General features: G+C 58.0%; 104 protein-coding genes and 9 pseudogenes (1 of these 113 cut by a window edge). 34 read left to right on the top strand and 79 right to left on the bottom strand.

The window, feature by feature from the left end; translation table 11 throughout:
* Window positions 1-177, bottom strand: a pseudogene (locus AACY36_RS23245) (ribonucleotide-diphosphate reductase subunit beta); the annotation flags it as partial.
* 783 nt (window positions 178-960) lie between these two features.
* Between AACY36_RS23245 and AACY36_RS23250 the strand changes: the two are divergent.
* Window positions 961-2,370 (top strand): M10 family metallopeptidase C-terminal domain-containing protein, encoded by a 1,410-nt coding sequence (locus AACY36_RS23250; protein ID WP_339437094.1) that lies wholly within the window; start codon window positions 961-963, stop codon window positions 2,368-2,370.
* Window position 2,371: 1 nt separating this feature from the next.
* Here the strand turns inward: AACY36_RS23250 and AACY36_RS23255 are convergent.
* The 5 genes and pseudogenes from AACY36_RS23255 to AACY36_RS23275 form a co-directional block, all read right to left on the bottom strand.
* A pseudogene (locus AACY36_RS23255) lies at window positions 2,372-2,815 on the bottom strand (PLP-dependent aminotransferase family protein); the annotation flags it as partial.
* 142 nt (window positions 2,816-2,957) lie between these two features.
* Window positions 2,958-3,377, bottom strand: coding sequence for a hypothetical protein (locus AACY36_RS23260; RefSeq protein WP_339418900.1), 420 nt, complete (start codon window positions 3,375-3,377; stop codon window positions 2,958-2,960).
* Between the two features lie 2 nt (window positions 3,378-3,379).
* Window positions 3,380-3,988, bottom strand: coding sequence for a hypothetical protein (locus AACY36_RS23265; protein WP_339497616.1), 609 nt, complete (start codon window positions 3,986-3,988; stop codon window positions 3,380-3,382).
* Between the two features lie 3 nt (window positions 3,989-3,991).
* Window positions 3,992-6,583, bottom strand: a pseudogene (locus AACY36_RS23270) (RHS repeat domain-containing protein); the annotation flags it as partial.
* A gap of 134 nt (window positions 6,584-6,717) precedes the next feature.
* Window positions 6,718-7,041, bottom strand: a complete 324-nt coding sequence (locus tag AACY36_RS23275; RefSeq protein WP_339419127.1) for a hypothetical protein — start codon at window positions 7,039-7,041, stop codon at window positions 6,718-6,720.
* On the opposite strand from AACY36_RS23275, the pseudogene AACY36_RS23280 reads away from it, so the two are divergent.
* Window positions 7,016-7,311 (top strand): annotated as a pseudogene (locus AACY36_RS23280) (MFS transporter); the annotation flags it as partial. The gene AACY36_RS23275 and the pseudogene AACY36_RS23280 sit on opposite strands and share 26 nt — an antisense overlap.
* 76 nt (window positions 7,312-7,387) lie before the next feature.
* Window positions 7,388-8,254 carry a pirin family protein gene (locus tag AACY36_RS23285; protein ID WP_339418901.1) on the top strand — a complete coding sequence of 289 codons (867 nt, stop codon included), beginning with the start codon at window positions 7,388-7,390 and terminating at the stop codon, window positions 8,252-8,254.
* Window positions 8,255-8,387: 133 nt separating this feature from the next.
* Here the strand turns inward: AACY36_RS23285 and AACY36_RS23290 are convergent, their stop codons facing one another.
* From AACY36_RS23290 to AACY36_RS23325, 8 genes are all read right to left on the bottom strand, one after another.
* Entirely contained in the window at window positions 8,388-9,158 is a 771-nt protein-coding gene (locus AACY36_RS23290; protein WP_339418903.1) for an SDR family NAD(P)-dependent oxidoreductase, read from the bottom strand.
* 29 nt (window positions 9,159-9,187) lie between these two features.
* Window positions 9,188-10,246, bottom strand: a complete 1,059-nt coding sequence (rhaT, locus tag AACY36_RS23295) for an L-rhamnose/proton symporter RhaT (protein ID WP_339418905.1) — start codon at window positions 10,244-10,246, stop codon at window positions 9,188-9,190.
* A 40-nt stretch (window positions 10,247-10,286) separates the two neighbouring features.
* Window positions 10,287-10,607, bottom strand: coding sequence for an L-rhamnose mutarotase (rhaM, locus tag AACY36_RS23300; RefSeq protein WP_339418907.1), 321 nt, complete (start codon window positions 10,605-10,607; stop codon window positions 10,287-10,289).
* Window positions 10,607-11,488, bottom strand: coding sequence for an amidohydrolase family protein (locus tag AACY36_RS23305; protein WP_339428219.1), 882 nt, complete (start codon window positions 11,486-11,488; stop codon window positions 10,607-10,609). The genes rhaM and AACY36_RS23305 overlap by 1 nt, the downstream gene beginning before the upstream one ends.
* 70 nt (window positions 11,489-11,558) lie before the next feature.
* Window positions 11,559-12,992: an aldehyde dehydrogenase gene (gene aldA, locus AACY36_RS23310; RefSeq protein ID WP_339418909.1), complete on the bottom strand. Its 1,434-nt coding sequence runs from the start codon at window positions 12,990-12,992 to the stop codon at window positions 11,559-11,561.
* A gap of 11 nt (window positions 12,993-13,003) precedes the next feature.
* Window positions 13,004-13,804, bottom strand: a complete 801-nt coding sequence (locus tag AACY36_RS23315; protein ID WP_339418911.1) for an HpcH/HpaI aldolase family protein — start codon at window positions 13,802-13,804, stop codon at window positions 13,004-13,006.
* Window positions 13,805-13,814: 10 nt separating this feature from the next.
* The gene (gene rhmD, locus AACY36_RS23320; RefSeq protein WP_339418913.1) at window positions 13,815-14,999 is read right to left on the bottom strand and encodes an L-rhamnonate dehydratase; all 1,185 of its coding nucleotides are present in this window, start codon (window positions 14,997-14,999) and stop codon (window positions 13,815-13,817) included.
* A 16-nt stretch (window positions 15,000-15,015) separates the two neighbouring features.
* Window positions 15,016-16,311: an MFS transporter gene (locus AACY36_RS23325; RefSeq protein ID WP_339497618.1), complete on the bottom strand. Its 1,296-nt coding sequence runs from the start codon at window positions 16,309-16,311 to the stop codon at window positions 15,016-15,018.
* Between the two features lie 116 nt (window positions 16,312-16,427).
* Between AACY36_RS23325 and AACY36_RS23330 the strand changes: the two genes are divergently transcribed.
* The 4 genes from AACY36_RS23330 (at window position 16,428) to AACY36_RS23345 (ending at window position 19,383) form a co-directional block, all read left to right on the top strand.
* The gene (locus tag AACY36_RS23330; RefSeq protein ID WP_339418917.1) at window positions 16,428-17,369 is read left to right on the top strand and encodes a LysR family transcriptional regulator; all 942 of its coding nucleotides are present in this window, start codon (window positions 16,428-16,430) and stop codon (window positions 17,367-17,369) included.
* Between the two features lie 92 nt (window positions 17,370-17,461).
* The gene (locus AACY36_RS23335) at window positions 17,462-17,980 is read left to right on the top strand and encodes a sigma-70 family RNA polymerase sigma factor (protein WP_339418918.1); all 519 of its coding nucleotides are present in this window, start codon (window positions 17,462-17,464) and stop codon (window positions 17,978-17,980) included.
* Window positions 17,977-18,885, top strand: coding sequence for a FecR domain-containing protein (locus tag AACY36_RS23340; RefSeq protein ID WP_339437092.1), 909 nt, complete (start codon window positions 17,977-17,979; stop codon window positions 18,883-18,885). Before AACY36_RS23335 ends, AACY36_RS23340 begins: the two co-directional genes overlap by 4 nt.
* A gap of 282 nt (window positions 18,886-19,167) precedes the next feature.
* A complete protein-coding gene (locus AACY36_RS23345; protein ID WP_339418922.1) occupies window positions 19,168-19,383 on the top strand; it encodes a TOBE domain-containing protein in 216 nt (71 codons plus the stop codon).
* Between the two features lie 98 nt (window positions 19,384-19,481).
* Here the strand turns inward: AACY36_RS23345 and AACY36_RS23350 are convergent, their stop codons facing one another.
* From AACY36_RS23350 to AACY36_RS23365, 4 genes are read right to left on the bottom strand one after another with little or no spacing between them, the layout of a single operon-like run.
* Complete coding sequence (locus AACY36_RS23350) at window positions 19,482-20,633, bottom strand: MalY/PatB family protein (protein ID WP_339418924.1); 1,152 nt, start codon at window positions 20,631-20,633, stop codon at window positions 19,482-19,484.
* A gap of 59 nt (window positions 20,634-20,692) precedes the next feature.
* The gene (locus tag AACY36_RS23355; protein ID WP_339418926.1) at window positions 20,693-21,286 is read right to left on the bottom strand and encodes an FMN-dependent NADH-azoreductase; all 594 of its coding nucleotides are present in this window, start codon (window positions 21,284-21,286) and stop codon (window positions 20,693-20,695) included.
* Window positions 21,283-21,723 (bottom strand): GNAT family N-acetyltransferase, encoded by a 441-nt coding sequence (locus AACY36_RS23360; protein WP_339418927.1) that lies wholly within the window; start codon window positions 21,721-21,723, stop codon window positions 21,283-21,285. Before AACY36_RS23360 ends, AACY36_RS23355 begins: the two co-directional genes overlap by 4 nt.
* Window positions 21,716-22,192: a carboxymuconolactone decarboxylase family protein gene (locus AACY36_RS23365; RefSeq protein WP_339418928.1), complete on the bottom strand. Its 477-nt coding sequence runs from the start codon at window positions 22,190-22,192 to the stop codon at window positions 21,716-21,718. The genes AACY36_RS23360 and AACY36_RS23365 overlap by 8 nt, the downstream gene beginning before the upstream one ends.
* 130 nt (window positions 22,193-22,322) lie before the next feature.
* On the opposite strand from AACY36_RS23365, the gene pdxR reads away from it, so the two are divergent.
* Window positions 22,323-23,702 carry a MocR-like pyridoxine biosynthesis transcription factor PdxR gene (gene pdxR / locus AACY36_RS23370; RefSeq protein WP_339457164.1) on the top strand — a complete coding sequence of 460 codons (1,380 nt, stop codon included), beginning with the start codon at window positions 22,323-22,325 and terminating at the stop codon, window positions 23,700-23,702.
* A gap of 122 nt (window positions 23,703-23,824) precedes the next feature.
* Window positions 23,825-25,549, top strand: coding sequence for a gamma-glutamyltransferase (gene ggt, locus AACY36_RS23375; protein ID WP_339428227.1), 1,725 nt, complete (start codon window positions 23,825-23,827; stop codon window positions 25,547-25,549).
* 33 nt (window positions 25,550-25,582) lie between these two features.
* Here ggt and AACY36_RS23380 read toward each other — a convergent pair whose 3' ends face one another.
* The 3 genes from AACY36_RS23380 to AACY36_RS23390 form a co-directional block, all read right to left on the bottom strand.
* The gene (locus AACY36_RS23380) at window positions 25,583-26,101 is read right to left on the bottom strand and encodes an AAA family ATPase (RefSeq protein ID WP_339419119.1); all 519 of its coding nucleotides are present in this window, start codon (window positions 26,099-26,101) and stop codon (window positions 25,583-25,585) included.
* A complete protein-coding gene (gene pnuC / locus AACY36_RS23385; RefSeq protein ID WP_339418932.1) occupies window positions 26,098-26,661 on the bottom strand; it encodes a nicotinamide riboside transporter PnuC in 564 nt (187 codons plus the stop codon). Before pnuC ends, AACY36_RS23380 begins: the two co-directional genes overlap by 4 nt.
* Before the next feature lie 101 nt (window positions 26,662-26,762).
* A complete protein-coding gene (locus AACY36_RS23390; protein WP_339497620.1) occupies window positions 26,763-28,397 on the bottom strand; it encodes a methyl-accepting chemotaxis protein in 1,635 nt (544 codons plus the stop codon).
* 219 nt (window positions 28,398-28,616) lie between these two features.
* Between AACY36_RS23390 and AACY36_RS23395 the strand changes: the two genes are divergently transcribed.
* Both AACY36_RS23395 and AACY36_RS23400 read left to right on the top strand, forming a co-directional pair.
* Complete coding sequence (locus AACY36_RS23395) at window positions 28,617-29,447, top strand: undecaprenyl-diphosphate phosphatase (protein WP_049708511.1); 831 nt, start codon at window positions 28,617-28,619, stop codon at window positions 29,445-29,447.
* Window positions 29,444-29,827, top strand: coding sequence for a DUF1294 domain-containing protein (locus AACY36_RS23400; protein WP_065909282.1), 384 nt, complete (start codon window positions 29,444-29,446; stop codon window positions 29,825-29,827). The genes AACY36_RS23395 and AACY36_RS23400 overlap by 4 nt, the downstream gene beginning before the upstream one ends.
* A gap of 502 nt (window positions 29,828-30,329) precedes the next feature.
* Here the strand turns inward: AACY36_RS23400 and AACY36_RS23405 are convergent.
* Both AACY36_RS23405 and AACY36_RS23410 read right to left on the bottom strand, forming a co-directional pair.
* Window positions 30,330-30,686, bottom strand: coding sequence for an MmcQ/YjbR family DNA-binding protein (locus AACY36_RS23405; RefSeq protein ID WP_339428230.1), 357 nt, complete (start codon window positions 30,684-30,686; stop codon window positions 30,330-30,332).
* Window positions 30,683-31,591, bottom strand: coding sequence for a LysR substrate-binding domain-containing protein (locus AACY36_RS23410; protein WP_339497621.1), 909 nt, complete (start codon window positions 31,589-31,591; stop codon window positions 30,683-30,685). The genes AACY36_RS23405 and AACY36_RS23410 overlap by 4 nt, the downstream gene beginning before the upstream one ends.
* Before the next feature lie 124 nt (window positions 31,592-31,715).
* On the opposite strand from AACY36_RS23410, the gene AACY36_RS23415 reads away from it, so the two are divergent.
* A complete protein-coding gene (locus tag AACY36_RS23415) occupies window positions 31,716-32,327 on the top strand; it encodes an FMN-dependent NADH-azoreductase (RefSeq protein ID WP_339418938.1) in 612 nt (203 codons plus the stop codon).
* A 240-nt stretch (window positions 32,328-32,567) separates the two neighbouring features.
* On the top strand, window positions 32,568-33,605 hold the full coding sequence (locus tag AACY36_RS23420; protein WP_339497622.1) for an alpha/beta hydrolase family protein: 1,038 nt from the start codon (window positions 32,568-32,570) through the stop codon (window positions 33,603-33,605).
* Here the strand turns inward: AACY36_RS23420 and AACY36_RS23425 are convergent.
* The 3 genes from AACY36_RS23425 to AACY36_RS23435 all read right to left on the bottom strand — a co-directional run bounded on the left by AACY36_RS23425 (window position 33,599) and on the right by AACY36_RS23435 (window position 37,966).
* Window positions 33,599-34,774, bottom strand: a complete 1,176-nt coding sequence (locus AACY36_RS23425) for an MFS transporter (protein WP_339418940.1) — start codon at window positions 34,772-34,774, stop codon at window positions 33,599-33,601. The two genes, AACY36_RS23420 and AACY36_RS23425, sit on opposite strands and share 7 nt — an antisense overlap.
* 224 nt (window positions 34,775-34,998) lie before the next feature.
* Window positions 34,999-36,585, bottom strand: coding sequence for an ABC-F family ATPase (locus AACY36_RS23430; RefSeq protein ID WP_339418942.1), 1,587 nt, complete (start codon window positions 36,583-36,585; stop codon window positions 34,999-35,001).
* 142 nt (window positions 36,586-36,727) lie between these two features.
* Complete coding sequence (locus tag AACY36_RS23435; protein WP_339419082.1) at window positions 36,728-37,966, bottom strand: MFS transporter; 1,239 nt, start codon at window positions 37,964-37,966, stop codon at window positions 36,728-36,730.
* A gap of 155 nt (window positions 37,967-38,121) precedes the next feature.
* On the opposite strand from AACY36_RS23435, the gene AACY36_RS23440 reads away from it, so the two are divergent.
* On the top strand, window positions 38,122-38,934 hold the full coding sequence (locus AACY36_RS23440; RefSeq protein ID WP_339497624.1) for a class I SAM-dependent methyltransferase: 813 nt from the start codon (window positions 38,122-38,124) through the stop codon (window positions 38,932-38,934).
* Between the two features lie 137 nt (window positions 38,935-39,071).
* Here the strand turns inward: AACY36_RS23440 and AACY36_RS23445 are convergent, their stop codons facing one another.
* Window positions 39,072-39,458: a TIGR03067 domain-containing protein gene (locus tag AACY36_RS23445; RefSeq protein WP_339419084.1), complete on the bottom strand. Its 387-nt coding sequence runs from the start codon at window positions 39,456-39,458 to the stop codon at window positions 39,072-39,074.
* A gap of 303 nt (window positions 39,459-39,761) precedes the next feature.
* On the opposite strand from AACY36_RS23445, the gene AACY36_RS23450 reads away from it, so the two are divergent.
* On the top strand, window positions 39,762-41,084 hold the full coding sequence (locus tag AACY36_RS23450; RefSeq protein ID WP_339428236.1) for a Wzz/FepE/Etk N-terminal domain-containing protein: 1,323 nt from the start codon (window positions 39,762-39,764) through the stop codon (window positions 41,082-41,084).
* A 253-nt stretch (window positions 41,085-41,337) separates the two neighbouring features.
* Entirely contained in the window at window positions 41,338-42,237 is a 900-nt protein-coding gene (gene lpxO / locus AACY36_RS23455; protein ID WP_339428237.1) for a lipid A hydroxylase LpxO, read from the top strand.
* A 19-nt stretch (window positions 42,238-42,256) separates the two neighbouring features.
* Here the strand turns inward: lpxO and ligD are convergent, their stop codons facing one another.
* Window positions 42,257-44,740: a DNA ligase D gene (gene ligD, locus AACY36_RS23460; protein ID WP_339439293.1), complete on the bottom strand. Its 2,484-nt coding sequence runs from the start codon at window positions 44,738-44,740 to the stop codon at window positions 42,257-42,259.
* A 3-nt stretch (window positions 44,741-44,743) separates the two neighbouring features.
* On the bottom strand, window positions 44,744-45,580 hold the full coding sequence (gene ku / locus AACY36_RS23465) for a non-homologous end joining protein Ku (RefSeq protein WP_339497626.1): 837 nt from the start codon (window positions 45,578-45,580) through the stop codon (window positions 44,744-44,746).
* 184 nt (window positions 45,581-45,764) lie between these two features.
* Between ku and AACY36_RS23470 the strand changes: the two genes are divergently transcribed.
* A complete protein-coding gene (locus AACY36_RS23470; RefSeq protein ID WP_339428240.1) occupies window positions 45,765-46,079 on the top strand; it encodes a hypothetical protein in 315 nt (104 codons plus the stop codon).
* A 12-nt stretch (window positions 46,080-46,091) separates the two neighbouring features.
* Window positions 46,092-47,249 (top strand): PQQ-dependent sugar dehydrogenase, encoded by a 1,158-nt coding sequence (locus tag AACY36_RS23475; RefSeq protein WP_339497628.1) that lies wholly within the window; start codon window positions 46,092-46,094, stop codon window positions 47,247-47,249.
* Between the two features lie 96 nt (window positions 47,250-47,345).
* Here the strand turns inward: AACY36_RS23475 and AACY36_RS23480 are convergent, their stop codons facing one another.
* On the bottom strand, window positions 47,346-47,825 hold the full coding sequence (locus AACY36_RS23480) for a nuclear transport factor 2 family protein (RefSeq protein WP_339428241.1): 480 nt from the start codon (window positions 47,823-47,825) through the stop codon (window positions 47,346-47,348).
* Between the two features lie 53 nt (window positions 47,826-47,878).
* Window positions 47,879-48,442: a TetR/AcrR family transcriptional regulator gene (locus tag AACY36_RS23485; RefSeq protein ID WP_339419124.1), complete on the bottom strand. Its 564-nt coding sequence runs from the start codon at window positions 48,440-48,442 to the stop codon at window positions 47,879-47,881.
* Window positions 48,443-48,567: 125 nt separating this feature from the next.
* Between AACY36_RS23485 and pssA the strand changes: the two genes are divergently transcribed.
* Window positions 48,568-49,911, top strand: coding sequence for a CDP-diacylglycerol--serine O-phosphatidyltransferase (gene pssA / locus AACY36_RS23490; RefSeq protein ID WP_339419094.1), 1,344 nt, complete (start codon window positions 48,568-48,570; stop codon window positions 49,909-49,911).
* 60 nt (window positions 49,912-49,971) lie between these two features.
* Here the strand turns inward: pssA and efeO (AACY36_RS23495) are convergent, their stop codons facing one another.
* Genes efeO (AACY36_RS23495) through efeU form a run of 4 tightly spaced genes read right to left on the bottom strand, consistent with a single transcriptional unit; the run spans window position 49,972 to window position 54,195 of the window.
* A complete protein-coding gene (gene efeO / locus AACY36_RS23495) occupies window positions 49,972-50,790 on the bottom strand; it encodes an iron uptake system protein EfeO (protein ID WP_339428242.1) in 819 nt (272 codons plus the stop codon).
* A 27-nt stretch (window positions 50,791-50,817) separates the two neighbouring features.
* Entirely contained in the window at window positions 50,818-52,122 is a 1,305-nt protein-coding gene (gene efeB / locus AACY36_RS23500; protein WP_339437013.1) for an iron uptake transporter deferrochelatase/peroxidase subunit, read from the bottom strand.
* A gap of 14 nt (window positions 52,123-52,136) precedes the next feature.
* A complete protein-coding gene (efeO, locus tag AACY36_RS23505; RefSeq protein ID WP_339457260.1) occupies window positions 52,137-53,339 on the bottom strand; it encodes an iron uptake system protein EfeO in 1,203 nt (400 codons plus the stop codon).
* A gap of 10 nt (window positions 53,340-53,349) precedes the next feature.
* Complete coding sequence (gene efeU, locus AACY36_RS23510; RefSeq protein WP_339457262.1) at window positions 53,350-54,195, bottom strand: iron uptake transporter permease EfeU; 846 nt, start codon at window positions 54,193-54,195, stop codon at window positions 53,350-53,352.
* 170 nt (window positions 54,196-54,365) lie between these two features.
* Here efeU and AACY36_RS23515 point away from each other — a divergent pair, with 170 nt between their 5' ends.
* Window positions 54,366-55,388 carry an AraC family transcriptional regulator gene (locus tag AACY36_RS23515; RefSeq protein ID WP_339437010.1) on the top strand — a complete coding sequence of 341 codons (1,023 nt, stop codon included), beginning with the start codon at window positions 54,366-54,368 and terminating at the stop codon, window positions 55,386-55,388.
* 742 nt (window positions 55,389-56,130) lie between these two features.
* On the opposite strand, the gene AACY36_RS23520 is transcribed toward AACY36_RS23515, so the two are convergent.
* The 5 genes from AACY36_RS23520 to AACY36_RS23540 form a co-directional block, all read right to left on the bottom strand.
* Entirely contained in the window at window positions 56,131-56,655 is a 525-nt protein-coding gene (locus tag AACY36_RS23520; RefSeq protein WP_339428245.1) for a hypothetical protein, read from the bottom strand.
* A gap of 230 nt (window positions 56,656-56,885) precedes the next feature.
* Window positions 56,886-58,301, bottom strand: a complete 1,416-nt coding sequence (locus tag AACY36_RS23525; RefSeq protein WP_339428246.1) for a TolC family protein — start codon at window positions 58,299-58,301, stop codon at window positions 56,886-56,888.
* Complete coding sequence (locus tag AACY36_RS23530; protein WP_339419106.1) at window positions 58,298-61,477, bottom strand: efflux RND transporter permease subunit; 3,180 nt, start codon at window positions 61,475-61,477, stop codon at window positions 58,298-58,300. Before AACY36_RS23530 ends, AACY36_RS23525 begins: the two co-directional genes overlap by 4 nt.
* 15 nt (window positions 61,478-61,492) lie before the next feature.
* Window positions 61,493-62,731: a multidrug efflux RND transporter periplasmic adaptor subunit MexE gene (gene mexE / locus AACY36_RS23535; protein ID WP_339419107.1), complete on the bottom strand. Its 1,239-nt coding sequence runs from the start codon at window positions 62,729-62,731 to the stop codon at window positions 61,493-61,495.
* 137 nt (window positions 62,732-62,868) lie between these two features.
* Entirely contained in the window at window positions 62,869-64,077 is a 1,209-nt protein-coding gene (locus AACY36_RS23540; protein WP_339419108.1) for a F0F1 ATP synthase subunit beta, read from the bottom strand.
* Between the two features lie 395 nt (window positions 64,078-64,472).
* On the opposite strand from AACY36_RS23540, the gene AACY36_RS23545 reads away from it, so the two are divergent.
* The 4 genes and pseudogenes from AACY36_RS23545 (at window position 64,473) to AACY36_RS23550 (ending at window position 67,945) form a co-directional block, all read left to right on the top strand.
* Entirely contained in the window at window positions 64,473-64,673 is a 201-nt protein-coding gene (locus AACY36_RS23545; protein WP_339419110.1) for a hypothetical protein, read from the top strand.
* A gap of 397 nt (window positions 64,674-65,070) precedes the next feature.
* Window positions 65,071-65,445: pseudogene (locus tag AACY36_RS28400) on the top strand (SDR family NAD(P)-dependent oxidoreductase); the annotation flags it as partial.
* Between the two features lie 28 nt (window positions 65,446-65,473).
* Entirely contained in the window at window positions 65,474-65,803 is a 330-nt protein-coding gene (locus AACY36_RS28405; protein ID WP_370468049.1) for an SDR family NAD(P)-dependent oxidoreductase, read from the top strand.
* Window positions 65,804-66,136: 333 nt separating this feature from the next.
* Window positions 66,137-67,945 carry an ABC transporter ATP-binding protein gene (locus AACY36_RS23550; RefSeq protein ID WP_339419125.1) on the top strand — a complete coding sequence of 603 codons (1,809 nt, stop codon included), beginning with the start codon at window positions 66,137-66,139 and terminating at the stop codon, window positions 67,943-67,945.
* 65 nt (window positions 67,946-68,010) lie between these two features.
* Here AACY36_RS23550 and AACY36_RS23555 read toward each other — a convergent pair whose 3' ends face one another.
* Window positions 68,011-68,349, bottom strand: coding sequence for a DUF1302 family protein (locus tag AACY36_RS23555; protein WP_339419111.1), 339 nt, complete (start codon window positions 68,347-68,349; stop codon window positions 68,011-68,013).
* 837 nt (window positions 68,350-69,186) lie between these two features.
* On the opposite strand from AACY36_RS23555, the gene AACY36_RS23560 reads away from it, so the two are divergent.
* Window positions 69,187-70,182, top strand: coding sequence for an NAD-dependent epimerase/dehydratase family protein (locus AACY36_RS23560; RefSeq protein ID WP_339419112.1), 996 nt, complete (start codon window positions 69,187-69,189; stop codon window positions 70,180-70,182).
* Here the strand turns inward: AACY36_RS23560 and AACY36_RS23565 are convergent.
* Window positions 70,106-70,552 (bottom strand): MerR family transcriptional regulator, encoded by a 447-nt coding sequence (locus AACY36_RS23565; protein ID WP_339419113.1) that lies wholly within the window; start codon window positions 70,550-70,552, stop codon window positions 70,106-70,108. The two genes, AACY36_RS23560 and AACY36_RS23565, sit on opposite strands and share 77 nt — an antisense overlap.
* A gap of 100 nt (window positions 70,553-70,652) precedes the next feature.
* Window positions 70,653-71,052 (bottom strand): annotated as a pseudogene (locus AACY36_RS23570) (aldehyde dehydrogenase family protein); the annotation flags it as partial.
* Between the two features lie 1,075 nt (window positions 71,053-72,127).
* Between AACY36_RS23570 and AACY36_RS23575 the strand changes: the two are divergent.
* From AACY36_RS23575 to AACY36_RS23585, 3 genes are read left to right on the top strand one after another with little or no spacing between them, the layout of a single operon-like run.
* On the top strand, window positions 72,128-73,273 hold the full coding sequence (locus AACY36_RS23575) for a hypothetical protein (RefSeq protein ID WP_339439567.1): 1,146 nt from the start codon (window positions 72,128-72,130) through the stop codon (window positions 73,271-73,273).
* Window positions 73,273-73,737, top strand: a complete 465-nt coding sequence (locus AACY36_RS23580; protein WP_339419115.1) for a three component ABC system middle component — start codon at window positions 73,273-73,275, stop codon at window positions 73,735-73,737. Before AACY36_RS23575 ends, AACY36_RS23580 begins: the two co-directional genes overlap by 1 nt.
* Window positions 73,734-75,200, top strand: coding sequence for an AAA family ATPase (locus tag AACY36_RS23585; protein WP_339497630.1), 1,467 nt, complete (start codon window positions 73,734-73,736; stop codon window positions 75,198-75,200). The genes AACY36_RS23580 and AACY36_RS23585 overlap by 4 nt, the downstream gene beginning before the upstream one ends.
* On the opposite strand, the gene AACY36_RS23590 is transcribed toward AACY36_RS23585, so the two are convergent.
* From AACY36_RS23590 to AACY36_RS23615, 6 genes and pseudogenes are all read right to left on the bottom strand, one after another.
* Window positions 75,158-76,320, bottom strand: a protein-coding gene (locus AACY36_RS23590) for an IS3 family transposase (protein ID WP_339497632.1) whose coding sequence is annotated in 2 segments (ribosomal slippage) — window positions 75,158-76,065 and window positions 76,065-76,320 — 1,164 coding nt in all. Because the reading frame shifts where the segments join, the coding sequence is not laid out codon by codon here. The two genes, AACY36_RS23585 and AACY36_RS23590, sit on opposite strands and share 43 nt — an antisense overlap.
* Before the next feature lie 62 nt (window positions 76,321-76,382).
* A pseudogene (locus AACY36_RS23595) lies at window positions 76,383-76,466 on the bottom strand (PFL_4703 family integrating conjugative element protein); the annotation flags it as partial.
* Window positions 76,463-76,876: a TIGR03750 family conjugal transfer protein gene (locus tag AACY36_RS23600; protein ID WP_339420347.1), complete on the bottom strand. Its 414-nt coding sequence runs from the start codon at window positions 76,874-76,876 to the stop codon at window positions 76,463-76,465. The gene AACY36_RS23600 and the pseudogene AACY36_RS23595, both read right to left, overlap by 4 nt.
* 7 nt (window positions 76,877-76,883) lie before the next feature.
* The gene (locus tag AACY36_RS23605) at window positions 76,884-77,255 is read right to left on the bottom strand and encodes a TIGR03745 family integrating conjugative element membrane protein (RefSeq protein ID WP_339420346.1); all 372 of its coding nucleotides are present in this window, start codon (window positions 77,253-77,255) and stop codon (window positions 76,884-76,886) included.
* Between the two features lie 17 nt (window positions 77,256-77,272).
* The gene (locus AACY36_RS23610; protein WP_339497634.1) at window positions 77,273-77,512 is read right to left on the bottom strand and encodes a TIGR03758 family integrating conjugative element protein; all 240 of its coding nucleotides are present in this window, start codon (window positions 77,510-77,512) and stop codon (window positions 77,273-77,275) included.
* Window positions 77,499-77,837 carry an integrative conjugative element protein, RAQPRD family gene (locus AACY36_RS23615; protein ID WP_339420345.1) on the bottom strand — a complete coding sequence of 113 codons (339 nt, stop codon included), beginning with the start codon at window positions 77,835-77,837 and terminating at the stop codon, window positions 77,499-77,501. Before AACY36_RS23615 ends, AACY36_RS23610 begins: the two co-directional genes overlap by 14 nt.
* A gap of 116 nt (window positions 77,838-77,953) precedes the next feature.
* Here AACY36_RS23615 and AACY36_RS23620 point away from each other — a divergent pair, with 116 nt between their 5' ends.
* Entirely contained in the window at window positions 77,954-79,039 is a 1,086-nt protein-coding gene (locus tag AACY36_RS23620) for a hypothetical protein (protein ID WP_339497636.1), read from the top strand.
* Window positions 79,040-79,065: 26 nt separating this feature from the next.
* Here AACY36_RS23620 and AACY36_RS23625 read toward each other — a convergent pair whose 3' ends face one another.
* The 12 genes from AACY36_RS23625 to AACY36_RS23680 all read right to left on the bottom strand — a co-directional run bounded on the left by AACY36_RS23625 (window position 79,066) and on the right by AACY36_RS23680 (window position 88,609).
* Window positions 79,066-79,797 carry a TIGR03747 family integrating conjugative element membrane protein gene (locus AACY36_RS23625; RefSeq protein ID WP_339497637.1) on the bottom strand — a complete coding sequence of 244 codons (732 nt, stop codon included), beginning with the start codon at window positions 79,795-79,797 and terminating at the stop codon, window positions 79,066-79,068.
* An 88-nt stretch (window positions 79,798-79,885) separates the two neighbouring features.
* Window positions 79,886-81,991 carry a type IV conjugative transfer system coupling protein TraD gene (traD, locus tag AACY36_RS23630; protein WP_339439384.1) on the bottom strand — a complete coding sequence of 702 codons (2,106 nt, stop codon included), beginning with the start codon at window positions 81,989-81,991 and terminating at the stop codon, window positions 79,886-79,888.
* A 9-nt stretch (window positions 81,992-82,000) separates the two neighbouring features.
* A complete protein-coding gene (locus tag AACY36_RS23635; RefSeq protein WP_339420341.1) occupies window positions 82,001-82,513 on the bottom strand; it encodes an integrating conjugative element protein in 513 nt (170 codons plus the stop codon).
* On the bottom strand, window positions 82,510-83,058 hold the full coding sequence (locus AACY36_RS23640) for a lytic transglycosylase (protein ID WP_339420340.1): 549 nt from the start codon (window positions 83,056-83,058) through the stop codon (window positions 82,510-82,512). The genes AACY36_RS23635 and AACY36_RS23640 overlap by 4 nt, the downstream gene beginning before the upstream one ends.
* Window positions 83,040-83,759, bottom strand: a complete 720-nt coding sequence (locus tag AACY36_RS23645) for a TIGR03759 family integrating conjugative element protein (protein WP_339439385.1) — start codon at window positions 83,757-83,759, stop codon at window positions 83,040-83,042. Before AACY36_RS23645 ends, AACY36_RS23640 begins: the two co-directional genes overlap by 19 nt.
* Window positions 83,760-83,768: 9 nt before the next feature.
* Window positions 83,769-84,440 (bottom strand): chemotaxis protein, encoded by a 672-nt coding sequence (locus tag AACY36_RS23650; RefSeq protein WP_339420339.1) that lies wholly within the window; start codon window positions 84,438-84,440, stop codon window positions 83,769-83,771.
* Window positions 84,437-84,979, bottom strand: a complete 543-nt coding sequence (pilL2, locus tag AACY36_RS23655; protein ID WP_339439387.1) for a PFGI-1 class ICE element type IV pilus protein PilL2 — start codon at window positions 84,977-84,979, stop codon at window positions 84,437-84,439. Before pilL2 ends, AACY36_RS23650 begins: the two co-directional genes overlap by 4 nt.
* A gap of 106 nt (window positions 84,980-85,085) precedes the next feature.
* Window positions 85,086-85,832: a DUF5983 family protein gene (locus AACY36_RS23660; protein WP_339420337.1), complete on the bottom strand. Its 747-nt coding sequence runs from the start codon at window positions 85,830-85,832 to the stop codon at window positions 85,086-85,088.
* Between the two features lie 52 nt (window positions 85,833-85,884).
* Window positions 85,885-86,379 (bottom strand): RadC family protein, encoded by a 495-nt coding sequence (radC, locus tag AACY36_RS23665; protein ID WP_339420336.1) that lies wholly within the window; start codon window positions 86,377-86,379, stop codon window positions 85,885-85,887.
* A gap of 100 nt (window positions 86,380-86,479) precedes the next feature.
* Window positions 86,480-86,737 (bottom strand): hypothetical protein, encoded by a 258-nt coding sequence (locus tag AACY36_RS23670; protein WP_339420335.1) that lies wholly within the window; start codon window positions 86,735-86,737, stop codon window positions 86,480-86,482.
* 70 nt (window positions 86,738-86,807) lie between these two features.
* Window positions 86,808-87,389 carry an STY4534 family ICE replication protein gene (locus AACY36_RS23675; RefSeq protein WP_339420334.1) on the bottom strand — a complete coding sequence of 194 codons (582 nt, stop codon included), beginning with the start codon at window positions 87,387-87,389 and terminating at the stop codon, window positions 86,808-86,810.
* Window positions 87,390-88,267: 878 nt separating this feature from the next.
* Window positions 88,268-88,609, bottom strand: a complete 342-nt coding sequence (locus tag AACY36_RS23680; protein WP_339420333.1) for a helix-turn-helix domain-containing protein — start codon at window positions 88,607-88,609, stop codon at window positions 88,268-88,270.
* 209 nt (window positions 88,610-88,818) lie between these two features.
* Here AACY36_RS23680 and AACY36_RS23685 point away from each other — a divergent pair, with 209 nt between their 5' ends.
* Window positions 88,819-89,076, top strand: a complete 258-nt coding sequence (locus AACY36_RS23685) for a hypothetical protein (RefSeq protein ID WP_339420332.1) — start codon at window positions 88,819-88,821, stop codon at window positions 89,074-89,076.
* A gap of 37 nt (window positions 89,077-89,113) precedes the next feature.
* On the opposite strand, the gene AACY36_RS23690 is transcribed toward AACY36_RS23685, so the two are convergent.
* The 11 genes from AACY36_RS23690 to AACY36_RS23740 form a co-directional block, all read right to left on the bottom strand.
* Window positions 89,114-91,081 (bottom strand): DNA topoisomerase III, encoded by a 1,968-nt coding sequence (locus AACY36_RS23690; protein ID WP_339420331.1) that lies wholly within the window; start codon window positions 91,079-91,081, stop codon window positions 89,114-89,116.
* A gap of 220 nt (window positions 91,082-91,301) precedes the next feature.
* Window positions 91,302-91,772: a single-stranded DNA-binding protein gene (locus AACY36_RS23695; RefSeq protein WP_339420330.1), complete on the bottom strand. Its 471-nt coding sequence runs from the start codon at window positions 91,770-91,772 to the stop codon at window positions 91,302-91,304.
* Window positions 91,769-92,287 carry a DUF3158 family protein gene (locus tag AACY36_RS23700; protein ID WP_339420329.1) on the bottom strand — a complete coding sequence of 173 codons (519 nt, stop codon included), beginning with the start codon at window positions 92,285-92,287 and terminating at the stop codon, window positions 91,769-91,771. The genes AACY36_RS23695 and AACY36_RS23700 overlap by 4 nt, the downstream gene beginning before the upstream one ends.
* On the bottom strand, window positions 92,284-93,039 hold the full coding sequence (locus AACY36_RS23705) for a PFL_4669 family integrating conjugative element protein (RefSeq protein WP_339420328.1): 756 nt from the start codon (window positions 93,037-93,039) through the stop codon (window positions 92,284-92,286). The genes AACY36_RS23700 and AACY36_RS23705 overlap by 4 nt, the downstream gene beginning before the upstream one ends.
* Window positions 93,040-93,183: 144 nt before the next feature.
* Window positions 93,184-94,371, bottom strand: a complete 1,188-nt coding sequence (locus tag AACY36_RS23710; RefSeq protein ID WP_339420327.1) for an STY4528 family pathogenicity island replication protein — start codon at window positions 94,369-94,371, stop codon at window positions 93,184-93,186.
* A complete protein-coding gene (locus AACY36_RS23715; RefSeq protein ID WP_339420326.1) occupies window positions 94,368-94,916 on the bottom strand; it encodes a DUF2857 domain-containing protein in 549 nt (182 codons plus the stop codon). Before AACY36_RS23715 ends, AACY36_RS23710 begins: the two co-directional genes overlap by 4 nt.
* Window positions 94,913-96,487, bottom strand: coding sequence for a ParB family protein (locus AACY36_RS23720; RefSeq protein WP_339420325.1), 1,575 nt, complete (start codon window positions 96,485-96,487; stop codon window positions 94,913-94,915). Before AACY36_RS23720 ends, AACY36_RS23715 begins: the two co-directional genes overlap by 4 nt.
* A gap of 323 nt (window positions 96,488-96,810) precedes the next feature.
* Window positions 96,811-97,638 (bottom strand): ParA family protein, encoded by an 828-nt coding sequence (locus tag AACY36_RS23725; protein ID WP_339420324.1) that lies wholly within the window; start codon window positions 97,636-97,638, stop codon window positions 96,811-96,813.
* A gap of 4 nt (window positions 97,639-97,642) precedes the next feature.
* Window positions 97,643-97,873, bottom strand: a complete 231-nt coding sequence (locus tag AACY36_RS23730) for an AlpA family transcriptional regulator (RefSeq protein WP_339420323.1) — start codon at window positions 97,871-97,873, stop codon at window positions 97,643-97,645.
* A gap of 109 nt (window positions 97,874-97,982) precedes the next feature.
* A complete protein-coding gene (locus tag AACY36_RS23735) occupies window positions 97,983-98,738 on the bottom strand; it encodes a hypothetical protein (RefSeq protein ID WP_339420322.1) in 756 nt (251 codons plus the stop codon).
* Between the two features lie 651 nt (window positions 98,739-99,389).
* Entirely contained in the window at window positions 99,390-99,719 is a 330-nt protein-coding gene (locus tag AACY36_RS23740; RefSeq protein WP_339457514.1) for a helix-turn-helix domain-containing protein, read from the bottom strand.
* 1,067 nt (window positions 99,720-100,786) lie between these two features.
* Here AACY36_RS23740 and AACY36_RS23745 point away from each other — a divergent pair.
* Window positions 100,787-101,854, top strand: a complete 1,068-nt coding sequence (locus tag AACY36_RS23745) for an alkene reductase (RefSeq protein ID WP_339421139.1) — start codon at window positions 100,787-100,789, stop codon at window positions 101,852-101,854.
* 368 nt (window positions 101,855-102,222) lie between these two features.
* Window positions 102,223-103,650, top strand: coding sequence for an aldehyde dehydrogenase family protein (locus tag AACY36_RS23750; RefSeq protein WP_339421140.1), 1,428 nt, complete (start codon window positions 102,223-102,225; stop codon window positions 103,648-103,650).
* 877 nt (window positions 103,651-104,527) lie between these two features.
* Here the strand turns inward: AACY36_RS23750 and AACY36_RS23755 are convergent.
* The 7 genes and pseudogenes from AACY36_RS23755 to AACY36_RS23780 form a co-directional block, all read right to left on the bottom strand.
* A complete protein-coding gene (locus AACY36_RS23755) occupies window positions 104,528-105,598 on the bottom strand; it encodes a zinc-dependent alcohol dehydrogenase family protein (RefSeq protein WP_339421141.1) in 1,071 nt (356 codons plus the stop codon).
* Window positions 105,599-105,717: 119 nt separating this feature from the next.
* Window positions 105,718-106,140: a hypothetical protein gene (locus tag AACY36_RS23760; protein ID WP_339421143.1), complete on the bottom strand. Its 423-nt coding sequence runs from the start codon at window positions 106,138-106,140 to the stop codon at window positions 105,718-105,720.
* Window positions 106,127-106,591 (bottom strand): hypothetical protein, encoded by a 465-nt coding sequence (locus AACY36_RS23765; RefSeq protein ID WP_339421145.1) that lies wholly within the window; start codon window positions 106,589-106,591, stop codon window positions 106,127-106,129. Before AACY36_RS23765 ends, AACY36_RS23760 begins: the two co-directional genes overlap by 14 nt.
* Before the next feature lie 47 nt (window positions 106,592-106,638).
* A complete protein-coding gene (locus AACY36_RS23770) occupies window positions 106,639-108,768 on the bottom strand; it encodes a TonB-dependent siderophore receptor (protein ID WP_339425744.1) in 2,130 nt (709 codons plus the stop codon).
* Between the two features lie 296 nt (window positions 108,769-109,064).
* Window positions 109,065-109,916: an AraC family transcriptional regulator gene (locus tag AACY36_RS23775; protein WP_339439420.1), complete on the bottom strand. Its 852-nt coding sequence runs from the start codon at window positions 109,914-109,916 to the stop codon at window positions 109,065-109,067.
* A 969-nt stretch (window positions 109,917-110,885) separates the two neighbouring features.
* Window positions 110,886-111,095: pseudogene (locus tag AACY36_RS28410) on the bottom strand (methyl-accepting chemotaxis protein); the annotation flags it as partial.
* A 75-nt stretch (window positions 111,096-111,170) separates the two neighbouring features.
* Window positions 111,171-112,211: pseudogene (locus AACY36_RS23780) on the bottom strand (PAS domain-containing protein); the annotation flags it as partial.
* Between the two features lie 122 nt (window positions 112,212-112,333).
* Here AACY36_RS23780 and AACY36_RS23785 point away from each other — a divergent pair.
* Together AACY36_RS23785 and AACY36_RS23790 are read left to right on the top strand one after the other, a co-directional pair.
* On the top strand, window positions 112,334-112,813 hold the full coding sequence (locus tag AACY36_RS23785; protein ID WP_339421153.1) for a hypothetical protein: 480 nt from the start codon (window positions 112,334-112,336) through the stop codon (window positions 112,811-112,813).
* 646 nt (window positions 112,814-113,459) lie between these two features.
* A protein-coding gene (locus tag AACY36_RS23790) for a Tat pathway signal sequence domain protein (RefSeq protein ID WP_339421154.1) crosses the window boundary here: on the top strand, window positions 113,460-113,842 show its 5' portion. Its footprint extends 1,726 nt past the window's final position; 383 of the gene's 2,109 nt are visible here — the first part of the coding sequence; the start codon lies at window positions 113,460-113,462; its stop codon lies off the right edge, out of view.

Here is a 113,842-nt window from a genome sequence, read left to right on the forward strand (position 1 = left end):
CTTGGCGCGCACGATGGCGGCGGAGTCATTGGCGGTGACGGCGCGGGCTTCGATGGCGGCGGCAGCGCCGGCACCGTCGAGGCGGTCCATGTTGGCTTCGGTGGCGTGGCCGGCGTTGGCGCCTTTGATCACCGCTGCACCGGTGTCTTTGTTGTCGACTTCATCCCAACTCAGCATCGAAATATTCCTTTCAGATCGGGTTTGACGGCCCTTGGAGCCGCCAAAAAATAAGTAATTTGCAGGCTTCAGGCATTGAAATACTGCGCATAGTGTGGTCGATAAATACCGATACCGCACACTATGTAGTGGTCTGTTCTGTTTGTGGGCACACTATATGGTGTGTGGCTACGATGGTCAACGCGCAAGAGGGCAGCGAATGTCGCAGGGGCCATGGGCGAAATTCACAGCCCCCATGACTTTTAATGGTTGCGGCCGGCTTGCATCAAAAGCAAAAACCGAGGCGGCCTGCTAGCCGACCTGATCGATGAGGCGTACGCGTTTCCCTGTGGGGGCTTGCCTGCGAAGGCATCGACTCGGTGTGCCTGATGAACCCGGGCTTCTGCATCGCCGGCAAGCCAGCTTATACATTCGGACTGAGTAAGGCTTAGAGCGCCCGATTCAACCTCACAAACTGATCTCGATCTGCGCGCACCAGGTGTTCCATCTCGTGCAGGTCGCTCCAGAGTTTGTCGCGGTCGGCGCAGTCTAGCGATTGGCGACGCGGTTGCCTTGTGCCCTTTGTATTGCAGTGTATCGGGCGATAAGGCGCTACACGATGAAGCAAAATTGCGGGTTGGATACTCAGGGGAGCGCCAAGCTTTGCTCGACGTCCTACGCCATCCGGGAATAAAGCGATGGCTTCACTTGACCGGAATCGCTCGAACTTCCAGCTTCAACGCACATCCGGGTGTGTGCCCTGGATCGGAAGATCAGGCTTCATTGCCTGATAAGAGTGCATTCATGACAGTCGTTACTTCACGTGCGAGCAGCACATACCAGATGATTGAACAGTTTCAGCACCGAGATGACCGCGGTGGAGGCATCCAATACAACGGATTACCTTCAAAAACCCCTGAAGAGGCGATCGAGAGACTCTGGCGAGGGAGTGCCGGCTGGCCGGACAAGAATGGGAATGGTCATTATGACGTGACCTATGAATTCCGGGCCTCTGAAGTCAAGGATAAAAAGCCCCGTAAAATAGCTGGGTTCACGCCTGTCTTCGACCTCCAAAAACAACAGGTCCGACGCAGTTTGCGATCTATTTCCGACGTGGCAAACCTCACGTTTACCGAGGGACCGAAAACAGCAACCAGCGAAGGTCATCTGACCATCGGCAATTACACCCATTTGGCCAATAAGGTGGGCCAGCCCTACCCGCAGACTTATTTGCCAAACCCCAAGGACACGCGAAGCGGCGAAGTGTGGTTTGTCGATACAACGGAGGATCAAGCCGTTTCCCATGCCGTTCAAGGCGACGCAGGTCGCTTTACCGTCGTGCATGAGCTGGGCCATGCCTTGGGGCTGAGCCATCCCAGCCGATATGACGCCCGTTCCGGGCCAGCGAAGCCCGGGTATTTCGAGGACTCTGAAAGCCATACCAGCATGAGTTATTTTGGCGTAGGTAGAGGCTATATGGACCATGGCGATACCCGCGCGTCGGCGCCGCAACTGGACGATATCGGTGCCTATCAAAAGAAATACGGCGCCAACTACGAAACCCGCAAAGACGACACCACCTACGGTTTCAACGCCAATACGAACCGGGACTTCTTGAGCCTAAAGACCGACAAAGACAAGATGGTCGCTGCCATCTGGGACGGTGGCGGCAATGACACATTGGACTTTTCCGGCTATCAGCAGGACCAAAAGGTCAGCCTGGAACCAGGGACGTTCTCTGACGTCGGCGAGCTCAAGGGCAATGTCTCGATTGCCTACGGCGCAACCATCGAAAACGCCATCGGCGGCTCGGGCAATGATTTGCTGGTCGGCAACGCAGCGGCCAACACGCTTATGGGAAGGGATGGCGATGACCGCTTATCCGGCGCGGGCGGGGCAGATATCTTGTGGGGCGGCAAAGGCAATGACGTCTTTGTTTATGGGAAGACCAGTGAGTCCACCTGGGCTGCCCCGGACCAGATCATGGATTTCGTCAGCGGTGAGGACCGAGTGGACGTGTCCGGAATCACCACGACACTGGGTGACATGCCGCTGAAGTTCGTCAGTGCATTTTCTGGTGCCAGCGGTGAAGCGATGGTGACCTATGACCCGGCACCTCAGATAAGTACGTTGCGCATCAGCGCCAAGCCCGACGAGCCCGCCTTGGTCCTTATGGTCCACGGCAAATTGAAACAGAGCGACATCGTGAGTTGATTCAACTGACACCTCGCAACCGCGCCTCAAACACCTGCTGCACCCGTGGCTCATCACTGTGGGCCACATTGAAGCGCATCGAGTCGCGGTGCGCCGGGTCATAACCGAGCAGCGCGCCCGGCGCCAGCACCATGTCTTGTTTCAATGCCGCCTGGGTCAGCAACTCGCCATTGATCCCAGGCGGCAGGCGCGCCCAGATAAACATCCCGCCTTCGTAACCCATGGGCAATTCGCAGCCGCAACGCTTGAGCCATTGCTCGACCCGCCCACCGGCCTCGATCAAGCGCAGCACCATGCGCTTGCGGTGCTTGGCGTAGCTGCCTTCGCTGAGCATGCGGTACACGATCTGTTCGAACAGCTCCGAGGTCACGCCGCCGCTCATCAGCTTCATATTGGTCAGGTTGGCCGCCAATTGCGGCGCGGCCACGACGAAGCTGACGCGGGCGCCCTGCGCTGGGCAGCGAAGCAGCCCCAAAACAGCCAATGCCTATTTATCTGAAATACCCATTGCCTGGACTGGGGCCGCTTCGCGGCCCAGCACGAGCAAGTCACAAGCGGCGATGTTGTCTTGGAGAGTGGTGTTGGTTTTACCAAGTTGATGGGTCTTCGAGGCCGGCTTTTTCGAGGTCGTCCTTCCAGACCTCGTTGGCGAGTCGGTAGATGTCGACGAAGAAGCCTCGAGGATCGGCGATTTCGGTTTCGTCCCAAGCCATTTTTGAATACGCCTCTGGATCGTCCTCAAAGTAAGCGTGGAAGTTAAAGTTTTCAGTGTTTAACGCCTGAAGTAAGGTTTCTACTAGTCGGTACCTATGGCGATAGGAAAGCCTGTTGAAAGGATCTAAGCAGTACTCATGTATAAGCGCTTCTCTGTCTTTCTTTTCGTTTGGATTGAGGCGGGCGAGTGCTTTCCCTTTGGTTTCCTCCCTGTCATAAATATCAAAAACGCCTACGAAATAGTTCAAGCTGGCATCGAAAGGTATGTGCTCGGAGGAAGGGTGAAATAGCATTTTTATTCCTTAATTGGGAATAGAGTAAAAGGCGTTCCGCTTTCACGAAATTTCATTTCTGCGCCATTCATTGAAGGGTTGAAAGTTGGATTGTCAGGGTCTTTCTTGTTAGGTCTGTAGCCACGTCCAGCTCCTGGTAATTCTAAGCGCACAATATCGTTTGTCTTGTCGTCAATGTCAGTGTAGCGCGGCAGGCCTCGTTCAACCCGAGACGTAGCCTTTGTCCATGCCTGAAGTTGGAGCTTCCAGCTGTTAAATTGGGAACTTGGGACGCCTTTTTTATTTTGCGGAGTTATATCTGTTATTGGGTCTGTTCCATTGATCGAACGCCTTCTTATCTTGTGACTCTCTACCTCTGGGCCGTGCTTGCCAACCATGTGCATGTCGTACTCTGCTTCGTATTCCAGTACTCGACGTTTCGCATTTGCTTCGGTAAGTTCCTCAGTTCTCTTCTGTCTAGCTGTAAGCTGCGGCCCGGGAGTTTTTGGCTCACCGGAGTTGACTTTAACGGAGTCAAAAGGACTTTGGGCGTTATAGGATGGTTTGCATCCAGCGGTTCTTGGGCAAGAAGTTAATCCCAGAGGATCCACCCAGCCAGTAGGATTGGGCACTTACCGGTACGCATTGATCCCACCCGCCAGCTTCACCGGGTCCGGCGTCAGGTAACGACCAACATCCGGATTGTAGTAGCGATGGCGGTTGTAATGCAGCCCGCTTTCCGGGTCGAAGTATTGGCCTTGAAAGCGCAGCGGGTTGTCGACTTTTCCTATGTCCAGGCGGCTGATTTCGCCGTAGGCGCGGTAGTGCGCAGACCAGACGATTTCTCCGTTGGAGGCGGTGAGTTCCTGTGGGGTGCCGAGGTGGTCGAGTTGGTAGTGGTAGGGCTTGGTGTCTTTTGGGCCGAAGCCTTCCAGCAGCGCCAACGGGCGAAAGCTGTCGGGTTCGTAGAGGTAACTGCGGTGGCGGTCCGCGTGGTGTTCGGCGATGAGTTTGTCGCCTTGCCAGAAGAACTCGGTGGTTAGGCCGTCGATGGTTTTGCTGATGCGGCGGCCGAAGGGGTCGTAGCGGTAGCTGGCCGTTTTTCCATTGGGTTGCGTTATACCGATCAGGCGGTGCTGGCAGTCATAGCGGTATTCGGTGACGAGTTGGTGGCCTTTGCCTCGGCGTTCACGGATCAGATTGCCGAAGGCGTCGTAGTCGTAATGGCGATCACCTTGGATCATCAGACGGTTGCCGGCGACGATGTCCGGGCCGGGGCGGTCTTGCATGAGCAGGTTGCCCGCCGGGTCATGGCCGAAGTGTTCCTGCTCGCTTTGAGAGTGATCGGCCCGGGTCAGGCGGGCGAGGGGGTCGTAGTGGTAGTGGTGTTCGCCTTTGCGGGTGTCGTTCAGGCGGGTGAGGTTGCCGGCTTTGTCGTAGTCGTAGTGGCGTTGGTAAAGGTGGTGTTCCTGTTGGGTAACGGCGTGGGCGTGCAGGCGTTGCTGGTCGTCGTAGTGGTAGTGGCTGATTAGGTGGCCTTGTTGGCGTTGGTGTTCCTGGCCGGCTTTGAATAAGTGTGAGGTCAGGACCGCACCATTCAGTTCAACTGTGGAAAGGTGTCCGCCTTTGTCGTGGTTGAAGGTGAGGCGGTTGTTATCCGGCAGGCGCAGTTTTTGAAGTTGGCCGCAGGCGTCGTAGCCATAGCGCAGAGTGCCCCAGCCTTGGTGTTCGGCGGTGAGGCGGTGTTGCGGATCGTATTCGTAGGCCAAGGCCCAGTGGCCGTCGTCGACGCTGAGGAGGTTGCCTTGGCGGTCGTAGGCGTAATCGACGATGTTACCGTCGGGCAGGGTTTTTCTGACGAGGCGTCCGGCATGGTCGCGCTCGTAGCGGGTGACTAGCTGACTGCCATCGTCGCCATATTCGGTCTTTTCTTGCAGGTTGCCGTTGAGGTCGTAAACGTAAGCCGTGCGCTGCCCGTCAAATCCGATTTCCTGTTGGATCAGGCCGTTGCTGTGGTACTGGAGCCGTTAGGTTTCGCCGACTTCGTTTTCGATCTCGGTCAGCAGTAGCCTGGCGTTGTCGTAACGCTGTTCCACCTTGTCCCTAACCATCGGCACCGGATTGGAAACCACCTGATCCCCAACCTTCAGCGGCACATCCGGAATCACCCTGATCGGCGTCGCCGGCCCCCCCAGCAGAATCGGTTTGGCCGCTTCGATATGCGGCTCCAACCGAGGCCCCACCAGTTGATCCGCCAACATCTCAAGCAACTTGCGCGCTCTACCCGACTTGATTTGACTCAGCACCTGCACACCCAGGCGCACGGCCACACCCATGGCGCCCGCGACCCTCAACAGCAGCAGATTGATCAACACTTCGCCGGTGATTTCCCCCATCACCTCGTTCATCTCTGGTGGCGGCAACATCCGTACCCAGCTGGAGGTCGCCGCCAGATAGATGAACAACAGCGGTTCATCACTGAGTACGAGCAAACCCTTGGCAATTGATTCACTGCCCAGTTTCAGCAGCTCATCAAGCTCGGCCTCAGAGACGTATTGAAGCAACTTTTCGCTGTTAGGCTTGATGTCTGCCAGTAGGTCGTACAGCTGTGTGATGTTGTGCCACAGGCTGTAAAGCGCCTTGCCCATCCCATGTAGAAATGCCTTCTCCAGCATCCTGCGCTGATCAAGCGGGTTAGCGTCTGTGTAGTCCTTCCACTGGGCTTGGAAGGTGCTTTTCCACTCGTTGCGCAGGCGAACGTCCAATGCATCAATCACCGCCTGATAAGACGCATACAGCGCCCTGACGTGATCTTTGGAAACGTTGGGATAGAAGCAGACCCGGTACTGCTGGTTGCGATCACACTCGTTGATTTCGAGAATGCCGCTTGGGCCAATCGTTTTGTGGAGCGGTTCGCCCAGTGGGCCGCCGTTGGGATCGACGCGTTGCAGCATCACCGGCGTGTTGCCGATGGGCACGAATTGCGTGCTTTGAAACATGTGCACCAGGGTTAACGTGCCGTTGGCCTGGCAGGTGGCGGTGGTGGCACTGGGATAAAGAGAACGGTTGATCGGCGCGACCAGCGCCACCTCATCCCCGACCTTGAACACCTGCTCGATATCCAGCGCGGAAAAGCTCCAGACGCTCGACGCCCAGTCATCAAACGTGTTCAGGCATTCACGGAAATCGCGAAAGACGGCCTCGACATCGACCGTCTTCACATCCATTGGCGTCAGGGCCAGCCTGCCAATGGCCGGGTTCAAGAAACAGCTCCAACAACAGAAAAGTCCATCTGCAATCCCTCGCACTGTGTATTCAGGCGAGGGACTTTGCGGACCTTTTCAGGGGTGGGGAGTAGAGCTTATCCGGCAGTTATGTGGGGAATTTCGGCAGCTTTCGTCTTCTCTCGCCCCTGCACCAAACCGAACGGCTGGTTGAACAGCAGCAAAGTCGGCACCGCACCGATCAAACCCAGCGGCGAGGTAGCGAAGACCATGAACATCACGCCGAATGAACGCACCTGAAACATGATCACGCCGAGCATCACTGCCGGGTCGCCCTGGTGGCGAATGCGGTAGCGGGGCGGGTCTTCATAGCCACGGCTTAGGGTGGCCATATCGGCGATGCGCAACACGCGGTCATTGACCTCCAGCGGTACGGGCTTGAGCCACCTTGAATACGGCATCAATGTCGGCCTGATCGTGTCGATGCTGATCGTGGGTTCCACCGACACCCGGCGCAACATCATGCGTCTGGGGCCGCAGCGGGTTTGGCTGCTGGCTTGATGGGGTTTGCGCAGATGTTCGGTGCGACCTGCAGCGGGGTGTTGTTGAGCCAATTGCGCGATGGCAGTGCCGCGCCGATGATCATTATCCAGGCCTGCTTTGCGGTGGCGGCATTCATCGCGTTTCACCTGCTGCGACAGCGCCAGGCCAAGGGATTGTCCTATACATAGGACGAATAAGGTCGCTTTTGCCGGCTAGTCCTCAAGCGTTGGCAGACTTATGGTGTCTTCACTTTGGAGGCACACCATGAAAAAACTTATCGGCATCTACACCAGCCCCCGCGCCCATTGGGTTGGCGACGGCTTTCCGGTGCGCACGCTGTTTTCCTACGACACTATGGGCAAGCACATCAGTCCATTCCTGTTGCTGGACCACGCCGGCCCGGCTGATTTCACCCCGACTGAACAACGTCGCGGCGTCGGCCAACACCCTCATCGCGGTTTTGAAACCGTGACTATCGTCTACGACGGTGAGGTCGAACACCGCGATTCCACCGGCGCCGGCGGCAAAATCGGCCCGGGCGATGTGCAATGGATGACCGCCGCCAAAGGCATTCTCCACGAGGAGTTCCACTCCGAAGCCTTCGCCCGCAGCGGCGGGGCGCTGGAGATGGTGCAACTGTGGGTCAACCTGCCGGCCAAGGACAAAATGGCCGACGCCGGTTATCAGACTATCGTCGACGGCGACATCCCGGTATTGCCACTGGCCAACGACGCCGGGCAACTGCGTCTGATTGCCGGTGAATTCGCCGGCAGCCATGGCCCGGCCCGCACCTTCACGCCGATAGACGTGTGGGACGTGCGCCTCAACGCCGGCAAGCCAGTCACCCTGGACCTGCATGAAGGACGCAACACCGCACTGGTAATCCTGCGCGGCACGGTGCTGGTCAATGGCAAGGAGGTTGCGCGCCACGGGCAATTGGCGTTGTTCGAGCGCGATGGCAGCCAACTCACCCTGGAGGCAAGCGACGACGCCAAGGTTTTGCTGCTGAGTGGCGAGCCTATCGACGAGCCGATCGTGGGCCATGGGCCATTTGTGATGAATACCGAGCAAGAGATTCATCAGGCGTTTGCTGATTTCCACGCGGGCAAGTTCGGGCAGATGCACGCTTAGGGAGCGACCACAGTTCTAATGTGCGGGCTTGCTCGCGAATGCGGTGGTTCAGGCATGAATCTGGTGACTGACACACTGCATTCGCGAGCAAGCCCGCCCCCACATTGGAACTGTGGTCTTTGGAAGAGACGGGTTACTGCAAGTTAACGAACAGCCCGCCATCCACCAGCAACGACGCGCCGGTCACATAGCGTGCCATGTCCGAGGCCAGGAAGACGATCGGCCCCGCCACATCATCCGGCTCGCCGAGTCGACCCAGCGGCGTGCGCGAGGTCATGTAGGCGAGTTTTTCCTCATCCGCGAGATCCTCCTTGTTGATGTCGGTGGCGATGGTCCCCGGCAGTACCGAGTTGCAGCGAATGCCATGAGGCCCCAGGGCAATCGCACAGGACTGCATCAGCGAATGCAGCCCAGCCTTGGTCGGCGTGTAGTGGGTTTGCATGCCACCGCCGACCAGGGCGCTGATCGAGCTGACGGCAATGATCGCGCCGCCGCGCCCCTGGTTTTTCATCTGGTTGGCCGCCGCCTGTACGGCGAAGTAGGCGCCGTTGAGGTTGGTGTTGACGGTTTGCAGGTACACCTCACGGGGCATGTCGAGGAACGAGTGGAACGGGCAGATGCCGGCGTTATTGACGAACACGTCGACGCTGCCGAAGGCCTTGACTGCGCCCGCCACCAGTTTGTCGCCGGTGTCCGGGTCCGCAGCGTCGCCGCCCACTTCGATGGCTTCACCCCCAAACGCCTGTATCTCTTCAATCAACGAATAGGCCGCTTCCGTGCCTTGACCACTGCCGCTGTGGCCGATGACCACACGGGCACCTTGGCGTGCACATTCACGGGCGGCGGCGCGGCCGATGCCACGGGAGGCGCCGGTGATGATCACGGTTTTGTCTGCAAGCAACATAAAAACACTCCTTCAAAAATGGGGTGGTGTCAGCCGAGGAAATTGCCGTAGCCGACCATGGCAATCGCGCCGAGGATCACCGCGATACCCGCTACCAAAACGCCCTTGTTGGCGACGCTGGTGCCGTGCCATTCGCGGAAATACAAGCCCCAGCAGTTGGACACGATGATGATGAACGACATGTGCAGTACCCAGGAGCTGGCGTCGTTCTGCAGGCGGCTTTCGCCCATGCCGTAGAAGAAAAACTGCAAGAACCACAGGGTGCCGGCGATGGCCACTAACAAGTAGTTGCCCAGCAACGGGGTGCTACGGTCGGTGTAGTTATGAAAGGTACGGTTGCGCCAGTTCAGCCACAGGCACCAGATGCCGTTCGTGGTCAGTCCGCCCCACATGATCACCATAAAGGTCACGTTGTTCTGGAACAGGCTGTTGGCGCCGTGTTCTACCGCTGCGGCGGCCAGCGGGCGGCCGGCAGAAATGCCGTAGCTGAAACACGCACTCAGCACCCCGGAAATCACCGCCACCAGCATGCCCTTGCCCAGCGCGAACTCGCTGACACTGGCGAACTTCACCGCCTGCGACACTTCGCGTTCCTTGATCAGCCCGGCCTTGCCGCACACCGCAATACCCACCAACGACACCGCCACGCCCCACAACACCCAATGCCCACCTTGAGAGGCCAGCATCGAGGTCAGCGTGCCTTCGGTTTCAGTGGTGAACAGGTCGCGGTACAGCGCCGGCATCAAGGCGCCGAGGGCCGAGGTGAGGCCCATGATCAGCGACATGCCGAGGGACAAGCCGAGGTAGCGCATGCTCAAGCCGAACGTCAGCCCGCCGATGCCCCACAACACGCCGAACAGGTAGGTCCAGAGCAGGGTGCTGGTGTCGGCGTTGCGCAGGATTTCCACCCAGCCGGGCACCGTCAGTTGCGCCGCGATCAGCGGCACGATCAGCCAGGACACCAGGCCGCCGGTGATCCAATAACTTTCCCAGGCCCAGCCGCGGACCTTCTTGTAAGGGATGTAGAAACTGCCGGAAGCGAAGCCGCCGATGAAGTGCAGAATCACACCAAGGAGAATGATTTCCACGTCGTCGAATCCTTTTTATTGTTGTTGTGGGTCAGTTGGATCAGGGGCGCGTCAGTTTGAACATCGGCAGCAGGTCGACACTGACCGGCGAGGCATCCGCATGGCTGTGCATGATGTCTTGCATGTAGTTCCACCAGCGTTGCATCAGTGCGGTGCCAGGCAGTTCATCCAAACCATGGGCGTCTTCGTGGGTCAGCGTGGCGAACAGTGCGTTGGCGGGCTCATCGAGGAAAATCCGATAATCCACCACGCCGGCCTCCAGCAGCGCCTGGGCGAGTTCCGGCCAGATCTCATCGTGACGTCGGCGGTACTCGGCGGCCTGGCCCGGGTTGAGGTTCATGCGAAAGGCACGTGTCTGCATCACTGCGCTCCAGGGTGAGGGGCGGGGCTGTAGACCCGTACCGCGTTGTGCACGAAGAACTTGGCTTGCACGGTCTCGGATTTGTCGGCCATGCAGCGTTTGACGAGCCCGAGGGTGGTGGCGAAATCTGCCAGATGATCACTGTTGGGCCAGTCGCTGCCGAAGAAGCAACGGTCTTCGCCAAAGGCTTCCCAGAGCACGGCCAGGCGGTCGTTGTAGAACGCTGTGTCGGTGATCACGCCGTGCGGCCCGAGCTGGGGGATTTCTGCCAGTTTGGCGAACACATTCGGGCGCTCTGCCAGGCGCAACAGGTCCGCGTGATACGCCGCTTCTTCACCCGCCGGCACCTGGGCATTAGGCAGGTGATCGACGACAATGCGCAGCGCTGGCAGGGCATCGCTCAACGTCAGCAGGCCCTTGATCAGGCGCGGGTTCGGGTTGGCGCTGTCCAGGCTGCGGCCCGTGGCGGCGAGCTGGCGCAGGCCGTCGATAAACCCTGGGCGTGTCTGGTCCAGCAACAGGTCGCGGTCCCACAGGTTGCCGTAGCGCAGGCCAAGGAACAGCGGCTCATCCGCGAGGGCATCAAGGTCGGCGGCAAAGCGTGCGTGCAGCGGGTCCAGGTTGCCCACAAAGCCGAGCATGCGCGGATCGCTGCGCAGGGTGTCGAGCAGCCAGCGGTTATCGTCGCGCCAGGGGCTGGCTTCCACGGCAATTGCGCCGACCACGTTGTGTGGCTCGGCCAGGGCCCAGTAATCCGCTGGCAGGTGCGCGGCATACAACCGGTTGCCCGGCTCGGGCCATGGAATGCCCTGGGGCCGACGCGGGTCGAACAGGTGCAAATGGCTGTCGATGATCGGGCCGCTATAGTCGGTCAGGGGCATGACGCTGTCCTTATCAGAAGCAAATTCGAAGGGGCCAGCACGCTAGCGTGCCTGGCCCGGTTTAACCCGCTCAGCTCTGCAGGTACACCACGTGCGTGTGGGTGTACTCGTAAAGGCCGTGCTTGCCGTCGGCGCCGCCGATGCCGGATTTGCGCACGCCGGCGTGGAAACCTTGCATGGCCTCGAAGTTCTCGCGGTTGACGTAGGTTTCGCCAAAGTCGATCTCGCGCACCGCGTGCATGGCCTTGCCCAGGTTGCGGGTGTAGATCGACGAGGTCAGGCCGTAATCGCAGTCATTGGCCAGTGCGATGGCTTCGTCGAGGTCGTCGACAATCTGGATCGGCAGTACCGGGCCGAAGATCTCTTCGCGCATGATCTCCATGTCGGCGCGGCACCCGGCCAATACCGTCGGCTCGAAGTGAAAACCCGCCCCCAGGTCGGCGATCTGCCCGCCACTGACCAAGCTCGCGCCCTGGCTCAACGCGGTGCGCACCTTGCGGTTGACGCTGTCCAGGCCCTGGCGATTGATCAGCGGGCCCATTTCCACGTCTGCCCTGGCGATGGGGTCGCCGTAGCGGGTGGCGGACATGGCTGCGCTGATGCGCTCGATGAATTGATCAGCGACCTTGCGCTCCACGTACACGCGCTCGGCGCAGTTGCACACTTGGCCGGTGTTGATGATGCGCGAGTCACGGATGGCTTTCACCGCCAGGTCCAGGTCGGCGTCCGCCAGCACGATGGCCGGGGCCTTGCCGCCCAGTTCCAGGTTGAGCTTGGTGATGTTCGGGGCGGCGGCGGTCATGATCCGCGCACCGGTGGCCACGCTACCGGTGAAGCTGATCATGTCTACGCCCTTGTGCGCCGTGAGTGCGCCGCCGACCTGGCCGTCGCCGCAGACCACGTTGAACACACCGGCGGGCAGGTCGGTCTCGGCGACGAGCTTGGCGAATTCAAAGCAGTTGTTCGGGGTTTCTTCGCTGGGCTTGATCACGATGGTGTTGCCGGTAAGCAGTGCCGGCGCCATTTTGCGCGCGATCAAGAAGAACGGAAAATTCCACGGCAGGATGCCGGCCACCACGCCCAACGGCTTGCGGAACAGGAAGATATTTTCGTTCTGGCGGTCGCTGGTGATGATCTCGCCTTCGATGCGCCGCGCCCACTCGGCCATGTAGTCGAGGTAATCGGCGGTGAAGTTCACTTCCACCTCCGCCAAGCCACTGACTTTGCCTTGTTCCAGGGTAATGGTGCGCGCCAGGTGCGCAACGTTCTCACGCAGTTTGGCGGCGATGCGCCGCAGGTGCCCGGCGCGTTCAATGGCGGGTTTACGCGCCCAGGCCTTTTGCGCCTGGCGCGCGGCGGCCAGGGCCTGGTCGACATCGGCAGCGGTGGACGCCGGCACCTTGGACAGCAGCGCGCCGGTGGCCGGGTTGAGCACGTCAATGTGCGCTTCGCTGGGGGTGAAGCGGCCGTTGATGAAGTTCTGGTAAACGGGAACGGATGGCATGGGCAGGTTCCTCAGTAAGTGCGCGAAGGCGCTTGTGGGTCGGCAGCTGGGCGATAGCGGGCGAGGGTGGCCAGGGCGCTCTGGCGCAGCAGGCTGATGTCGATGGCCACTGCGATAAAGCGGCAGCCCCAGGCTTGGTAGCGGCGTGCGTCGTCTTCGTTGGGCGCCAGGATACCGCTGACCTTGCCGGCGGCGAGGGTGGCGTCGATGGCGTGTTTGATGCGCTCCTGCACCTCGGGGTGGCCGGGGTTGCCGGCATGGCCGAGGCCGATGGACAAGTCGGCGGGGCCGATGAACACCGCGTCAACACCTTCCACGGCGGCGATCGCAGCGACGTTTTCCACGCCAAGGCGCGATTCCACCTGCACGATCAGGCACAGCTGTTCATGGGCGGTGTTCAGGTAGTTGTCCACGCCGTCCCAGCGTGTGGCGCGGGTCAAACCGCCGCCGACGCCACGAATACCATGGGGCGGATAACGCATGGCACGCACCAGGGCCTGGGCCTGCTCGGCGGTTTCGACCATGGGGATCATCAAGGTCTGGGCGCCGACGTCGAGCAGTTGCTTGATCAGGCTGGCGTCACCGTTGACGGCACGCACCACGGGCGCCGTGGTGTACGGCGCGACCGTCTGCAACTGGTTGAGCACACTGGGCACAGTGTTGGGCGCATGTTCACCGTCGATCAGCATCCAGTCGTAACCCAGGCTGGCGACGATCTCGGCGGCGTAGCCGGTGGCGAAACCGGCCCAGATGCCATAGTGGGTGGCGTCCTTGGCGAGGGCGGCCTTGAAGCCATTGCGGGGCATGTGCATGGCGCTTTCCTCAGCGGTTGTAGGGACGGTGCAGTTGGCAATCGGGGTTCAGGTCCACGCCGAAGCCGGGCTTGTCCAGTACCGACAAGCGCATGCGGCCATTCACCGGCACCGGTTCGCCCAACAATTGCGGGTGGAACATCGGCACCACTTCATCCGCCTTGGGCGCCATCATCAGGAACTCGGCGAATGGGCTGTTATGGCGGGTGGCGACAAAGTGGTAGCTGTACACCGACGAACCGTGTGGCACGACCATTGCGTTATGCGCGTCGGCCAGCGCCGAGATTTTCACCAGCTCAGTGAGGCCGCCACACCAGCCGACGTCGGGCTGGATGATGTCGCAGCAGCCCATCTCCAGCAGCATGCGAAAGCCCCAGCGGGTGGCTTCGTGTTCGCCGGTGGTGACCAACATGCCTTTGGGCACGTTATTGCGCAGGGCCGCATAGCCCCAGTAGTCGTCAGGGGACAGTGCTTCTTCGATCCACTTCAAGCCATGTTCATGGGCGCCAATCGCCAGCTTGGTGGCGTAGTTAACATCCAGGCTCATCCAGCAGTCGAGCATCAGCCAGAAGTCCGGCCCGACCCGTTCGCGCATGGCCGCCAGGGCTTCGAGGTTCTTGCGCAGGCCGTCTTCGCCTTCGCTGGGGCTGTGATGCAGGGGCATCTTGCCACCGATAAAGCCCATCTTCTGCGCGAGGTCCGGGCGCGCGCCGGTGGCGTAGAACTGCAACTCGTCACGCACCGCGCCACCGAGCAATTGGTGCACCGGTTCCTGACGGATTTTGCCGAGCAAGTCCCACAGCGCCAGGTCGACGCCGGAAATCGTGTTGATCACCAGGCCCTTGCGGCCGTAATACAGGGTGGACTGGTACATCTGGTCCCAGATTTTCTCGATGTCGGTGACGCGGGCGCCTTCGATGAAGCGCGCCAAGTGTTTCTCGACGATGTAGGCGGCCGGTTCACCGCCGGTGGTCACCGCGAAACCAACGGTGCCGTCACTGGCTTCGATTTCCACCACCAGGGTGCCGAGTACGTTGATGCCGAAGCTGCGGCGACTCTGGCGGTACTCGGGGTACTTGCTCATTGGGGTGGAAATATGGTCGTCGATCCAGTGCCCATCGGCCTGGTCGTGGTAATCGGCGCCGCCGCCTCGCAGTACAAAGGCGCGGACGTGTTTGATGGTGAGATGACCCATGGTGTGACTCCTGGCGTTAAACAGTGGCCGGCGTTTTCGACGCGGTGCGGCCGGGTGAATGGATGCCCAGCACCAGCAATGCAGCCAGTACCGTGGTGGCGGACAGCAGGTACAAACCGGCTGCTGGGGAATTGAAGGCGCCTTCAGCCCAGTGCTTGATCACCGGGGCGATAAAACCACCGAGGGCACCGAAGGAATTGATCAGCGCAATGCCGGCTGCGGCGGCGCTGCCGGCCAGGTAGCTGGAGGGGAAGGTCCAGAACACCGGTTGCACCGCGATAAAACCGGAGGCGGCGAAACACAGCGCGAGCATGCCCAGCAGCGGGTTGGCGAAGGTCACCGAGCAAGCGATGCCGGCGGCGGCCATCAGCAGGGTCAGGCACGCGGTCTGCCGGCGCAGGCCGGTACGGTCGCAATAGCTGGGGATCCACCAGGCGGCGAACAACGCGAACAGCCAAGGGATGGCCGAGACCAGCCCGACCATCAACCCCATCTTGGTGCCGAGCAGGCCGCCGACCTGGGTCGGCAGGTAAAACACGACGCCGTACACGCTGGCCTGGATCAGCAGGTACACCAGGCACAGGTACAGCACCGAGGGTTGGCACAGTACGGTCAGCAGGCTGCGGCCGTGGGAGGTTTTGTGTTGGTCTTCGCTGTCCAGCAGGCTTTGGATCTGCTGGCGTTCATCCATGGTCAGCCACGTGGCATCGGCGGGGCGATTGTCCAGGTACCAGTACGCCCAGATGCCCACTGCCGTTGCCATCAGGCCTTCGACCGCGAACAGCCATTGCCAGCCGTGAATCCCAGCGAGGCCGTCCATTTCCAGCAGCAGACCGGACAACGGGCTGCCGAAGATGAAGGCCAAAGGCGCGCCAAAGTAGAAGAAGCCCATGGCCTTGCCGCGCACGGCCTGTGGGAACCAGTAGGTGAGGTAGAGGATCACGCCGGGGAAGAATCCGGCTTCGGCCACACCGAGTAAAAAGCGCAGCACATAAAAGCTGGTTTCGTTATGGGCAAATACCATGGCCGCGGAAACCAGGCCCCAACTGACCATGATGCGGCACATCCACAGACGGGCGCCGACACGGTGCAGGATCAGGTTGCTCGGTACTTCCAGCAGCGCATAGCCAACGAAGAACACACCCGCGCCAAATGCGAAGGCGGCGTCGCTCAAACCGGTGTCGGCTTGAAAGGCTTGTTTGGCAAACCCGACGTTGGCGCGGTCGAGAAAGGCCATGATGTACATCAACAGCAGGAAAGGCAGCAGCCGCCAGGAAATCTTGGCGAGCAGGGGCGTAGGCAGGGTTTTCATAGTGGCGTCCGATGTTTTGTTCTTATGGGACGGACTGTACGGCGGGCGATCAATGCGCTACAAATCGAATCTCGCTTACAACTGATAACCTCAGGGTATCGATATAAAGGAAGTTGATGAGTAGTCCGCCGATCTCCCGCAGCCTATTTAACCGCCTGCGCTACAAGCACTTGCATATGCTCGTAGCGCTGAGTTCCAGCCAGAACCTGCACCGTGCGTCCCAGGCGCTGAACATGTCGCAGCCGGCCGCCACGCGCATGCTGCGTGAGATCGAGGATATGTTTGCCTGCGACCTTTTCGAGCGTTTGCCCAGGGGCATGCGTCCGACGGCGCTGGGCCAGGAGTTGATCCGCTTTGCCGAATCAGCCTTGAGCGGGCTGGACCGTTGCGCCGAAGACTTGATGGCTCGCCAGCAGGGCGGCTATGGCTACCTGTCGATCGGCACCATCATGGGCGCCGCACCGGACTTGGTGATGGACTCCATCGCGCAGATCAAAACGCTAAACCCGCAACTGCGTATCCGCATCATGGGTGACACCAGCGACCAGGTGATCCAACTGCTTGAGCAGGGTCGCATCGACCTGGCGATCACGCGGCGCAACGCCGCCACTGACAGCGAGCATTACAGTTTCGAACCCCTGGGCAACGAACGCTTGCTGGTGGTGGTGCATGCGGGCCATCCCCTGGCTCAGCGCGAACACGTGCCCTTGGAGGAATTGGTGCACGACTGGCCGTGGATCCTGCAACCGCAAACCAGCCCGGCGCGTATCGGCTTCGACCAGGCGCTGCAGGACCTGGCGCTGCCGAGCCCAGCGGACATCATCGAATGCAGCTCGGTGTACTCCATGCAGCAGTTGATCCAACTGACCGACGCGGTGATGGTGCTGTCAGAAAGCGCGCTGCGTGATTACCTGAAGATGGGTTTGGTGGTGGCGTTGCCGGTAGCCCTGGAGGTACGGCTTGCGCCGTTTGGCATGTTATTGCGCAAAGGCGAGGGGGTGAGCCGGGAATTGGGGTGGTTTATCGACTTGCTGCGGCAGAAGGCCGCCATGCTTTAAACGCATTGTTGAAAAGGGCATGGTGTGTCAGTGCGATATTAAATAGAATGAATCTCATTTGAGACTCACTCGCGCCGCGCAGGTCGCTAGCCATGAATGATGCTGTTGTACCGACCCACGCCCCCGAACTGACCTTGTCGAGCCTGTACCGTGACCACCGCAGTTGGCTCGAAAGCTGGCTGCGCCGGCGCCTGGGCAATGCCTGGGATGCCGCGGACCTGAGCCAGGATACGTTTTTGCGGGTGCTCGCCAGCGCCCAGCCGATTGCGCAGATGCAGGAGCCGCGGGCGTACCTGGTGACCGTCGGCAAGCGCCTGCTGGTGAATTTTCATCAGCGGCGCAGCCTTGAACAGGCTTATCTGACTGCCTTGGCGAACCTGCCGGAAGAATGCGTGCCTTCCCCCGAGCAGCGTTGGTTGGTGTTGGAGACGCTGCAAGCCTTGGATGAATTGCTCGACGGCTTGCCGGTGCTGGTCCGCCGCGCCTTCCTCTGGAGCCAACTGGAAGGCCTGGGCTACCGGGAAATTGCCGAGCGCCTCGACGTGTCCGAGCGCACGGTGAAACGTTATATGGCCCAAGCCTACGAGCATTGCCTGCTGGTGGACCTGTGAGCCGCGACGTCGCCCGCGCCGCCGCCCATTGGTTGGCTCTGCTCGAATCCGGCGCGGCCACCGAGCGTGATCACGCCGCGTTGCAGCGCTGGCGTGACAGCCATCCCCAACACGAACAGACCTGGCAGAAAGCCCAAACCCTACGCCAGCGTTTCAGCGACTTGCCCCAGGCCCTGGCGATGGCCAGCCTCGACCGCCCACAACCGGGGCGACGCGCTGTGCTCAAGCGTGCCTTGGGGATCGCGGCATTGGTGCCGACTGCCTGGTTGGTCAGCCGCCAATTGCCCATCGAGGCATGGCGCGCCGACCTGCATACCGCCACTGGTGAGCGCAAACGCCTGCCATTGGCCGACGGCGGCAGCTTGCAACTCAATACCGCGACGGCAGTGAACATGGACCTCGCGCAGCACCGCATCACCTTGGTGGACGGTGAGTTGGCGCTGAATGTGCCTGGCGCGACGGCGATGACCGTGCACACCCGATACGGCGAATTGAGGGTCAGCCAGGCCGAAGTGTGTGTGCGGCAACTGGCCGCTGGCTGTCGGGTGTCGGTGCTCAAGGGCTTGGTTCACGTGCGCGACCTGAACGGGCAAGTGACGACCTTGCAGGCGGGCCAGCAAGCCCCCCTGAACGCCAGCGGGCTGGCCGCCTGGGCGCCGTTTGATGTGTCGCAGTTGGGCTGGCGCGCGGGTGTGTTGACGGCGCAGAACCAACCGTTGGGGGATTTTCTGCGGGAGTTGGAGCGCTATCGCCCAGGGGTGTTGCGCTGGGATTCACGCCTGGAGCGTATGCGGGTGACAGGCAGTTTTCGCTTGGACGACACGGACCGAATCCTCAACCTGTTGGCCTCAACGCTGGGGGTCGAGGTGCAGGCGCGGACGCGCTATTGGGTCACACTGAGTTAAGTGTGGGAGCCGTTTCAATTCAATCACATGGGCGCGTTGCAGCTCGCTCAAGCACAGCGGCTTCAGCTGCGCAGCACCGGATCACGCCGATTCGTTGGCGCTCGGCAGATGCTTCGCAGGTTGACAAATTCTTGAAGCGCTGTTGGCAGGGCAATAATTCACATATTCCTTAATGATATAAATAAATATTTATATATTCTTTTTGATGTGGTCGGTATTGGCGCATTTTGAGGGCCTGCGCATACGTGCGGATTGACCCAACAGCCAAAAAGGAAAGTCGACATGACCATTAAAGCGATCAACGTGCGCAACCAGTTCAAGGGCGTGATCAAGGACATTCTGCTGGGGGACGTGGTGTCGGAAATCGACGTGCAAACGGCGTCCGGTATTGTCACTTCGGTGATCACTACCCGTTCGGTACGTGATCTGGAGTTGAAAGTGGGCAGTGAAGTGATTGCCTTTGTGAAGTCCACCGAAGTGTCCATCGCCAAGCTGTGACGATCCCGTGTCGTCGCCGGCTGGCGGGGCGCCTGAGATCAAGATCAAAAGCAGAGCAGAGCAAAAGCTGAGCCCATTACGGCTCAGCTTAGGGTGAGTCAGGCCTGGCGTTGGCGCAGTACCCGTTCCATACGTTGCAAACCCTCTTCCAGCATCGACCGTGGGCAGCCGAAGTTCAGGCGCACGAATTGCTGGCTGTCGTCACCGAACTCGATCCCAGCGCTCAAGCCCACCTTGGCCTGTTCCAGGAAGAACTGTTGCGGGTCATCCAGGCCAAGCGCGCTGCAATCCAGCCAGGCCAAGTAGGTGCCTTGCGGTGCATGCATCACCACACCGGGCAGGCGGGTTTGCACGGCCTTGAGCAGGTAGTCACGGTTGGCTTGCAGGTACTGCACCAGCGCGTCGAGCCAGTCGCCGCATTGGCTGTAGGCCGCACGAGTGGCTTCCAGACCGAGGGGGCTGACGCTGTCGACCATGCCGCAACGGGCCGCGTTGAAGCGCTCGCGGATTTCGGCGTTCTGGACCACCGCAAAGCAGGTCTTCAAACCCGCCACGTTATAGGCCTTGCTGGCCGACATCAGGGTGATGGTGCGCTGGGCGATCTCATCGCTGAGGCTGGCGGTGGGGATATGGCGGCGGCCGTCAAAGCACAGCTCGGCGTGGATTTCATCGGAGATGATCAGCGCGCCGTTTGCCAGGCAGGCGTTGGCCACGGCGAGCAGTTCTTCGCGCGGGAAGACTTTGCCAATGGGGTTGTGCGGGTTGCTCAGCAGCAGTGCACCCGCGCCGGCCAGCGCATCGTGCAAGGCTGGCAGTGGCGTGAAGTATTCACCGTCGATCAGCTCGAAGGGGACTTCGATGCGCGGCAGGTTCCAGTGTCCTGGGGCCAGGCGGATCGGCCGATAGTTCGGGGTTTGCAGCACCACTGGCTGGCCCGGCTGGACACACGCGTGCAGCGCCATGTTGAAACCCGGTTCGACGCCGGGCAGGAACAGCAGCTCATCCGGTTGTACGCGCCAAGCGTATTTGGCCCACAGGTCGGCGACGATCGCCTCGCGCACATCCGGGCCGGCGACGCTGTAGCCGAGGACCTGCTGGTCGAGGCGTGCATGCAGCGCCTGCAGCACGGCGGGGGGCGCGGCGATGTCCATGTCGGCGATCCACATCGGCAAAACGTCCTGCGGGTAGCGGCTCCACTTGGTGCTGCCGGTGCCGATGCGGGGGTGGATCGTGTCGAAATCAAAGCTCATGGGGGGCTCGTATCAGGGAGTCAGGCGCAAGAATGGCGCTGATTCTAGCGCCATTATTTTTATAGGCCAGAGCTGATTGCCACCGACAGTCGCTGATGAGCCTGCTCCAGCGCGCGGTTGACCGCTTCTGCGCCGCGCACCATGGCCGGTAAATACACGAAATCGACTGACTGAATGCCCACGGTAGACAGGATCGCGGTCATGTACGGCGTGAAAAAGTCCGGCTCATGGCCCTTGCGGGCGTTACCCGAACTGACCAGCACAAAGGTGCGTCGGTCCTTCAGTAAGCCGACTTTTTCAAACTGCTCATTCAGCGTAAAGCTGCGTTGGATGCGCACCACTTGGTCGATCCAGGCCTTGAGCGCCGCCGGCACGGTGAAGTTATGCACCGGCGCGCAGAGGATCAGCAGGCCGCAGGCTTCGAGTTCCACGATCAACTGTTCCGACAGCCCCGTCGCGCTGGCGCTGAGTCCGCCCGGAGTGGTCAGCGCGTTAGCGTATTCACGGGTCAAGGGCGGCAGTGCCTGGCTGCCATAATCGCGTTCGGTCACCTGCGCGCCCGGCATCAGGTCGCGTAACAGTGCGCGGGCCAGTTTGAAGGTCTGCGCGGCTTTGCCGTGGGGGCTGAAACTGAGGAGCAGGGCGTGAGTCATTGGCTCAAATCCTGGGAAAAGTGCATGCCCAGGGGCAGCAGGCCCTGGCGGAAATAGAAGCGCTGGGCCATGGCCATGTGCATGCCGGTGTCCAGCACCAGCCAGCGATAGCCACGCGCGCGGGTTTCCTCACGCACGCGATCCAGCAGGCGTTCACCCAGCCGGCGACGCTGCAATGAGGCGTCTATCACCAGGTCATCCACGTATATAAAGCGGCCATACAGGGTGTTTTCGGTCAACCGGTAGCCGGCCAGGCCAATCACCTGGCCGTTTTCGCGTGCGGCCAGCAGGCGATAGCCGTTTTGCCGTTGGCGCTGGATTTGCGCGGCAAAGGCCGTTGCGTCGGTGAGGTGCGGGCGCAGCTGTTGCATCACTACGAAGCAGGCGATGAAATCGGCCTGGGTTTCCATCTGTACGCATTCGACGTGTTCATTCATGGCCTTGGTTCTCAACGTGCGCCTTGATCGCTGCCGGCACTTTGCGGAAGCTGATCGCAACGCGGTTAAGCGCGTTCATCAACGAAATGGCCAGGGTCAGGTCGGCGATTTCCTTCTCACTGAACGCCGCCGCGACCTCTGTGTAATCTGCATCCGGCACTTGGGTTTGCGCCACGGGGGTGACCACTTCGGCCCAGGCCAGCGCGGCACGTTCACGCGGGGTAAAGAGCGGGAGCCCCTCGCGCCAGGCAGCCAGCAGCATGATTTTTTCCAGGCTCACGCCCTGTTTGAGCAAGTCGCGGGAGTGGCTGTCCAAGCAATAGGCGCAGCCATTGAGTTGCGAGACCCGCAGGTACACTAAGTCGATCAGTTCTTTCTCCAGGCCGCAGCCATGGATGTAGCTGTGCACCGTGCCCAGGGCTCTGTAGCCGACAGGGGCGGCCTGGGCGTAATCGAGGCGGTGTTTCATGGGCATTCCTTTGTTCGGTCAGGGATGCGCCATTGTCGTGGGGGTGAACGGGGGCCGACAGGGGCATGATTGGACAAGTGGGTTGGGACATGATCAGACTTCGGCCTGTCTTTGCGTCGAGCCACTTGCGATGTCGTCACTACCCAAATACCAGGAAATCTACCGGCGCTTTCGCCAGGCCATCGACCAGGGCCAATTGCGCCCCGGTGAGCGCGTGCCGTCGGTGCGGGCGCTGGCCCAGGAGCTCAAGGTGGCGCGCGGTACGGTGGAGGCGGCGTATCAGCTATTGGTCAGCGAGGGCTTCTTTGAGGCGCGCGGGCAAGCGGGAACGGTGATCGCCGAGGCGTTGCCGCCGAAGTCGGTGAAGCCAATGCCGGCCTCGTTGCCAGGCACTTCAGGTCCACGTCCGCTGCAGATGGGCTTGCCTGCTTTGGATGCGTTCCCGCGCAAGCTGTGGGCGCGGTTGGTCACCCAGCAAGTGCGCCGCACCGACGCCGACAGCCTGGCGATGGGTGACGTACGTGGCACCCAGGCGCTGCGTGTGGCGATCGCCAGCTACCTGGCGTTGTATCGGGGCGTGGAGTGCTCGCCGCAGCAGGTATTTGTGTGTGCCGGGTATGCGGGGTGCCTGACGTTGGTGTGCGACACGCTGGCGATGGCGGGGCAACGCTGTTGGTTTGAAGACCCTGGGTATTTGCATGCGCGGCAATTGTTGATGCGTCACGGTGTGGAGCTGGTGCCGGTGCCGGTGGATCGCGATGGCCTGGATGTCGAGCAAGGCATTGCGCGCGAACGCGAGGCACGATTGGCGATTGTTACCCCGGCGCATCAGAGCCCGTTGGGTGTGGCGTTGAGCCCGGCGCGTCGGCAGGCCTTGCTGGAGTGGGCGCGGGCGCAAGGCAGTTGGGTGGTAGAGGATGACTACGACAGTGAGTTTCGCTATCGCGGCCAGCCGCTGGCAGCGCTCAAGAGCCAGGATGTGGATGACCGGGTGATCTATGCCGGGAGCTTCAGCAAAATGCTGTTCCCGGGCTTGCGGTTGGGGTATCTGGTGGTGCCCGTGTCGTTGGTCGAGGTGTTTGAACGGGGTGCCCATGCGTTGCAGCAGCGCAGCGCGCAGTTGTTGCAGCTGACGGCGGCGGATTTTCTGGAGCAGGGGCATTTCACCCGGCATCTGAAGAAAATGCGGCAGTTGTATGCGCAGCGTCGGGGGTATTGGGTGGCGGCGTTGCGGGTGCATTGCGCGGCGTTTTTGCGGGTAGATGAGCAGGCGGGCGGGATTAACCTCTTGGCTCGGTTGATGGTGGATGTACCGGATCGGGTTGTGGCTGAGGCGGCTGATCGTGCAGGGTTGGCAGTTCAAGCGTTGTCATCGTGGACGCTCGAGGTGGGGTGGGGGCAGGGGTTGATGATGGGATTTACCAATGTCGCGACGGCTCAGCAAGCGAAAGACTTGGCCCTGGTTCTGCGCAGCACTCTCGCCGAACTTACCGGCCTGAGCGAGCGATAGAGCATGGGCTTTTTCAGGCCGGTTCTGTGACCGACAGGTTCTGTAATAAAAACGCCATTGCGCTGGGGATTAAATCCGCAACGGGCTATTTTGGTGCATCTCAATAACCAGAGTAGCCATGGATGAAATACCAACCCTTCAGCCGTACCTTGATTGTCACCGCCCTGGTGTTGACGGTCAGTGGTGTACAAGCCGCGTCCCAGGCCCCGGTGGCCGGTGAAAATGGCATGGTGGTCACGGCCCAGCATTTGGCAACACATGTGGGCGTGGATGTGCTCAAGGCTGGCGGCAACGCGGTCGATGCGGCCGTCGCCGTGGGCTACGCGCTGGCCGTGGTATACCCGGCGGCGGGTAACCTGGGCGGTGGCGGTTTCATGACCGTGCAACTGGCTGACGGGCGCAAGACCTTCCTCGATTTCCGCGAAAAAGCGCCGCTGGCGGCCACCGCCAATATGTACCTGGACAAAGACGGCAACGTCGTCGAAGGCCTCAGCGCCAAGGGCCATCTGGCTGTGGGCGTACCTGGCACTGTCTCGGGCATGGAGCTGGCCCTGAGCAAATACGGCACCCTCAAGCGTGCCCAGGTCATCGCCCCGGCGATCAAACTGGCGGAAAACGGCTTCGCCCTGGAGCAGGGTGATATCGACCTGCTGCATACCGCTACCGGTGAGTTTGAAAAAGACAAGGACATGCGCGCAATCTTCCTGCATAACGGCCAACCGCTGCAGGTGGGTCAGAAACTCGTGCAGAAAGACCTGGCCAAGACCCTCAAGGAAATCTCGGCCAAGGGCAGTGACGGTTTCTATAAAGGTTGGGTTGCCAAGGCACTGGTGGATTCCAGCCAGGCTGGCAAAGGCATCATCACCCAGGCAGACCTCGACAACTACAAAACCCGCGAGCTGGCGCCCATCGAGTGCGACTACCGTGGCTACCATGTCGTTTCGGCACCGCCGCCGAGCTCCGGTGGCGTGGTGATCTGCCAGATCATGAACATCCTCGAAGGCTTCCCGATGGCCGACCTGGGCTATCACTCGGCCCAAGGCCTGCATTACCAGATCGAGGCCATGCGCCACGCGTATGTGGACCGTAACAGCTACCTCGGTGATCCGGACTTCGTAAAGAACCCGATCGAGCACCTGCTGGACAAAAACTACGCGACGAAACTGCGTGACGCGATCGATCCGCAAAAGGCCGGTGATTCCCAGGCGATCAAGCCGGGTGTATCGCCCCATGAAGGCAATAACACCACCCACTATTCCATCGTCGACAAGTGGGGCAACGCGGTGTCGGTTACCTACACCCTCAACGACTGGTTCGGTGCGGGCGTGATGGCGAGCAAGACCGGGGTGATCCTCAACGACGAAATGGACGACTTCACCGTCAAGGTCGGTGTGCCGAACATGTACGGGCTGGTCCAGGGTGAAGCCAACGCCATTGCACCGGGCAAGGCGCCGCTGTCGTCGATGAGCCCGACCATCGTGACCAAGGATGGCAAGACGGTGATGGTAGTGGGTACGCCAGGTGGCAGCCGCATCATCACAGCGACCTTGCTGACGATCCTGAATGTGATCGACTACAAGATGAACATCCAGGAAGCCGTGGACGCACCGCGTTTCCACCAGCAGTGGATGCCTGAGACGACTAACCTGGAGACCTTCGCGGTCAGCCCGGACACCCAGAAGATCCTTGAAAGCTGGGGCCACACGTTTGCAGGCCCGCAGGACGCCAACCACTTGGCGGCGATCCTCGTGGGTGCTCCATCCCTGGGTGGCAAACCGGTGGGGAATAACCGCTTCTATGGCGCGAATGACCCGCGTCGCAACACCGGGCTTTCCTTGGGCTACTAACCACGCCTGCAGTGAGCGGGCTTGCCCCGCTCACTACAATAATTCTTCTACAGCCTTGAAGGCCGCGACTCGGCGCTTCTCCCAATTCCCTCTGATCACTACGACTGCCTGCTGATGCTGCTGCATCCACGCCAGGCTATCCTCGAAAAACGCCTGCCGATCCGCCAGTTCCGGTTGGCAGCGTTGGCCGTCGGCGGTCCATTCCACATCATCCGGCGAGAGCAACAGGTGCAGGTCGTAATGCCGCGCCAGCAGTTCGCTGTCCAGCCACGCCGGGTAGTCGCCGAACAGGGTCTGGCTCCAGAGTCTGTTGGTCAGCAAATGCGTGTCGAGGATCAGCCACTCAGGCTGTTCGGCGCGGGCAGCGTCCTCCCAGGCCAGTTGGCCGCGGGCAATGGCCGGGATATCGGCCAAGGTGGTATCACGTCGATGATGGTCGATGAAATGGCGCACATATTCACCGACCATCAGCCCGCCGAAGTGCGCTTGCAGTTCAGCCGCCAGCCAGCTCTTGCCGCTGGATTCGGGACCCGCCAATACCACCACTTTCATGCGTGCAACGCCGGGTCGGCGCGCCATTCACGCCAGCCTTGCACGGCGATCACAGTGAACAGCGCGTACAGCGCGGCGGTGAGGTACAGGCCTTTGTAGAGGAACAGCCCGACGAAGATCACGTCCACCACAATCCACAACGCCCAGCACTGCACACGTTTCTGCGCCATCCACATTTGCGCCACGAGGCTGAAACCGGTGAGCGCGGCGTCGAGCCAGGGTTGGGCGGCGTCGGTCCAGTGGGCCATGGCGGCGCCGAGCAGCAGGCTGCCGACTGCGCCCACCGTGAGGCTGGCCATGATTGCCAGCCCACCAAGGCGGGTGACCTGGCGCCCTTGCTTGATCTGGCCGGCGCGGGTCCACTGCCACCAGCCGTAGACTTGCAGGGCGGCGTAAACCACCTGTAGCAGCATGTCGGAATAGAGTTTCACATCGTAGAACACCCAGGTGTAAAGCAGCACCATGACCAGCCCGATCGGCCAGCACCAAGGGTTTTGCTTGACCGTCAGCCACACGGCGATCACCCCCAGGGCAGCGGCGAACAGTTCAAGCCCGGACATGGTCGTTCCTTGGGAGAGTGGGAGAGGGCGGGGATTGTAACGAAAGAAGATTGGCGTAGGAATTGGCTTGTAGTGAGCGGGCTTGCCCGCTCACTACCGGACTAGACTTTGAACTGGCGCAAGAGTCCGTCGAGCTGATCGCTCAGGCTGCGCAAGTGCGCACTTGCTACGCTCGACTGTTCCGCCGCCAGCGCCGTGCTGTGGGACAAACCGGCGGCCTGGGTGACGTTCTGGTTGATGTCTTCCACCACATGCGCCTGCTGCAGCGTGGCGCTGGCAATCGAGGCATTCAGGCTGTTGAGGTTGTGCAGGGCCTGGCCGATGGCGGTCAGGCTGGCGCCGGCTTGGCCGGCTTGCTCGATGGTCAGTTGCGACGCGCTGTGGCTGTCGCTGATCACGTTGACCGCCGCTTCCGAGTGGCCTTGCAGGCGCTCGATCATGCCCTGGATCTCCGCCGTGGATTTTTGCGTGCGCTGAGCCAGCAGGCGTACTTCATCGGCCACCACCGCAAAGCCGCGGCCTTGCTCGCCAGCGCGTGCCGCTTCAATCGCCGCGTTCAAGGCCAGCAGATTGGTCTGGTCGGCGATGGAACGGATGACCTCGAGCACGCTGCCGATCTGGGTACTTTCAGCGGACAGGGTACGAATCACTTCCACGGCCTGGCTGATGGTGTTGGAGAGTTGGTCGATCTGTTGCAGGCTGCCGTCGATATTGACCTGGCCTTGCTGCGCCTGGGCCTGTGCATCGCGCATTTCGCTGGCGGCGTGTTCAGCGTTCTTGGCCACGTCCTGCACGCCGTAGGTGACTTCATTGATGGCGGTGGCCACCAGTTCCATCTGCTGGGACTGTTGCTGGCTGCGGTCATGGGCCTGGGTCGCATTGTTGCCCAGCTCCTGTGAGGACTGGCCCAGCGCGTTGGCGCATACCTGCAACTGGCTCACCACCTCGCGCAACTTGGCGGTGAAGTTGTTGAAGTGATTGGCCAATTGGGTGACTTCGTCCCGGCCGTGGGTGTCGAGGGTGCGGGTGAGGTCGCTTTCGCCGCTGGCAATGTTGCCCATGGCGTTCACCGCGTCCTGCAGCGGCCGCACAATGCTGCGGGCGATCAGTGAGACCAGCAACGCCATCACCAGCGCAATGCCGAGGCCGATAAACGAGGCTTTCCAGACCTGGGTGCTGAACTCGGCCTGCACATCATCCACGTACACACCGGAACCGATAATCCAGCCCCACGGCTGGAACAGTTGGATGTACGAAGTTTTCGGCACTGGTGCGTCGGCCCCAGGCTTGGGCCAGCGGTAGTTGACGATGCCGGCGCCCTTGGCCTTGGCCAGGATCACGAATTCGTTGAACACGGCAAACCCGTCAGGGTCACGAATGGCCGAAAGGTTCTGGCCATCGAGCTTGGGGTTGGCCGGGTGCATGATCATCACCGGCGTCAGGTCGTTGATCCAGAAATAGTCGTCATGGTCGTAGCGCAAGCCACGCACCACGCTCATGGCCTGTTTCTGGGCCGCTTCGCGGGTCATCACGCCAGTCGTCTCGAGGCTGTGATAAAACGTCAGAATCCCGCTGGCGGTCTGGACCACGTGTTGGGTTTGTAGGCGCTTGGCCTGGTACAGGTCGTCATGGATCTGCTTGAGCATCAGCAAACCCAGGGCCAACAGCATCAGCACGGCGACTATCAGGATCAGCCAGAGGCGCCGGCTGATCGACATATTGCGCAAACTGTTCATCGTCCTGTCACTCCGGGCTTTTTATAATTGTGGGCGTGCATCGACTTTTCCGCCTTGTCTGATAGTCTTTCGGCCTGTATTCGGAAAACCTGAGTACTGTCTGATTTTTCACAAGATTTTTGCAGGTTGGGGGTTAAAATCCAGCATCGTATCTTGTCGTCAGTGAACCATTAAAAAGATCAATGAGGCTTGCCATAGAGCAAGACCTTTGGGGGAAGCATGGATTTTTGGACCGCCATACAGGCATTGATTCTTGGCGTTGTGGAGGGGCTTACCGAGTTCCTGCCGATTTCCAGCACTGGCCACCAGATCATCGTCGCCGACTTGCTCGACTTTACCGGCGACCGTTTCAATGCGTTCAACATCATCATTCAGCTGGGCGCCATCCTCGCCGTGGTGTGGGAATTCCGGGGCAAGATTTTCGAAGTGGTCAGCGGCCTGCCGACCCAGCGCAAGGCCCAGCGGTTCACCGTCAACCTTTTGATCGCCTTCTTCCCGGCCGTGGTGTTGGGGGTGATTTTCGCCGACCTGATTCATCACTACCTGTTCAACCCGATCACCGTGGCAACGGCGCTGGTGGTGGGCGGCGTCATCATGCTGTGGGCCGAGCGCCGCGAGCACGAAGTGCATGCCGAAACCGTCGATGACATCACCTGGAAAGACGCGCTCAAGGTGGGCCTGGCGCAGTGCCTGGCGATGATTCCGGGCACCTCGCGGTCCGGCTCGACCATTATCGGCGGCCTGTTGTTCGGCCTGTCGCGCAAGACCGCCACCGAGTTCTCGTTCTTCCTGGCGATGCCGACCATGGTGGGTGCGGCGGTGTATTCGGGCTACAAGTACCGTGACCTGTTCCAGCCTGCGGACTTGCCGGTGTTCGCCATCGGCTTTGTGACCTCGTTCATCTTCGCGATGATTGCGGTCAAGGGCTTGCTCAAATTCATCGCCAGCCACAGCTATGCAGCGTTTGCCTGGTACCGCATTGCGTTCGGCTTGTTGATCCTGGCGACTTGGCAATTCGGCTGGATCGACTGGGCCGCGGCCAAGGCATGATGATTCAGCACCCACGCTTGAAGGCAGCGCTCTTCGTGCTGCTGTGCGCGGCGCCGCTGTTGGGTTCGGTACTGGTGTGGCAGCGCGGCGAGACCGTGATCCCGCTGGCGGCCTATGGCGTGGTCAGCGTGATCGCGTTTTTCCTGTATTGGAGCGACAAGCGCAAGGCGCGCACCGACAGTTGGCGCACGCCGGAAAATATCCTGCATGCCGTGGAACTGGCGGGCGGTTGGCCGGGGGCGCTGATTGCCCAGCAGGTGTTCCGGCACAAGACGCGCAAGGTGTCTTATCAGGTGTTGTTTTGGGTGATTGTGTTGTTGCATCAGGTGTTTTGGCTTGACCAGATGTTTCTCGGCGGCACGTTGGTTTCAGTCCTATAGGCTTGGGTATCTACAGCTCTTTTGGTGCTGCGCCAGACCTGTGGCGAGGGAGCTTGCTCCCGTGGCGGCGGGGCATGCGGCGACTTTTATCTGGCGAGAAACGGTTCAAATGTGGGAGCTGGCTTGCCTGCGATGGCTATGTGTCGGGCGACTAGGATCGAGTGTATATCCGTTATTTAGATAACGGCCACTTAGGGTTTCGCTCTTACAGCGACTCACTTTTGGAAAGGCCCAAAAGTAAGCAAAAGGCCTTCGCCCCACCACTCGGTGTCTCGCCTAGGCTCGACATGCCCTCACTCCGGCTTGAATCCGTGGGCCGCCGCGATGAGCCATCCTTGGCCCAGCGCGGCTAACCCGGCGTCCTGTCGGGTTACCCACGGATTCAAGCCTGCGTTCGGCCAGCGTGGTTGACGGGGCGCCTGAGATCAAGATCAAAAGCTGAGCAGAGCAAATCAAAAGCAGAGCAACCGATAGTCACTTAGATAACTAGGGTGCTTTTGCGTCAATTACCCAGCAACAGCCCGACCTGCGTGCGTTTGGGCAACTTGCTGACCACCAACTGGTGTGAACGCTGCAACAAGCCACGCAGTTCATCAGCCCCAAGCGGGTAGGGCGTGTTCATGATGATCCACTGCGCGCGGGCCAGATACGGCGCCGGGTGGATGCCTGGGCGGTCCACATGGCCGAGGAACAGTTCCTTATCGACCTTGAACGCCAGCGATTCACCGCGCAGGTTCTGCAGGGCAAACATCTTGTTTCCGGCAATCGAAAAGACGCGCACACCGCCCCATTTGTAGTCCTCCCGCGCGCCGGGCAGACTCAGGCAGAAGCTGGCGACGTGTTCTTCGGTCATCTTCATAGCAGGCGGTCTCCACAGCCTTTGAAGCCTTCTTCCAGGTAGTCGATCCAGGCCCGTATCGCCGGCAGCACGCCGCGCCGATGCGGGTAAACCGCTTGCAGCCAGCCGCCCGGCAACGACCATTCAGGCAACAATTGCACCAATCGGCCTTTGGCCAACTCTTCTTCGCAATACATCATTGGTAACACGGTAAAACCCACGCCCATGATCGCGCTGGCTTTACGCACAATGAAGTCTTCGATGCCCAGCCGGGCTTCCATCACCAGTTCGTGAGGGGTGCCCTGTGGGTCGAGGATACGTTGATGCACCATGCGGTCTGCCTCCAATGCACCGAGGATGGGCAGTTGCCTGAGGTCGTCGAGGCTGTTGACTCGACGCTCGCGCACGAGTTCGGGGCTGGCGACCAGTAAGGTCTGGGCCTGGCGCAGGCGTTTGGTCACCAGTAGCGGGTCTTCATCACCGAGTTCACGCACGCGCAACGCCACGTCGATACCTTCAGCCACCAGGTCGACACGGCGATTGACCAGGGTCATTTCCAACTGCACCTGGGGGTGGGCAGCGAGAAAGCCCGCGACGAGCTCCGGCAGAATGTGCTGCGCCATGCCCACCGGGCAACTGACCCGCAGCCGACCACGGGGTTCGCTGGACATGCTGGCCACGGCCTCATCGGCCATTTCCGCTTCCAGCAGCATGGCCTGGCAGTGGCGCAGGTAGCGCTCGCCGACGGCGGTGAGGGTCAATTGGCGGGTGGTGCGTTGCAGCAGGCGCGCGCTCAGGCGTTCTTCCAGCTCAGCGATGCGCCGCGACAGCCGCGACTTGGGAATCCCCAGCAATCGCCCGGCCGCCGCGAAGCCACCGGCTTCCACGACTTTGGCGAAATAGTAGAGGTCGTTGAGGTCTTGCATGGTCAGCCTATTGTCCTGTGAGTGGGACGAACTATCGCATTTAAGCCGTCTTATCGGCTATTGGTTTCATGTGTAGCATCACCACCATCTGATGGCCCTTGACGATCCTAACCGGAGATCTCACATGAAACTTTTGCATATCGATTCCAGCATTCTCGGCGACAACTCGGCATCCCGTCAGCTCAGCGCGGGTGTGGTCAAGGCCTGGCAAGCGGCGGAGTCGGGTGTGGAAGTGACTTACCGCGACCTGGCCAGCGAAGCTATCAACCACTTCTCCGGCGCGACCCTGGGCGCCCTGGGCACTGCCGCTGAACAGCGAGATGCCGCGCAAAAGCACGAGGCCGACCTGAGCGCATCGTCGCTGGCTGAATTCCTCGCCGCCGATGCCTTGGTGATTGGTGCGCCGATGTACAACTTCACCATCCCGACTCAACTGAAAGCCTGGATCGACCGCATCGCCGTCGCCGGCCAGACTTTCCGCTACACCGAAGCCGGCCCGGAAGGCCTGTGTGGCAACAAGAAAGTCATCATCGTGTCCACCTCCGGTGGCTTGCACGCCGGGCAGGCGTCTGGCGCTGCCCATGAAGGCTATCTGAAACTGCTGTTTGGTTTCCTAGGTATCACTGACATTGAAATCGTACGGGCCGAAGGCTTGGCCTACGGCGATGACGCGCGTAGCAAATCTTTGAGCGACGCCAACGTACGCATCAACGAACAATTGTTCGCCGCCGCGTAAAGCTTATGTAAAATAGCGCCTTTCCCCGTTTCAATCTGAAGCGGCGCGTCTAAACTCTGTATTCTGATCGCCTCGAAACGACCGGACTACGGAGTTTTTTCGTTTACCCGCTGTCATTACTCTGGCCCAGGTTATGCACGCATGGGTTTATCACCCGGTGCGAGCGCCTGAACCATGGATTTTTCAACCAGATATGCCGCGGATGTTGAACGTGGGCACACAGCAAAGGTGGCCATCCCCATGATGCGTCTTTGTGCTGTTATGGTTCTTTCCCTGCTCGGCAGCCTGGTTTCAGTGCACGCCGCCCCTGCGCCTCACCCCCATTGGAGTGTGGGTTTCCACCGCATGACTTTTCTCGACCCGGTGGACTTGCAGCCGATGAAAGCCATCGCGTTCTACCCGTCCACCGACGCTGAACACACCACGCCGTTGGGCGCCTATCACGTCGCGGCCTCCGAAGATTCCAAGATTGCCATTGGCCGATTTCCGATGTTGATGCTGTCCCACGGCAACACCGGCACACCTCTGGCCCTGCACGACCTGGCCACGTCGCTGGCGCCTAAAGGTTTTGTGGTGGTGGCGGTGCTGCATCCTGGCGACAACTACAAAGACCACAGTCGACTGGGCACGGTGAGCAACCTGTATGGCCGGCCGATTCAGATTTCTGAAGCGATCACTGCCACCCTGGGCGATCCGATGCTGTCGCCATTCGTTGACGTCGATCAGGTGGGCGTTATCGGTTACTCGGCCGGGGGTGAAACCGCGTTGATCCTGGCGGGTGCCAAGCCGGATTTCGACCGCCTGCGCCGTTACTGCCAGGAGCGCCCGGAGGATCGCGATGCTTGCACCACCAAAGGCGAATTGGTGGTGGACCGCGATGACCTGCAACCGCAATCCGACCTGCGCATTCACGCCTTGATGCTGATGGCGCCGTTGAGCCTGATGTTCGGCCGCCACACCCTGGTCGACGTGCATGTGCCGGTGCTGCTCTACAGTGGCGATGGCGACAAGTTGGTGGCCGTGGACAAGAACGCTGCCGCCCTGGCGCGCAAGCTGCCAGAGCCGCCCGACTTCAAGCTGCTGGCCGGGGCAGGGCACTTCGTGTTCATGGCGCCGTGTGACAGCGACCAATTGGCGGCGATGCCGGCGATTTGCACGGATGCTGACGGGGTCGACCGTGAAGGCATTCACCGTGACTTGATCTCTGAGGCGGGGCGTTTTTTCAGCCATACCCTCGGTCAATCCACCCGCGCCGGTATGCAAACGGCTGATCAGTAATCGCGGCGCATGAGCAACAGGGTCACGCCCAGGGCGGTGACCGACAACAGCGCGGCGCAGAAGAAGATCCAGCCGTAGCCGAGGTTCAAGGCCACGGCGCCCATCAACGGCCCGGCGATCGCGAGGGCCAAGTCAAAAAACACCGCATACGCACTCAGCCCCGCGCCACGGCTGCTGTTGGGCACCTGTTTGATGGCTTCCACCCCCAGCGCCGGGTACACCAGTGACAAGCCAAAGCCGGTCAGCCCGGCCCCAACCAACGCCACCGCGGTGGACGGTGCCAGCCAGAGCAGCGTAAGGCCGAGGGTTTCGATGGTCATGCAGGCAATCGCTGCCCGAAAGCCACCAAAACGGCTGATGGCGGCAATAAACACCAGCCGTGACAGGATGAAGCACGCGCCAAATACCGTGAGGCAGTACGCCGCGCCGACCCAACCTCGATTGAGGTAGTACAAGGTGATAAAGGTGGTGAGGGTGCCATAGCCAATCGATGCCAGGCACAGGCTGGCGCCAAACGGCGCGATACGCCCGAACACCGCCCAAAATGGCAGACGCTCGCCACGCACAACCGGCACCGACGGTTTGTTGCGGATCAGCGCCAGGCCCAGTGCCGCCAACACTGACAGCGCAATGCCGAGGCTGGTGTAGCCGTATTCGGCCACCATCACGACACCCAGCGGTGCACCAATGGCAATGGCACCGTAGGACGCGATCCCATTCCACGAAATCGACCGCGCGGTGTGTTCGGCACCGACCTGGCCCATGCACCAACTGATGGTGCCCACGCCGATCAACCCTTGGGCCACGCCCAACAACAGACGTGCGACGATCAGAATACCCAGGCTCAGCGACGGCAGGCTTTCCACCAGCGTCGCGAAAAACGTCAGCACGCCACTCACAAGAATCCCGGCCAGCCCCAACACAATTGCACGCTTGGTGCCGACGTTATCCGACATGCGCCCGGCCATGGGGCGGCTGAGCAGGGTGGCGAGATATTGCGAGCCGATCGTGATGCCGGCCACTACAGCGCTGAACCCAAGTTGCTCGTGTACATAGCCAGGTATGACCGCAATCGGCAGGCCAATGCAGATAAAGGCGATGAAGGTGTAGAAGACGATGGAGACGATCTGCAGGGTGATCGACAGGGAGTTGGGCGTGGCGGCAGACATGGGTACTCGTTCGCTGGCGGGCGGTAGGCGCATCATCGCAAGGGCCAGGGGCAAAGGAAAGCAGACTAACTACTTAAACAACATCCCTCCCGGAGCGAATAACCTGTGGCGAGGGAGCAAGCTGCCTCGCCACAAAAAGCGTGCTCATCTCAAGATGCAAAAAGCCCCGTCACACTGGACGGGGCTCTAACTTGCTGCTTGCAGCCGAAAACTAATCGCTGCTCTTAAAACACCACGCCTTGGCTGCGCAGGTAGTCGTCATAGGTGCCGCTGAAGTCGATCACGCCGGTGGCGCTCAACTCGATGATGCGGGTGGCCAGGGAGGATACGAACTCACGGTCGTGGCTGACGAAGACCAGCGTGCCTGGGTAGTTTTCCAGCGCCAGGTTCAGTGCCTCGATGGATTCCATGTCCAAGTGGTTGGTCGGTTCGTCCATGATCAGCACGTTCGGCTTTTGCAGGATCAGCTTGCCGAACAGCATACGGCCTTGCTCACCACCGGAAATCACCTTCACCGACTTCTGGATCTCGTCGTTGGAGAACAGCATGCGACCCAAGGTGCCACGGATCATTTGCTCGCCTTGAGTCCACTGGCCCATCCAGTCGAACAAGCTCATGTCGTCTTCGAAGTCATGGGCGTGGTCCTGAGCGTAGTAGCCCAGCTCAGCCGCGTCGGTCCACTTGATGCTACCGGCATCCGGCGTCAGCTCGTTGACCAGAGTACGCAGCAGCGTGGTCTTGCCGATACCGTTCGGACCGATGATCGCCACGCGCTCGCCCGCTTCAACCTGGAAGCTGAAGTCCTTGAACAGCGGTTTGCCATCGAAGCCTTTGGCCATGCGCTCGACAATGACCGCCTGGCGGTGCAGTTTTTTGTTCTGGTCGAAACGGATGAACGGGCTCACACGGCTCGAAGGCTTGACCTCGGCCAGTTGGATCTTGTCGATCGCCTTGGCGCGGGAGGTGGCTTGCTTGGCTTTCGAGGCGTTGGCCGAGAAGCGGCTGACGAAGGATTGCAGTTCGGAGATCTGCGCCTTCTTCTTGGCGTTGTCCGACAGCAGTTGCTCGCGGGACTGGGTCGCTACAGTCATGTACTCGTCGTAGTTGCCCGGGAACAGGCGCAGCTCGCCGTAGTCCAGGTCAGCCATGTGGGTGCACACGCTGTTCAGGAAGTGACGGTCGTGAGAGATGATGATCATCAGGCTGGAACGCTGGGTCAGGATGTTTTCCAGCCAGCGGATGGTGTTGATGTCCAAGTGGTTGGTCGGTTCGTCGAGCAACAGCACTTCAGGGTCGGAGAACAGCGCCTGGGCCAGCAATACGCGCAGTTTCCAGCCAGGGGACACTTCGCTCATCGGGCCGAAGTGCTGTTCCAGGGGAATGCCCAGGCCCAGCAGCAGCTCACCGGCGCGGGATTCGGCAGTGTAGCCGTCCATCTCGGCGAATTCGGTTTCCAGTTCGGCCACGGCCATGCCGTCTTCTTCGCTCATTTCCGGCAGCGAGTAGATACGATCGCGCTCGGCCTTGACCTTCCACAGTTCCTCGTGGCCCATGATCACGGTGTCGAGCACGGTGAATTCTTCGTAGGCGAACTGGTCCTGGCGCAGTTTACCCAAGCGCACGTTCGGCTCCAGCATGACCTGGCCGCCGGACGGATCGAGGTCGCCACCGAGGATTTTCATGAAGGTCGACTTGCCGCAACCGTTGGCACCGATCAAGCCATAACGGTTGCCTGCGCCGAACTTGACCGAGACGTTCTCGAAGAGCGGCTTGGCGCCGAACTGCATGGTGATGTTAGCTGTGGAGATCAATTACTTTACCTATCAATGGGTTGCGAGCGTGTCGGCAGGAGCCTTCAGGCATGCGTCAACAGCGACATCAAGGCGCGAAACCCGGTCGCTGAGCAGAAAATTTTGGATGTGTGTTGGAATTTGGCGCGTATTGTCGCATATGTCAGGCGACAGTTGTATGTCGAGCGAAGGATGGTTTCATCAACGTCTCCGGCATCGCCAGCCATAAGAGCGCCAGGGCCAGCGCTGCAACGCCGGCGAGTGTCAGGAACGCCGCGTTGTAGCCCGCTTGTTGCACCACGAAACCGGCCAGGCTGCTGCTCAGCGCCGCTCCCAGGCCGAACACGGTGGTGAGGGTGCCCAGGCTGACGTTGAAGCGGCCGGTGCCCTGGGTCAGGTCCTTGACGATCACCGGGAACAAAGCGCCGAAAATCCCTGCGCCGATGCCGTCGAGCATTTGCACCGCCACCAGCCAGTAAGGATCGCTGGACAGCGTGTAGAGCACACCGCGCAGCGGCAGGATCATGAAACCGGCCATCAGCAAGGGTTTGCGCCCCCAGATGTCGGCCTTGAGCCCGACCAGCCAGGCCATCGGCACCATCACCAATTGCGCGGCGACAATGCAGGCCGACGTCAGCGGCGTGGCCATTTGCAGGTTTATCTGTGAGAGCTTTTGGCTGACCAGCGGCAGCATGGCGGCATTGGCCAAGTGGAACAGGGCGCAACAGATGGCGAATAACAAAAGCGGGCGGTTCGCCAGCAATGCCTTGAGGCCGGAAGGTTGTTCATGATCGGTGTGATGCTCAGGATCGAAGCCGCGGGCAACGTCGTGGTCGATCGCTGCTGCCGACACGCAGCTCACGGCCAAAACACTGGCGACTGCCATAAACGCCATCAGGTAAAACACCACCACAGGACCAAACAGGTAGGCTAGGCCACCAGCCAGCAATGCGGCCACGGCGTTGCCGGCGTGGTTGAAGGTTTCGTTGCGCCCTGTACGACGGGTGAAGGCGCGTGGCCCGGTAATGCCCAGGGAAATCGCGCTGATCGCCGGCGCGAACACCGACGCTGCAACAGCACTGGCGGCCTGGGTCAGCGCTACCAGGCCGAAAGAACTGACGAAAGGCAGCAGCACGCAACTGAGGGTCACTACGATGGCGGCCAGCGCAATCACCGCGCGCTTGCTGCGGGTGCGATCAATCAGCGCACCCGCCGGGCCCTGGGTGAGCAGCGCGGCGATACCTGCCAGGGTCATGACCACGCCGATACTGGCCGGGTCCCATTTATGCACGGCCAGCAGGTAGATAGCGAGGTAGGGGCCAAGGCCATCGCGGACGTCCGCCAGGAAGAAATTCAGGCTGTCCAGAGACAAGGCGTTACGCAGGTCAGACTGTGTGGCCATGGCTAGATCTTCGGAGGCGGCGTTCAAGGGCTGAGCGCTCATTGCGTTGATGACCCCCGGGCTTTGCGATAAGTTTCGCACGCTGCTCGGGGTTTTAATCCATGGGCACTTGGCTTATTTTCTGAGTCCCGCAGTACTGATTATCTGGAGATGCAATGGACATGCCCTCAGCGCAACAGGCGATTGCAAGCAACAAGGACGCCTGGGACCAATCTGCCAACCTGCATAAAACCAACGACACCTGGAACGCGTTGCTCAACAGCGTGGGTGACGCCGGTTTTTCTTGCCTGGACCCCACCCTTACCGGCTTGCTGCAAGACATCGGCGTAGCCGGCAAGGATGTGGTGCAACTGTGCTGCAACAACGGTCGTGAAACCTTGTCGTTGTTTGGCCTGGGCGCGAGCTCGGCGGTAGGCGTGGATCAATCACGGGCGTTTCTGCAGCAGGCCCGTGAACTGGCCAGTGTTTCGCCGCACAACCCCGAGTTCATCGAAAGCGATATCCATCACCTACCGCAGGATTTGCACCAACGCTTCGATATCGCCTTGGTGACTATCGGCGTGCTGGGTTGGATGCCGGATGTGGCGCTGTTCATGCGCCACGTCGCCAGCGCCTTGAAACCTGGCGGCACGCTGGTGATGTATGAAACCCATCCGTTCCTGGAGGTGTTTGATCCTCGGGCGCAAAACCCCTTCTTGCCAGCCAGCTCTTACTTCCAGCGCGAGCCCTTTGTGCTGCAGGAGTCAATTGTCTATGAAGGCCAGGGCGAAGTTGCCGGGCCAACGTCCTACTGGTACGTGCACACGTTGGGTGAGGTAGTAAATGCTGCGATCTGCGCGCAGTTACAGATCAGCGACCTGCAGGAATATGCCCACTCCAATCGCGAAGAGCTTTACGACAGATACGAACACCAGCCTGCGCAATTGCCGATGTGCTTTACCTTGACCGCCACCAAGTGTCCCGACTGAGACGACTTTTTCCAGTCAAAAAAAAGCCCGCGAGGAGAGGCGGGCCAAGGGATGCACTGGAGTAGGTAGGCATCACCCTATAGCTGCGAAAGTGAAGGCTTTGTGAAAATACTGTCGCAAGTTCGGATGGCGCGCGATCAGCCGCGACGTACGAAGGTGCGCATGGTTTGACCTGGGCCAGTACTGAACGCGAGCGGCCTGGGCATGTTTTCCTCGGCTGCAATAAACACGAACTCATCCTCTTCCAGGCGATAACTGGCGGGCAAGTGTTTGCCTGCGTCATCCCCAATGGCGTCGACCCAGGTAATGCTCTTGGGAACGGTGCTGCTGTCCAGGGAAAACCGGCCAGCCAGCAATACCTCGCCGCTGACGGTCTTCACTTCGAACCGGTCGCCGGTGATAGAGGTGATTGCACCCGGGGCGCTGTGGGCATCGACTGGGTTGAGCACGCCACTGTCTTCGAGGGAAGTTTGCTCCCAGGTACCTTGCAGGGCTTGGATATCCGGGTCTGGAAGGGATGACATAAAAATTCCTTTATGGCTGAAGGTTCATTGCGGCATCACGTATAAAATTTATTTTTTTTTACGTTGAGAGTCCTTTTATTACAAACAATTAGTGCTATTTTGAATAATCTAGGTAACGTTTTGTAACGGCCTCTTGGTGCTCTGATTATCAGGTGGAATGAAACCGTGCCATTAAAATGAAAGGCTTGTTGGTTAGTCGGGTGCTCCTTCTACCGGAGGTCGCGCGCGGGGAACGTTTCCTCTGGTTATTCAGTCGTTGCTCTAGTGCTTGCTCTAAACGTTGGAATCAATTGATCAGGGTGTATGAACTTGAGTAAGGCTCTTCAACAGCATCAACCTTTACCTTCAGATGAAATTGATCTTTTTGAACTGTTCGGTGCCATCTGGAAGCAAAAAAAGCTGGTCGTGGGTTGTACGCTCCTGGCCGGCCTTTTGGGAGTAGGTTACGCGTATCTTGCGCCCAAGGTTTACGAGGTCAGCAGCGTGCTACGGCCTGCGGCGATCAATGAACTGGACGCCCTTAATCGCTCCGAGGTCTACAAGCTGCCGCCGGCCGAGGCGCTGACCAAAGTTGCCGCGCAGTTGGACTCTTATGAAACCCGACTGAGCTTCTTCAGGGCCAACCCCGAACTGTTCAAGGCGTTCCAGCAGCCTGGGCGTAGCCTGGAACAAAGTTTTGAGGCCTTCAACAACAACGCCGTTCAACTGACGATCCCGGACCTCAAGAACTCCGACTCGCCCAATAATTACGTGCGTCTGGAAATGCAATATCCCAGTGGCGTTGATGGGGCGGCAATTCTCAATGGGTTCGTGACCTACGCCATCGCGCAGCAGCGCGACCAAGTGGGAGCCGACCTCAAGGTCATCGTCAATAATCGCCTCAACGAACTTAAAGGCAAGATCAACGCGGCGCGCGCCAACTATGAAACGGACAAGTCGCTGCAAATCGCTAAATTGCTGGAGGCGGACAAAGTCGAGCGCGCTCAATTGCAGGACGAACTCAGTGCCTTGCGCCTGCAGATGCAAGCGCAACGCACCAGTCGCTTGGCCGAACTGGCCGAAGCCATCTCGATAGCCAAGTCGATCGGCATCAAATTACCCACTACGCCCTCTGCAATGGGGGCTGAGGCGCAGCGTGGCTCCAGCCAGGTGATGCGTACCGAAGTGACCAACCAGAAGATCCCGTTGTACTTCATGGGCACCGAGGCGCTGGAAGCTGAGCGGGCCGCGTTGGCGCGGCGTACCAATGATGACTTCACCAATACTCGCGTTGCCGAAATTGGCAAGGAGTTGCGCATGCTTGAGGTCAATCGCAAAGTGGAAGTACTCAGCAGTCGCCAGACTGAAGACATGTTCTTGCAAGACGTGGAACGCCTCCGAACCGAGGAGGCTAGGTTGCGTGGTCTGAATATCGACATGAGTGGGTTGAAACTGGTGACTGTCGATCGGCAGGCCCTGGAACCCTTGGACCCAATCAAACCAAAAAAGGCCTTGATCATCGCTTTGAGCCTGGTGGCAGGACTGATGCTCGGGATATTAGTGGCGTTGATTCGGCACTTCATCCGGGCGCAGCGGAAAATCGGGCCTCTTTCCGTGTCCGATGACCCTCTGTTGCCACGTCGATAGAGCGAGCTGAACCCATCGTGGGCTTGCCTTGCAACAAGCCCGCTGAACACATTCACAAGACAGCTTTTCACAATTCCTGTTTAACTTTTGGTTACAACTTGTGGCTAAATAACGGCAAAGGGCTACCGGTCGGATTGTCACTTTGCCGGTCGTGCCGATTGTGTGAATTGTGATTTCAGGTATTGCTATCCAACCTCGGCCGTAGTGGGCACGCAGGAGCAGCCTGTTTTCTTCTGACGTGTGACGAATCCCCGTGAAACTCATCATTGTTATGCTTTACGTTGCCTCGATTGCATATGTACACCTGCGCGGTCGGGTGCGGCATAAGCTAGGCCGCCAACTCAGTGATCATTCGACCTTCCTGGCACCGATCAACTGCTTTCTCTACCTTTTCTCTAAACTGCCCAGCCGACCTTATCTGTCGCCCGGCGATTTCCCGGACTTGAGCCCGCTGCAGGCGCACTGGCAAGAAATTCGCCAGGAAGGCCTGGCCCTGATGCGCGCCGGGGAGATCAAGTGCTCGGACCAGTACAACGACGTAGGTTTCAATTCCTTCTTCAAATCCGGTTGGAAGCGCTTTTACTTGAAATGGTATGGCGACAGCCATCCTTCCGCGATGAAGCTCTGCCCGCGCACCACTGAGCTGGTCCAGGGCATTGGCTCGATCAAGGCCGCGATGTTCGCCGAACTGCCGCCAGGTTCCAGGCTGGTGCGTCACCGCGACCCGTATGCAGGCTCGTATCGCTATCACTTGGGCTTGGATACCCCGAATGACCCGGGCTGCTACATCAATGTGGATGGCGAAAACTACTACTGGCGTGACGGCGAGCCAGTGATGTTCGACGAGACTTACATCCACTACGCCGAAAACACCACGCAGCAGAACCGCATCATCCTGTTCTGCGATATCGAGCGTCCGATGAAATACCGCTGGGCCGCGGCGTTCAATCGCTGGTTCAGCCGTACCGTCATGGCCGCTGCGGGCTCGCCTAACGATGCCGGTGACCAGACCGGTGGGCTCAACCGCGCCTTCACGCGCCTGTATAAGATCCGTCTGCGCGGCAAAGCGCTGAAAAAGCGCAACCGCATGCGCTACTACCTGGAAAAGTGGGCGATCTTCGCTGGGTTGGCGTTGATCTTTGTACTGATCTGAGGGGCGCCCTGGGCGCTCTTCACTGCGGTGGATGGGCGCCCAGCTTATCCCACATCTTCTTGCTGATTTTCTGGCGATTGGCATACCCGGCCCAGGGATCAACCTTCAACGCCTTTAAACGCTCATGCACGTTGGCGACCGTCCACTGCTGGGCACCGCGCAAGCCCTTCAATTCCTTACGACTGACCGGCACCGATACCGGCAATCCCGGGCGGGCGCGCACGGAGTAGGCCGCCACGGTACTGGCGCCTCGAGCATTGCGCAGGTAGTCGATAAAGATCTTGCCGACACGGTTTTTGGGCCCTGACGTTGCGGTAAAACGCTCCGGCAATTGCGCGGTCATGAACTGGGCAATCGCCTTGGCGAATGCCTTGACGGTGTCCCAATGGTCGCGCCGCGCCAGTGGCACGACCAGGTGCAGGCCCTTGCCACCGCTGGTCTTGACGAACGCCTGCAGCCCCAATTCGTCAAGCACCGACAGCGTGAGCTGCGCCGCTTCCAACATGGCTTTCCAAGGCAGTGCCGGGTCCGGGTCGAGATCGAGCACAAACAGGTCCGGGGTTTCGAGCTTGTCGGTGGTACCGCCCCAGGTGTGGAATTCCACGGTGCCCATTTGCACGGCACCGATCAATGCAGCGGCGCTGTCGATTTCCATCAGGCGTGAATGGCCAGGGTCGAGCGCCTGATCCAGTTGCTTGATGTCAGGCATGGCGAGCCGCTCGGAATGCTTCTGGAAGAACTGCTCGCCTTCAATGCCTTCGGGCGCTCTCAGCAGCGAAACCGGACGGTGACGCAGGAAGGGCAGAATCCATTGGCTGATGCTGTCGTAGAACTGCGCCAACTGCTGTTTTTGCGTACCGCTTTGCTTATCGATTACGCGGTCGGGATGGGTGATGTTCACGTTGCCGCTGGGTTTTTTCGCGGTTTTCATGGATTTGGCCGCGCGCGGTTGCTCATGAATGATCTGCGCAGCGGGCTTGTCGGTACGCATGCCGACAAACGCTGCCTGGCGAACCACGCCTTCTCGGGTCCATTCGGCAAATTGCACCTCGCCAACCAGCGTCGGCCGCACCCAATGCACACCGCGGGCCTGGGCGCTGGTCAGCGGTTTTTCCAAGGGTGACGTGCTGCACTCCAGCGGCGTAAGTTGCGCGTAGATCGACTTCAGCGACGCCTGATCAAAGCCTGTGCCCACACGCCCGGCGTACACCAGCCCGGAATCATCATTCACCGCCAGCAACAGCGCCCCGAAACCACTGCGTGAGCCCTGCGGCCGGGTGTAGCCGACAATCACGAACTCCTGGCGCAAGCGGCATTTGAGCTTGATCCAATCGGCACTGCGACTCGACGCGTAGGGGCTGCCGAGGCGTTTACCGATTACGCCTTCCAGGGCCAAGTCGCAAGCGCTTTCAAAGATGTCACGAGGGTGCGCAGTGAACGCCTCAGAGAAGCGCAGCAACTTGCTACGGCTACCGGCCAACGCGGCCTTGAGGGCCGCGCGGCGATCCTCGACAGGCGCTTCGCGTTGGTCCTGGCCGTTGAGGAACGGCGCATCGAACAGGTAGTAGACAATGTCCAGGCTGCGCCCGATATCAAACGCGTTTTGCAGCGCCTGGAAGTCCGGCACGCCGTCGCCGTTGAGACTGACCACCTCGCCGTCGAGCCAGCTGTCCTTGAGTTTCAGCGCTTGCAGGGCCTTGGCCTGACGGGGCAGGCGTTCGGTCCAGTCATGGCCGTTGCGGGTGAACAGGCGTACCTCGCCGTCACGAATGCGCGCGAGCATGCGGTAACCGTCGAACTTGATTTCGTAATGCCAGTCGCCTTCTGGCGCGCGGTCCACCAGCGTGGCCAATTGCGGGGCGAATTGCTCGGGGAGGGTGACTGCAGTTTTTCGCGGCTTGGGCTTGGGCTTGGGCTTGGCTTTAGCGTTGGGTTTGCCGACCGAGGCGTTGCTGAGCACGCTATTCGGTTGGGCCTGGACAATATCGTAGTCATCGGCAGGGCGTGCCTGTGGGTCCTTTTCCTTGATCAGCAGCCATTGTTGTTTATCGCCGCTGCCCTTCAGGCGCGTGCGCACCAGGGTCCAGTCGCCTGAGAGTTTCTCGCCGACCAAGGTGAATTTGAGTTTGCCGGCGGCGTAAGCCTTGCGCGGGTCGTCATGCGGTTGCCACACGCCGCGGTCCCACACGATAACGTCGCCTGCGCCGTACTGACCCGCCGGAATATTGCCTTCGAAGCTGCCATAGCCGAGGGGGTGATCTTCAACGTGGACGGCCAGGCGTTTCTGGCTGGGGTCCAGGCTCGGGCCTTTGGGCACCGCCCAACTGAGCAACACGCCATCAAGCTCCAGGCGGAAGTCGTAGTGCAGGTTGCGCGCGTCATGTTTCTGGACCACGAACGACAGCGCTGAGGCCTTCCTTTTACCGGCGGGCGCACTCCCTTGTGGTTCGGCGGTAATCCCGAAGTCGCGTTTGCGGTTGTAGTCGCTGAGGGGCTTTGGCATGACTTATGAGGCCTTGGTGGATTTTTTCACGGCGGGCTTCTTTGCCGGCTTGCCGGCCAGGCTGCGCTTGAGCAATTGCGTCAGGTCAATCACATCGGCTGACTTACGCTCCTCACCGTCCGCGCTGCTTTCGACGTCCTCGATCTTGCCGGCCTTGGCCTTCTTGGCCACCAGCGCCATGATTTTCTCTTGGAAGCTGTCGCGGTAGTCATCCGGTTGCCAGTCGGCGCTCATGTCTTCTACCAGGCGCTTGGCCATTTCCAACTCACCTTTGGCCAACGTGGGCTTGGTCACGTCGCTGCCCAGTTCAAGATCGTCCAGGCTGCGCACCTCAGCGGGCCAGCGCAACATCACCAGTATCAGGGCCGAATCCAGGGGCATCAATGCGGCCAAGTGCTGCTTGGTGTGCAGCACCACATTGGCCAGGGCGACTTTACTGGTTTTTTTAAGAGTCTCCCTGAGCAACGCATACACCTTGCCGCCGCGTTTGTCCGGGGCGAGAAAGTAGGGGGGGGTGTCGATGTTCTGCAACGGAATCTGGTCGCTGGCAACAAACGCCATGATTTCAATGGTCTGGGTCGACTTGGGGTGGGCCGAGCGGATTTCTTCTTCGCTGAGCACCACGTACCGGCCTTTCTCGAACGCGACGCCTTTGACGATGTTCGCCTTCGTGACTTCCTTGCCAGTGGTCTTGTTGATGCGCTTGTAGCCCACCGGGTCCATGCTGCGTTTGTCGAGCCAGTCAAAGTCAACGCCCTGTGATGACGTGGCCGAGACCAGTGACACCGGTATATGCACCAGGCCAAAGCTGATGGCGCCTTTCCAGATTGCCCGTGGCATATGTGCGATTCCTTACATAGAGGCTGTGTTCAGGTGACTCGGACCCTGTGGGAAAAGTTTCCACGGACAGATGCACGGACAGATCGTGTTACACCTGATGAGAAACTATTTAGTGTCGAAAGCCGAACCTGAGGCGTAGCGTGTTATCGAAAGCACGTACTCCTCGCCCCAGAGAGGCTTTGTCATGAACAGCTGTGTGCGTCACGTTGCAGCGCTGGTGTTGGGTTTGGCCCTTGTCCCTTTGGCCCATGCGCAAAACCTGCCCGGCAACAACAACTCCAACAACGGTCCGATTCACCGGGCCAACCCCAACAGCATGCAGGGCACACAGCCCAATGCGCCGGCCATTCGCGGTATTCAGACTGGGCCGACCACACGTTCGCCGACCTTGGAGAACGGCGGCATCGGCAACCGCTATCCCCAGCGCGATGCCGCCCCGAGCCGCCCGGCCACCGAAACCAAAGCCCCCACTTATGACGCCAGCGGCAATCGCCGGTAAGGATCCAGCCTTATGTTTCTACGCAAAACCCTGCTAGCCGCCGTTTGTGCAACCACGCTGCTGCCGTTGACGGCGGCTGTCGCCGCCGAAGCCCAGCAGTTCCCCAGCGAACAAGGCAGTATCACCGCCACCCCGATTGCCAAAGGCCTGGACCACCCATGGGCGGTGGCCTTTCTGCCGGACAAGCAAGGCTTCCTGGTGACGGAACGTCCCGGCCACCTGCGCTTTGTCAGCCCGGACGGCAAGCTTTCCGCGCCACTGACGGGCGTGCCTGAAGTGTGGGCCAAAGGGCAGGGCGGTCTGCTGGACGTGGTGCTGTCACCGGATTTCAAACAGGACCGCATGGTCTACCTGTCTTACGCGGAAGGCGGCGGCGAGGGCGGCACGGCCGGCACTGCGGTGGGCCGTGGCCGGCTGGCGACAGATCTCAGTGGCTTGACCGACTTCAAAGTGATCCTGCGCCAGGAGCCTAAACTGTCCACCGGCAATCACTTCGGCTCGCGCTTGGCCTTCGACCGTGACGGCTACCTGTTCGTGACCCTTGGGGAAAACAACGATCGCCCGACGGCCCAGGACCTGGACAAGTTGCAAGGCAAGGTCGTGCGTATCTACCCGGACGGTCGCGTGCCGGATGACAACCCGTTTGTCGGCCAGCAAGGCGTACGCCCGGAGATATGGTCCTACGGCCAACGTAATCCTCAGGGCCTGGGGTTGAACCCGTGGAGCGGTACGATTTGGGAAAACGAACATGGGCCGCGCGGCGGCGATGAGATCAACATCATCGAACGGGGCAAGAATTACGGCTGGCCGTTGGCAACCCATGGCATCAATTATTCGCTGACACCCATACCCGAAGCCAAGGGCAAAACGGTGGAGGGCACGGTGCCGCCGCATCACGTCTGGGAGAAATCACCGGGTATCAGCGGGATGGCGTTTTACGATGCAGACCGCTTCAAAGCCTGGCAGCACAACGTATTTATCGGCGCGCTGGTCAGCCAGGAGTTGATCCGGTTGCAGTTCGATGGCGACAAGGTCGTTCACGAGGAGCGTTTGCTGGGCGGCTTGAAAGCGCGGATCCGCGATGTGCGGCAGGGGCCCGATGGCTTTTTGTACGTGCTGACGGATGAGAAGGATGGCGTGCTGTATCGGATTGGGCTGAATCAGGACTGAGGTAGACCGACACTTCCCTGTGCGAGCTGGCTTGCCTGCGATGCAGGCACCTCGGTGTATCAGGTGCACCAAGGCAGGCAAGCCAGCTCCAAAGGGTTACAAGCCCAGGTCGGACAGCCCCGGGTGATCATCCGGGCGCCGGCCCAGCGGCCAGTGGAGCTTGCGTTCGCTTTCCTTGATCGGCAGGTCGTTGATGCAGGCAAAACGATTGGCCATCAGGCCATTCTCATCGAATTCCCAGTTCTCGTTGCCATAGGAGCGGAACCAGTTACCCGAATCGTCGTGCCACTCATAGGCATAGCGCACCGCGATGCGGTTATCGGTGAACGCCCACAGCTCCTTGATCAGCCGATAATCCAGCTCCTTGGCCCACTTACGGGTCAGAAAAACTTTGGCTTCTTCGCGGTTATGCGCGAATTCGGTACGGTTGCGCCACTGCGTGTCCAGGGTGTAGGCCAAGGACACCCGCTGCGGGTCGCGCGAATTCCAGCCGTCCTCGGCCAAGCGCACTTTTTCGATGGCCGACGCGCGGGTAAACGGCGGCAAGGGCGGACGTGTTTCTGCAATCGATGACATCGTGTAATTCCTCAAGCAATAGGGTTTATCGAGCGTTGCGCCTGCCTGTGCATTCAAAGTCCCAATAACGTTCGCGCCATGCCTTGCGCATGATCGGCTGCTGTTGAATCGCCCATCACCAGGGCAACGGTAATGGCGCCATCGATCAGGATCAGCAGTTGCGCGGCCTGCCGTTCGGGCGCAGGGGTACCCTGTGCCTGACACAGTTCAAGTGCATACTCGAACAGTTTTTGTTTATGCGCCTTGGCCAGCAGACGCACTGGATCTTGCGGGTCGCCGGTTTCGCCACTGGTATTGATAAAGGCGCAGCCACGGAAATCTGCAGTACCGAACCAGGCCTTGAGCGCGCTAAACAGCGCAAGCAGGCGCTCACCTGTGCCTTCGCTGCGTTCCACCTCATCGCGCAGCCACTGCATCCAACGCTCATCGCGGCGCTGCAGAGCGGCAATCACCAGTTCGTCTTTATTGGCGAAGTAGCGGTAAATGCTTTTTCTCGAGACACCGGCGGTTTTCACCAGAAAGTCCATGCCAGTGGCGGCGATGCCATGGCGGTAGATCAGCTTTTCGGTGACGTCGAGGATAATATCGCGGGTTTCATTACTGGCTATGTCGTTCATGTCACAAAAAGTAGAACGATCGTTCTTCTTGGTCAATTAATTTTTTTCCATGCCGCACAGCGAGACCTGAGCCCCCCCATGGTGTAAGCTCAGGGCTTCTTCGGATTCGACCCATTGCGAGCCTTATGCCGTTGTTCTTCAAACGCTCCCTGTTGCCCAAACTGCGCGGTTTCCCCCTCACTCCAGACGCCCTTGAGGTGCTGTCCGGCGCCGACGCGTATCGCCGTTGCCTGCTGGAGAAGATTGCCCAGGCCACGCGTCGTATCTACATTGTCGCGCTGTACTTGCAGCAGGACGAGGCGGGCCAGGAGATCTACGATGCGCTGCACGCGGCCAAGGCGGCACGGCCGCAGTTGGACATCGTGGTGGTGGTCGACTGGCTGCGCGCCCAGCGCGGTTTGATCGGCGCCGGCAAGCAGCCAGGCAACAGCGCCTGGTATCAGTCCATGACCCAAAGCCACAGCACTGAAGTGCCGGTGTATGGCGTGCCGGTGCAAACCCGCGAGTTGTTCGGCGTGCTGCACCTCAAGGGCTTTGTGATCGACGACACGGTGCTGTACAGCGGTGCCAGCCTGAATAACGTGTACTTGCACAAGTTCGACAAGTACCGCTTCGACCGTTACCACCTGATCCACAGCCAACCGCTTGCCGACTCCATGCAGCACCTGGTGGAACACGGGCTTGTCGCCTCCAAGGCGGTTAATCGCCTGGACCTGCCCAATCCCCCGACCACGCGCAGCTTGCGCAATGATATCGGCGACTTGCGCAGCCGTTTGAAACACGCGACCTATGACACCACGACGGGGCAGTTGCCCAATGGTCACCTGTTGGTCAGCCCATTGCTCGGGGTTGGCAAGAACAACCCCCTGAACCGGGTGATCCTCGAACTGATCGCCAGCGCCCAGCACCAGTTGACCATCTGCACGCCGTACTTCAACCTGCCGCTGCCGGTGACTCGCGAAATCAACCGCGCCCTGGCGCGAGGTGTGAAGGTCGACATCATCGTCGGCGACAAGACCGCCAACGATTTCTACATTCCGCCGAGCGAGCCGTTCAAGGTCATTGCTGCGCTGCCCTACCTCTACGAAATCAGTCTACGCCGCTTCGCCAAGCGCCATCAGCGCGACATCGACCACGGCCAGTTGAACCTGCACCTGTGGCACGACGGCGACAACACCTACCACCTCAAGGGCATGTGGGTCGACCAGCGCTACACGTTGCTCACCGGCAACAATCTCAACCCGCGGGCGTTCCGTCTCGACCTGGAAAACGCTTTGCTGATCGACGACCCGCAAGGCCAGTGGCTTGAACCGCGCCGCACCGAGCTGGCGCAGATTTTCCAGCACAGCACGCGCATCGAGCGTTATCAGGACCTGCAAACGCTGCTGGACTACCCGGAGGCGGTCGGCAAATTCCTGCGTCGGGTCAGCCGCGTTCGGATCGAGCGGCTGCTGTACCGCATCCTGTAGAACTGCAGGCGAAAAAAACCCCAGCCCCTCAACAGGGCTGGGTCTTTTTTTATCCAGCGTTTAGTTCAGGCCCAGCTTGCCACGCAACATGGACAGGTCTTCAGCCAGGGTGTTGACCGGACCCACCAGCGCCTTGCGGTCGCTTTCCTTGACCTTGTCGTAGGTCTCAAAGCCGCCGTCCTTGGTCTTGTACTTGGCCAGGATCTTGTCCACGGCGGCGAAGTTCTTGTCGACTTTGGCCAGGAAGGTTTTGTCTTGCTTCTCGATCTGGCCACGGAACAGGTCGACGATTTTTTTTGCGCCGTCGATGTTGCCCTGGAAGTCGTACAGGTCGGTGTGGCTGTAGCGGTCTTCCTCGCCGGATATCTTGGTGGCGGCGACTTCTTCAAGCAGCGCTGCGGCGCCGCCGACGACTTTTTCCGGCGGGAAGGTCAGGCCGTCGACGCGGGTCTTGAGGTCGTTGACGTCGGTGTTGAGTTTGGCGGTCAGGGTTTCCAGGCCCTGGGTGCTGTTTTGCGAGAACAGTGCGTATTCGAGGCGGTGGAAGCCGGTGAAATCTTCGGCGGTCACGCCTTTTTCATGGTCATCGACGCGGGAGTCGATGGACGCATCGAGATCGCTGAACAGTTCGGCAATCGGCTCGATGGACTCATAATGTACGCGGGTCGGCGCGTAGAGCTTTTTGGCGGTGGCCAGGTCGCTTTTATTGATGGCGTCGGTGAACGCCTGGGTCTGGGTGACCAGCTCACCGATTTCTTCGGTGACGTAGATCTTGTAGTCCGACACCGGGCCTACCAGGTCCAGCGGCGCGGTAGCGGCAAACGCTGCCAGCGGCGAAAGGGTCAGCAACAACGACAACGCAATGGTCGACTTCTTCATAGGACGATTTCCGCTCTGGGGGTTGTTTTAGGGAGTGGCAGTGGTGTGAGGGTGCGTTGCAGCCAGCAGCGTGCGCCCGATGAAATCCTTGGGCCCAGTGACCCCCGGCAAGGTGAAGAAGTATCCGCCGCCGACCGGCTTGAGGTACTCCTCCAGGGGCTCGCCGTTGAGCCGGGTTTGTACGCTGATAAAGCCTTTCTCCAGGTCAGCCTGGTAGCAGATGAACAACAGCCCCATGTCCAACTGACCGTTTTTGTTGACGCCGTTGGAGTAGTTGAACGGCCGGCGCAGGATCAGGTTGGCCTGCGTCTGCGGGGTGCGCGGGTTGGCCAGGCGGATATGGGCATCGAGCTTGGTCAATGTGCCTTCCGGGTCCTTGCTGTAGTCGGGTACCTGGGTTTCTTTGGCGCCGTCCATCGGCGCGCCGGTCGGCTTGATGCGGCCGATGATGCTTTCCTGCTCTTGCAGCGGGGTTCGGTCCCAACGCTCGACGAAGTTGCGGATGATGCGCACGGCCTGATAGCTACCATTGGCCGCCCAGGCCGGTTCGTCGCTGCCAGGCTGGACCCACACAATCTGGTCCATGGCCTTGGCGTCGTTGGAATTCGGATTAGCCGAACCGTCACGGAAACCGAGGAAGTTACGCGCGCTCTGCGCAGGTTCTCCGGGTTTACTCGGCGCCTGCGGCGGTACGCTGCCTTCCTGCTTCCAGCGCACCATCAGCAGGTCCGGCAGGTTCTTCACAATGTCGCGCAGGGCGTGGATATTGGTGTCAGTGGTGTTGGCGCAAAATTGCAGGCTCAGGTCACCGTGGCACTGCGCCGGTTCCAGCGCGTCGTTGGGGAAACCGACCATGCGGCTCAGGCGCTTGGGCTTGACTGCCGTGAGCCCGAAGCGCTCGTCGAACAGCGACTCACCGACAGACACGGTGATGGTGAGGTTGTCCGGCGTCACCACCGGGCCGAGAATGCCGGAGTCGGTGGGCGGCAGTTTCGGATCGACTTGCGGCACGGTGCCGCCGGTCATCAGAAAAGCGATGCGTTCATTCAACGTGCGGAACAGGCGTTCCAGGTCTTCACGGTCGCTGGCCAACACATCGAATGCGACGAGCATGCCGCAGGCCGGGCGCGGAGTGACGATGCCAGTCTGGTGCTTGCCAAAAAAATCGTGGTGGTCCTGGGTTTTGTCACTGCGGGGTGCCGCGGTGACTTGTTCCGCTGCGGCGGCCATGGCCGGGCAGCTCAATGTGCTACCGGCAATCGCGGCGCCGGTGGCGGCCATGCCCAACAGGACACGGCGCCGCTGAAGGTCAAACTGTTCTGAATTACTCATGTAGGCGGTCGTCTTCACTGCAGGCCGGAAAGGCCAAGGGCGGGGTCGATTCCATCGAGTGCAACGGCCAGAGCCTTGGCCTTGTCGGCGATCTGCTTGCGCTGATCGGCGGTCACGCTGTCGTAGCGGCGGTACTGGCCGTCGACTTTCAACTCATTGAGTTCGCTGTCGAACGCCGCGAGGGCGCTGTCGACTTTTGGTAACAGGTCGGCGGCGGACTTGCTCAGCAGCGGGCGCATCAGCTCGACGACCTTGTGGGCGGCTTGCAGGTTGGCGGCAAAACCATTCAGGTCGACGTGGCTGTAGCGCTCTTCTTCACCGCTGATGGCGCGCACATCGGCCAGGCCATTGAGGTTGCGCACCACGATGCTCACCAGTTGCTCGGGCGGCAGGGACTGGGCCAGCAGTTGTTGCTTCAGTGTCGTGACGTCGGTTACCAGGCGCTGCGCAATCGGCGCCAGGCCGTCGAGGCTGCGTTGTTGGAATAGGCTGTATTCCAGGCGGTGGAAGCCGCTGAAGGCCGGATCCTGTTCGCGTTTCTCAAAGTAGTCGGCGCGGGCGTTGATCGCGTTGTCCAACTCCGCCAGGCGTTGCGCCGCCGGGGCCAGTCGCTGGTAAGCCTCGCGCGCCGGTAGGTAAAGCGCTTGGGCTTGCGCCAGGTCACCCGCATCGATGGCTTTCTGTAAGGCAGTCACCGCCTTGACCAATGCGCTGCCTTGGCTGCTCAGATACACGCGGAACTCCGACAATGGGCCGATAAACGCCACCATCGACGGCTTGGCTCTGGCCTGGGCGTCGGATTCGGCGGTGGGCGTTACGTGCAAGGTGCCGCGCGGGTTGCTCAGCAGGCCGCACGTAATCGCGTAGTCGCCGGGCAACAGGTTGGCGTTGATCACCTGGCTTAGACCGGGGGCGATGTTCTCGCGCTCTTCGACCACCAGCACGCCGTCGAGGATTTCCCATTCCACGGCACGCTCGGAGCGGTTGATGATGCGAAAGCTCGCGCGGCCAGCGGGTACAGTCAGTTCATTCGGTTCGCAGGCATGGCCGTGGATGGTCACGGCAATTTCATTGTGGTTGACCTGGCGCTTGCTGGCCGCCAGTTGCGAGGCGTAATAGAACAGGCCACCGGCGGCGATCATCACGACCACCGAGCCCGCCACGGCCCAACGCAAGGCGCGGGGTGGCAGAGCCGGTTGAGGAGTTGGGTTGGACAAGAGGCGGTCCTTAGTGGGTGGAAACGGAAGAAGGAGTGGCGGCAGGTTTGGGCGGTGCAGCGGGCAGGAAGAACATCACCAGCGCCACCACCAGGTAAGTCACGTAAGCACCGAGGGTGCTGACGGTGGGTGCTTCCTGATAGCCGAACATGCCGGCCAGTACCGAACCCAGCGGGCTGTCCATCGGCAAAGCAGTGCTGAAGTCGAACAGCACGGTTTGCAGGTGGTTCCACACGCCCGCTTCGTGCAGGGCTTGCACCGAGTTGGCGAGGATGCCGGCGGCGACGACAAGGATGAACAGGCCGGTCCAGCGGAAAAACGCGCCGAGGTTCAGGCGCATACTGCCGGTGTAAATCAGGAAGCCGACAATGATCGCCAGGATCAGGCCGAGCAGGGCGCCCATCGGCGCGCCCGGGCCTTCGCTCTGCTGGAACACCGCCAGCAGGAAGAACACGGTTTCCAGGCCTTCACGGGCCACCGCGAAAAACACCATCAGGATCAGCGCGGTCACCTGGTGTTTGGAACCGGCCAACGCGTGATCCAGGGAGGCGTGCAGGGAATGCTTGATGGAGCGCGCCACTTTGCGCATCCAGAACACCATGGAACTGAGGATGCCCGCGGCGACCAGGCCGACGATGCCTTCGAACAGTTCCTGCTGTTTCTGCGGGAACTCGGCGCTGACCAATTCAAGGCCACCACCGACCAGCAGGGCCAGCGCAGCGGCGAGGAATACACCGATCCACACGGCGGGCATCCACTGGCCACGGCCGGTCTGTTGCAGGTAGCTGGCGATGATGCCAACGATCAATGCGGCTTCAATGCCTTCGCGCAGCATGATGAGAAAAGGAACGAGCATTTGGCACCGCAGTAGAACTAGATAGGGTGCTAAGTTGTATCATAATGATACTCATTGCTAAACAAGAAATATTGACTTTAGCTGAACAGGGCCTGAACGGTGGTGGCAAATCGCGACCCACTTTATGATGCATGCCATTATTTGCCGTACAACCGGATGCCCGATCGCTCATGTCGGAAAAAGACACCATCTCCATCCACCTCGTGCGCGAAGCTTTGTTGCAGAGCTGCGTGCCCGGGACGGCCAGTGCCGAAGTGCTGCATAAAGCCGGTATCGATCCGGCACTGTTAAGCGAGCCCACCGCACGCGTCTCTGCCACGACCTACGCGCGCCTGTGGCGCCTGCTGGCGCGGCGCAGGGATGACGAGTTCTTCGGCATGGACCCACGCAAGCTCAAGTCCGGCAGCCTGGCGTTCCTGTGCCGCGCCGCGATAGCGCAGCCGACCCTCGCCACCAGCCTGGAAACCGGCCTGGGGTTTCTGTCACTGGTGCTGGAGCGAATGCCCGCGCAACTGGTGCGTCAACAAAGCCTGGCGGAGATCGTGCTGCTGGAACCGGAGCCCGAACCCAACAGGGCCTTCACCTACTTTACGTATTGGATGATTGTGCATGGCGTAGCCTGTTGGCTGGCGGGACGTCGGATTCCAATTCTCGCGATTGAACTGCGCTGCTCAAAACCGGACTTCTGCGATGATTACCAGGTGATGTTCTCCGACAACCTGCGCTTCGACCGGCCGCGCACCCGCATGATCTTCTCCGCCGACTACTTGGACCTGCCGATCAAGCGCAGCGCGGAAGAGCTCAAACGTTTCCTGGCCCATGCGCCGGCCAATATTCTGGTCAAGTACCGCGACCCCGACAGCCTCGCTACCCACATCAAACACGACCTGCGCCAAATGCCTCCCGAGACCTGGCCGGAAACCGAAGGCCTCGCCGCCAGCCTGTGCATCTCCGCTTCCACACTGCGCCGCCGCCTGGCGGAAGAGGGGCAGACTTATCAGGGCCTCAAGGACAGCGTGCGTAAGGAGTTGGCGATTGTCTGGCTGGCCGAACCGCAGATCAGCTTTGCCGAGATCGCCGAGCGGTTGGGGTTTGCTGATACCAGTTCGTTCTACAAGGCTTTTCGTAAGTGGGCGGGGTCGAATCCGGGGCATTACCGAAGTTTGATTTTGAATGAAGTCGCGCGGTGTTAGTTCTGGTGTAAGGCGGCAAGAAATAACTTCTCTTATCTTTCATTAGCGTCTGAAGAGCTTTCCCGCAACTTTTTAGGATGTGGCCGGCATATCTCATCTGATAGTTCGTGCACAGTGGTTGGCATGGTTCTCGCCGATGCTTTCGCTGATTCCTACTTGGAGTTTCGCGATATTAAACGCTCGGTGTAAACAATCCTCCCTCCGGCTGTGAGGAATGCCTATGCATAACTAAAAACCTGCAGTTGCTTTGCTGCATGCGTCGCATGTTGAGATCTTGATTATTAATTCATGAAGGTGGATTTATGAAAAGTCTTATTGCATTGCCATTTGCATTATTGATGGGGTTGTCGTTTCAGGCGTCGGCCTTGTGCTTAAACGTTTCTGAAAGTTATAGCGGTATCATAGAGGGTAAGACGGAACTGACTGCGCATGGCCCTTTTACGATTACACCTGCCAACGGCTGTTCCGGAGCTAGCATTGATGCCTTTGTTTCTCCGGGTGGTGCGGGGAGTGCCCCTCGAATTCTAATTGAGCGAGAGTTGGGAGGGAGCTGGCAGTCGGTGTCGACTAGCATAGGAAATAGTGTTTCTCACGTCGGCAGTTTCGGAACGTATCGAGTGAGGTTGGACAATCCTGAAGCAATATCAAAGTCTTATTCAGGTAGTGTCAGGTACGGGCGTTAATACGCTTGCAGGTAGCGCGCTGAAGGTATCATCAGCGCGCTGCTTTCTGAGTGTTTTGATCATGCGTGATCATCTATAGATAAGGTACTGGCTGTGGAGCTTCCTAGGTAGGCCAGGGCATTGATTGCTTGGTTGGCACTAACCATTCGGTGAGTAATATACGCAATATGCTCCGGCTTCGAATAGCGATCAGTTTTGAAATACGCCATGTTATCTTCCAGTTTCTCGTTAAATAAAGCGATCGCATTGAATTTAACGTCCATTTTCGTTTGGCGGCCATTTGCATCTGATGCGCCGTCTCCCGATATGAACATCATGAACGTATTGTCATCGATGAGTCCGTTATCGTAAAGTTTGCTGCCCACTTCTTTAAGTTCGTTGGTGCTGATAGAAGTCAGGTCATAGCTTTTTAAAAAGATTTTTAGGTCGTTAATTTTTTCTGAATTTTTTAGCTTCAGCGTCTCCGCCGCTTTGGATTCTTCCGTCAGCGTAAACGCATTCGTCACCATGGTTGGGTTTCTGACCACACGAGCATCAGTTTGCTTCGATAACGTGGTCGCTGTGTTCGTAACAAGCATGCCCATAACAATCTCCTGTCTGTATTAAGAATTACACCCCCGTTATCGACGTACTAGAGTCCAACATTAGCTTTTGAAGAAATTTCAGAACCCTCTGACAGATAAGGCTGACTAATGTGCAGGCAACTTCCTAACTATCATCCCTGTAAAACACCCGACCAAAAAAAGCCCCGTGACCGAATGGACCACGGGGCTAAAAATTGGCTGGATGCGACCAACCAAAGGAGCTCTTTACTTCACTTGGCGGTGGCAACAACCGTGTCTGGCTGCCAGCCACCACCGAGTGCTTTGTAGATCGCTACAATCCCGCGATACAAATCCACTTCGGCCTGGGCCTGGGAGTCTTCGGCCGCCAGACGCTCACGTTGCGCGTCAAGCAGCACCAGGAAGTCCACGGTGCCTTCGCGGTAGCGGATCGCAGCCAGGTCGGCGGCGGCGCGGCTGGATTCGCTTTGGCGGATCAGCGAGACCAGGCGTTGCTGACGCTTGCCGTAATCACTGAAGGCGTTTTCGGATTCTTCCAGGGCCAACAGCACTTGCTGCTCGTAGTTCGCCAGCGCGCCATCAGCCTCGGCATCCGCACCGCGCAAACGGGCGCGTACGCTGCCCAGGTCAAAGGCGGCCCAGGTGATGCTAGGGCCGAGGGCCCAGGCATTCGCAGCGGACGAGCCGATCTGCGAACCGCGCCCGGCGGTAAAGCCGAGGAAGCCGCTGAGGCTGACCCGTGGGAACAAATCGGCCTTGGCCACACCGATACGCGCAGTGGCGGCGGCCAGTTTGCGTTCGGCACTGAGAATGTCCGGGCGACGTTGCAGCAGTTGCCCCGGGTCGCCAATCGGCAATGCCTTGGCAATCGCTGGCAGGTCTTTAGGACTCAGGTCCACCGTCAGCTTGTCAGGACGCTGACCGAGGAGGGTGGCGATGCGGTTACGCTCGCGCACTTGCTCGGCCTGCAGTTGCGGCACGCTGGCTTCAACCGCCGCGAGGCGTGCGTCGGCACGTTCCACATCCAACTGATCACCCACGCCGGCATCGCGCAGGCTTTCGGTGATGGTGCGCGATTCCTGCTGGTTCTTCAGGTTGTCCAGGGCAATGCGTTCACGCAGTTGCGCGCCGCGCAGTTGACCGTAGGCATCCACCAGTTCGGCAATCATAGTGACTTGCAGTTGGTACAAGTCAGCCTCGGCGGCTTGCTGGTCGGCGTCGGTGGCTTCCAGGTTGCGCTGTATGCGGCCGAACAGGTCCAGTTCCCAAGCCATGTCCAGGCCGAGATCGTAACGCTCGGTCTTGACGCGCCGGGTGGTCTGGCCCGGAATCTGGCCTTTGCCCTGGTCACTGCTGACGCGGCTGGTGATGGTCGGCATGGCGTCATTGCTGGCGTCATCGCGGATGGCGCGGGCGGCCCGCAGACGGGCAAAGGCGACGCGCAAATCGCGGTTGCCCTGCAGCGACTGAGTCACCAACTGGTTGAGGGTCGGGTCCTCGAACTGCTGCCACCAGATGCCTTCGAACTTGGCGTGGTCATACTTCTTGGCATCGGCGGCGGCCGTGACATTGGCCGCCTCCGGGGTCTGGGTTTTGTAGTCCGGGCCTACGGCACAGGCGCTCAGCGCCAGCACCAACAAGCTCGGCAAGAATACTTTCACACTCATTGCTGTGTCTCCAGCTTCAAGGCCTTGGCCGCTTTGCGCGCTTGCTGGCGCTCCACATAGCGACGGATCAGTACGTAGAACACTGGCGTCAGCAACAGACCGAAGAAGGTCACACCGATCATCCCGGAGAACACCGCCACGCCCATCGCATGGCGCATCTCGGCACCGGCACCGCTGGACAACACCAGGGGCACCACACCCATGATGAAGGCGAACGAGGTCATCAGGATCGGCCGCAGACGCAGACGGCAGGCTTCCAGTACCGCAGCCAGTGGGTCGAGGCCTTCTGCCTGTTTATCCTTGGCGAACTCAACGATCAGAATCGCGTTCTTACACGCCAGGCCCACCAATACGATCAGTCCGATCTGGGTGAAAATGTTGTTGTCGCCGCCCGAGATGATCACCCCGGTAATCGCCGACAGCAGCGTCATCGGAACGATCAGGATCACCGCCAGCGGCAGGCTCCAGCTTTCGTATTGGGCGGCGAGTACCAGGAACGCCAGCAGTACGCAGAGCGGGAACACGAACAGCGCGGTATTGCCCGAGAGAATTTGCTGATACGTCAGGTCGGTCCACTCGTAGGTCATGCCGTTGGGCAGTTCGTCTTTCAGCAGTTTTTCAATCGCAGCTTCTGCCTGGCCCGAGCTGTAGCCCGGTGCAGCGTTGCCGTTGATTTCAGCCGTGATAAAGCCGTTGTAGTGCATCACGCGGTCCGGGCCCGAGGTGTCGCTGACCTTGATGAAGGTCGCCAACGGGATCATCTGGCCTTTGTTGTTGCGCACTTTCAGTTGGCCGATCTGGTCTTCATCGAGGCGGAACTGTTGCTCAGCCTGCACGTTGACCTGGTAGGTGCGACCGAAGCGGTTGAAGTCGTTGGCATACAACGAACCCAGGTAGATCTGCAGGGTGTCGAAGATGTCGCTGATCGCCACGCCGTGAGTCTTGGCCTTTTCACGGTCGATAGCCGCATCGACCTGAGGCACGTTGACCGTGTAGCTGGTGAACAGGCCGAACAGCTCCGGCGTGTTACGGCTCTTGGTGATGATGTTCTGCACTTCTTTGTACAGCTCGTCGTAACCCAGGTTGCCACGGTCTTCGATCTGCAGGCGGAAGCCACCAATCGTACCCAGGCCCTGTACCGGCGGCGGTGGGAAGATCGCCATGTAGGCTTCCTGGATGTCGCTGTATTTACCGTTCAACGCGCCGGCAATCGCACCGGCGGACATGCTCGGGTCTTTACGTTCGTCGAACGGTTTCAAGGTCACGAACACGATGCCGCTGTTCGGGCTGTTGGTGAAACCGTTGATCGATAAGCCCGGGAAGGCTACGGCAGCTTCCACACCCGGTTGTTTCAGCGCGATGTCAGACATGCGCTTGATCACGTCTTCAGTGCGGTCCAGGCTCGCGGCGTCCGGCAATTGTGCGAAGGCCACCAGGTATTGCTTGTCCTGGGCCGGTACGAAACCGGTCGGGGTGTGGGCAAAGCCGAACCAGGTCAGCACCATCAAGCCGGCATACAGGAACAGCGCGATACCGCTACCGCGAATCACTCGGCGTACAGTGCCGACGTAGCCGTGGCTGGCTTTGTCAAAGAAGCGGTTGAACGGTTTGAACAACCAGCCACCAAACAGCTTGTCGAGCATCTTGGAGAAACGATCCTTCGGCGCGTCATGGCTACGCAGCAACACGGCGGCCAGGGCAGGGGACAAGGTCAGCGAGTTGAACGCCGAGATCACTGTCGAAATCGCGATGGTCAAGGCGAACTGTTTGTAGAACTGCCCGGTCAAGCCGCTGATAAAGGCAGCCGGAATGAACACCGCACACAGCACCAGCGCCGTAGCGATGATCGGGCCTGTCACTTCGCTCATGGCCTTTTCGGTCGCCGGGAACGGTTCCAGGCCCAGCTCGATATTCCGTTCGACGTTCTCCACCACCACGATGGCGTCGTCCACCACGATACCGATGGCCAATACCAGGCCGAACAGCGACAACGCGTTGAGCGAGAAGCCAAACAGGTGCATCACCGCAAACGTACCGATCAACGAAACCGGCACCGCCACCAAAGGAATGATCGAGGCGCGCCAGGTCTGCAGGAACAGGATCACCACCAAAACAACCAGAATCAGCGCTTCGAACAGGGTGTGCACCACCGCTTCGATGGAGCCGCGCACAAAGATGGTCGGGTCATAGACGATGCTGTAGTCCATCCCTTGCGGGAAGTTCTTTTTCAGCTCATCCATCTTGCCGCGCACTTCGTTGGAAATCTCGATGGCGTTGGAGCCAGGGCGCTGGAAGATCGGGATCGCCACGGCCGGCTGGTTGTTGAGCAACGAGCGCAGGGCGTATTGGCTGGAACCCAGCTCGATCCGTGCGATGTCTTTGAGGCGGGTGATTTCACCGTTGTCGCCTGAGCGAATCACGATGTTCTCGAACTCTTCCTCGGTCACCAGGCGACCTTGGGTGTTCACCGACAACTGGAATGCAGTGGTAGACGGCGCGGGTTGCGCACCCAGGGCACCGGCAGCCACTTGACGGTTCTGCTCACGGATCGCGGTCACCACATCGGTGGCGGTCAGGTTGCGCGAAGCGGTCTTGTTCGGGTCCAGCCATACCCGCAGGGAGTAGTCACCCATGCCGAACAGCTGCACGTCACCGACACCGCCCAGACGCGCCAGCTCATCCTTCACATTGAGCAACGCATAGTTGGACAGGTAGAGCATGTCGTAGCGCTGATCCGGGGAGGTCAAGTGCACCACCATGGTCAGGTCGGGGGAGGCCTTGTCCACGGTAATACCGATGCGCGTCACTTCCTCTGGCAGTTTCGGCTGAGTCCGCGTCACACGGTTTTGCACCTGCACCTGCGCGTTGTCCAGGTCGGTACCCAAGGCGAAGGTGATGGTCAGGGTCAGCTTGCCGTCGGCGGTCGACTGCGAGGACATGTACAGCATGTTCTCGACGCCGGTGATCGCCTGCTCCAGCGGAGCGGCCACGGTTTCGCCGATGACCTTGGGGTTGGCGCCCGGGAAGTTGGCGCGTACCACCACAGTCGGCGGCACCACTTCCGGGTATTCGCTGATCGGCAATTGGAACAGCGAGATCGCCCCGGCGATCAGGATCAACAGCGAGAGCACTGCTGCGAAGATCGGCCGCGAAATGAAGAACTTGGAAAAATTCATCTTGAGTCGTATCCCTTAACCGCGTGGAGTCGCGCTGGCAAGTTTGGGCGAGGCTTTATCCGGCGCCACTTGTTCCAGGTTGCTGGCTTCAAGCGCTTGTCGTTGTTTGGCCAAGGCGGCGAGGGTTTCCTGGCTGGCCATCGGAATGGTTTGCGGGGCCACTGGCGACCCTGGGCGCACGCGCTGCAGGCCCTTGACGATAATGGTGTCGTCCTTGTTCAGGCCGCTGCGCACGATGCGCAAACCTTCGATCTTCGGCCCCAGCTCCACCGAACGATAGGCCGGCTTGTCGCCTTCCATCACCAGCACGAATTTCTTGCCCAGGTCGGTGCCGACGGCTTCGTCGGTGATCAACACGGCAGAGTAGGTGCCGCTGCCGACCAGTTTCAGGCGTGCATACAGGCCCGGGGTGTACTCGCCCTTGCTGTTATCGAACACAGCGCGACCACGGATGGTGCCGGTGGCCGGGTTGACCTGGTTGTCGATGAAGTTCATCTTGCCCAAGTGCGGGTTGCCGGTTTCGTTGGACAGGCCCAGGTACACCGGCGTGGTTGCACCACGGCGGCCTTGGCGAGCCAGTTCGGTGTACTTGAGGAACACACGCTCATCGGCGTCGAAGTAGGCGTAGACCTTGTCGGTGGAGACCACACTGGTCAGCGCGGTGGTGTCGGCGGTCACCAGGTTACCGGCAGTGATTTCGGCACGGCTGACGCGGCCGCTGATCGGCGAGGTCACACGGGTAAAGCTCAGGTTCAGCTTGGCCAGGTCCAACTGCGCCTGGATCCCGGCAACGGCCGCGCGGGCTTCCTGGGCAGCGGTGGTGCGCGAGTCGGCCAGTTCGGCGGAAATCGCATTGCTCTGGCGCAGGCGCTCGCCACGTCGCGCTTCGTTATCGCTGCGGGAGGCGGCGGCGCGGGTTTGTTGCAACTGGGCTTCAAGGCGGCGCACTTCAGCCTGGAACGGACGCGGGTCGATCTGGAACAGCAAGTCGCCTTTCTTGACCAAGGCGCCTTCGGTGAAAGCGACTTGGTCAATCTGGCCAGAGACCCGTGGACGAATCTGCACGGTTTCCGGGGCTTCCAGGCGACCGGTGAATTCATCCCACTCGTTGACCGGTTGTTCCAGCACCTTCGCCACGCTGACTTTGGCAGCAGGCATGGCGGCCGCTTGTTCCGGGGTCTTGCCGCACGCGCTCATCACCACTACGGCCAAAATCGCCAAGGGGAAGCGCAAATGTTTGAGTGACTGTTCCATGAGGTGCATCCGCCAATGTATTTGAGATGGGCGGATCATGCGCGGCGATGTGCTATGTCACGAATCGAATGAAGCAAAGGTAACTATCATTCGGAATGATATAAGCGCGAGTTTAGCCCTCTAGCCTGGGGCTTTCGTTAGGGAGCTATCAATGGGCGTGATGACAAAGGTCTTTTACGGGAACTGCAAGGAAGGTTGAGGGGGAGGTTGAAACAGTCGAGGTAATAAGCGACTGACGACATCAGCCATTTATCTGAAGCAGCCAAGTCCGTGCCAGCACTCTTTATGAAGAAGTTCACCGCATGACGACGCCTGCTACTGTGCTCATCGCTGGCGCGCTTGCGCGACAGCACGATAGAGGCCGACAGGTGGGAAAAGGTGTGCACCGCGGCCGGGTCGGTGAAATCGTCTGCCGGCACATACACCGCTTGAATCGAGGTGATGGCTCCGCTGTCGGTATTGGCGATGCGTTCTTCCAGCGCCGCCAACTCGGTGCCCATGGTTGGCTGGTAACCGAGGCGCGACGGCATTTGCCCCATCAGCCCCGAGACTTCTGATCCGGCCTGGATAAAACGGAAAATATTGTCGATCAGCAGTAGTACATCGCGTTGCTCGTCGTCGCGGAAATACTCGGCCATGGTCAACGCCGCATGGCCGACGCGAAAGCGAGCGCCAGGAGGCTCGTTCATTTGCGCGAAGATCATCACCATGTTGGGTAACACCCCGGCGGCTTTCATTTCGCGGTAAAGCTCTTCGCCTTCGCGCGAGCGCTCGCCGATGCCGCAAAAGATGCTAACGCCCTGTTGATGGCCGACCATGTTGTGGATCATCTCGGTCAGCAGCACCGTCTTGCCGACGCCCGCGCCGCCGAACAAACCGGCCTTGCCACCGCGCTCGAGCGGGGTGAGCACGTCGATGGCTTTGATGCCGGTTTCGAATATTTCGGATTGAGTTGAGCGGTGCACCAGCGGTGGTGGTTGGCTGTGCACCGAGCGCCATTGCACGCCTTCCAGCGCCGGCTCGCGGTCTATGGTGTTGCCGAAAATGTCGAACATGCGCGAGAGAATGGGTTTACCAACGGGCGCTTGCAACGGCCCGCCGGTGCTGTGCACGTGCATACCGCGGGCCAGCCCCTGGGTGGGCGTCAGCGCAATGCCGCGTACGTGATGCTCATCGCGTTGAGCCAATACCTCAATTGCCACTCGGCCGCCTTTACCGGCGCGCAGTAAGCTGTGAACAGGTGGCAATGCCACATCGAAGCGCATGTCGATGACACTGCCGCGAACTGCAACGACTTTGCCGTCAGAGGCCACAGCCGCTGGCGTTTCTACTCGGCTTTGCGTCACCCGGATACCTCGTCAAATCTGCGTATTAGGAACACGGTCGTGGCACTCAGGTATGCCGCAAACCGTGACCCATTCAGCGTGCCTGCAACGCGCCGCGATCACCGTGCGTTAGCGAACATAGTGCGGCCATCAGCGTTTCTCTCGCTGCTGGCGATAGCGCTGGGTCAACGCGTTGAGCGCACATAGCGTTGTTATGTCCTGCACACGTGCACGGTACTTGGGGCTGCGCTTCATGCGCTGCCGCCGCCAGCGAAGGTTTTGAGACTCTTTTAAATCGCGAACTTGGGCTATTTCTAAGCGCGCTAGCGCACCGACGTGCATGCACACCACTGGCATTATCCTAGTGTCGAGACCCTGCAACTTCGCAGCGGTCTAGGTATTTGCCAGAGGTTTATATGAACAAACCCAGCGAACAACGCCACCTCAGCACGCCCAGCAAACGCCGCGCACAAGAGCCTGGCGGCAAGGGCACGACTCAGCCGTATTACAAAGCCATAACGATTTTTCCGCAGGGTGACACCCAGGAACTGAGAAAGACGGCTCGTCAAGAGCAGCAGCCCAGTGCCAACAACGACGAAGAAACGTCGCAGCACTAGCAAAAAATCATGAATATGCCCAGCAGCGATGAATTCAAAGGCGAATGGTATGAAGGGCATCGATGATTGGCACTGGTTTTTCCTGCCGTATTCGCGGCCGTAGTTCCGGCTCTACCTCTGAACGTCCCGTTCAACGTCGTACAAGGCGCGATGCATTACGCGTACACCTCGCAGCCTGGTGGCCCGCTGGACGGGGCGGCCTTTCCAAGAATCCTACCCAGCATGGACTCCGTCGAGCGCAGCGTGCGACGTCAGCCTGAACAACCGGCGCTGGGAAAACTACTCTCGTCCTTGGCCGCCAATGTACAAGCAGTCGCGCGCTTGCACCTCAAGGGCAACAAAGCAAAGCCACCCGTCCAGAGCTGGAAGCGTTAACTGATAAGTTTGGGAGACTGCGATGCACGCAAGCGTGAGTTGGCATGAACGAGTCGTTTTAATCACCGGCGGGACCGCTGGCATAGGCCTGGCGCTGGCCGAGGCTTTCCTGGGGGTAGGTGCACGGGTAGCGGTTTGCGGAAGATCCCCGGAGGCACTCGAAGCATTTCGTCGCCGGTACCCCGCCGCCCTTGAGGTCAAAGCCGATGTGACTGTCGTCGCTGAACAGGCGATGCTACTGGACACCGTCACGGAGCGGTTTGGCAAGCTCGACATTCTCGTCAGCAATGCAGGCCAGCTCATTGAGCGGGATTTTGCTGCGGGCCTCTCGGACATGATCGCTCTCGCCGATGAAATCACCCTCAACCTGACGGCACCGGTCCAATTGACGGCAGCCACATTGGCGCGCTGGCCGGCCAATTGTCATCGTAAGCTTCGGCTTCGCCCTGGTGTCGCCCGGGCGAGCACTGACCTACGGCGCCGCCAAGGCGGGCCAGCACGGTTTTGCCGAGGGGCTTCGCCGGCAGCTCGTGAGACATGGAACGCATGTCTTGGCGGTATTGCCTCCCAGTGTCGACACTCGTGCAACAAGAGATAAGCAAGGCAAGAAGATTTCGCCCTCCGAGGTCGCCAAGCAAACCCTTACAGCACTGGCAAACAAACGTTCAGTGGTGCTGCCAGGTCAGGCGAGATTTTTACCTGTGTTATTGCGCCTCTTACCTGTAATGACCGGTCGTATAATCGCAAGAGGTTAGTGCCCAGTGATGCCATCAGTTTGATGAGCGCTTGTCCGGCTGGCTACGAAAGAAGCTCGGCCCAGGGCCTGATTACCCTGGCCTGCTGATCGGTTTCTGGGTCGCGGGCCATGTCTCTGCTTACAACGTTTTGCAGTTGCAGTTGCAGTTGCAGGATCGGCGGCGGCGATCAAGGCGCGGATGTAGTCATGCTGCGGCGCGCCGAGAATCTGCCGTGGTTGCCCCTTGCTCCACCACTTGCCCCTGTCGCCTCGCCGTTGGATGTGCGCAACGTCATCGCCTGTCATAATCCACCCGTCCCACCCCAGCCCCCACACGGAGTCCATGCCATTCATGGTGCTGTTCAATCGATTGAGCGCGTTTTCCATCCAGGCGCGCAGGGCACTGAAGCTGGTGTGGGGGACGTCGCGTCCCTTATTCATAGGCCTGCTGCTGGCCACCATCGTTGCCGGTCTGTTGCCTGCGCTGGCAGCCTGGATCGGCCAGCGTATTGTCGATGGCGTGGTGCACGCGATGCAGATTCATGCAGCCGGCAGCCAGGCGCCCGTGTGGCCAGTGATGCAGTACGTGCTGGCCGAGGCGGGCGTATTGGCGCTGCTGGCCGCCGCCCAGCGCGCGTTGTCAATGCAGCAATCGTTGCTGCGGGTGCAGTTGGGGGTGAAGGTCAACCTGATGATTCTGGAGAAAGCCCAGACCCTCTCACTCCTGCAATTTGAAGACGCCGAGTTCCACGACAAGCTGGTGCGCGTGCGCCAGGGCGCGTCAACAAGACCCCTGAGCCTGGTCACCAAGGGCCTGGGGCTGGTGCAGAACCTGATCGCGCTGATCAGCTTTGCCGTGCTGTTAGTGCACTTTTCGCCGTGGGCGCTGGTGATTCTGGTGGTCGGCGCCTTACCGGTGTTCTTCGCCGAGACGCATTTCTCGGGCAATGCGTTTCGCCTGTTCCACCGGCGCGCGCCCGAGACCCGTCAGCAGAATTACCTGGAATCGCTGCTGTCCCACGAGACCCATGCCAAAGAGGTCAAGCTGTTCGGCCTGGCGCCGCTGTTCCTCAAGCGCTACCGCGACAACGCCCGACGCTTGTACACCGAAGACCGCCAGTTGACAGTGCGTCGGGATGCCTGGGGCTTTGCCCTGGGCCTGCTGGGCACCGCGGCGTTTTATGTGGCTTACGCCTGGGTGGTGCTGGACACCGTGCGCGGCCAGACCAGCCTGGGACAGATGACCATGTACATCGTGCTGTTCAAGCAGGGGCAAAGCGCGATCACCGCCAGCCTCAGCGCCATTGCCGGCCTGTATGACGACAGTCTGTTTCTGTCGGACCTTTATGAGTACCTGCTAACCCCTGTGGTCCTGCCGAGTGGCCGGCTTACCCAGGGCGCGTGTCCCGGCGACGGTCTGCGCTGCGAGCACGTGGGGTTCAGTTACCCCGGCGCTGAGCGGCAGGCATTGACTGACATCAACCTGCACTTGGCGCCGGGGCAAAGCCTGGCCCTGGTGGGCGAGAATGGCTCGGGCAAAACCAGCCTGATCAAACTGCTCACGCGCCTGTATACCCCGCACGAGGGGCGCATTCTGCTGGATGGCAGCGACTTGCAAGACTGGGATGAACAGACACTGCGCCAGCGCATTGGGGTGATTTTCCAGGATTACATCCGCTACCAGATGACCGTCGGCGAGAACCTTGGAGTGGGTGACGTCGATGCGCTGAACGATGAGGCGCGCTGGCGCACGGCCGCAACCCAGGGGGTGGCCGCCGAATTCATCGAGCGCCTGAGCAGGGCCTACGGCACACAGTTAGGGCGCTGGCTTGGCGGCCAGGAGTTGTCGGGTGGGCAATGGCAGAAAGTCGCCTTGTCACGCGCGTATATGCGCCAGGAGGCGGATCTGCTGATTCTTGACGAGCCGACGGCCGCGCTGGACGCCGGCGCCGAGGCGGCGGTGTTCGAGCACTTTCGCGAACACGCCAAGGGCCGCATGACGTTGTTGATTTCCCATCGATTTTCCAGCGTGCGCAATGCCGACCACATCATCGTGCTGGACGGCGGGCGAATCCTGGAGGAGGGCAGCCATCAACAGCTGATGGTGGCGGGTGGGCGCTATGCCGAGTTGTTCGATGTTCAGGCGCGGGGGTATCGCTAGGTCCCGAGCGCCCGTCCAATCCGGCCAAGAGTATTGTTTCAACGTTTTAGGACGACATTGTCACCTCAAGCCCTGCGCGCACCGACGCACCGCTGAAAGCCTGGCGCAGAACGCCCGACAACATTGGCCATCCACGTCGGAATGCGGGCTTCCTCCGGGTCTTCGAGAATGAATTCGCGGTAATTCATCGGGTTGACGATATCCAGTACCGTCACCCCATCTGCCTGCCCCCAAACCACTTGTTGCTTGCCCAGGGTCATGGTGCCTTCCTGGCCTAACGCTCGTCGGTAATAGAGTTCACGCAAGTCGAACTGAAAAGGGTAGTTGTCGTAAATCTTGCGCCCATCGCTGATCGGTGAAAGTGCCGTCTGGTCCGGTTCGCCCGGTTCCAGTTGGCCGCTCATATTCCAACGCAGGCGGGTTGAGAGGAACAGCCGAGCTTCTGATTCGGTCTCGTAGGACAGTGAGTTGTAGAAGCGTGTTTCAGATTTTGAAAAGTTTACCCTCGACTATGTTTTCCGCCGTCTGATACGACACTCTTGAGTCTGAGTTTAATTCTCCAGCGAGCACCAGCATAGGCAGCACGGATGCTGAGAATATGAGTGATTTGAACATGGGGCCGCCTTAGAGCGAGCTCTAATATTATTATGCGTATCGATGAATTCTGCGCACTAATTGCAGAGCGAAAAGCGCCTGCATTATTGAACTGTGGAGTGTCGTAATTAAACTAGAGGTGGGCGTAGTTGTATGATGTGACGACGGTGGCGTAGGCGATAAAACTATTTCTGCCGTGGCTCAGTTTTTTCAAACCCTCACCTGGAAGGTGATAATGAGGGGGAAGTTGTTTGTTCAGCGTCATTGAAGCGTCCATGCATGATCAATCGAAAAGCGCAATATTTCAGCGGTGTCGAAATGCTGTCAGTGTGCATTGCTTAATTCAACAAGAGTGCTTCGAAATGTTTTTGATTTAAAATCGTGTCATCTGTCCTAAGGGGTAGATGATTAAGTCCTTGTTTTATATGATTTTTTTTAAACTTGGAACGTTCGTGTCATAACTGCCAGACAATGATATTTTGCTAAGCGCTCATTATAGATGTGTCTAGATGTGTCTAGATGTGTCCGAGACGCTGAAATCAGAAAACTGAACTAACGTACCAACGGTTACTTGACTCTGCCCCATGGGACACCTCGTATGCTTTTTTCAAGCGCACACTCTGGCGCGCTGCCGACAAGGAGTTCCTGTGAAAGGTTTATGTCTGGTGACGGGTGCCAACGGCCATCTGGGCAATACCTTGGTGCGAGCGTTGCTCGGCCAGGGCTATCGGGTTCGAGCCGGCGTTCGTGATATCCATAACCACGCACCCTTTGCCGGGCTGGACTGCGAGTTGGTGTATGCCGAGTTAATGGACAGTGCGGCCTTGGACAAGGCGTTGGAGGGCGTGGAGGTACTGTTTCAAGTGGCCGCCGTGTTCAAGCACTGGGCGCGCAACCCACAGGCCGAGATTGTCGAGCCGAATATCCAGGGCACACGGCGTGTGCTGCAAGCCGCTTCACGGGCGAGTGTGCGGCGTGTGGTCTACGTCAGTTCGGTGGCCGCCGTCGGTCATGATGGTACGGCGCTGGATGAGGCGCACTGGAATACGGAAAGCGAAAACGCCTACTACAAATCGAAGATTCTCTCCGAGCAGGCAGCCTGGCAGTGCGCTGAGGCGTTGGGGTTGAGCATGGTATCGGTATTGCCTTCGGCCATGGTTGGCCCCAATGCCGGCTACCTCACGGATACCATGGGCTTCCTTCAATCGGTTCGGCAGCGGCAGATGCCCTTTGATCCGGGGTTTCGTTTCAACTTCGTCGATGTTCGTGATGTGGCCGACGGGATGATACTCGCCGCCGAAAAGGGCCGGCCGGGGCAGCGCTATATCCTCGCCAATGAGCGTTCGTCGCCGCTCAGCGATTTGATCGCAGCCGCCAACACCCAGGCGCCTGGGTATCGCCAGCCTGTCTCAGCGCCACGCTGGCTACTGCTGGGCGTGGCCTCGCTGCAGGAACACTGGGCGCAATTAATGGGCACACCCGCCCAGTTGCTCTTGAGCCAGGTGCGCCTGTTTCACAACGTGGCACAGGAATACAACATTACCAAGGCGAAAAACGAATTGGGTTTCAACCCACGGCCGCCTGAAGTGGCCTTGAGGCAAGCGTTTGCTTATCTGCACAGACAGGCGCATCAAGCTTATTAAGACCCGCCAAAGGGCTAGGCGCAAACATTGAGTTCATCTCGCTTTTGAGTTCAATCAAGTGAAGATCAAGCGCCTGCAGTTCGGCGATCCTGTCCTGGACTTGCCGGCGCTTGTCGTCGACGGCCTGGTTGGCCAACGCCAGCGGAAAGGACTTCAACTTGTTTTTTGCGGCAATCAGCGGGTTCATCTCGGCCAGCTTGAACCCGGCCATCTGCGCCTTGCGTATGAGGTGGACGATTTCCAAGTGGTGAGCATTGTAGAGGCGATAGCGCCCCTCACGCTCCGGCTCGTTGATCAGGCCCATTTGCTCGTACAGTCGAATGGCTTTTGGGGTGCAGCCGGTCAGTTCGGCGAGTCGTCCAATGAACATCTGTCAATTCCTTATGTGAGACAGCAAATACTCTAGCGTTGTTTGATCGCCAGAGCTGCAAAAGCCGTCACATGAAAATCGAAAAATGTCGAGGTTGGCCTCAGTAACGAATCATCACTGACTTCAGCTCGGCGTAGTCATCAATGAATGCGCTGCCGAACTCCCGGCCTATTCCTGAGGATTTGTTGCCGCCAAATGGCACCGCCGAGTCCAGCATCGTGTGCATGTTAACCCACACCGTGCTGGCTTCGATGGCAGGCACCATGCACAGGGCTTTGCTCAAGTCGTTTGTCCAGAGGCTGGCGCTCAAGCCGTGGGTTCATCAAAGCCAGCAGTTTTTCTTCGCTGTCGTACGGCAAGAGCGTGGTGATGGGCCCGAAGATTTCCTCGTTGAGCAGGATGTCGTTGACACTGTTGGCGAGGATGATCGTCGGCTCGACGTTACAGCCTGGGCGGTCGATCAGGTTGCCTCCGTGAATGACGGTGTTGTTCTCTCGTCGATTCCAGTGTCCACCGTTCCGCTGAAAGCTTCAGGCCGGTCCATCGAATCGCAGAATGTCCGGTCGGAGCTATCCTCATCAATAGCCCACTTGGCCTTAGGCTGGGGGCATCCTTTTCAAACCATCCAAAGCATCCCCTCAGATATGCCCCTAATGTAGCAATCGTCTGGAAGTGAATGGGTCTCCATGGCCTATGAAAAGCCAGAAATGATCAGCTAAACAGCCTGCCAGACAACGCCTAAAGACTCTCAGGGTCGCCAAAAAACATTTTGACGTGTCTCTAGAATGGTGTTTTCAGCCTAAAAAAGACGAATTTTGCCCCCAGATTTGCCCCCAATTGCACCGGATGTGCGAGCGACCGCGAATGGCGATTTCTGACACGGACGTCGGTGGCCGTGTCTGGTATTCAGTGCGCGTTCGCATAGTGGATGAGCAACCAGTATCTGGAAGATCCTTGGTCGTTCGTAAGAGAGCATTGGTAACGTGTCGATATCCTTAAGCACGGAAGCGCCTTATCCGTGCCGTTCTTGATCAATTAAACCGTTGGGCCAGGTCGCTGATCAGTCGTTTGGCCGCTGTTGCTGCGTTCAAATAAGCGACGATGTGGATATCTGCCGGGCGTTTGCTGAGACTCCAATGGCGTATTCGGGATCCGGCAGGGTAGCGGTGAGAATACTCAATCGCCCAGTCATCTTGCTAAGCTGGCTCAGTCGGGTTGACCATGTGCTGGAACCGAGCGATATCTTCGCGGATTTGCAATCAAGTTCGAACCCATCGTTATCAGTCGAAAGAGCCCCATGTACCTTCGTCTTTGTTGCTGACAATCAGCAATTAAGAGTAGAAGGATTAGACCGCGACATGGCTTTTTGCCAATGAAATGCCATCACGCTACAATCGCTAAGCTATCGCACTCTACAACTGTATATAGATACAGTTATATCGCCTGGCTACATAAGGTACAGGGTTTTCGTGCCTGAATTGATTTTGCGCCTTTGGTAGGCGGATTGGCCAGGACGGCGTTGATCTCCTCGCGAGTCTGCACACCGCTACGGTGAAGCAAAGAGTGGAGGATTTTGTGGCTAAGCTTGCCAACGATGCAACCAGATTGCTGGAGGCCATCGACTACCAGTTGATTGTGACGCTTGAGTACTGCCACCAATTGGTAGAAAGGCAGACCCTCTGGCTTGAGGTGTATGGTGATGTCACTGTTAGTGGTAGTGTCCAGGTCGAAGTCAAAAACTTCATTGATGACCTTACTGATGGACATATCAATTTCTGGAATACCCTGAAGAACTGGTTGTCACCGAAGTTCAAGCAAGAGAAGTATGCCGAGCTTATCTTGCTCACGACCCAGTCCTACGGCTCAACGGCAGAGCTGCGCCATTGGAACGACCTCAGTGGTGATGATCGCCTAGCGTTGCTTGCCAAAGTACTGGCTGATAGTGAGGCGCGTGTAGCTGAATCCGGGAAGAAGCCTTCCAAGGCCGTTCAGGCTCAGCAGTTCGTCATGGCAGATGAAAGAAGATCTGTTCTGAAGGACGTGATTGAAAAGGTCAAGATTCTCTCTAATGAACCTAGCCTCAAATCGCGTGCATTCGATGCTCGAAGCCGCTTCGGTAAAGGGATTGATCCCACACAGCGTGATGAGTATTTCCAGGCGCTGCTGGGCTACCTGATCGAGCCTTGCCTAGCCAAGGACGGTTGGAAGATTACCTACGAAGATTTCGATATTAAGCTTGCTAAGTTGTTCTCGCGGTACGGAAGGAACTCGCGAAAGTTTCCTGTGGTTGATCCGGCGATCTTCGAAGGTGAAGATAAGTCAGGCTATACTGATCGGCTGTTTGTGAAAAAGCTCTACGAAATTGAGTATGCTGGCAAAGTATCCTCTGCAGTACTAGAACACATGGTGGCCGTGCACACAATCTCCAACGAATTTAAGCGGTTCACCGTCGAAAAGATTGACATCGATAATTACAAACATGATCAGCTTAAACGGCATAAAAGTTTAAGGTCGGTCGAGATGAGGCGCTGCTCCCGAAAGCCTGAAGGGGAGTGGTGTTTCGAATCGCAGAACTTCTTTGATACTCGTTGCGGCGAGCCCGTCGATGGGATACCTGCATTCGATGGCACCTCCGTGGAGTTTCGAAATGGGCTCTGGCATATGTTGGCGGACGACGAGGACGAACAGGGTAATGAGAAGTTGCATTGGAGGCTTTGGTGATGACCCTTACAACCATTGACTATATTCATACCCTGCAACGAAACCCGTTGATCATGGCGCCCATTCTCCATGGGTTCTACGACGAGCTACAGGAGACGCAGAAGAATATTCTTTTCAGCTATCTTGTGCTGCCTTTTGTGCTGCATGAGGCGACTTCAGCGTACCTGCACCGGATCAGCGAGCGGAATACCTGGCGAACCATGGTGAGCGATAAAACGCGGATCGCGGGCGTTCATAAGCGGATACAGTCGCTGCGAGAGGTCACCAATGTCACATTGATGAGCCTGGTGAGCGCGGAGTATCTGACGATCAATGACGATATGATCGTCAGGGTCACCCAAAAAACGTATCCACCCCTGAAGGGATTGGGGCAGAAAGTGGCGTCTGCCCGCAACCTGGCAAAGCTCCTGCAAGATCGAGAAGCTCCTCGGGTATTCAAGTCGCTAGGGATTGTGCAGCTATGAAATGTTACGTCAAATCTGTCGGTGTTGTAGATCGTGATAATGAAGTGCATCAGGTCACGTTCAAGTCTGGCCTGAATATCATCACTGGCAAGTCTTCGATGGGCAAAAGTGCGATTATTGAAATATTTGATTTTTGCTTTGGTAATAGCGACGATACGATTCCGAAAGGTGTCATTACTGCCCGGTCGAAGATGTATTTCACCATTCTGCAGTTAGAGGCTGAACTTCTATGTTTGGCGCGAACTCGCGATGTCGATAAGATTTTCATTGCTGAGGTCAGTGGCTCGCTCGACGAGATTTTTCAGCGGATGAAGAATATTAATGCATTCTTTACGCCGAATATGTTTTTGTCGGTGCGCGACTTTAATAAAGAGCTAGGGCGCTACTTTGCTGTCACCATGACGGATATTGATGAGGACGACTCGCCGCGTGAGTATGGGAAGTCTAAGAGCGCAACGCCTTCAGTACGTAGCTTCGTCTCGTACATGCTTCAACATCAGAATTTGGTGGCTAACAAGCATGCGCTCTTCTACCGCTTCGATGAAAAAGAGAAGCGTGACCAGGCGATTGAGCACCTGAAAATATTCATGAACTTTGTCGATCAGGACTACTTCTATCTGTCCCAAGAGCAAAATCAACTTCGGGCTGAGCAAAAGAAGATCGAGGCGCAGCTACCTAAGACAAAGGGTGAAAAAGAGCATTTCATTAAACGCATAGACGGCCTCCTAGCCGAGTACAAGGTGATCAGTGGTACGGATCTGACCCCGCTTACGGGCGCTCAAATCGCAGGTAGTCTTAAGCCGTCTTTCCGCAAGATCCACGACGCGAACGTTCGAATCGACAGTCAGGCAGACGCTTACTCGCTACGCAAAAAAACGCTCGAAGACGATCGGTCGAAACAGACGATAATTGTTCGTGAACTTCAGGACAAACTCTACGCGGTGCGGTCGTCGATCAGCCTCACAGAAGATTTCGCCAAGAATATCGCCGAGATTCCGGTGCCGGAGTACGCCGAGGTTAGCGACGCGTATTGCCCATTCTGTGATGCGCCCCATGAGCAAGTGGAGGTGGAGGCGAATAAGCTGACTGCCGCGATTGGCTGGATGAACCGTGAGCTCAAAACCACGTCTTACGCGCGGGAGAGTTTCAGAGATGAGGAAAACAAACTCATTAAATCGCTGGCCAAGGAAAAGGATATCCTTTCGGGTATCCAGACCAGCATCAATCAGTTGACCAAGCAGGTCGAAGACCTCAAGAAGAGCAAGACGGTTGATGAGATTGCGCTGCGTGTGAAGCACCGCATCAAGGGGGTTATCGAGGACTACGATAGCAAGCCTAAAACCGAGTACGAGGGCACTCTCCAGTTCATCAAAGACAGATTGGCCGTAATTAAGCCGCTTCTGGATGCCTATGTAGTGGATCAACTGATCCCGGACACGACGTTAAGTTTTTTCTCGGCCTGAGCCGGTGGCAGCCCACCATTAAATTGGTGCGGTCGAATCCAGTTGTACCGGTGCATCAAAAAATGGCTGATATCCCGCTGAGCTTGTTGGACCGTCGTGTAGCCCATGGTCGGTATCCACTCGGTTTTCAGGCTCCTGAACACCCGCTCCATCGGCGCATTATCCCAACAATTTCCTCGCCGGCTCATGCTCTGACGCATGCGATATCGCCAAAGGCGCTGGCGAAAACTACGGCTTCCATATTGCGAGCCCTGGTCGGAGTGGAACAGCAAACCTTGAGGCTTCCCTCGCTGCTCGTAAGCCATGTCCAAGGCCTTGATGACCAAGTCGGCATCCGGCTTTCCCGACAACGCCCAACCCACAACACGGCGGGCAAAAAGATCTAGCACAACCGCCAGATACTGCCATTTCCCTTGAGCCCAGATATAAGTGATATCGCCACACCAGACGTGGTCAGGAGCGGGCACATCAAACTCCCGGTTCAAAATATTAGGGATGTCGGGCCGCTCGACCGTCGCCTTTTTGTAGGCATGCGATCCCGGTTGTTTGCTGACCAACTCCAGCTCGCGCATCAGGCTGCGCACCTTGAATCGCCCGATCTGCTCGCCGTCGTCCTGCATCATGGCCATGATGCTACGGCTACCGGGAGCACTGCGGCCTTGGGTGAACAACTCGTTCACCCGACTGCGCAATCGAAGGCGTTCTACATCCGGTGTGCGGCGCCTGAGACGCCGAGCGTAGTAGCACGAGCGGGTCACTTCAAACACCTTGCACAGCCAATCAACCGGCTCGTGGATGCTCAACTGGTCAATCAGCGCGAACGCTCGAGATCTTCCGACATCAAGAGCGCGGTAGCCTTTTTTAGTATTGATTTCTCTCGCTCAAGCCGAGCAATCCGAGCTTCCAACTCCTGAATTTTTTGTTGTTCCGGAGTCAGTGCCTTGCTCTGCGGGGTGATGCCTTTATGTTCTTTCTGAATCTGGTCAACCCAGCGGCGCAATGCCGACTCACCAATGCCGAGTGAACGGCTGGCTTCGATGTAGCTGTAGTTTTGTTTGAGCACGAGGTCGGCAGCCTCGCGCTTGAATTCAGGAGTAAAGGAGCGGCGTTGTTTGGTCATCTGACACCTCGATCTGGCGAGCATTCTCGCCTAAATGGGTGTCCGGTTTCATTAGACCACTACACAAGGGCGAGGATCATTACCACCAGACGCAGGCTGAAGGTGTGGGCCTGCTGGGCATCCACCTTGTTCCGAAAACGACTCATGGTTGCCACCGGGACAGGGCAGGGCGCAGTCGACGCGAACGGCGAACCGTCCAAGCGCCGGAGTGGAGAATCAAACTTCCGCGCCCCAAGCTCCAACGGCTGGCGAGTATCCATTCGAGCTTGCGGTACAACCAGGTCTCGGGGCGAGCCCGTTTGGTACGACGCAGTAGCGTGCCACCTGCAAATAACACCACGGTCATGCCAGCGATCATGGTCGTCGGTGCCACTGCAATAGAGGCGGTGGCGATCGCCAGAGGAACGCCCAACAACAGGCCAACGACTGCGCCGGCGCCAAGTGCTACCCACATCTCATCATTGGTTAAACCGCGCAATACGGCAGGATCACGATTGAGTCGCTCCGGCAGAAAGACCAAAGTGCCGTCGGCAAGGCATTCGATAAAGTCATTCATACCAACCTCACAGAATCGCGGCCGCCTTGGTCAGGAACCAGATGATGATCACCACCAGCAGGGCACCGATACCGACCACCGCGCCAAGGTCTTTCCAGGTCTTGCGCTGGTTCTGCACGTCGGCATACACCGTCAGGGAATGCCAAGCCACGCCGAGAAACGCGAGCAGGGCGATCAACAGACCGAGCAGGATGCCGCCGTCATAGGCATAGTTTTTGATCGTCTCGATCAATCCGGACCCTTCGCCGCGAGAGGGGGCTTCCATAGTGGGGAGCTCGGCGAAAGCTAGGCTCGGACCAAACACCAGCAGCAGACCGATCAAGCGCTGGCTGGCACGGTCACGCAGATTGTTTTTCAGGGGGTAAAGGCACTTGAGCATGATGGCGATCTCATGGGTTAGGACAGGGTGAAGAACATCAGAACGAGCAGAGCGAGCAGCACACGCGTGGCGCTGCCGCCTAAGGCTCCAAAGCGCACACTGCCGGCTGCCCAACCCCGGTAACCCATCCAAATCACCCAGGCACACCAAAGCAAAGTCAGGACGAGAACCAGGGACAGCCAGAGCGTCGAACTGCTCAGCGCCGAAAAGCCGGAGGCGTTTTGGAAGGCAGCGGTCTGGGCGTCAGTCATGCTCATGGCGAGGACTCTGTGGCGTGGTATCGAGGCGGTAATCGCCGAACAGTTCACTGGGGTCGCGAGGTTGGGCACGGGAAGGGGATAAATAGCCCTTCACACCTTGGCGAATGCGCTGGATATCCTGAGTCAGACGAGGGTAGTCAAAGCGATAACGTGTATTTAATTCTGGTGCTTCGAAACGTGGCGCCCTGCGTACTAACGTGTCGAGGGTATCGAGCTGTCGGAGGATTAAAGTGAGCTGCTGCTCTTGCCCGCCCGCCGCAAAGCTGTTGCTGTGAAATGCGATAACAGCAAGCGTGAGCAAACGAATAGGAGAAATGGACATTGTGGTGGTCCCGACGTTGGTCTGGAATTAAGATCTCCGTTTGAAGAGTGAACGTCAGCAGATTATTCGAGCTGAGTGTGATCGGTTTTATTAAATTGTCGTTAAGGAAGGTGGTAGTGGAAGGCGTAAAGGAAAAAGTTATAGTTGAGGTCGCGGAGCGTTTACATGGCCGCAGTGACGAAGAGATTTTTCAATTTTTTATGTCGACTGAGACGTTTGCAAGAGAATACGCGGTCAGCTACGAGTTGGAAGGGCCAATGTATTTGGTTCTCGATAACAGTATAATTCAGTCTTTTAAACATCGAGGCTCTAAGCCAAATCGCGATTTGCAGGCATTATCATATACCGCGTTTACCAGGTTCGTAACAGGCTGGAGTGATAGAGAAACCCACTTGGCTGTAACACCGGCAGCCCTTTATGAGCATATGGGGCGTCGTGGAAATATTACGTCAGCTGAAGCAGTAAATGCACTCGAAGAACTTCAGCTGTATTTCTCTGATACAGGTCTGCGCATGACATGGATCGGCTTTAAGTCGGTTGAAGCTTTGGTGGGGGTTCTCGCCGCGGTACATGCTGACGATATGTACCTTACGCAATACTTTAAGAAAATAGAAGGCATGAGTTGGAAGAGAGACTTGAAGGCGCCTTTCGGTGTGAAACTTCCTATTGGTATTGCGTATGTTGAAATACCTGATGACTTGCCTTTGAAATATTTTGATGCTTGGTATGTTAAGTTTGTACTCACTAGTCGAGTGGAACGCGCGATAATTCAGCAGTCGCAGCATAACCCCGATGCACTGCCGATCGGGAGTGGCCCAATGGCGGAGGCTTTAGCTGATCTCAATAATTTCAATAGGAAGGGTGCTTTATTGGGGCTAGGAGATATTGATATGTTGCAAGTCTGTGATGGTTCCCGACAGTATCAGCAGAAAGCCGGTTATGTTTTGGTAGGGCAAACCCTGGACGATACGCTCGCTGACGTTTTGAGTCATCGACACTCATATATTGAGAGCATGGGAGTGGAGTTCGGAACCCCAGATGCGGAGAGTCAAATTAAAGATATGGTTAATTTTATGTTTTCAAAACCATTCTCTGAGCATGAAAAACGTGCGGATAGGATTTGGCCTAAATTGAAGGATTTCATGGGGGCAATCGCCACGGCCTGCAAAAATGCGAGTATGAATTCCACTCGTAGCCAATGACTTGAGGAAAGCTTAACGGCCAAATTTCACAGATATTTCTTGAATGTCGTCGCGGTGATTGCCGTTGTTACACCAAGCATCGCGGCGCTCGGTATAAATATAAAGAGAGGGTTGAGCGAAACGGGCAGCGATAGGTAAACAATCCAAGGTACAAGCAGCAACGGCGTCATTGCACGCTTAGCCCTATGATAGACAAAACTGCTCTCACGCCCCGCTCCAAATTTTCGCAGGTCACGACGCACCAAACCATCGACAAAACCAGTCAACATCACTACCACGAAGAGGGGTATGGCCAAGACTAGAATGGTCAGGCGCACCATGAAGGTGAAGGTGACATACACCGCCGCCAGTATGAAATCCTCAATGCTCACGTAGAGCTGATTGGTCCAACCCCAGAAGCCGTTGCCTTGGCTCGACACTCGCGCTTGCCGGGCAAAATCCGCAAAGCCAGTCTTCACTAGCAGCCACTGATTGAGGAAATCCAGCCACTGGACAATAGTTCGCCCAGGTTGTTGGAGGATGAGTGAAGCCTTGAAGTGCTCGCTGAGCCATCCCAATTCGCTATTCAACATGGCTTGGCCGTGTCGCCAACCCTGGTCGCCCCAGAGCAGCAGTAGACCGGCGAACTCGATGAGGATTGAGAATAGCAACGAGGCAATCAGCAAACCGATGATGCGTAAAACCAAGCCAATCGCCGAGACGATTAACCCTGGGTGCTGGGTCGGTTGTGGTGGCGAGTTTGGTGCGAAAGTCGTCATCGTTCACTCCAATGAGTTGCAGAGCTGATGTCGTAACGATGTCTTCTGGATCGTTTTCTGCTGAGTCAAAATCTTTAGCGGGGGCGGGCTACCCCACCTGATCCAAATCGAAGTTAGTTGTTGGGCCGCCACTGCTGGCGCTCCACCACTGCCCCGCCTGTGCGTTGTACGCCGCCCGCATCCGTTGAGTGAGTTCCTGCAGATCCTTGGGCATGGCGTCGTCGTTGGAGGGTTTTGGCAACGGCATGCGGACTTTCCAGAGCTGGCCACCGGCCTGAAAGGAAAACATTTGCCCCTTGGGCAGACTGACGATATGCGCTGGCTCGATCAGCGGCACACTGGTGCTGCTGACGCGGTCCTGCGAGGAGGAAGTGAAGTCTGTATTGGCCTCCGGATCAGAAGTGTCGGTGGCTCCCGACACCAGGGTCTTGGTCAGCACGTTAACCTTAGGCAACTGCTGGGTGAGTAATTCGGCGGTTGCAGTTTCGCGCACGCGGAGCATCTGCAGGGTGTTGAAATTGCCGATCACTTGGCCAGCTTTCGCCCGGTTACCGATGCGCGCTTCGATATCGCTAAGGGTCTGGGTGTAGGCGGTTACCTGGATGCCGGCGCCACCTCCCTTGTTGATCAGCGGGATGAACTCGTCGCCCATCAACTCGTTGAACTCATCAGCGTGCAAGTTGATCGGCAACTTGTCACTGTTGTTGTTCGATTGGGGCAGGCCATGGTCAATGCCGTGTTTATAGATGTGTCCCGCCACCGAGACCAAGTCGGCGAACATGGAGTTGCCCACAGCGGCGGCCACCTCGGCGTCGGTCAGTGCATCCAGGCCGACATAGACGATGCCGCGTTTACGGATGATCTGCATCCAGTCGAATATTGGCCGCGGGTCATCTAAATCGGTGTAGTTGGGAGCCAGTAGCTGGGCGGTCTTGCCGGTGGTGAGTTTCTCCAGCAGCGGCAGTAGCGAAGCCACGATTTTGTCGAAATAAGTACGGTCGTAGCGTACCGCCGAACGCAGTCCATCCAGCACCGGATCGAACACCCGTTTCGCCGCCAGGTATTGTTCGATGGCCACCACGCGCTTTTCGCGTCCGATCATATGCCGGGGAATGTTCTTCTCGGTGAGTTTGCCTTCGAGCTGGACGATCACCTCCCACGCCTTAGGGTCGGTCTTGGCGAAAAACTGCTGGGCGTATTCGATGAACAGCGCGTCGATGTTGACCACATGGCGTTGGATCTGCAGATAGTCCGGACGCCGACCCAGCTCGATCAAAGCCCGGGCAATGATGTTGACGAAGCGCCAGGCGAACTCACGGAAGGCCGCAGAGTTACCTTCGCCGCTGAGCTGCCCAGCAATGCGAGACGCCACCTCAGAAATGCGTCCGAAACGTCCCACGGCGTTGTAGCGAGCGGAGATCTCCGGCCAGCCTAGATGGAAAACATAAAACTCCTTTTCCCGACCTGCGCGTTTGGCTTCGACGTACATCCGTTTAAGCAAGTCGGCATCGCCCTTCGGGTCGAAGACGATGACGACCTCATGTTCGATGCGATGAATGTCCTGGGTGATGTATACCTCGGCGAGTCGCGTTTTGCCGACACGGGTAGTGCCGAGCACCAGGGTGTGTCCGACCCGTTCGCCCAGCGGCAGACTGACTTCCGTTTCATCGGGCTCGACCCCATGCAACAGTGGCGACCCACCTACTGGGGGTAAAGGGCGCAACGGATTGAAGGCGCTATCCCAGGCCGTGACACCTGCCAGTATCGAGAGCGGAAATGGTGCATGCTCCAGGCGCCGTTCGAGACCACGGGCCAGGCGGTAGCTGGTCGGTTGGTCGACATAGTGGGCGACCGCCGGATCCTGCGCCTCGACCAAGCGCTGGGTGTGCAGGCGGCTCCAGCGAAAGCCGCGCCCCATGAACAGACGTCTGCGACTGACCGGAATCTGCCGACTGGTCAGCTCGTAGCGGGGCAGCCGACGGATATTTCGCCGATAGCGCAGCACCTCCCAGGCTTGTCGCAGCCGGATCAGGCCGAACAGGGCATAGGCCAGCGCTGCAACCAGACCGATCTCGGGTGACAGGGCGACAGCCCAGGGCGAGTACACGCACAACACCGCGGCGGCGATGCAGATCGCTACGGTGTACAGCTCCACTGCGGGTCGGAGTTTGGACTCCATCGCATGCTCGGCCATGACGTGGACTCACTGTTCCAGTGAGCTGGCGGTGATCAAGACGGGGTAGTGCTCAATCTGCAGACGGGTGGCAATGTCGTTGCCGTTGACCGGCAGGATGGTGATGCCCGGGGCGGCGGCTCGAATCCGAGCCAGTGCTGCAGAATCGGCCACTTCGACGGCGAGTCCCGCCGCGCCCATTTCCTCCAATTTGGCCGCACGTTGATGCAACCAAGCCAATGACTGGGGATCCTCACCGATTAGGAAAAATGGCCGTAGGCCCGGCATGTTCATAGCGCGAGGTGTGATCTGGCCCGGGCTCAAGCGCGAGCTTCGTATGGGCAATATCCAGGTTTCATCAGCAAACGTGGACAGGTCCGCATGTACGGCCCGATCAGGCTGGGAGTTGTTGCTTATTGACGGCCTGTTAGCTTGAAAATGAGATCGGATGAAGTCGCTAGGCTGATCCCCGGCTAAGGTCCATTGTGACTGGGTAGTTGCCAAGAGCAGGGTGAAATAACAGGCAATGGGGGTTCGCTTCATGGTGGTGTGCCCTGTTTAAAGGAAACCTGCAGTCGTTCGAGTTGGCGGGAAAAGCCGGCGCGGTAACGCGCGGCCGGCGTTCCTCCTGCCGGGCGGTGATATCGGCCAGCAGCCGACACCCAATCACCGGTGACGGCGTGATGTTCTTGCAGCAGCGCGGCAGTTACGGCCAGATTGCGGTAGGGTTCGAGGGCTTCGCAGGGACTGGAAAAATGCTGTCCGTGATAACCCAGGTTGATTTGCCCAAGCCCGGCATCGACCCGCTTGGCGTCATACCGAGCAAGCGCCTGAAGCAAGGCGTGACAGGCGGTCTGACGATTGGCGAAACGGTAAGGACTACCGGCAATATTCAGCGTCCAGGGCCAGGGCAACAGTCGACCACGGAGGCGGGCGCCACTCTCCTGCAGGGCAATAGCGAACAGCACCGTGGAAGGGATGTTGGCGTCATGCGCCGCCAGTTGATAAGCCGGAGGCGGAAGCTCATCAGCGTGGACGGCGAGCACTGTCAGCAGGAGCGCAATAGCAATCAATCGAGACGTTGCCATTGTCCGTTCACCTGCTGAAATGTGACGGGTAACGGTCTCGGGGCTCCCAGGCTGAACCAGCGCCCGCGATCATGGTTCAGGGTGATTCGCCGGTGTTGGACCTTGCTCGCATCAATGCCTGCTTGCCGCGCCCAGCCACGGACATGTTCATCTTCACCTTGGCTGCCCACCAGGTAGATATCGAACGCCGTATCACTGCTTTGCAGACGCTGCGCTTCAGCGGTGCACGCTGGGCAATGGTCTTCGACAAACAGAGCACGGCGCGGCTCTACCGGTGAGCTAGCAGCGGGCGGGGATGCCATACCCTGAATCGGCAACAGTCCAGGAAACAGCTTGGCCCAAGCTGCGGTGTAGGCGTTTTGGTAAGCCAACTCGCGCTCGGCACGTTTGGCTTCCAGCGCTACCTGCAATTCGGCATAGCGCTGACGCTCTTGGTCGTTCTCTGCCTCGACGCCGAGTGCAGTCAGCGGATCGAGATTCGGGCTCCAGTAACCACGCGGCCCGGCTTGGATCTGTTCGAAGCGTGTCCATTCCTGCTCGGTGAGACCCCAGCTTGCCGCCTGTTCAGAGTGCGAACGCTCCAGCGGAGCAGACTGCGTGTCCTGGGTCCGTGACGGTGCCGTGACGGGGTTGCCCAGCGCAGCGCCCGTGCTCAGCAATGAAATGAAACAGACGATGGGGCTCAGCGGAGCTCTGTTCATGATCGCTTCTCAAGGGAGGTGCACGGTCTGGTCTGGGTGAGCGGTCACCGCGAAGATAGCCGCGTTCGGCTCCAGCACCGTCAGTTGCCATGTGCCGAACTGCTCGCCGTTGTGTAGCAACTGGATATCATTGAGCGAGCGACTGTCAGGAGGTGCGACCGCCAGAAAGCGCTCGCCACCGCGGTACTCGACGCTCAACACTGAAAATGGCGGCAGGAGCGGGGCAGGCTTGGGCTGAGCGGTTTTTTTCGGCTTGGCCGAGGAAGGCGTCGGTGGTGGGAGTGGTGGCTGGGTCTTGAGGTCCAAGAGTTGCTGCTCAACGTGCTCAAGTCGTGCGCGTAGCGCGGTCATGTCGGCTTCGGTGGCACGGTCTGCCAGGCCGTCGCGTAGCTCCTGTATCTCTTGTGCCCATTGATCCAACATCGGATCGAGGGTATTGGCCTGTTGCTCACCGGTATCGACCATTTGTTTCAGGTCTTTCAGTGCGTACTGCAGCTTCTCCTGTGCATCCATGAGGGTGTTTGAATCACGTTGGAGGGTATCCAGGGTCTGTAAGCGTTGGGCGTTCGCATTTTCCAGCTCGGTCACGCGTTGATACTGGTTATACAAGCCACCACTCAGCCCGGAGACCGCCAGGCAAAGTGAGCCGACAATGAGGGTTTGAAACGTCGAGGCTTTCATGGGCGTGCCTCCGGCTGATGGGACGAGGTTGGTGTGGCCCGCACCTTGCCAGCATCATTTTTTTCCCGTTCGAAGCAGACCGAACGGCTGACCTCATCGGTCGTGAGTTGCCATGCGGGGCCTGCCAGCACTTGTAGCGCGTTGCGTAATGAGATCGGGCCGAGTCGGTAATGGGCGGCGGGCAGAGCCCGGGTAAACAGTATTTTCACTGGTTCCTCGGCAGGGCAGAGCGAATAACCCGAGCGCTGCAGCACGTAGTGCATTGCTTCCTGTACCGAAGGATTCAGGTTGGACGGAATGCTCACGTCAACGATTTGAGCGAGAAGATCACGTTGTTCCGTGGTGGGCTCGGTGCTGACCAGCGTATAGCGGCCATAGCGGAGCTCTGACGGATGGCTTTCGTCGGCCGGGCTCCTCGATAACTGGGGTCGATTGGAGCCACCCTCAATCTCTGGATGAGTCGGCAATGGGGTTGGGATTGGCGCGGTGCAGGCGCTCAACAAGCCCAGCAGGAAGACAGGCGTGAAAAAACGCTCCATGGAAAAAACCTCATGTCAGATTCCGTGCAGAACCTGACATGAGGTGAAGGAGTCATTCAGTGAGAAAGTTGATTCAAGGCGAGTCGTGTTAACGCCGAAGGCATTACTACTCATCAAAAATGGCTAGCCCATCCAAGACGGCAGCGTCGGGGTCGAAAATCAACAACCTCACATCCGCTAATGCCGCCAGATACAGTACGTTGACCAAGGCATCTGGCGTGCCGGCGTCGAGCTGCTCTTGCCTCAGCGAAGAGTAAGGATTGCCCTCGATCTTCACCAAGTTATCGTCGGTCCAGGGCGTTCCGATCAGCTTACATCCGACGCCATTGCAGTCTGGCAGGGCAAAGGGTTCAAACAGCAGTCCGGTTGGCTTGGAGTCGAAATTGCCAGCTCGGCTTTCCAAGTGGCGCAGTGCTTCGTCAGTGAGGTGTGCGGCACTGATCTCCCAGGCTCGACTGTAGTGTCCTGTGTCGAAGCTCAAACGATGGACCATGGCTTGGGCTTCTTCCAGGGAATACAGGTCACCGACGTGATGTCGTTCGTTGAGCATTTCGCCAGTTACGGCATAGATCACTTGCCGCACCAGTCCGGTGGACTGGAAGCGTTCATTCATTTCATCCGGCGTGGACTGGCCCTCGCTGATCAGAGCGAAGTTGTCGTTGAACAGACAAGGGAACAGTTCTAACGCATTGTCGGGCAGATGGGATTGTGCATCGTGTACGGGGCGAATGCACGGAGGGCAGTCATTTGCATAGGCGATCTGTAGCAGTCGTTCGATATGCAAGTTGTCGTAGCCGCGAGCAAACGGGTTTGAGGTTTCCAGCAGAGCCGGGGGTTGGGTTGTTGGGTTCATGAGGATTCTCCAGAAGGGAAATGAACAAGGCGTCCGAAGACGCCTTTGGGGGTTAAAGCCAGCCATGCTCGGCAAGGGAGAGAGGGCGACCTTCACCGACGATGAAATGATCCAGTACGCGAACTTCGACCAAGGTCAAGGCCTCCTTCAGTCTTGCGGTCAAGGCGTGATCCGCCAGGCTGGGTTCCGTGCAACCGGAGGGATGGTTGTGAACAAAAATCGCGGCTGCTGCGTTATTCGCTAGGGAGCGCTTGACGATTTGGCGGGGGTAAACGCTGGCGCCATCGATACTCCCGTGAAAGAGGATCTCGAATGCCAGAACGCGATGGCGAGCATCGAGAAAAATCACACCGAAAACCTCTTGCTCTTGGGGTGCAATATGCAGTTTTAAGTATGAGGCCACGGCGTCAGGTGACGTCAGGTTGGGGCCGCGGGTGAACAGCCGACGATCCAGAATACGCAGCGCTTCGTCGATCAGCTGGTTTTCCTGGGCGATACGATCAGCCTCGACATCCGAGGCTTCAATCAGGGTGAGCTGGGTGTTCATGAGGTACCTCCGAAGGGAACAATCCGGGGGTACACCCCCGAGGGGAGTGTTGTCCCCGAGGTGGATATAGAGTGACGGGCATTGCCCGATGACGCGCTGTTTACAGCCGAGTGAATCGGTGGCGTTGTCCGTGCAGATGTGAGTCACAACCGTCGCAGGGCAACGGAGAGAAGGTTCTTATTCCCCGGCCAGCTTCGGGATCGAAGTCGGCACTGATGGGCATTAGCCGGACCAGTCCAAGATGGATACCGGCGATGCGTTTCTCGATCTCATCGGTCGTGTAGTAGAGCGATAACGTGCTGTAGTCCTCGTAAGCCGCAGCGAACAGGCAGTCGTCGCAAAGCCAGAAGGATTCCATGTGGGGTCTCCTGTGCTGATTGAAGAAAAGGCGCTCGATTGAGCGCCTTAATGTAAACATCGCGAATTGTTCAGGCTGGCTGAACAGAGCGTGTGGTGACACGGCGGGCCGTGCGGGGAGTGGGTGCAGATTCAGATTCAATCCTGGACTCTGCTGGGTTGTCGGTATCCTCAGCTTCGGCATCAGCCGACGTTGGGGATGGCTCACTGTTTGGCGCTTGCTCAGCAGGTGCTGTTGCCTCCTGCCTGGCAGGCGCTTTGTATTCGAACGTGCCGTTGACCTTGATCCAGTCGATGTACAGCAGACGACCTTTCAGGCTAGCGCCCGGTTGGCCTTGCTTATCGCCTTTCTCATAGAGAAATGGGTCGATCCACAGGTCGCCGATACGGAACGACAGCAAAACCTTTTTCTCGGCTTTGACGGCGTCCATATAGAGACGAATCAAGCGTTCAGCTTCGCCTCCAGCGACTTTGCAGTCGAAGCGAGTGTACTCGACCGCATCTGTGGCACCGTGCAGGGCGGCGATATCGCAGGCCATGAACGGCTGGCCACGGCGGACTTGTACTTCACGAACACGGTTGAGGTAGCCGATACCGACGGTGTGCAGATTGAAGTAAGTGGTCGCTTCTTGGGATTGGTTGGCGTGGGCCATGGTGGTTCTCCTGTTTCAATGGAAAACGGCGACGCACAGCCCCTGACGGAGAAGTGAGCCCCGTCAGGGTGGGTAAGATTAAGGCGAGCGATGAAAGACACGCCATCGGCAAGCCGATGAGCATCAGATCGATGCGCCTGGAGGATAGCGGTGCAGCCGAGGAGAAATCCGCAGCAGTGGTCTGTTGAGCTGGGGTAGTGGGCATTCATAACCGCTGAAGCGGTAACCGTGCAAGCTTCCGAACGCTGATCGCACTTGGGTAAACCACCACGAACGTGGCGTAGCCTTGAAGGTTCAAGCTACCTGGGCTGGGCTGTCAACGACAGCGAACCACGGCCTTTGTATAAACCTGTCACAGGGAAGCGTCAAGACGTTGCAACGCGATTTTTTGAGGTCGGAATACGGTGGCTGTCAATGGAATTAAGAAAGCAAAAAAATGAAGAGGGGGCCCGGCTCGGCGCCAGGCGAAGAAGAGAAAAGCCACCTTAGGCGGTCTGACGCAGTCTACAAGCTCCTCGCAAAACTTGGTTTGACTGCGCCATGATTCGCCAACCGACCCTTATCGTGGCCTGGGTCGGAATACGCTGGCACGCATCCGCGCACAAAGGGTGCCCAGTGTTTCCCCGGCGGGCTCCGGGACTGAATGCGATCGCCGTAACGGATGACCGCTGCTGCCTGGCAGAGGCAACAGTGGTCATCCGCCACATTGATCCGGTCGAGCACAAAGCGGGAATGAAATTCCGCAGAAGAGAAGGCTCCGAACTCTAACAGTCCGACCGAGCTACCCGGAGCGAATCGGTCTTGGGTCGCCGTAAACGATGATCCTGAGGCACTACAGCAGAGCGGGTGGGAGGACGTCAAGCCAGTGTGCTAAGAGGTTATTTGCTACTGAGATGAGCGGCCAGCTGTTCGACGGTCGTCAGGATAAAGGCCCGGTCGCTTTCTTGAAGGCCGCTCAGCAGACCCGCGATCATCTGGCCCTGGTCGTTGGGGCGACTGCTCGACTCCGTCAGCAGTTCATCCATCCGGCAGTCGAAGATGTCCGCCAGTTGCATCAGCTTGATCACGGAAAGCTCCACTACACCCCGCTCAAGGCGCGAAATGGCTTCGCTGCCGATCCCCAGTCGTTCAGCCACCTCTTCCTGGGTCAGATTACGCTGAGTGCGGTGCTTCGCGATCATGCGTCCGATTTGGGCTTGGGTTGGATGTTTATGTGCCAAGTGATGAGTTCTCCAATTCAACCCGAATGGTTGAGCAAAGACCCGTTGACATGAACATCCTTAACGGTTGAGTATCGACTTATAGGGTTGTTATATTGACTGAAATACCTGTTTGTCGCGACGTGACATGTGTTCCTTTAGGAATCAGAGCCCGTAGTGACCAGCGAGACTGAGCGGTCTGATAGGACCAAATGGAGGAAAGGTTGAGCATGGATGAGCAGCGCGAGAACGACATGGACTTGATCTGGGATCGAACACTGGAGCTGTTCATCAAGATCCATGATTGCCCTGATAACCCCGCACACCTCGACAGCCTTGTTCATTGGCTCAACGAAGATCCTGCTCACCTGAAAGCGTTCAACGAACTGGGGCAGATATGGATCGCGACAGGCATCGCGTTGGCCCGTGAAATCGGACGACCGCTAGACGACTTGGAGAAGGATCAGGCGCCGTTGATGATGCACTGATAACACCCCCGGGGTTCATGTGAACGCCAATGGCGCCTCATGGACGACGCGTACCTTTGCTGATCGGCACAGTGCCTTTGCAGTCCGGGTACTGGGAGCATGACCAGAACGGCCCTGATTTTCCCTTACGCCTGAGCATTGAGGCATTGCAATTGGGGCAAGCCGGCCCGGCTTCGACCGGTACCGACAAAGTGAGCGCTCCGCAGTTTGCGATCAGCTGCGTAATCCAGTGCGCCTGCTTGGCAACGAATGCATCCAAGGTCAGACGTCCCGCTTCGATTTCATCCAGAGCTTGCTCCCAGATCGCTGTCATAACCGGATCCGCGACTGCTGCGGGTACCGCTTCGATCAGGGTATGGGCCGCTGCGGAGGCCATCAAAGCTCGTTTTTTCTTCAGCAAATAGCCGCGATCAATCAACCCCTTGATGATGCCGGCTCGCGTAGCTTCGGTGCCGATACCTGTGGTGTCCCGAAGTTTCTGTTTCAGACGCGGGTCGTTGACCAGCTTGGCCACATTTTTCATCGCCCTGATCAGATCACCCTCGGTGAGCGGTTTGGGAGCGGCGGTGCGCATGGACTTTAGTTCGACGTCGTCCACTGCGCACTGGCTACCCTGTTGTAGGGCGGGCAATACCTGGGTCTTTTGACCGGGTTTATCGTCTTCGGGGTTGTCGGAGAGTAAGCCTTTCCAGCCCAAAACCAGGATCTGTTTGCCCACAGCAGTCAAGCGCTCTGCACCGCACTCCAGCTCGACCTCAGTTCGATCAAACTCATGATGCGGTAGAAATTGCGCGAGATAATGGCTACGAATCAATTCGTAGACTTGGCGCTCTTGTTCAGACATCCGCCCAAGGTTCGCCGGCTCGGTGGTGGGGATGATGGCGTGGTGCGCGGTGACCTTGGCATCGTTCCATACTCGTGAGCGCAATGATCGATCGATGCTTCCGAGCGCTGGGCGTAACGCGGGATCCATTTTGAGCAAGGCATCGAATACCGCGGCGACCTCGTTGAACATGCTCTCTGGCAAATAACGGCAATCGCTGCGCGGATAGCTGGTGGCTTTGTGGGTTTCATACAAGGCTTGGGCGATGTTCAGCGTTTCCTGAGCGCCAAGTCCCAACTTGCGTGAACAGACCTCTTGCAGTGTGCTCAGGTCGAAGGGCAGGGGTGGCGCTTCGCGCAAATGCTCAGTCTGCAGCGAGACTACGGTGGCGGTCTTGCTGCTAAAAATCGCTTGGACGGTCTGACTGGCAAGCGCCTGCTGCAGGCAGCGACCGGCTTCGTCACGTCCTGAGCTTGGCGGTATCCACGACGCGATGAAGGGTTGCCCCATTGAAGATAGGTGCACATCCACCACCCAGTACGGCACAGAGACGAAGCTGGCAATTGCGCGGTCTCGTTCAACCACCAAGCGCAAAGTGGGTGTTTGGACGCGTCCAACCGACAGCACGCCGTCATAGCCCGCCTGCCGCCCTAGGAGGGTAAACAAACGACTGAGGTTCATACCAATCAGCCAATCGGCGCGGCTGCGGGCGAGGGCTGAGTGATAGAGTGGGAAGGTCTCCTGACTAGACTTCAGCGACGACAGTGCTTTGCGAATCGACGCCTCGTTGAGTGCGGATAACCAGAGGCGCTGAACGGCGCCTCGGTAATTGCAGAGCTCCAGTAACTCGCGGGCAATCATTTCTCCTTCGCGATCGGCGTCGGTGGCGATGATGACGGTGCTAGCTTCGTTGAGCAGGCGTTTGATGACTTTGAACTGCGCCGCTGTCTTGGGTTTGACCTCGACCTGCCACTGCTCGGGAATGATCGGCAGATGATCAAGCGACCAAGATTTGTAACGCTCGCCATAGGCTTCGGGTGGGGCCGTCTCCAGCAAATGGCCGATGCACCAGGTGACGGTTAAGTCGAGGCCGATTAGGCAACCATCACCGCGTCGGGTGGCTCCGAGGACCTTGGCGATATCGCGACCTTGGGAAGGTTTCTCGCAGAGAAAGAGACGCATAGGACCTCCGGATTGAGTTCGGAGCAGCGTTATTGAAAACAGCGGTGGCGAGCTATGAGAAACCTGAATGGCAGGTCTCTCATATTAGTCGGTGAGGGCAGTCTTGAATGGGGGCGAGGCTGCTAGGTTGCAGTCATGTGGACGAGAGTGCTTCACGAGCAGCGAGTAATGACAGGCCAGGAACTTCGCGCAAACGCGCAATTTTTATCCCTCATGTCCGTCATGCCGATGGTGGCTGCCCTCTGCGCTTTTTGGACTTCGACGCAGGCGAGCTGGCATGATCTGTTGATTGCCCAGCATTTGCCCCAGATGAAGCCGGTTCATTGGATCGTTCCCGCATGACCACGTTCTGCACCCGGTGAGGCAATATGCCGATTCGACGGGCCTCGATCTTGAAGGTGACCCGCGCATTATCTTCGCTGTCCTCCCACTCATCGCGCACTGTGCGGCCTTCGACTAGCACACGCATGCCTTTCTGATACAGCGTGCTCCAGTGTTCAGCCTCGCGGTGCCAGAGCTCAACTGGCGCCCAATAGCCGCCTCGATCTTCATAGCTACCCTCGCGTGGCACTGGGTTGTCGAAGTACACATTCAGCCGTAGCAAACGCCGTGGCTCGTCATTGCCTGATGAAAATTCCTGGAACTCTGGCGCACTGCCAATGTTGCCTTCGCCGACAAAAAAAGTACTCATCCTGATACCTCCACTGCGGTTGTGAGTTGGCGCAGTAGCCGTTCGGCACTGGCCATTTTGATCGCGCAGGTCGATGCCTGGCGGTAGAGCGAATGCACCACGCTCATCTGCAAGTTCAGCGCAATGCGCTCGCATTCGAAACGGTGCAACCTCTCGCGTATGGCTTGCGGCAAGCCCTTGTTGGAGACCTGGCGTTCCCAGACCGCAACGCCCATACGAGCGAAGTCACGGGTACGCCAACGCAAAAAGGTGCTGCCTGCCCTGGTGTTCTGCAGCACCAATCGGATATCCAGTAGTGAGTAAGGCGGTTGTCCGGCTTGCTGCACCACCGCCTCCATCAGGCGACGTAACTGCGCCTCGGTTTCCCTCGCCACCTGCGCCAGGTACTCCAGCTCCCCCTTACCCTTAAAGGGTTTTAAAAGGCCTTTTAGGGAGGCAGCGTGTTCGAGTTGTCGATAGGCATCCGGTGTCAATGCTTCGTCGGGCAATGGTTGAACGGGTGTCATGGTACTCATGCTTCGTCCTCCTGCCCATTCACTGTCGGAGGTGGGGCTACAGCGTCCTCCATCAACGCATCAGCGTCATCCACTGCCACAGCGCCACGACGAGTGATCGGTGGCGCGAACTGGGAGCGGCGATGCCCTTCAAGGATGTCCATAGGGGGTAATCCAAATTTTTCCATGGCCGCCAGAGCACGAGCGTTGTTCGCCGCCATGTCATCACGGGTGACGCCAGCATGCCGGTAGCGCTGCGCCTGACCGAACAGGCTGCGCAGCAGATGGGCACCGTCGTCTATCCAGGCTTCCATGTCTCTGCGACCAATCAAGGCGGTGTGATGGGCCAACAGGGTATGGCGCACCAGCGTGTCGTAGTCAGTCAGCAGGTAGACGGCGAGAAACCCCAGTTGGCTGCCGATGTACAAGGGCAAGGTGACGGGGTGGATATTGAGGTTGTCGCTCATGTCGATCTGCGTCGGCAGGTCCTGCCTGATCCGGTCCAACTGCTGGGTCAGCTCCAACATCCCAGCCTTAGCCTGCAACAGTTTTTCTTCGAGCTGCACGATAGCCCAATCGGCATAAGGGTCGTCCTGCGCTGCGGCTTGTTTGATCAGATTGGTGACGCTGATGTAGCCGGCCATGCCCATGATCGAATGGACGCCTTCGCGTGCGGTCCGGCCTTGCCAGATCCGGGCGGCGTGGTGGGTGTGCAGGGTCAGCGTGATGCTGCTGCGCAAAGAACCCAGGTTGAGCTGATAGTGATCGGCCACGGTGTCGTCCTCGCATAGGCTTGGACGGAGACGTTGCGACAGATGAAGGTCAAGGACAGCTGAAAAGCTGAATGCGGTATGTTCGGTTTGGTTCGAGACGGTTGATTTTCGGGACGCTCGTCAGTGATGCCAGTGGCATCGAATCTACTGACGTCTAGGGCGTTTGCTACGCAGCTGGCGTAGTTCATCCAGGCACGCCTGGGCGATGGCAGAAGCGGGTTCGCCCTGTTTCCTAAGTTGGCGCGGGGGAGCGGATGACGGTTCTGCAAAGGGTAACGATTCAGCCTGACCTGCCCAAGGGTGGAAATCGCCTTTCAGCGCCCGCTGGATCAGGCCCATCAGATACGCCGCAGGTTTGCGGACGCTGCCTGCCGCACATCGCGCGCCCGCTTCGTTGAGCACCGCCTGCCGATCTGCTGGGTTTAGCTTGTTCAGCGTCACGGTGACGGCTTGTCGCTCGCTCGGACTCAGGTGCAGCGGATCAGGCCAGTGCAGGTTATCCACTGTCGGGGTCGCGCGCGGTACCGTACATATACTTTCTTTTAATACAGTACAGGCAGCGTTCGGATTCCGAACGGTGCCGGAAACATGGGCGTTCAGACCCGGTTCGGATTCCGAACTAGGCCCCGCACGGTTCCGAACGGGGTGGTCGCCACCCCGTTCGGAATCGTGTAACGCTTCATCGGGCGCCTTATCCAATCCTTGTTTTGTCCAACGGTCGCCCCAACTGTCGAGCCGGGTGGGGAGTTGACCCAGATCGATATCGGTATCTTGGCGGATTTCTTCCAGAACATGCTGAGCGACAATCCGCACAGCCTTGGTTGCATGGGAGAGGGCATGGCCGACCAGCTCCAGATAGTCCTGATCCAGCTCCATGGCTTCGGCGGGGGTTAACGGCTCATCGTGCAGGACGTACAGAGAACCTTGCAGGCGCCCGCTCAGCTGATCGCGGCCACGACTCACCAAGCTAAGCCAGCGCGTCAACCTGAGCATCGTCAGGACGCGAGCGATGGTCTCGCGGGAGGCTGACGCACCGTAGGGCACGCTCGACAGGTAAGGTTGAAGATCTTCATAGCGCGGTGTGACTACGCCCTGGCCTTGCAGCATGAGTCGAAATACTTGCCATGCATTACGCTCCAATGGCGTTAGCCGACAATCCAGCAGCAGGCGGCGCGGCACGACTTCATGTGATTGGCCACTGAACAGAAAGCCAGTCTGTAGAGCCTGGTTGGAGGGTTGTTCAGTAGTAGGGCGTGCAGGCCAACGTTCACTTAATTGCTGAGTACATTGCTGCAGAACACGCTGCCAGCGACTGGAAGGGGCGGTGTTCATGTTCCGTTGCTGTAATGGTCGATCTGTTGCCAAACGATGGTCAAGCTGATCTGTTGCTCCTCCGCCAACATCATCATGGCGTCGAGCTGATTCTCAGCACCGTCCTGATCGCGTAGTTGGCACCAACGCTGCCAGAGCGCATGTTCCTGCGCTTCGCTCAAGTTCTGGGGGCGTCCTTTACGGGTTTCTATCTTGAGCAGACGTCGGCGCAGCGCGGTTTCCGAATGGGCCAGGCCAAAGCACTGATACATGATGGTACTGCTGGCACCGAGCTTGAGCGCTCGGTTGATCAGGCGCTCGTTCTGTTCGTCACGTTCAGCCTGGTCGATCAACCGATGCAACACCGGCGAATCAATCTTGACCTCAACCCAGGGGACGATGGCATGGGCCAGGCGTGACAATGTGGTAGGCGGTAATGATTGCAGCAGGTAGATGTCCTCTTCACCCAGTCCGAGTGCTTTGCAGCGTTGCAGATTGCCCAGGCGCAACTCGTGAAGGACCTGGGTCAGCATGGCTTGGTTGAGCACATTGAAGGACAGGTTCATGGCAGCTCCCTTGGTGAATCGTCTTCATGGGTAAGCGTTAAGTCGATCAGGCGCCGGGCTAAGCGAATGAGGCGATACAGTTTGATTAACAAACTGTCAGGCAATCGCTCCAGTCCTACGTCCACGGCGGGACGATCGGCCAGCGGGAGTTGATAGATCCCCAATAGCAGTTGTCCGAACAGGGCTGAAGGCAATTGCTTGCGATCCTCCCAGTTCACTTCGTCTTGGGCACGCAGCAGCGCCAAGAGCAATAGGTGAACGCCGGCCACACGAGGCGCTGCAAGATCAAGTTGCTCGATGCTGAGGGCGAAGCCCAGGCCATGCTTCTGGTCGATGATGCTCTCGGGATGTCCGGCATAGGCCGCCATTTCCCGAGCCAGTCCGGCAATGGCTAAACGTAGTTGTTCGGGGGTATCCAGTGCAGGTGCGATAATCCAGATGTCGTCGATCAGGCAGGTTTCGATGGTCGGTACCGGTTCGGGGGCAGTGTCGCGATCAATCTGGTCGCGAATCTGTTGAACACGTGACGGAGGGTTGACTGCTGCTGGTTGGACATTCATTTCGGGCAGCGTGAGCCGCTCCTCTTGCGCTGTTTCGGTCTGGGTTCTGATCTCAGTTGATTTGGTTGAGACACGGCCTGCGGTGGCTTCTTCAGCCCCCGGCCGATGGCTGTTCTCCTTGGGCGTAACGACAACACCGGGCGTCCGGATGCCCCGCTGTGTATCGCTCAGCTCCAGAGCCAACATGCGGTAGGACTGTCCGAGTAAGCGGCTCATGCGTTCGAGCAATTCATCCTGGACTTGCTCAAGATCGAGGGAATCGGGGGCGGCATCAAATTGGCCCAAGGTGTCGAGCCAAAAATCGGGGAACGCAATGGCATCGGTCGGATAACGATTCCAGGTTTGTTCAGCCTGGCTACGCAGAGCGATCAGGCGTTCAATTTTGGGTTTGCCCAATCCGGCATACAGGGTTTGTGGGATGGCGGGCAGTAGGTATTCGAGGGTGTCGAGCATCCGGCTGATGTGCGACTGTGAAATGGGGTAGCCTCCATAGGCAAGACGTCGCGCCAGCTCGCGTTGTGAGAGTGTTGCTCCATCTGGTTCGAACATGGTCTTGAGTTTGGCTATCGCCAGAGCACGCTCGATGAAGGTGAGTTGGCCGTGCAGATCGCTTTCGGCCAGATGACCGAGCAGAGTGGTGACTTCATTGCTCCAGGGCCGGAACAGGCAATGAATGCGAAAAAAGCGCTCGTCGCGGGTTTCCTGCCACAGCTCGCCGAGAATCGCTAATCGTGTATTACCGCCGTTGCGGATGATGAAATAGGTTTCACCTGGGCGGCGGGTAATCGGCGGTGGTTGATCCAACCCGCGTTCACGAATCGAGGCTTTTATATCGTCATAAAGCGGATTGCGGATGAAGCGTGGGTTGTGTTCGTAGGGCCGCAGCTGCTCCAGCGTGACCAGCATGGGGGTGTCGATGATTGGATCGGACATTCGTTCCAGGTCTGGACTCTGAGGAAAATGGTCCTGGTGCAGCTTGTCGGTGATCTCCTCCTGACTGAGCTTCTTCATTTGAACAACCTCAGTTAATGCCGGTTACGCAAATGGTCACCGACCTCGAATTTGACGATCTCGGCAGTGCCCGAGCCTTCGAAATGTCGGGATAGTTCTGCGAGGAACCACCCCATGTTCGAGCGCCCACCCTGCAAGCGAAACACTATGGTGCAATACTCGTCGCAAGGCGGGTGGTGTAGTTGAGTAGTGGGTGGAACGACGGTGGGTAGTGGGTACAACATAAAAAAACTCCTAGCCAACCACTGTTGGCTTCAAGGTTGATCAAACCCAATAACTGGGCGAGAAATGCTGGCTGGTCATTCGCTTCATCAAATCGCCACTCACCCGTTCACCGTCGAGATCGCTTCGCGCCATTCCGGAAACAACTCGATGGCCAGTGCTTGCATGGTTTCCAGCGCTGATGGTGAACGTCGTTGACGTGACTTGCGTGAATCGATTCGGTGAACGGGCAAGCTGAGCGTGGCTGCATTGAGGTAGGCCACTCGGTTTGGAACTACAGTTCCTAAAACCGAGGTGTTGGGAGCCTCAGCGAACGTATCGCGCAGACCACGAATGATCATCCGTGTGTCCACTCGGGTGGTATTCGCCTGGTTCAGTAGCAATCGCAAAGAGGGCAGTGGAATGCCCAGGTGACGGAACGGCTCGAGTTCACTCATCAGCTTCAAGGTGCCGCGGTGCAGTTCGCGGGCCGCGAGCATTTCCGGAGTAATGGGAGAGAGGGCGAGATCGGAGGCCAGGATGGCCATCTCCAACAACACGCTGCGTGCGCCCTGAGTGTCGATTAAGAGCAGGTCATAATTGCGACGGAAATTGTCGAGCAGATTGCGCAGTCGTAAACGTCCGTCAGGGGCATGCAGCAGCAAGGTTCTCAGTCGGCCTTGATCGTCGTTGGAGAGGATTAGATCGAGCCCTTCAATCACAGTCCTCGAAATAATCTGGGTCGAAGTAGTCAGGTTGAGGGCGATAAGTTCGTAAGCACCTGCATTAGCCTTCTGGTTCAAGGCGTAGTAGCTGGAGAGGGTGGGTTGGCTGTCCAGGTCGAGCATCAGGACGCGTTGGCCAGCATCTGCTAGCAGACCACCGAGGTTGGCGGCTACTGTGGTTTTGCCTACCCCACCCTTAGTGGAAACCACCGATACCACGCGCATGGCATCAGCCCTGCTGGCCTAGGCGTTCCACGACCCACCGCTCGATTTCCAGCGAGTCCCAGCCGACCGCGCGCATTCCGATGCGTTTGGCCTGAGGAAATTTACCTTCCTTCATCAGGTTGTAGATATGGGCACGTTTGAAGCCGGTTTTTTGCTCCACCTCGTCGCGACGCATGATGTGACGTTCGCGCTGCGATTGAGGTGCTTCTACAAAGGTCAAGGATTGGATGGTCATATTGGTCACTCCTAGCGCCGGATGGCAATCAGTGGGAAGTGACCGGAATTCAACACCGAAAAATGAACTGTGTCATTGCACTGCAAGTGGGCCCATTGCAATGCAATGCTTAAGCTTTGACCTGCGCAATAGCACGGCGGCCAGCGGCAAACTTCTCATCCAGCGACCGCTTGCTCAGTCCCTTAATGCCCTCGTGATGCGACGTAACCCAATCAACGATGGACGCTTGGCTTTCGAAAATAGAGTGTTTCCTCCCTGTTTTGGTTGAGCCCAATATGAGATCGACAAGCGCACCAATGACGTTCAGGTAGCTTGATCTGCTTTGATCGCTGAGTTGCTGTTTGTTTTCGGCAAGCATGCGTAGGTAGTCACGCTCCAGTCCCGCAGCTTTAAGCTCGTTGATCACTTCTTGTAGCCTTGCTTCGGTATTTTTCAACTGCACCTGCAGGGCATCCCGATCTGCCTGTAAAATCGAGTATGTGTTGTAGTAAGTCGATTCATGAACCAAGGCACTTTGATTGAAAAGAAAAGACGGCCGCTGGTCTGGATGGTAGTGATACATCCACATCTTGAAGTCTGAATGCCTAATAGTCAGCAGCCTATGCTCGACAGGTGTCCCAGGCCTGACCGTTACGCCCAACGCTCCGTAAGGTAGCTCTTCATTTCGAACAGCATCAAGGATCTTTTCGACATTCGCTAGCAGGCATGGCCATTGAGGAAAAGCATTGAGAAGCCGACCTGGACAGCCGAACGCAACCTCCAGAATTTGAGCCTCATAATCAATCAAGTCGCACCAGCGTATGGCGGCCTCAATAGGTCGGTAGAACAGCTTGGCAATGGGGTTGAATTCTGCCTGGTCGCGCATAGAGGGCTCCTCTTTCGGAGGGCAGGCCCGCAAGGCACTGGCACAAGGTCTAAAGCGTGGGTTTGGGCATCCGTGCGGCTGCTATCCAAAAATTTCGTTGATTGCTAGTCGTATATCCTTATTCCTTTTGAGCAGTGCAAAATAGATTGATCATATGTTTTGCAGCCGAGATGTAGAGGCACGTCGTCACTTTAGACAGGAAAAGATACGCCTTAATGAACTAGCGTCAACTAGGCACTGAAAGTACCCTTGGTAGGTCAAAGGATACCTGTCGGAAAGGATATTGTCGTCTCGAATGCAGGCGCTAGAAAGTAGAACTTCAGTAAAAAACTGATCTTATATTCCGATCCCAATTCAATTGCCTTGTTGAAGCTCGAATCCACTGCTTCAACCTAAAAAAATAGCTGGGTGTGCTTTGTGCTGTGCATAACGACGCTAGTTGAACACATTGAGGGCGCCCTCTGATTCGATGCTTGTTTGTGTTAATAATTGAGGATCAAAATATTAATTGTTCGATTTGCCGTGGATATTGCACTGCGAGAGCTAGGCATCACCCTGATGATTGGGGGGCGACTCTACTAAAAACCGTTCTAGTATAATTAAGAAGGTCATATGCAGGCTGTGGCGATGCCCTAAGAGATCCGAACTCCGCTAAGCATGTTGCAAATATATATCCTCCTGTTTCGAATGACCTAGTGCAGAGTTTAACAGCTCTGGAAAGCGCATTTCCAGTTCGTCCCTGGGAAGAGATTTCATAGGGGGTGCGCGTATGCTTCGAGTACGCATCAACCCAGCATCACGTAGAACTCTGAAATGGTGGAAATCGCTTGATGTAGGTCGACCGCCATCTAACTCACCACAGGTCGTTTCAGCCCGGCAAACAAGGTGACGAATAATCTCCATGCGCGCGGGAGCGCTCGAAGCATAGAGAATACGCTCAAGTAAGAACTCCTCAGCTTTAGGATGTTTGAACGCTCTCATCGTCAGAGCACTACAGTGCAATTTTGCATTTTTAATAAAAAACACCATTTTTATTGATGTGGTGTTATCGCTTGGCCGGGCCTAAGTGCACTCCAATTAATTTTGTTGGAGAGCCTGCCACTTGGTCGACTTCAGTCAGTCTTTGGCCCTTTAGAATAATTGCGTGGTTTATTAGAATTACTCAGATGCGGCAGTTTAATGTTGGCTGGGCCTATTTCTTGAAAATATCAATGTTCTCGCGAAGCCTATCGGACAGCGAGCGCGGCGGGGAGCCAGTGAAGTCTTCAACAGTAAAGGTCCGCTCTGTCAATACGGAGTCATGGTAATACGATCTGAGCGCAACGGCTTGGTCCCGCAACAGGTGATTTAGCTCTCGCCAATTGCTGTGCAGTATCAGATCACGCCACTGGGTCGCACGCTGCATCAGCCTTTGCTGGCGATGCACGAATTGATGCTCACGAAGCTGCCGGAGGTCGATGCGCCCCGGCGAAATTTTGACGACGCTGCGAGCACCACGAGCGTTCCGGAAGGAACCCTCCTTAACGGGATCGCATGAGCGCGCCGTCGACCGATCCTGCATCGGCAATCGCTGAACCCGGCACACGTCTATGGAACTGCGTGGCCTAGTACACAAATGGAAGTGCAGCTAGCGGGTACCATCCGCTCGATACGCGGGCTCTGCTAGTTCGTACTCGTTGATCTCGCCAACTTCGACGATATCTACGCTCGGGCTCTTTCGATCAGGAATACAGAGCGTTCCGCCGCTGCTCATTCGCGCGACGCCATCTCTCGATGGCTCAACACTCAAGCGCCGATGCATTAGGTTTCCTCGAACCTACTAGGGCGACGAAAAGTGCCTGATAGACACTAGGTCTATTTAATATACCATTATGGCAGTCCTCGCTTTGAGGCATGCGGTCCGAGCCGTCACCTTCGTTCGTCACTCTTGCCAGCGAGTTGCAATCCGCCAATGGTTCATTCGACATGAAGCACTTCTTTGGTCAAGACGCGCCTGACTAATCATCAAGCAAGGGCGGACATCAATAAATTCGACATTTGAGGAAAGTATGGAAAACCTGAAGCTTTTGACCCCCTTGAGCAATAAAGAGCTCACCTTCAAGAATCGGGTATTTATGGCGCCGATGACCAGAGGTCGATCCAAGGATCAGGTCGCCAACGAATTGACTGCAACGTATTACGCGCAGCGCGCATCAGCAGGACTCATTTTCACAGAAGGCACCCAGATCAGCGCCCAGGCGGTCGGCTGGACGAATACCCCAGGAATCTATACTCCCGAGCAAATTGCGGGGTGGAAGAAAGTAACCCAGGCAGTTCATGAAGCGGGCGGTCTGATCTTTGCCCAACTCTGGCATACCGGGAGAGCATCTCACCCGGACTTTCATGGTGGAGGACTGCCGGTGGCGCCATCGGCCGTCCCCTTCAATAGCCAAGCGTTCACGCCAGAAGGCATCAAACCTTCTGTGATCCCACGCGAAATGACCCTTGATGAAATCAAGGCCACCATCGCGGACTATGAAAAGGCTGCGCAGGCTGCAAAGGATGCGGGCTTTGATGGCGTTGAGGTTCACGGTGCCAATGGTTACCTGCCTGCGCAGTTTCTGGAAGACGGTTCAAACAAGCGAACCGACGAGTATGGTGGCACCGTAGAAAAGCGGGCTCGGTTCCTGCTCGAGGCTACCGATGCTGCAATAAAGGTCTTCGGGCCGGCCCGAGTGTCGGTCAGGTTGTCACCACGCATTCCGTACAACGACATGGGCGACTCCAATCTCGAACAGACCTATATGTATGCGGTAGATGCGCTGGAAAAGAAAAACGTTGGCATTCTGCATTTCATGGAGTCCGGGACTCTGCCGGAAGGCGTTGAACCTCTCGCGCCAGGCGCTCGCAAGCGATTCTCAGGGATTTTCGTGTTGAATGTTGGCTACGACCGTACGTCTGCGGAACAGGTGCTGCAAAGTGGTCTGGCTGATGCAGTCACATTTGGCACGCTGTTTATCAGTAATCCGGACCTGCCTGAACGCTTTCGCCAACATGGTCCAATAGCAACATCTGATGCTTCCACGTACTACAGCGGTGCCGAAGAAGGCTATACAGACTATCCGCCGATGGCCTAGTCGATCCTAATCGAAGCACAATAGCTTGAGGTCTAGATTTTGACTTGAACCGGCTCGTTGCATCTCGCGCCGTGTCCGACGGGCATGGCGTTTTTATTTGGCTGATTTCAATGCGACGGCGCATCCGGGAAACGGCAGTCAACAATTCGTCGAATGCAGATCAAGGCTGACAAGCGGCGCAGCCAAACGGCGTCTGCCAGATAGTCCTACCCCTGCATTGAAGACGTACCGGGCGAGTCAACAATCGCCTGGAGCACAGAGCGGGTATGCCTGGTATCCCTTGGCCTACTAGCGCGACTTGAAGTGCCTAATTGACGTCAGGTTTATAGAAGATACTAATGGATCCGTCAACAACCACGGAGTTTTTCATGCGCAACAATATTGAACTTTATATTAATGGATCCTGGGTTCGCCCCGTCAGAAATAACGTCCTCGACGTGATCAACCCTGCTGACGAGTCAGTTATCGGCAAGGTTGCGCTAGGCGACACCAGCGACGTCGACATAGCTGTTTCTGCCGCGCGCAAAGCGTTTGAGACTTACTCTCTAACGTCTGTCGAGGAGCGCATCGCGCTTTTTGATAGGATCATTGCGTCCTACGAGAAACGAGCGGGCGACCTCGCTACCGCGGTGACGGCTGAAATGGGCGCACCGCAATGGATGTCCGAGCAATTGCAGGTGACAGCCGGTCTTGCACACTTCCAGATCGCACGGGCATCTCTAACGACCTATCGTTTCGATGAACCTTTGGGCACAAGCGAAGTTGTGCGTGAAGCAGTCGGCGTATGCGCCCTGATCACCCCGTGGAACTGGCCATTGATGCTGATCGCCGCCAAGGTCGCACCTGCGTTGGCCGCTGGATGCACGATGGTGTTGAAGCCCTCCGAGATCGCGCCGTTCTCGGGCACGATCTTCGCCGAGATCTTGCACCACGCCGGAGTGCCCAAAGGAGTGTTCAACCTGGTTCATGGCAACGGCCCGGTCGTTGGCAATGCACTGACGAGCCATCCAGACGTCGACCTAGTGTCCTTTACCGGCTCGACAACCGCAGGGATCCAGGTCGCACGCAGCGCAGCCGGTACGGTGAAGCGGGTGCATCAGGAACTGGGTGGCAAATCGCCCAACATCATCCTACGTAGCGCTGATCTTGCATCGGCCGTAGAGGGCGGTGTGGCACAGCTCATGCTCAACAGTGGTCAGTCCTGCAACGCACCATCGCGGATGCTGGTTCACCTCGATCAGGTCGCAGAAGCGATTGGCTATGCTCGCGCGGCAGCCGAAACGTGGTCCGTTGGTCATCCTTCAGCCAATGCGAAGATGGGGCCGGTGGCCTCCGAGGCGCAGTGGAACAAGATCCAGGGGCTGATCCAGGCGGGTCTCGACGAAGGGGCGACTCTGGTTTCCGGCGGACTTGGCCGTCCGGAAGGACTCGAGACCGGCTTCTACGTCCGACCGACCATCTTCGCCAACGTGCGCAATGACATGACCATCGCGCGCGAGGAAATATTCGGTCCTGTGTTAGTTATCATTGCCTATTACGACGAAGAGGAAGCGGTGAGGATCGCCAACGACACGAACTACGGACTTGCCGCCTACGTACAGGGCGAGCGGGATGAGGCCAAAGCGATAGCGCGGCGCCTGCGTGCCGGTCAAGTCCTGTTGAACAATGCCAACGTGGATCTGGCTGCACCTTTCGGCGGATACAAACAATCGGGCAATGGTCGAGAATGGGGGCCGATGGCCATCGCCGATTTCCTGGAGGTGAAGGCCATCGTAGGTTTTCGTGAGGCTCCCTAAGCTCTAACCTCCGTTTTGATGTATATGCCGCCCGGGACCGGTGATGCGATTCCGAGCGGTACTTGCCAACGGATGGGCTGTTTGACCTATGTCACCGTTATTGAAAAGCCGCGTGGTTCTCACTCAACCAGGCGCAGATCAATCGTGGCGCCTTGCCGGCCAGGTTGGTCAAGGTGGTCGTCGTTCCGGCGAGCACCGACTTTCTAAGCAATCGACCGATTTCAAGCAAGACATCGGCCGTCAGTTCGCTGCCCCCTTGAACTGATCAATATCTCGCGGCGATCTTCAGGAGTTCGATGCTGATAAACGATCGTTTTGCCCTGTAGCTACGAGAGTTCGCCAGTAGTCTCCGTCATCCTGACCGTCGCCGTACCTGTCAGATAGTAGGCCCGCTGGGAGCCACTATGAGCAACATCAGGTGGCACAATGCATACTGCTTCGTGTCGATCAGGTTAACTCGGCCTCCGCCCCCATGGCACCGGAGCGCCAGTCAGGGACTAGATGTCAACGAAGGATGACGGGAGCAGAAGGTACATCAGGTTCAGGACCGTGAATTGTTCAAAGACCCGTACCGAGCCGTCCGAACTCAGTGCCCGCGCTAGCCACCCGAATCTGTCGGGTGCGCGATGCGGCTATCGCGAGGATCACGAGAACCGTAGGCGGGCCGGCTATTGGGTCGTTGTGCTCCTCGAGACCGAAGGCGGATAAGCCTACAGTCGGCGGGCACAACTTCCTCAATGATCTTGGGAGTCCGCTGGACAACGCCGATTACGGACTCGCTTAAGCCGATGTCGGTAAAGGTGTAGATGCCTATTTCCATAGGTTTATGTCCTCGGGGCGACGACACCGTGCTGGGCAAGGCGCCCACTTGCCAGGGTCAATAGTCGATGATGATCTTCAGTGCCTTCTCCTCGGCCGCATGTTTGAAAACATCGTAGGCTTTCGCGATCTCCTGGAAATCGAAGCGATGTGTCGCCATCTTCTCGACCGCTAGCTTGCCGGAGCAACATGACTTTAGCAGCATGCTAGTGGTGTTGGCGTTCACCAGCCCGGTCGTGATGGTCAGGTTGCGAATCCAGAGTTTTTCGATGGCGAAGCTCACCGGCTTGCCATGCACACCGACGTTGGCCAGGTGGCCGCCTTCCTTGACCACGTGCTGGCAGATGTTCCAGGTCGGCTCAATACCCACCGCTTCGATCGCGCAGTCCACGCCACGGCCATCGGTCAGCGCCAGGATTTGCGTGATGGCATCTTCGCTTGCGGAATTGACGATGTGGGTGGCCCCCAACTCCCTGGCTAGTGTCAAGCGGTTGTCGTCCATGTCGATCATGATGATCTGGCTGGGCGAGTAAAGCTGTGCCGTCAATAGGCAGCCCACGCCTACCGGCCCAGCGCCTACGATCGCCACGGTGTCCCCGGGCTTGACGCCGCCGTTCTGCACACCGATCTCGTGGGCGGTCGGCAGCGCATCGGACAGTAGTACCGCAGCATCTTCGTTGAGCCCCTCGGGCAGCAGGTACAGCGAATTGTCGGCAAAGGGCGCCCGCACGTACTCGGCCTGGGTGCCGTCGATCATGTAGCCCAGAATCCAGCCGCCGCCATTGCGGCAATGGGAATAGAGCTGCTTCTGGCAGTTCTCGCAGGTCCCGCATCGGCTGACGCAGGAAATGATTACCTTGTCGCCCGATTTGAAGTTCTTGACCGAATCACCTACAGACTCAACGATGCCGATGCCCTCATGGCCGAGGATGCGGCCGCTGAACACACCGTCGCGATTCTGGGAGGTCTGTTCGATCTCGGGATTCTTGCCTTTCCAGATGCCCAAGTCGGTGCCGCAGATTGTCGTCTTAGTCATGCGGATGACAGCATCCGTCGCATCGATGATGCCAGGCTTAGGGCGTTCTTCGACGCGAATGTCATCGGCACCGTAATAAACCATCGCTCTCATGGAGTACTTCCTCTTTTTTCAGGTTGGAGATCGCGCTTGGATCAGGCGCAACGCGCTCACCTGAAAAGGCGTGAGCACAGGCCGCCCCGCGCGATCGAAAGGATTTGATACGCGCCTGCTCAGTGCTTGAAGGTGTTGCCGTCAGCCGCAGATGAGGTTTGCCTGGCTAGCAGCCCTTCTGCGATGTCCATGGCCTCCTCACGAGAGGCCGCCAACAGCAAGGGGTAGCCCCAGAACTTGGTGAACACAATGGCGAACGCCTTGAAACCCAGACGTTTCGCGGCGCTGGGTTCAACAATAATCATCGCTAGAACCAGCTTGCGAAGTTCGGCTTTGTGTTTTTTCATCCAGAGCGCTGTGCGCTTCTTCTCTTCAGGCGCGTGCTCATGGCCTTCGGTCGGTGGGGTATCGCTCAAGAGCACGAACGGTTCCCCGCGTTTGAGATTGGCGTCGAATTCATCGAAGTCCTTCTGCGAATCCTGTCCGGGGTTTTGCCCAAAACTCATCCACACGAAAGGAAATTGCGAACTATTCATCGACATGATGCGTTCCTTTTTGATTGAGTTGGCGCCAAGTAGCCACGACGGCGCACACGCCGGGAAGGGTTATGAAGAAAAGCGCCGAGAAAGCGATGTGCCCACCATCGCGCAGCCCGTCGAACACGCCAGTAAAACTGTTCACGAAGACCAGAAGGCCGCCAAGGATTAGTACAGTCCACTGGGATCGGATGGTTCCGATCAACGCGAGCAAGACAGTGAGGATCCAGCCGCCGTAGAAGATAGAAAACATCCACAGTGCGCCGGCGTCGAAGGTGATCGCGGGCGTCGTGCCGTTCGCTTTCACGTAGTCGTTCACATAGGAAAAGGACTGAAGCGTCACAAACAGCACAGCGCCGACGGCAGTCGTCAACCAGAATAACGCGAGCCTGTTCTTATGGTGGCTCACGATCGCGCCTTGGAAGGCGGCTTTGGTATTTTGGGGAGGAGAAGACATGTTAGATCCTTGCTCATTAACGAAGGCAGTTGACGGTGGTAGCTGGACTAGTACTTGACGCTGACCGTTGCCATCACATTGCGAGGCTCTCCATACAACATCTGATTGAAGAAGCCGTTCATGACGGTGTATTTCTTGTCAAACAAGTTGTTGACGTTGACGGCCAGTTCAATGTTGTCCGTGGCGGCATAGCGCGCCATTAGCGACGCCAGCGCATAGGGCTTCTGCTCGGCAGTGACCGCGCCGCTGGGGCTGGTGGCGGACTGGTAAAAGCGGCTTTGCCAAGAAACTCCGCCGCCCACTGTCAGTTTGTTCCATGCCCCCGGAAGCCGGTAGGTAGTGAACAGCCGCGCTGTGGTGCGTGGCAATTGGCTGCTTAGCCTCGCATCCGACGAATCGGATCCGGTGAAGTGAGACACTCCGGCGTAGAGATTCCAGTCCGGCATCAACTCGCCCTGCAGGTCCACATCGATTCCACGAGACTTGGTCCCGCTAGCGCCGTAATAGGCCTGGGTGCCATCGGAAAGAATCTGGCCTGCATCGATCTGGCCCAGGTTGTCCAATCGTGCCTCGAACAAAGAAACCGACGCATTCAGGCGCCCGTCAAGATATTCGCCCTTCAGGCCAATTTCCTTGTTCTTGCCCGTCGTGGGTTTGAGCACGTTGCCATCGCGGTCGCGGTAGGTCTGCGGATTAAAGATCTCCGTATAGCTGACGTAGGCCGAGTACGTGTCGTTGATGTCGTAGATCAGCCCAGCATAGGGCGTGAACTCACCGGTCTTTTTGTAGTGGAATCGCGCGCCGTTGGTGTCCTGGTCAAGCTCGTAGTTGCTGAACCGTCCGCCGATGATGAGCTTCAAAGGATCGGCCAGCGAGAAACGCGCCGCGCTGTACACGCCGCTTTGCTTGGTCGTGATGTTGGTGGGCGTGTAGCCCGCTGCGGCGAAATCCAGTTCAGGATAATTGCCACGCCAGTCGTAGATGCTGCCCATCGGGGTGCGCCCAAAGACAAAGCCGGTGCTGTCCTGGTTGGAGGTTCGCTTCGATCCCATGACACCCACCACCACTTCGTGTCGGCGGCCGAAAAGCTGGAAGGGGCCGGATGCCATTGCATCAAAACTGTTCTGGCGTGTAGCGGTCTTGCTCGCCAGACCGACCGGAAACAGGCCCAGGCCGGTTACGCGATCAGGGTATCCGGAGCCGCTGAACAGCTTTGCATTGGAGTCGGTCTCCTGGTGCGTGAACACCGCGCGTGCTGTCCAGTCATTGTCAAAATGGTGCTCGATACTGGAAAAAGTTGTCTCCAGTGAGTTGTCCCAGCCGCTCCAGTCGGCGGCCAGGGACTTTGAGCGCGACCAGTTGGTTTTGGAGCCGTCGCTGAACCAGATCGGCATGCCGCCCCACGTCGTGCCATCGGCTCGGATATCCTGATCTTCGTAGCCAAGGCTCAAGGTCGTATCTGGTGTGAGATCCGCCTCGATGACACCATAGAACGCATCTTTATTTCGCTGATAGCGGTCGATAAAGGAGTCTCGGTCCTGATGAACTCCCACCAGTCGTGCACGAATGCGGCCATCTTCGGTCAGCGGTGTCGATATATCGGCCATGCCACGATAGTTGTCCCAGGCCCCAGCGGTGATCGACGCGGAGGCTGAAAAATCGCGCGTCGGGCGCTTGCGTACCAAGTTCACCGACGCCGATGGATTGCCCGCGCCGGTCAGCAGACCGGTGGCGCCGCGTACGATCTCGATGCGGTCGTAGAACGCAGTATCCAGGAAGCTCGTTCCCTCGAAATAGGACGTCGGGATGCCGTCGAACTGGAAGCTGTCGATCTGGAAGCCTCGCGAATAGAAGCTCACCCGTTCGGTGTCGTTGGTGCTTGAGGAGATCCCGGTACTGTTTTCCAGCACGTCCTTGACTGAGTTCAGTTGCTGGTCGTCCATCCGCTGGCGGGTGATTACCGTTACCGATTGTGGCGTTTCACGCAACGACAGAGGCAAGCGGGTCGCAGCTGCGGTTTGGCCTGTGGTGTAGGAACTCGTACCTTCAGTCGTAGATTCATCGCTTCGGCCCGTCACTGTGAGGGCCGGCAACGTCATCGCCTCCTGAGAGGCTTTTGTGCCGTCCAGGTCTTGGATCTCTTTTGATTCTTGGGCGAATGCGCCCTGCGCGCTCATAAAAATTACCGTTGCAATTGCCGAGCTCAGTAGGGAACTGGGCGCGCTCTTCAACGGTTCTTTACACGTCCGGGCCGAAAAAACGTGTACAGCCTGAGGTGCAAGCCTACGGGTTTGGCAACGGAGCTCATAAATCGTAAAAAAATGCAGCATCAAACAATACTCATTTGTATTTAGATGCGATATTTAACGACGAATTCCGTATTCACGATGGCGAAGTTAAGCCAATTTATTATTCATTCAGGCCATTTTTTGATGGCCGCTTTCGACTCTCTCGGGTTGCCAAGCCATTCCGGTCAAGGCGACTTTTGATCGGGAAGGACAATGCCGCGCAAGGCCGCTCTGTCCGTGTAGGCAGTTCTCTCGGATAGGTACCTTGCTGGCGGCTTTCCTACCGCCTTTCGGAACATGGTGATGAATCCGCTGGGGTTTTCGTAGCCCAAATCCAACGCTACCGTTTGTACGCTTTCACCCTTGGTTAGGCGCTGGAGTGCGAGGATCACGTGCAACTGCCGGCGCCAGCGTCCAAAGCTCATGCCAACCTCGTACATGAGAAGCCTGCTCATACTCCGCTCGCTCATGCCGATGCGGACAGCCCAGTTGCTTTTTGATGTTTTATCGGCGGGATCGATTAACAGCAATTCGGCGAGGTGGCGCAACCTTAAATCACGTGGCATCGGCAGGTGCAGGTCTTCCGCGGGAGCAGTCACCAACTCATCCAGCAATGTGGCAACGAGCCGATCCTCGCGACTCCCGAGTGCGTACAACTCGGGAAAGCCAGCCACCCTCAACAGCAATTCACGTAGCAATGGCGTGACCGAAATCGTGCAGCATTTTTCCAGTAGATCCGATGCGGCATCGGGCTCAACGAACAAGCAATAACATTCAGTTTCACCCGAGCCCCATACAGAATGAGGCAAGTCTCCTGGTATCCATACAGCGCTTAGCGGCGGCACGATCCAAACGCCGTCTTCTACCTCGCAATTGAGCACGCCTCGGACGGAGTAGAGCAGTTGTGCTTTGCGATGCCGATGCGTCGCATATTCCCAGTTCTCTGCTACGGCAGCGGCTCTAAGAGCTACAACAGGTCGGGGCACGTTGTCGAAATCCCTGGTTTCTATCTGATCAGCGATGCAGATGCTTGCCATAACGTGCACCAAACTCCAATGACGGTAAACTTTCGGCCTAAGTGAAAAATATTATGGGTAAGTTGCGCAATGAAATATAGTCCTCGTATGGGTATTGTATGATTGAAGCTGCTTGCTCCTGCTTGTGGCAAAACTCGGCAGGCTAGCTCGTTCTCCTTTATGGCGGGCGTTGGCGGTGCCAAGCACGTTGGCTATTGACGTTTGTTGTTCTAGCCGTGGTGTTGCCGTGGAAATGGACGATGTTATAGCTGCTACTCACTTGGGCCGGGCCGGGCTGGACTTAGGCCTGTTTCCGGGTTTTGAAGTCGGTATGCAGAAACGCTCAACGCGGCGTACCGCGCGCGATGGATCCCATCTATAGGAGAAAAATTGCGACTCTTAACCTGGGCATCACCTGAGCGAGATGCTGGGTGGCAGTTTTGTCATTGAGGAGAGGAGGGCGATAACGCAGCGGGCAGGCGTAGCCGTTGCATTCCTGGCGTGACGCCGTTGCGGCGATTGATGCGCAGCAAAGTTTGATCCGCTCATGAAGCGTATCTCAAAGGAGAATGACATGCTGGCTATCAGTCTCATCCCCACTCCAAGCGTCGGAAGGATGCATTGGGGAACTATGTGACGTACTGTTCACATCGGGCGAGTCCAGCCTATAGATGTCGGGTTGTCTGGACTATTGCGTCGCGCAAAGAGGCACATTCGTCGACCGCTTCTACCTGCTGGACCGGTGGGTTGATGACGAGGCGTCGTCCCGGCATCAACACACTCCTGCTTCCTTATGACGTTTAACTTCGGCGAGTAAGCGGTATCGCCGAGAAACTGCCCGCCTATTTGTTACTCAACCCGCGTGTTCAGGGGCATACGTCCGAGAATGACGTCTTGCATGATTAAGCCGGTCACCACTCTGGCAAGGTTAACTGAGCTATTTCACTAGTTCGGTGCATAGCCCGCTTAAAAGGCCGTCGCTCAGCGAGCAATCATATCTGCGGCTTGTTCGGTTGCCTCAGTAGTACGTGTCGCGAGTTTACGAACCTCGTCGGCCACGACAGCGAAACCGCGCCCAGCCTCACCTGCCCGTGCCGCCTCAATAGCTGCATTCAGTGCCAGTAGGTTTGTCTGGCTCGCAATGCTTTGTATCGTACTTACAATTTGTGACAACTGAGCAAGGCTGGCTTCCAATGTCCGTTGATGCGTAACTTCCGACTCTCGCAACGCATTCTGCTCGTACTGCAGGTGGACATCCACAAGAGCGCCGACGACACGAAGCGGAGATCCTTGCGGATCGCGCCGAGTTTGACCTCGTGCTCTGAACCAACGATATTCGCCACTCTTCATCTTCAACCGGTACTCGATGTCGAATGGAGTTTTTCCTGACCTATCATTCAAGTGAGCGCCGAAAGCGTTAAGGCTTCGCTCTTTATCGTCCGGGTGCAATCTGGATGCCCAGCTCTCAAGGACATCGGGAAATTCTTCAACAGTTTCAAAACCAAGCAGCCTTCGGAATTGAGGCGACCACCAGAAAGGATTTTTGGCATTCACAGGGTCCCCGGCAATGACCTCCATATCCCACAAGCCATCGGAGAGCATTTCCCTAGCCAGTTCGAAGCGGGTGATGATGATGTCATGCTCCTGATCGCGTTCCAACTGATCATGGATATCCCGTAGCGAGCCTGCGACCCGAATCGGCGTTCCTTGTTCGTCACGAAGTGTTTCACCTTGAGCATGGAACCAACGATAGGAGCCATCCTTCATCGCGAGCCGGTTTCTCACCTTATAAGGCGTGTTTCCCGACTTATCGATGAGATGTCGAGCAAAGGCGTCAAGCGTCCCCTGTTTGTCCTGAGGATGAAGGCGATCAGCCCAGCTGGCCAAGACATTGGGGAAATCACGTTCGTCATTAAACCCAAGAAGACTGCGAAATTGCTGCGACCACCAAAAGCGGTTTTTCGGATTAATAGGGTCGCCAGCTACAACCTCCATATCCCAGAGGCCCTCGCTGGAGGCGCGATTCACCAAGTCAAATCTGACGGAGTGGGTTAAAGCGCTAGCTGCCGACTCGCGAAGTAGCTCACGTGCAGCTTCAAGCTCGTTTTCAAGCTGGCTTATGCGCAATCGGGACTTAAGTTGGGTTGATTCGATAGTTTCCCAGGCCTCAAGGATTGCCGGGGCCTCTTTGCAACCTTTGACATCAGGTGCTTCGCTGCTTTTGATGGCAGCTATTAGCTGTTGGAGTGCATAACGATTACGGCGTAAGAACGGAATGGACATAGCGCGAAACTCGATAGACTTGATGGGCCTCATCCATGGCACATTGATATCTATGTTGTCGGCATATTTTGAAAAAGCTATAGGATTTTTTGTAGCTGTATTGGTCAGTACGCTCGATACAGGCCCGTCGAGTTGTTGGGAGTTCCAATTGTGTCATGGCGCAGAACACGGTCGAAGCCGATGAGAGCACCCAATCTCAGGGCGTGATCGTTCTCCCATCGGTGACGAGAAGCGGACAGGAGCACCGCCGCTACGACAGCGGAGACAGGACTTTACACCGTCTTCTCCGCTTTCCGCTGACGCTCCTAGAGACGCCGCAATCATTTCAGGGGAGGCTGGCGAGTTCGACCGGCATTTCGTCTTATCAATCAGGCAGCCAACGCACGCGTAATTACTCCCGAAGCTTTCTGATTGAAACTATCCAATATGGCGACACACTGACCGTCATCGAGGACATCACAAACGGCAGCCATATCAGCGATCTGGAGACTGCCTTTTATGGCGTTGCTGCTTTCACGCCCAATGATGGCAACGGCCAGGATAGATGCTCGGGTCCCACGCACTACCGCTCAGATGTTCACGCCTCAAAAGCTCACCTGGATATTGGAGAAGCTTACGTTGGGTGGAGGCGTTAGATGGCAAGGCCGCTTCTTGAGTATTGGCACCAGCACAAAGGTAGTAGAACAAAGGCCCTGTACGTTGACATCACTGATGGCGTGGTATGAGCTAACAAGCCACATAGACGTATCAATCAATATAAATAAAGCATTTGATAACAAATATGCAATGCAGAAGGGCGGCTTCGAAACGGTAAGTTATGGAGTTCCATAGAACGCAGTCCTGACAGTGAGACATAAAATTTAACTGGAGCTGGTTAATTACGCGGTCTGATGCGGCCGCCGCTGGGACCTGAGTGTGATTGCTTAGATCAGTCAAAGTTCCTGTTCCAAGAGCAACAGAGGTGGCTGGCCGCAATCACCGAGTAGGATAGCGGCTAGCCAGAATGTTCTGCGGGTTAGGGCTTATATTGCAGCTGATGTGGAGTCAAGGTTGGTGTATTCTGTCGGAAATATTGAACACTTCAAAGCTGGAAAATACCAATTCTCTGTCTAAGCCGAGGCCAGCGAATTGTAGAGTGATTTACGCATCACAAGCCGGAAAAATCTCAAGGTGGAAAATGAGAGACCCAGCGGGAACAATCCCATCCCTGAAGCGACGCAAAGACTTTAAACAGTATCGACCTGCCGCCACTGAGGCGCCTCAAGGAATTTCACTGCCAATATGAATAATGCTAAAAACCTGAATCTAGTGGCAAGGCCACATCGGACAGATTTCCATCGCGGTAGCAGTTTCAATAAGAAGTCCGTTGCTTCCAGATGCTTGTTACTTGCAGTGTCGCTTGGCGGGTTTTCGACATTGGCGTCAGCTGCATCTCAATCCCCATCGTGCGAAACCCCACCGGGCGGGATAATATTCATTACTCAAGACTGCATCGATCCGCAGTTTGATCGCCCAGTAATAGATAGCCGTGAAGATTTGAAAAGCCCTGTTCTGACACACCGTGTTTCCGGGCACTTCGAAGGCACCGATGTAAAATTCAGTTTTTTCTTCCCGCCGAAAACCCAATGGAAGGGGCGTTTTTTCCACAAGGTATATCCTTTGGG

Origin of the sequence: Pseudomonas sp. EA_15y_Pfl1_P101, assembly GCF_963970835.1 — a bacterium.
Classification (GTDB): Bacteria; Pseudomonadota; Gammaproteobacteria; order Pseudomonadales; family Pseudomonadaceae; genus Aquipseudomonas; species Aquipseudomonas tritici.

Bases quoted from the DNA above. Each gene is read 5' to 3' on its own strand.
- AACY36_RS23445 (WP_339419084.1), bottom strand. From the start codon at position 39,458: ATGTCATCCCTTCCAGACCCGGATATCCAAGCCCTGCAAGGTACCTGG.
- AACY36_RS23640 (WP_339420340.1), bottom strand. From the start codon at position 83,058: ATGGCAACGTCTCGATTGATTGCTATTGCGCTCCTGCTGACAGTGCTC.
- AACY36_RS23450 (WP_339428236.1), top strand. From the start codon at position 39,762: ATGAACTTGAGTAAGGCTCTTCAACAGCATCAACCTTTACCTTCAGAT.
- AACY36_RS23555 (WP_339419111.1), bottom strand. From the start codon at position 68,349: ATGAGCGGCCAACTGGAACCGGGCGAACCGGACCAGACGGCACTTTCA.
- AACY36_RS23275 (WP_339419127.1), bottom strand. From the start codon at position 7,041: ATGCCGTATTCAAGGTGGCTCAAGCCCGTACCGCTGGAGGTCAATGAC.
- efeB (WP_339437013.1), bottom strand. From the start codon at position 52,122: ATGAGTAATTCAGAACAGTTTGACCTTCAGCGGCGCCGTGTCCTGTTG.
- mexE (WP_339419107.1), bottom strand. From the start codon at position 62,731: ATGGAACAGTCACTCAAACATTTGCGCTTCCCCTTGGCGATTTTGGCC.
- AACY36_RS23525 (WP_339428246.1), bottom strand. From the start codon at position 58,301: ATGAGTGTGAAAGTATTCTTGCCGAGCTTGTTGGTGCTGGCGCTGAGC.
- AACY36_RS23285 (WP_339418901.1), top strand. From the start codon at position 7,388: ATGAAAAAACTTATCGGCATCTACACCAGCCCCCGCGCCCATTGGGTT.
- AACY36_RS23410 (WP_339497621.1), bottom strand. From the start codon at position 31,591: ATGCAAGACCTCAACGACCTCTACTATTTCGCCAAAGTCGTGGAAGCC.
- AACY36_RS23420 (WP_339497622.1), top strand. From the start codon at position 32,568: ATGATGCGTCTTTGTGCTGTTATGGTTCTTTCCCTGCTCGGCAGCCTG.
- AACY36_RS23350 (WP_339418924.1), bottom strand. From the start codon at position 20,633: ATGAGCTTTGATTTCGACACGATCCACCCCCGCATCGGCACCGGCAGC.
- AACY36_RS23325 (WP_339497618.1), bottom strand. From the start codon at position 16,311: ATGAAAACCCTGCCTACGCCCCTGCTCGCCAAGATTTCCTGGCGGCTG.
- rhmD (WP_339418913.1), bottom strand. From the start codon at position 14,999: ATGGGTCATCTCACCATCAAACACGTCCGCGCCTTTGTACTGCGAGGC.
- ggt (WP_339428227.1), top strand. From the start codon at position 23,825: ATGAAATACCAACCCTTCAGCCGTACCTTGATTGTCACCGCCCTGGTG.
- AACY36_RS23520 (WP_339428245.1), bottom strand. From the start codon at position 56,655: ATGGGCATGCTTGTTACGAACACAGCGACCACGTTATCGAAGCAAACT.
- pnuC (WP_339418932.1), bottom strand. From the start codon at position 26,661: ATGTCCGGGCTTGAACTGTTCGCCGCTGCCCTGGGGGTGATCGCCGTG.
- AACY36_RS23660 (WP_339420337.1), bottom strand. From the start codon at position 85,832: ATGAACCCAACAACCCAACCCCCGGCTCTGCTGGAAACCTCAAACCCG.
- efeO (WP_339428242.1), bottom strand. From the start codon at position 50,790: ATGAAGAAGTCGACCATTGCGTTGTCGTTGTTGCTGACCCTTTCGCCG.
- AACY36_RS23405 (WP_339428230.1), bottom strand. From the start codon at position 30,686: ATGAAGATGACCGAAGAACACGTCGCCAGCTTCTGCCTGAGTCTGCCC.
- AACY36_RS23390 (WP_339497620.1), bottom strand. From the start codon at position 28,397: ATGAACAGTTTGCGCAATATGTCGATCAGCCGGCGCCTCTGGCTGATC.
- AACY36_RS23545 (WP_339419110.1), top strand. From the start codon at position 64,473: ATGAACAAACCCAGCGAACAACGCCACCTCAGCACGCCCAGCAAACGC.
- AACY36_RS23750 (WP_339421140.1), top strand. From the start codon at position 102,223: ATGCGCAACAATATTGAACTTTATATTAATGGATCCTGGGTTCGCCCC.
- AACY36_RS23305 (WP_339428219.1), bottom strand. From the start codon at position 11,488: ATGCCCCTGACCGACTATAGCGGCCCGATCATCGACAGCCATTTGCAC.
- AACY36_RS23610 (WP_339497634.1), bottom strand. From the start codon at position 77,512: ATGAGCATGACTGACGCCCAGACCGCTGCCTTCCAAAACGCCTCCGGC.
- AACY36_RS23335 (WP_339418918.1), top strand. From the start codon at position 17,462: ATGAATGATGCTGTTGTACCGACCCACGCCCCCGAACTGACCTTGTCG.
- AACY36_RS23400 (WP_065909282.1), top strand. From the start codon at position 29,444: ATGATGATTCAGCACCCACGCTTGAAGGCAGCGCTCTTCGTGCTGCTG.
- AACY36_RS23330 (WP_339418917.1), top strand. From the start codon at position 16,428: ATGAGTAGTCCGCCGATCTCCCGCAGCCTATTTAACCGCCTGCGCTAC.
- AACY36_RS23600 (WP_339420347.1), bottom strand. From the start codon at position 76,876: ATGAATGACTTTATCGAATGCCTTGCCGACGGCACTTTGGTCTTTCTG.
- AACY36_RS23675 (WP_339420334.1), bottom strand. From the start codon at position 87,389: ATGGCCCACGCCAACCAATCCCAAGAAGCGACCACTTACTTCAATCTG.
- rhaM (WP_339418907.1), bottom strand. From the start codon at position 10,607: ATGCAGACACGTGCCTTTCGCATGAACCTCAACCCGGGCCAGGCCGCC.
- AACY36_RS23715 (WP_339420326.1), bottom strand. From the start codon at position 94,916: ATGAACCTGTCCTTCAATGTGCTCAACCAAGCCATGCTGACCCAGGTC.
- AACY36_RS23700 (WP_339420329.1), bottom strand. From the start codon at position 92,287: ATGAGTACCATGACACCCGTTCAACCATTGCCCGACGAAGCATTGACA.
- AACY36_RS23365 (WP_339418928.1), bottom strand. From the start codon at position 22,192: ATGAAACACCGCCTCGATTACGCCCAGGCCGCCCCTGTCGGCTACAGA.
- AACY36_RS23530 (WP_339419106.1), bottom strand. From the start codon at position 61,477: ATGAATTTTTCCAAGTTCTTCATTTCGCGGCCGATCTTCGCAGCAGTG.
- AACY36_RS23290 (WP_339418903.1), bottom strand. From the start codon at position 9,158: ATGTTGCTTGCAGACAAAACCGTGATCATCACCGGCGCCTCCCGTGGC.
- AACY36_RS23765 (WP_339421145.1), bottom strand. From the start codon at position 106,591: ATGTCTTCTCCTCCCCAAAATACCAAAGCCGCCTTCCAAGGCGCGATC.
- AACY36_RS23670 (WP_339420335.1), bottom strand. From the start codon at position 86,737: ATGGAATCCTTCTGGCTTTGCGACGACTGCCTGTTCGCTGCGGCTTAC.
- AACY36_RS23480 (WP_339428241.1), bottom strand. From the start codon at position 47,825: ATGTCATCGATTGCAGAAACACGTCCGCCCTTGCCGCCGTTTACCCGC.
- AACY36_RS23755 (WP_339421141.1), bottom strand. From the start codon at position 105,598: ATGAGAGCGATGGTTTATTACGGTGCCGATGACATTCGCGTCGAAGAA.
- efeU (WP_339457262.1), bottom strand. From the start codon at position 54,195: ATGCTCGTTCCTTTTCTCATCATGCTGCGCGAAGGCATTGAAGCCGCA.
- pdxR (WP_339457164.1), top strand. From the start codon at position 22,323: ATGTCGTCACTACCCAAATACCAGGAAATCTACCGGCGCTTTCGCCAG.
- AACY36_RS23685 (WP_339420332.1), top strand. From the start codon at position 88,819: ATGGATGAGCAGCGCGAGAACGACATGGACTTGATCTGGGATCGAACA.
- AACY36_RS23625 (WP_339497637.1), bottom strand. From the start codon at position 79,797: ATGACGACTTTCGCACCAAACTCGCCACCACAACCGACCCAGCACCCA.
- pilL2 (WP_339439387.1), bottom strand. From the start codon at position 84,979: ATGGAGCGTTTTTTCACGCCTGTCTTCCTGCTGGGCTTGTTGAGCGCC.
- AACY36_RS23725 (WP_339420324.1), bottom strand. From the start codon at position 97,638: ATGCGCGTGGTATCGGTGGTTTCCACTAAGGGTGGGGTAGGCAAAACC.
- AACY36_RS23770 (WP_339425744.1), bottom strand. From the start codon at position 108,768: ATGAGCGCGCAGGGCGCATTCGCCCAAGAATCAAAAGAGATCCAAGAC.
- AACY36_RS23760 (WP_339421143.1), bottom strand. From the start codon at position 106,140: ATGTCGATGAATAGTTCGCAATTTCCTTTCGTGTGGATGAGTTTTGGG.
- AACY36_RS23260 (WP_339418900.1), bottom strand. From the start codon at position 3,377: ATGCTATTTCACCCTTCCTCCGAGCACATACCTTTCGATGCCAGCTTG.
- AACY36_RS23740 (WP_339457514.1), bottom strand. From the start codon at position 99,719: ATGAGAGCGTTCAAACATCCTAAAGCTGAGGAGTTCTTACTTGAGCGT.
- AACY36_RS23615 (WP_339420345.1), bottom strand. From the start codon at position 77,837: ATGTCCATTTCTCCTATTCGTTTGCTCACGCTTGCTGTTATCGCATTT.
- AACY36_RS23360 (WP_339418927.1), bottom strand. From the start codon at position 21,723: ATGAATGAACACGTCGAATGCGTACAGATGGAAACCCAGGCCGATTTC.
- AACY36_RS23550 (WP_339419125.1), top strand. From the start codon at position 66,137: ATGGTGCTGTTCAATCGATTGAGCGCGTTTTCCATCCAGGCGCGCAGG.
- AACY36_RS23475 (WP_339497628.1), top strand. From the start codon at position 46,092: ATGTTTCTACGCAAAACCCTGCTAGCCGCCGTTTGTGCAACCACGCTG.
- AACY36_RS23440 (WP_339497624.1), top strand. From the start codon at position 38,122: ATGGACATGCCCTCAGCGCAACAGGCGATTGCAAGCAACAAGGACGCC.
- AACY36_RS23785 (WP_339421153.1), top strand. From the start codon at position 112,334: ATGGCGCAGAACACGGTCGAAGCCGATGAGAGCACCCAATCTCAGGGC.
- AACY36_RS23380 (WP_339419119.1), bottom strand. From the start codon at position 26,101: ATGAAAGTGGTGGTATTGGCGGGTCCCGAATCCAGCGGCAAGAGCTGG.
- AACY36_RS23435 (WP_339419082.1), bottom strand. From the start codon at position 37,966: ATGGCCACACAGTCTGACCTGCGTAACGCCTTGTCTCTGGACAGCCTG.
- AACY36_RS23605 (WP_339420346.1), bottom strand. From the start codon at position 77,255: ATGCTCAAGTGCCTTTACCCCCTGAAAAACAATCTGCGTGACCGTGCC.
- AACY36_RS23695 (WP_339420330.1), bottom strand. From the start codon at position 91,772: ATGAGTACTTTTTTTGTCGGCGAAGGCAACATTGGCAGTGCGCCAGAG.
- ku (WP_339497626.1), bottom strand. From the start codon at position 45,580: ATGCCACGGGCAATCTGGAAAGGCGCCATCAGCTTTGGCCTGGTGCAT.
- pssA (WP_339419094.1), top strand. From the start codon at position 48,568: ATGCCGTTGTTCTTCAAACGCTCCCTGTTGCCCAAACTGCGCGGTTTC.
- AACY36_RS23710 (WP_339420327.1), bottom strand. From the start codon at position 94,371: ATGAACACCGCCCCTTCCAGTCGCTGGCAGCGTGTTCTGCAGCAATGT.
- AACY36_RS23775 (WP_339439420.1), bottom strand. From the start codon at position 109,916: ATGGCAAGCATCTGCATCGCTGATCAGATAGAAACCAGGGATTTCGAC.
- AACY36_RS23690 (WP_339420331.1), bottom strand. From the start codon at position 91,081: ATGCGTCTCTTTCTCTGCGAGAAACCTTCCCAAGGTCGCGATATCGCC.
- AACY36_RS23635 (WP_339420341.1), bottom strand. From the start codon at position 82,513: ATGAAGCGAACCCCCATTGCCTGTTATTTCACCCTGCTCTTGGCAACT.
- AACY36_RS23580 (WP_339419115.1), top strand. From the start codon at position 73,273: ATGACCCTTACAACCATTGACTATATTCATACCCTGCAACGAAACCCG.
- AACY36_RS23345 (WP_339418922.1), top strand. From the start codon at position 19,168: ATGACCATTAAAGCGATCAACGTGCGCAACCAGTTCAAGGGCGTGATC.
- AACY36_RS23485 (WP_339419124.1), bottom strand. From the start codon at position 48,442: ATGAACGACATAGCCAGTAATGAAACCCGCGATATTATCCTCGACGTC.
- AACY36_RS23425 (WP_339418940.1), bottom strand. From the start codon at position 34,774: ATGTCTGCCGCCACGCCCAACTCCCTGTCGATCACCCTGCAGATCGTC.
- AACY36_RS23470 (WP_339428240.1), top strand. From the start codon at position 45,765: ATGAACAGCTGTGTGCGTCACGTTGCAGCGCTGGTGTTGGGTTTGGCC.
- traD (WP_339439384.1), bottom strand. From the start codon at position 81,991: ATGGCCGAGCATGCGATGGAGTCCAAACTCCGACCCGCAGTGGAGCTG.
- AACY36_RS23650 (WP_339420339.1), bottom strand. From the start codon at position 84,440: ATGAAAGCCTCGACGTTTCAAACCCTCATTGTCGGCTCACTTTGCCTG.
- aldA (WP_339418909.1), bottom strand. From the start codon at position 12,992: ATGCCATCCGTTCCCGTTTACCAGAACTTCATCAACGGCCGCTTCACC.
- AACY36_RS23315 (WP_339418911.1), bottom strand. From the start codon at position 13,804: ATGCACATGCCCCGCAATGGCTTCAAGGCCGCCCTCGCCAAGGACGCC.
- AACY36_RS23415 (WP_339418938.1), top strand. From the start codon at position 31,716: ATGAAACTTTTGCATATCGATTCCAGCATTCTCGGCGACAACTCGGCA.
- ligD (WP_339439293.1), bottom strand. From the start codon at position 44,740: ATGCCAAAGCCCCTCAGCGACTACAACCGCAAACGCGACTTCGGGATT.
- AACY36_RS23645 (WP_339439385.1), bottom strand. From the start codon at position 83,759: ATGAACAGAGCTCCGCTGAGCCCCATCGTCTGTTTCATTTCATTGCTG.
- AACY36_RS23735 (WP_339420322.1), bottom strand. From the start codon at position 98,738: ATGCGCGACCAGGCAGAATTCAACCCCATTGCCAAGCTGTTCTACCGA.
- radC (WP_339420336.1), bottom strand. From the start codon at position 86,379: ATGAACACCCAGCTCACCCTGATTGAAGCCTCGGATGTCGAGGCTGAT.
- AACY36_RS23745 (WP_339421139.1), top strand. From the start codon at position 100,787: ATGGAAAACCTGAAGCTTTTGACCCCCTTGAGCAATAAAGAGCTCACC.
- AACY36_RS23565 (WP_339419113.1), bottom strand. From the start codon at position 70,552: ATGTTCATTGGACGACTCGCCGAACTGACCGGCTGCACCCCAAAAGCC.
- AACY36_RS23250 (WP_339437094.1), top strand. From the start codon at position 961: ATGACAGTCGTTACTTCACGTGCGAGCAGCACATACCAGATGATTGAA.
- AACY36_RS23585 (WP_339497630.1), top strand. From the start codon at position 73,734: ATGAAATGTTACGTCAAATCTGTCGGTGTTGTAGATCGTGATAATGAA.
- AACY36_RS23730 (WP_339420323.1), bottom strand. From the start codon at position 97,873: ATGACCATCCAATCCTTGACCTTTGTAGAAGCACCTCAATCGCAGCGC.
- AACY36_RS23355 (WP_339418926.1), bottom strand. From the start codon at position 21,286: ATGACTCACGCCCTGCTCCTCAGTTTCAGCCCCCACGGCAAAGCCGCG.
- AACY36_RS23515 (WP_339437010.1), top strand. From the start codon at position 54,366: ATGTCGGAAAAAGACACCATCTCCATCCACCTCGTGCGCGAAGCTTTG.
- AACY36_RS23720 (WP_339420325.1), bottom strand. From the start codon at position 96,487: ATGAAGAAGCTCAGTCAGGAGGAGATCACCGACAAGCTGCACCAGGAC.
- AACY36_RS23395 (WP_049708511.1), top strand. From the start codon at position 28,617: ATGGATTTTTGGACCGCCATACAGGCATTGATTCTTGGCGTTGTGGAG.